The organism is Lebetimonas sp. JS032 (genome assembly GCF_000523315.1).
Taxonomy (GTDB): Bacteria; Campylobacterota; Campylobacteria; order Campylobacterales; family Nautiliaceae; genus Lebetimonas.
Map to the genome: position 1 here is coordinate 788,937 of NZ_ATHS01000001.1, position 111,491 is coordinate 900,427.

Below are 111,491 nucleotides of genomic sequence, written 5' to 3' on the forward strand. Positions count from 1 at the left end.
GGCGTTGTCAGGGTAATTTGTGAAAATCCAAGACATAAACAAAGACAAGGATAAAACATGGCAAGAATTGCAGGTGTGGACTTACCAAAAAACAAAAAAGTAGAATATGCGCTTCCGTATATTTACGGAATCGGATTAACTCTTAGCAGAAAAATCTTAAAAGACACTGGGATTGATCCAAACAAAAGAGTTTATGAACTCAGCGAAGAAGAAGTTTCAACATTAAATAAAGAAATTCAAAGCAATTACATAGTAGAAGGTGAACTTAGAAAAATAGTTCAGCTTAATATCAAAGAACTTATGGATTTAGGGTGTTACAGAGGATTAAGACACAGACGCGGCCTTCCTGTAAGAGGGCAAAGAACAAAAACAAATGCAAGAACCAGAAAAGGTAAGAAAAAAACTGTTGGTGCAAAAGCAAAATAAAGGGTGAATGATGGCAAAAAGAAAAGTAGTTAAAAAGAAAAAAATTAAAAAACAAGTAGGACGCGGAATAGTTTATATTTCAGCTACATTCAATAATACAATGATTAGCGTTACTGATGAAATGGGTAATGCTTTATGCTGGAGCTCTTCAGGGCATTTGGGATTTAAAGGAAGTAAAAAATCCACTCCGTTCGCCGCACAGCAGGCAGTTGAAGATGCTATGGCTAAAGCAAAAGAATATGGAATTAAAGAAGTGGGAATTAAAGTACAAGGACCAGGTGGCGGTAGAGAGACAGCAGTTAAAACTGTCGGTGCAATTGAAGGAATTAAAGTACTTTGGATGAAAGACATTACTCCTCTGCCACATAACGGTTGTAGACCAAGAAAAAGAAGAAGGGTGTAACGATGGCAAGATATACAGGACCGGTTGAAAGAATCGAAAGAAGACTTGGAGTAAGTTTAGAGCTTAAAGGTGAAAGAAGATTAGCGGGTAAATCCGCACTTGATAAAAGACCTTACGCACCGGGTCAACATGGACAAAGAAGAACAAAAATTTCCGAATACGGATTACAGCTTAGAGAAAAACAAAAAATTAAATATTATTACGGTGTACTTGAAAAACAATTTAGAAAATTTTTCCAAGAGGCAAACAGACAAGAAGGCTCAACAGGGGAAAACTTAATTAAATTACTTGAGAGAAGACTTGACAATGTTATTTACAGAATGGGATTTGCATCTACCAGAAGATTTGCAAGACAGCTTGTAACGCACGGACATATTTTGGTTAACGGTAAAAAAGTCAATATTCCTTCATATTTGGTAAAAGAAGGTGACAGAATAGAAATTAAAGAAAAAACCAAAAACAATCCTCAAATTCAAAGAGCTTTAGAACTGTCTAAACAAACTGGAATAGCCCCTTGGGTTGATGTAGATATTGATAAAAAAGTAGGCGTATTCCAAAGAATTCCTGATAGAAGTGAAGTAAACATTCCGGTAGAAGAAAGATTAGTAGTTGAGTTGTACTCTAAATAATAGGGGTTAAAAAATGAATAAAATTAAAACAGAAGTTATTGTCCCAAGTGAAGTTTCATATAAAGAAGAAGAAAATAAAGCAAATATTGAAATTTATCCTTTTGAAGCGGGATTTGGGGTAAGCGTAGCCCATCCCATAAGAAGGGTTCTTATTGCCTCCACTCCAGGTTTTGCCCCCGTTGCTATGAAAATAGAAGGGGTAAAACACGAGTTTGATTCACTAAAAGGTATGCTTGAAGATGTTGCAAGCTTTATTATTAATATTAAAAACATCAGATTTAAATTAAAAGAAGGTGACGAGGCAGTCGTGGATTATCATTTTGTAGGTCCTAAAGAAATTAAAGGGGCCGACTTGGAAAATGATAAAATAGAAATTGTTACACCTGAATCATATATAGCCACGCTTAATGAAGAAGGCGAGCTTAAACTTACATTAATTATAAAAAGAGGAATGGGATTTGTAGCCGTTGAAAATTTCAGAGATTCCCTTCCTGAAGGATTTATAGGACTTGATGCATATTTCAGCCCGATTAAAAAAGTTGTTTATAATATAGAAAACATATTGGTTGAAGACGACCCTAATTTTGAAAAAGTTATTTTCGAAATTGAAACAGACGGGCAAATTTCTCCTATAGAGGCGTTTAAAAATGCAATAGATGTGTATTTGAAACAATTCAGTATATTTACAAAAGAATTTAACATTGAAACAAAAACAGCCCAAAATGTAATTTTGGATGATACTTACGATATATTATTTGAACCGATAGAGGGCTTAAATCTTAGAAGCAGAAGTTTTAATGCCCTTGATCGGGCCGGAATCAAATATGTCGGTGAGCTTGTTTTAATGGGTAAAGAAAAAATAGCCAATATTAAAAATTTAGGGGCAAAATCACTTGAAGAAATTTTTGATAAATTAGAAGAAATAGGATTTTCTATCAATAAAACACTGCCGCTTGAAATTAAAAAAGTTATTGAAGAAAAACTATCAAAACTTAAGGAGATTTAATGAGACACAGACACGGATACAGAAAACTGGGAAGAGACAGCGAGCACAGAGCCGCGCTTCTTAAAAACTTGGCATGCGATTTGATTGAGCATGAAAAAATTGAAACAACTGTTCCTAAGGCGAAAGAACTTAGAAGATATATTGAAAGATTAATAACTCGTGCAAAAAATGCGGATTTTAATACGCACAGATTCATATATTCAAAACTTGGAAGCAACAAAAGAGCAAAAGCGGCGACTCAGAAATTAATTGATATTATTGCTCCTAAATTCAAAGAAAGAAACGGCGGATATACAAGAATTATCAAAACAAGATTCAGAATCGGCGATGCGGCTGAATTGTGTACAATTGAACTTATTCAGGATTAACCCTCTTTTTCTTTTCCCCTATTGATTTAATTAATTTAATTTGTTATATTTAGCAAAAAAAGGATAAATATGGCTGAAATTCCGTTTTCCAATGAAGAGCTTAAAGAGGCTGTAGGCAGCGTAATTGAAGAGCTTCGTCCGATGCTTCAGATGGACGGGGGCGATGTTACATTGATAGATGTTCAAAAACCTGTTGTATTTGTTCAGCTTCAGGGAGGGTGTGTCGGATGTGCTAGTGCCGGGGCCACGCTTAAATACGGTATTGAAAAAGCCCTGAAAGAAAAGATTCATCCGGATTTGGCAGTAATGAATGTACCGCACGGATATGAGGATAAATTAGATGAGTTACTCAAATATTCATTCTGAAATAAAAGCTATTTTAAAAGAGGCGATTGAGAAAAAAGATTATAAAAAAGTTATGAAAATAATAAATTCCCTGTTTTTGGAAAATGATATAAATCCTGAAGCAATGAACGGTATTTTGTTTAAAGATGTAAAAGAAATCATTAAAACAAAAGAGGATTTGGAAAATATAATTCTTTCAACCAAAGTAATTTTTGAAAAAAAAGAAGAAGTGCTTGAATTTTTTGAACTTTTATTAAAATACGGATTCAGGGAAAACGCTATTAATTATTTTGAAGAATTGATATTTAATATAGATGATTTGGATTTAATAGAAGGATTTAATACACTTTTAAAACAATGAATTATGAAGAATTAATAAATAAAAATTTAATTACCGATAATACAGAAGAATTAAATAAAAATAAAATTTTTTTAAAAACTATTCAAAACGCAAAATATTCAAAACATATAACCTCTTTTTTAACCCCGGAAGATTTGTTAAAAGATGTAAAAACAAAATTTATAGGAATAACCGGTACCAACGGAAAAACAACCACCGCTTTTGTACTCGGGTATCTGCTGAAAAATTTAGGATACATTGTGGCTGTTCAGGGAACGGAGGGACTTTTTGTAAACGGAAAAAAAGTTGAGGAAAAAACGCTTACAACCCCTTCAATATTTACTACAATAAAAAGGCTTTACAGATATAAGCCCGATTTTTTTATTATGGAAGTAAGCTCACACGCAATTGCGCAAAACAGAATTGAAGGAATAAAATACTCGGCAAAAATTCTGACTTCTTTTTCGCAGGACCATTTAGATTATCATAAATCAATGCAGGAATATAAAAAAGTAAAAGAGAGTTTTTTTCAGGACGAAGCGGTAAAAGTAATAAATGGTAAGTTAAAAGTTAAAAATGAAAAGTGTAAAGTGGAAATATGTGGTTATGATTTTAATGTAAATTGTGAAAATTTATATGTTTTAGAAAAGCCAATTGTTGATAATATCCCTATGGCAGGTGAATTTAACAAAATGAATTTTTCTCTTGCAATTAAAACAGTTGAATTATTAACTAACTATTCACTGCTCACTACTCACTATTCACGTTTTAGAGGAGTGCCCGGCAGAATGGAAACAGTATCCATTAATCCTCTGATAATTGTAGATTTTGCGCATACTCCTGACGGAATGCAAAAAGTAATAAGCTCCGTTAAAGGTAAAAAACTGGTTGTTTTCGGTGCAGGAGGAAACAGGGACAGGGAAAAAAGGGAAAAAATGGGGGCAGTTGCAGACGAACTGGCTGAATATATTATTCTTACAAACGATAATCCAAGGTGTGAAAATCCTGTTAATATAATAGAAGATATAAAAAAAGGAATTAAAAAAACGCCTTTTGAAATAATTATTGACAGAAGAGAGGCTATAAAAAGGGCTGTTGAACTTTCAAAAAATTTTGACGCAGTTCTGATTTTAGGAAAAGGTGATGAAAAATATATGAAATTCTGTGATAAAAAAATCCCTTTTAGTGACAAGCAAGAAATATTGAAATACTTGCACTAAATTAATATTAGATTAATGTTTTAATATATAATGCGAATGTGATATAATAATATAAAGATATATAAATGCAAATACCAAAAAAAGAATATTTAATTGAGGGGGAATTCTGTGCTTAAGGAGATCAAATGAATATAAAAATGCTTTATAGCAAAATTCACAGGGCAACCGTAACAGATGCCAATTTAAATTATGTGGGCTCCATTACCATAGATGAAGAACTGATTGAAAAAGCAAAAATGCTTGTAGGTCAAAAAGTGGATATTGTAAATATCAATAACGGTGAGAGATTTTCAACATATGTAATAAAAGGGAAAAAAGGCAGCGGCGAAGTGTGTTTAAACGGTGCGGCGGCGAGAAAAGTACATGTAGGGGATAAAATTATTATTATTGCTTATGCGTCTATGGAGCTTGAAGAAGCAAAAAAATTTAAACCATCTGTTATAATTGTAAATGACAATAATGAAATAATTGAAATTACAGATAATTTAAAGGCTGAGTGATGAAAACTATTGAAATAAAAATAAAAGATAACGATTTAGAAACAATTTTATCAATTTTAAATAATTTGAAAGACGGTCTTATCAATAAAATAACCGTTAAAGAACTTGAACAAGAATTTAAAGAAGTAAAAAGGGAATTAAATTACTTAAAAAATAATAAAATTAAACCTCAAAAATTAGAAGATTTTTTAAATGAAATATGAAGTTAGGATTTTAGAAACTGCTAAAAAAGATATTAAAAAATTAACAAAAAAATATAAAAATATAAAAGAAGATTTAAAGGAATTATTAAATATTTTAGAAAAAAATCCTAAAAACGGGATAGAATTAGGAGATTCTTTTTATAAATTAAGAATAAAAAATTCTTCTTCTAAAAGAGGAAAACGGGGAGGATTTAGAGTTATATATTATTTGATAGAAAAAGAGAATGAAATTTGGATATTAAAAATTTATTCAAAAAGTGAAATAGATAATTTACCTAAACAGTATCTGTTATCTTTATTAAAGGAGTAAAATGTTTGGAAATATGGATTTAAACGAAATGATGAAAAAACTTCAGGAAAGTATGGCTGAGGCTGACACTAAAACATATACCGCTACTGCGGGAGGGGGAATGGTTGAGGCAACCGTAAACGGAAAATTTGAAATAATAGATTTGAAAATAGATGATTCCCTGCTTGATGACAAAGAATCAATGCAGATTTTAATTATGAGTGCTGTGAATGATGCTGTTAAAATGGCTTTGGAAGATAAAAAATCGCAGGCTCTCAATATGTTCGGCGGGCTTAATTTGGGACAATGAAAAAAATAATATTTATAATCCCCCTTTTTCTGTTTGCTTTTATAGATTTAACTCCCTGTCTTAAAAAATATTCTTTTATTGAAAATTCAATTCCTGTTTCTAAAAATTCAAGTATTATTTTTGGTAATAAAAACTGTATAAAATACGACCCTTTTACAGGAATGTGCCTAATTAAAGAAAAGAATAAAAAAACGGTTAAATTTTATGATAATCCAAAGCTTGCATGGTGGATGGCATCAATTAAAAAAAATAAAATTTATGTGGGGAATTTTGCTGAGGATATGAACTTCTTAACCCCCGCAAAAATCAGTGTAAAAACACTTAAAAATTCTGTTATCTCAGATATGTTCTGTAGGGCTTACGGGATAGGCAGGGGAGATGGCTTTATAAAAAGTGAATATATAAAACATTTTATAAAGTACGGCTGTTGGGGGGATGTAGGAATTGATACTGATGAAAATATGAAAATTATCTCTTTTGACCCTTTTTATGTAAAAGGGCTCAGGCTGGGAGAAAAAATAATTTCAATAAATGCCCGTCCGGCAACCCCGCAGATTTTTTCAAAATATATTTTGCTTGGAAAACCAGGAAATATTGTAGAGATTAAAACTGCCAAACATATATATAAAATCAAGATTAGAAAAAAAGAATACGGTTTTACACCTCTAATGCATTTCGGAATTGTTGTAGATAAAAATTTAACAGTTATAAAACTTCCAGATAATCTGAAAGAAAAATATTATATTAAAGAAGGCGCAAAACTGATAAAAATAAACAACAAAAAAATTTCTTCTTTCAATGAGCTTAAAAAGGTACTTTCCACTTATAAAAATGTTACAATTACATTGAATTTTCAAGGTATAATATTAAATATTCCCTTAAGGTAAGTAATGGAAGATTTTATAAAAAAAAATTTAATTAGTGCCAAAAGCTTTCATCCTTTTTTTGAAAAAGCATTAAACGAAATGCTAATAGCTGGAGGAAAGAGATTCAGACCCAGACTTCTTTTGGCGGTGGTAAACGCATATAACCCGCTTTTAGCGGATAATGCAAAATATGCGGCTTTTGCTATTGAGCTTATTCACACATATTCTTTAATTCACGATGATTTGCCCGCAATGGACAATGCGGCTCTCAGACGCAATCATCCAACCCTTCATACAACTTATGATGAAACAACCGCTATTTTGGTCGGGGATGCCTTAAATACATATGCTTTTGAGGTTTTAAGCAAAGCCCCTATGCATAATGATATAAAAACAGAACTTATTAAAACTCTCTCAAATGCGGCAGGTCCGAACGGAATGGTTTTAGGGCAGGTAATTGACTGTTATTTTGAAAATAAAAAGCTTAATTTGGATGAGCTTAAATTTTTGCATATAAATAAAACGGCAAAATTAATTGCGGCAAGTCTTAAAATGGGTGCGATTATTGTAAATAAAACCGATTTGGCGGAAAAATTATATGATTTTGGTATTAAACTCGGACTTCTTTTCCAAATTCAAGATGATTTACTTGATTTGCTTGATTCATCAAAAACAGGTAAAACAACGGGTGTGGATGAAAATAAAAATACATTCGTTACTGTTTTGGGAGAAAAAGAAGCAAGAAAAAAGGCGGATAATTTAGCAGGTGAAATAGAAAAAGAAATGGGAAATTTTGATGAAAATTTAAAAAATGAATTGAAAAAACTGTTAAATAAATATTTAAATAGGCATAATACAAAATGAAAAGTATAAAAAATAAGGTTTTAGAGTATTTAAAAGAAAATAAAGAGTATTTTAGGAAAAAATATGGAATAAAAAAAATTTATCTTTTTGGAAGTGTGGCGAGGGGAGAAGATAATGAAAACAGTGATATTGATATTATGGTAGAGTTTATATCAGATAAATTTCATACTTTTGATAACTATTTCGATTTAAAGTATAAATTAGAAGATAAATTTAAAAGAAAAATTGATTTAGCTACAAAAGAGATGATAAGAGAAAAGTTAAAAAAAAATATTTACAAGGATATTATTAATGCATAGAGATAAATCTCTTTTTTTAGATGACATATTAGAATCTGTTAATGCTATTGAAAGTTATGTTGTTTATATAGATTTTGATGAATTTAAAAATGACAGAAAAACTTATCAGGCGGTAATTAGGGAATTTGAAATAATAGGAGAAGCTACTAAAAATATTTATCAAGATTTAAAAAAAGTTTATCCGAATTATGATTGGAGAAAAATTATAGATTTTAGAAATATTGTTTCTCATAACTATTTTGGAATAGATTTTTTAACAATATGGAATACAATTTTTGATAAATTACCAGAATTAAAACAAATAATAGAAAAAATTTTAAAGGAAGGATTAGAATGAATATGAAGAAAAAAATGGCTGATACAATAAGGTTTTTGGCGGCTGATATGGTGCAAAAGGCGAATTCGGGGCATCCCGGAGCCGCTTTGGGCTTGGCGGATATAATGGTGGAGCTCAGTGAAGTTATTAATCTGACCCCGCATAACCCTCATTTTATAAACAGGGACAGACTGGTTTTTTCAGGCGGGCATGCAACGCCGCTTATTTATTCTATGCTCTATTTATGGGGGTATGATATTACAATGGATGATTTGAAAAATTTCAGGCAGCTTGGCAGCATTACTCCCGGACATCCAGAATTCGGGCATACTCCTGGGATTGAAGTGACAACAGGTCCTTTAGGTCAAGGCGTGGCAAATGCCGTAGGCTTTGCAATGGCCAAAAAATTTTTACATAAAAAATTTCCGGAAATTGACCATAAAATATGGTGTCTGTGCGGTGACGGGGATTTGGAAGAGGGCATAAGTTATGAAGCCTGTTCAATTGCCGGAAGCGAAGGGCTTGAAGATTTGATTTTAATATACGACAGTAATAATATTTCTATCGAAGGAGAGGTTGGCAAAGTATTTAAAGACGATATTAAAAAAAGGTTTGCTTCCCAAAATTTCAGAGTGCTTGAAATGAACGGGCATGATTATGAAGATATTGCCAAAACGCTTAAAAAAGCGCTTCAAACGGACGGAAGACCTACAATTATAATAGCAAAGACAATTATAGCAAGGGGTGCTGTCGGGCTTGAGGGAAGCGAAAAAACCCACGGAGCGCCTCTTGGTGAAGATGTTATAAAGAAAAGTAAAAAAGCGGCAGGATTTCCTAATGATAAAACTTTTTTTGTGCCTGATGATGTACTGGTCAGGTTCAGGTGTGTAAAAGAAAAAGGTGAATTATTAGAAGCCGAATGGAGAAAAAAAGCAAATACCAAGGAAATTGAAGAATTTTTTAACAGGGATTTTAATAAAATTAAATGGCCTGAATTTGAAAAAAATGTCAGCCTTGCCACAAGAAAAAGCAACGGAGAAATTTTAAATGCAATTGCAAAGGCAGTTCCGTCTTTTCTTGGCGGAAGTGCGGATTTGGCCCCTTCAAACAACACCCATTTAAAAAATGAAGATGATTTTCCTCACGGGAGAAATTTGCATTTCGGTATCAGGGAACACGCAATGGGGGCTATAAACAATGCCTTTAGCGCATACGGGTTTTTGCCTTACGCTGCCACATTTCTGGTATTCAGCGATTATTTAAGGGGAGCACTGAGAATATCGGCGCTAAGTTCACATAAAAATTACTGGATATTCACACACGATTCCATTGCTTTAGGGGAAGACGGGCCGACCCATCAGCCGATTGAGCATTTAACGGCGCTTAGGGCTATTCCTAATCTTTATGTTTTCAGACCTGCGGATGCGAATGAAAATGTAAACTGCTGGAAGGCGGCACTTAATATCGATGCACCGGTTGCTTTTGCCCTCAGCCGTCAGGGGCTTAAAAATATAACCCCTAAAAATATTGATTTAAGCAGGGGGGCTTATGTTTTAAGGGAAGGCGACGGAATTACAATCCTTGCTAGCGGAAGTGAAGTGAATTTGGCTGTGGAAATTGCCGAAAAAATTAATGCAAGGGTTGTAAGTGTGCCTTGTTTTGATCTGTTTGATAAGCAGACACAGGAATTTAAAAAAGGACTCTTAAAAGGAAAAGTTATTGCCATTGAAGCCGCACGGGGGCTTGAGTGGTATAAATATGCCGATATGGTGATTGGAATGGAGAGTTTTGGCTCAAGCGGAAAGGGAAGCGAAGTTTATAAATATTTTGGATTTGACGCTGAAAAAATTATAAATAAAATAAAGGATAACAAATGATTTTAGCAACACCGGGACCGGTAGAAATTCCTTATTTTGTAAGGGAAACTTTTTTGGGTGAAACAATACACCACAGAACCCCTGAATTTAAACAAATTCTGCTTGATACTCTTGAAAGATTTAGAAAAGTGACCCATCTGCCCGAAGCAGTATTTTTGACAAGTTCCGGAAGCGGGGCTATGGAGGCGGCTGTAACGAACATTGTAAAACAAAAAGCCCTAACAATAAATGCCGGGAAATTCGGTGAAAGATGGGGGAAAATCTGCAGTGCGTTTAATATCCCTTTCAGGGAAATAAAATATGACTGGGATACCCCCGCTGCGGCAGATGATATTGTTGCGGCTGTCGAGGAAGATGAAGAAATAGATTCAATATTTATTCAGATTTGTGAGAGTGCGGGAGGGCTCAGGCATCCTGTTGAGGACATTGCGGCCGAAGTTAAACTGATAAACCCCGATATTATAATAGTGGCAGATGCTATTACCGCTATGGGGGTTGAAGATATAGATACCGCAAATATCGATGTTTTGGTAGGCGGAAGCCAAAAGGCGTTTATGCTTCCTCCGGGACTTGCAATGTTAGGTCTCAGTGAAAAAGCCGTTCAACGAATAGGAAAAGGAAAAGGTTTTTATTTTAACCTTGCAAATGAAATAAAAAAACAGCGTGATGGCTCAACATCTTTTACGCCTGCAACAAGTCTTGTTATTGCATTAGATGAAGTGCTTAAAAAATTAGAAGAAATCGGATTTGATAAACATTATGAAAATACTGCTAAAAGACACAGTGCGCTTCTTGCGGCTATTGAAGAAATAGGACTTACTGTTTTTCCTCAGGTGCCGGCACCTTCAATGGCTGCGGTTTACAGTGAAAAAGCGGAGGAAATTATAAAAATTTTAAAAGAAAAATATGAAATCAATGTTGCGGGAGGCCAGGATTTTATGAAAGGCAAACTCTTTAGAATCAACAATATGGGAATAATTGACGAAAACAAAATGCTTTATATCGTAAATTCGCTTGAACTTGCCTTAGATGAGCTTGGAATTAGAAAATATGACGGCAGTGCACTCAGAATATATACCGAGGAGAGAAAATAGATGATTTTTAAACATGAAATTCCGTCCGGGAGCAGATTTTATTTCGGCAGGAGTGCCAAAATAAAAAGGGAAATAGAAAATGTGGCAAGTGAAGTTTTTGATGCCAATGAGTTCGAAGAAATAATCACCCCCTATTTTTCCTACCATCAGCAAATTGCGTTAAGCGAAAAAGAAATAATAAAATTAACCGATACCCAAAATAGAAATCTGGCCCTCAGGGCCGATTCTTCCATCGATGTAATAAGGCTTGTTATTAAAAGGCTTAAAACCGAAGCTAAAAAATGGTTTTATATTCAGCCTGTTTTCAGATATCCGAGTCATGAAATATATCAAATAGGCGCTGAATGGCTTGAAGGGGATTTAAAAGAAATTGTAAATATAAACAAACAGATTTTTAAAAGGCTTAACAAAAATTACACCCTTCAGATTTCACATATTAAAATTCCAAGGGTTGTATGTGAATTAACGGGGCTTCATTTGGAAGATATAAAAAAAATGAGAATATACAAATTTAACGAAACCTGGCTGCAAAAACTTCTTTTTGTAAATTCAAAAAAGGATTTGGAGGATTTAAGCGTTTATCCGGGCGAAATTCAAAAATACTTAAAAGAAATTAAAGATATTGCAAACGAAGAAGACATAATCGCCCCTCTTTATGTAACGAATTTAAGATATTATACGGGAATTTTTTACAGATTTATAAAAGATAATGTTGTTTTTGCAAAAGGCGGAAGATACAAGGTGGACGGAATCGAAAGTGTAGGCTTTTCTGTTTATACGGATAATCTTTTAAAGGATATGAATGGTTGATTTGATTGTAGGACTTCAATGGGGAGATGAGGGAAAAGGGAAAATAGTAGATTTGGTTGCAAAAAACTATGATGTTGTAATCCGCTCTCAGGGCGGGCACAATGCGGGACACACCGTTGTATTGGACGGTAAAAAATACGCCCTTCATTTACTGCCAAGCGGTGTATTAAATCCAAACGCCGTGAATGTGATAGGCAACGGGGTTGTTGTTTATCCTCCCCAGCTTATAAAAGAGATAAAAGATTTTGATAAGAATATAAAAAACAGACTGCTTATTTCCGATAAAGCGCATATGATACTCGATCATCACATAGCCATCGATAAGGCCCGCGAAAGACTCAGGGGTAAAAATGCAATAGGTACGACAGGCAGGGGAATAGGCCCTGCATATGCGGATAAGATTGTAAGAGCCGGTGTAAGGATGGGTGAACTTAAAGATATTGACAAACTGATTGGAAAACTGAGTGATTATTATGAAATGAACAAAGGCTATTTGGAATATCTCGGGGTAAAAATTCCTGATATTAACGATGTTAAAAAACGGTTAATCTTTTATAAAGAGGAACTTTTTGAAAACATTACAGACACTACAAAATATCTTTGGGATAACATAAGTAAAAATATGCTGCTTGAAGGTGCCCAGGCAACGCTTCTTGATATAGACCACGGGACTTATCCGTATGTTACAAGCTCAAACACGATAGCTTCCGGGGCGTTAACCGGCAGCGGAATTCCCCCTAAAAAATTAAACAAAGTCACAGGCATTGCAAAAGCGTATACAACAAGAGTCGGCAACGGCCCTTTTCCTACAGAGGAATCAGGTGAAGAGGGAGAGAGAATAAGAAAACAGGGAGCAGAATTCGGTACCACCACCGGAAGGCCTAGAAGATGCGGATGGTTTGATGTTGTGGCGGCAAAATACGCCATTACCATTAACAGCTGTGATGAAGTGGCGTTGATGAAGCTTGACGTGCTTGACGGATTTAAAGAGGTAAAAGTGGGTGTGGGATATGAAAGAAACGGAAAAAGACTTGATTATTTCCCGAGTGATTTGGATGACGTAAAACCGGTTTATGAAACACTTCCCGGATGGGACGGAAGCAGCGGGGCAAGAAAATGGGGCGATTTACCTGATAATGCCAAAAAATATATAGAATTTTTGGAAGAAAAAACAGGTTGTAAAATAAAATATATCTCAACCGGGGCCGAGAGGGAAGATACGATAGTGAGGTGATGAGTTGTGAGTTGTGAGTAGCCAAGAGGCCAAGCAATTAAGTGAAAAGTGTAAAGTTAAAAATGGAAAATGGAAAATGAGCGAAAATGAGCAAAGCGAATTACGCTCATCTGGCTATCAAAAGCGGCCATGATGAAAAATGAAAAGTGAAAATTGAAAACAAAATTCAGTTCTGTTGTAAAAATAAAAAAACAGGTTGTCCAGAAACTTGAAAAAGATGTACAAAAAATAAATTTTTCTATAACTAAGCTGAATAAAAAAATAGAAAACCTGCAAAATATTCTTTTTTCCCTGACTCTTCCTGAAAACGGGAATTTCTCTCTTTTTTCACAGATTAAATCCCAGCAGCATCTGTTAAGGGGGGAGATGGAAAAATTAAAAAATCAAATTATTGTTTTAGAAAACAGAAAAAATGAACTTATGAATGAGCTTAAAAAAGCCAATATTGAATATGAAAAAATGAAATATTTGGAAAATGAAGAAATAAAAAAAATACTTAAAAAAGCAAAACTGAAAGAAGCCAAAGAAATGGATGAAATTGCAATACTTCTTAGGAAAAAAAATGAATCCAAATAAAATTTATTTAACTCAAACCGATACAACCGCCGGATTTTTATCACAGGATAAAGAAAAATTAAATAAAATAAAAAACCGTCCTTTAAATCAGCCCATATTAATGGAAGTCGACAGTTTAAAAACTTTAAAACAATTTACAAGGGTGCCGGACAAGTTTAAAAACAGGGTTAGAAGAAGCAAAAAAACCACTTTTATATATCCCAATAAAAAAAGTTTCAGGGTGGTAAGAGATGAGTCGCATTTAGAATTTTTGAAAAAATTTTCCTGGATGTATTCCACTTCCGCCAATAAAAGCGGCAGAGAATTTGATGAAATGTGGGCTAAAAACACAGCCGATGTTACAGTGGAAAATAAAAGAGGCCTTTTTGAGGGAAAACCTTCTAAGATTTATAAACTTTCAAGAAATAAAATAAAAAAAATAAGATAATGGAAAATTGACAATGGATAATGGAAAATTTAATTTAAAAAAGTCATTTTACATTTTACATTTTACATTTTACATTTTTATTTTTGGTTGTGCCACTAAAACAACGCCTGTGTATGCGGTAATTGACACTCCTTTTGTAAAAGCGGCCGATCAGGGATTTTTGGAAAAAGGATTTAATTATAAAAAACTTATAATTTATAAAGACGCCAGTGTTCCGGTTGAATTTACTATTTACAAAAACAGTGTTTGCTTAAATAAAAAATGTGTTTCAAAAAATAGATTTATCAAAAAACTCTCCCCCGGTTATCCAAAAAATCTTATAGATAAAATCATAGAAAAAAAACCTATTCAAAATTTGGGTAAAATTATAAAGTTAAAAAAAGGTTTTTTGCAAAAAAATGAAAGATTTTATTATTTGGTAACTAAAAAAAAGGTTTTATTTAAAGATAAAAAGAAAAAAATTTTAATTATGATAAAGGAAATAAAATGAAGATAGCAATAGCTGGAACAGGATACGTGGGGCTAAGCAATGCGGTGCTTCTTTCACAAAACAACGAAGTTGTGGCTCTTGACATAATCCCTGAGAAAGTGGAAATGGTAAATAAAAGAATGTCTCCTATCGAAGATAAGGAAATAACCGAGTTTTTTCAGACAAAAAAACTGAATCTAAAAGCCACCACTGATAAAAAAGAGGCTTACGACGGGGCTGAATATGTGGTAATAGCAACTCCTACGGATTACGACCCTGTTACCAATTATTTTAACACAAAATCCATTGAGAGTGTAATAAAAGATGTAATAGAAATAAATCCATCAGCCACAATAGTAATCCGCTCAACCATCCCGATAGGATATACAGAAAGAATAAAAAAAGAATTTAATTTTAAAAATATATTTTTTGTGCCTGAGTTTTTAAGGGAGGGGAAAGCTTTGTATGACAGTCTGTATCCGAGCAGGATTATTGTGGGTGAAAAAAGCGCTAAAGCCGAAATATTTGCCAATTTACTCAGAGACGGGGCATATAAAGAGACAATTCCGCTTGTTTTTACAAACAATACAGAAGCCGAAGCGGTTAAACTGTTTGCAAATACCTATCTTGCCATGAGGGTTTCATTTTTTAATGAACTGGACAATTTTGCCATATCAAAAGGTCTTAATACAAAAGAGATAATTGAAGGTGTGTGTCTGGACCCGAGAATCGGAATGCATTATAACAACCCTTCATTCGGATACGGCGGATACTGTCTTCCAAAAGACACAAAACAGCTTTTGGCAAATTACAGGCTTGATAACGTTCCGCAGAGACTTATTGATGCGATAGTGGAATCAAATGTAATAAGAAAAGAATTTATTGCAAAAAGAATACTTGATAAAAAACCGGAAACAGTCGGTGTTTACAGGCTCATTATGAAAGCGGGAAGCGATAATTTCAGAAGCAGCGCCATATTTGATGTGGTTGAAATGTTAAAACCTTTTGTAAAAATAGTAGTTTATGAGCCAAAGGCAAAAGGGAATGAAATAGAGGGTGTTGAATTTAGCGACAGTTTGGGCGAACTTAAAAAATGCGATGTGATTTTGGCAAACAGAATTGATGAAAATTTAGAGGATATTAAAGAAAAAGTTTATACAAGGGATATTTATTCTAAAGACTAAATATTAATTAATAATGGAAAATGGAAAATGTAAAATGGAGAATAAATATAAATAATAAATAAGTAAAAAAGGAATAATATGAAAATATTAGTAACAGGAACGGCAGGATTTATAGGATTTCATTTGGCCAACAGACTTGCAAAAAGAGGGGATGAGGTAGTAGGGCTTGATAGTATAAATGATTATTATGATGTGAATTTAAAATATGCAAGATTAAATGAGGCCGGAATTGACAAGGAAAAAATAGAATATAACGAAATTGTAGAGTCTAGTAAATATCCGAATTACAGGTTTATAAAACTGAATCTTGAAGATAAATTTAATCTTTTTAAACTTTTTGAAAAAGAAAAATTCGATAAAGTATGCCACCTTGCGGCACAGGCGGGGGTGAGGTATTCCCTTAAAAATCCGGATGCTTATATCAGTTCAAATATAGTAGGGCATATGAACATACTGGAAGCCGTAAGGCAAACAGGTGTAAAATCTTTAGCTTATGCAAGCAGCTCGAGTGTATACGGGCTAAATAAAAAACAGCCTTTTTCAACAGATGACAATGTAGACCATCCGGTCAGCCTGTATGCCGCCACAAAAAAAGCAGAGGAGCTTATGAGCCACACATATTCATATCTTTACAACATTCCTACAACGGGGCTGAGATTTTTTACCGTTTACGGGCCCTGGGGAAGACCCGATATGGCTTTATTTAAATTTGTAAAAAATATACTCAAAAATAAACCGATTGATGTATATAACTATGGCGATATGCAAAGGGATTTTACATATATAGACGATATTGTTGAAGGTGTCGTGAGGGTAATTGACAATCCTCCAAAACCAAATCCTCAGTGGAACGGAAGGCCGAGCGAGAGTGTGGCTCCTTATAAAGTTTACAATATAGGAAACGGCGCTCCGGTTAAACTTATGGATTTTATAGAGGCAATTGAAGAAGTACTTGGTAGGGAAGCTAAAAAAAACCTGCTTCCAATGCAGCCCGGGGATGTTGCAAGCACGTGGGCCGATACAACTGATTTACAGAAAGATTTAGGCTATAAACCTTATACAGATGTTAAAGAAGGGATTAGAAATTTTGTTGAGTGGTACAGGGAGTTTTATAAATGTTGAATGATGAATGATAAATGTTGAATGATGAATGAGAAATTTTGGATGTTAAATTATGAATAAGAAAGGAAAAATTAAAGAAAATAATTTAATAGTTAAAAAGAGTTATGAATTTGCTCTTGAAATTGCAAAAATTTATAAATATATAATTGAAGTGAAAAAAGAATATATAATGTCAAAACAATTATTAAGATGTGGGACTTCAATTGGAGCAAATGTTCAAGAAGCTCAAGCTGGTATAACTAAAAAAGATTTTATTGCTAAAATGAGTATAGCGGCTAAAGAAGCAAGAGAAACAAGGTACTGGATAAAATTATTAATAGATAGTGGATATTTTGAAGAAAATAAAAATTTGTTAAAAGAAATTGATTCAATAATCAATATTTTGACTAAAATTATTAAAACATCACAACAAAATCAAAAAGGGCTAAAATGAAAACAAATTCAACATTTAACATTAAACATCTAACATCTATCTTAGTTACCGGCGGGGCCGGATATATAGGAAGCCATGTGGTAAAGCTTTTATTAGAAAACAGTGATTATGATGTAACTGTAATAGATAATCTGGTGAGTGGATTTAAAGATACAATTGATACTCTAAAAACAATTAGAGATTTTCAGTTTATTGAAGCAAATCTTAGCAACTGGAATGAAATTGAAGGTATTTTTAAAACAAAGCAATTTGATGCGATTATCCATTTTGCGGCAAGTCTGATAGTGCCTGAGAGTGTGGAAAAGCCTTTAAAATATTATTTAAACAATACAGCAAACACTGCTAATTTAGTAAATTTGGCCGTTAAATACGGAGTGGAAAAATTTATATTCTCTTCTACGGCGGCGGTATACGGCGAACCGGATATAAAAGTGAAAAGTGAAAAGTTAAAAGTGAAAAATGTCGGTATTAGTGAAGATTTTCCTACAAATCCGATAAATCCGTACGGACAGAGTAAACTGTTCAGCGAAAATATTATTCAGGATGCTGCTAAAGCTCACGGATTAAAATATGTAATTTTCAGATATTTTAATGTGGCGGGGGCGAGCCCCGATTTGATGATAGGGCAGAAAACAAAAAATGCAACCCATTTAATAAAAGTGGCTAGTGAATGTGCAGTGGGTAAAAGAGATAAAATGTATATATTTGGAGATGATTATCCTACACCTGACGGAACCTGCATAAGGGATTATATTCATGTAGTTGATTTGGCAGATGTGCATATAAATGCAATTGAATATCTAGATAATAATAAAAGTGATATTTTTAACGTAGGATACGGCAGGGGTGCCAGCGTAAAAGAGGTAATTGATACAATGAAAAAAGTCAGCGGAGTTGATTTTAAAGCGGAAAATGCTAAGAGAAGGGCGGGAGATCCAGCAATGCTGATTTCAGACAATTCAAAAATAAAAGAAAAAATGAAATGGCAACCAAAATATGATGATTTGGGATTTATTTGTAAGAGTGCATATGAGTGGGAGAAAAAGCTAAATAAATTATGAATGTTGAATTATGAATGTTGAATTATAAATGTTGAATTATGAATGTTGAATTTGATTTTTAATGTATATTTGTATATACTTTTAATAAAAAAGGTTCTTATATGGAGGCAATAGCAAAAGTTTTTATAAGTGGGAATTCACAGGCAATTAGAATACCTAAAGAATTTCAAATAAATTCAGAAAAAGTAAAAATAATAAAAGAAAATGATAAATTAATAATTATTCCAATAAATAGCAGAAAAGGTTGGGATGAAGCATTTAAAAAAATGCACAAAAATAATGATGATAAACTTTTAATTGATGATAGTTTAGATTGGGATATGGATGTATAATCAATATTCAATAGTGCTTGTAAATTTAGACCCTACAATTGGTTCTGAAATTAAAAAAACAAGGCCTTGTGTTATAATTTCTCCAAATGAAATGAATTTTAATATAAATACTCTAATAATTGCACCGATGACTTCTAAAACAAGAAATTATCCAACTAGGATTAAAGCAGGAGAAAATTCTTATATTGTATTAGATCAAATAAGAACTATTGATAAAAAAAGAATAATAAAAAAATTAGGAAAAATAGATAGAAAAGTTATTTATGAAGTAAAGAAAATTATAAATCAAATGTTAGTAGAATAAGGAGAAAAAATGATAAAAAAAGTACTGTTTCCTGCGGCGGGGTATGGCACAAGATTTTTACCGGCCACAAAGTCGGTTCCAAAAGAGATGCTGCCGGTTGTTAATAAACCCCTTATTCATTACGGAATAAAAGAAGCTATGAATGCGGGAATTTTTGAAGTAGGGTTTGTAACAGGAAGAAACAAAAGGGCTATTGAGGATTATCTGGATTTTTCCCCAGAACTTGAAAATAAAATAAAAGATTCAAGTAAAGCCTCTTTGCTTAAAGAAACAAATGAAATGATAGAAAAATGCACTTTTACATATGTAAGACAAAAAGAGATGCTTGGACTCGGACATGCGGTTTTGAGTGGCGAACCACTCATTGGCAACAATCCTTTTGCGGTTGTTTTGGCGGATGATTTGTGTGTGGGGGAAGTTTTAACACAGATGGTTAAACTTTACAAAAAATATAAATGTACAATAATAGCTGTTGAAGAAGTGGATAAAAACGAAGTAAATAAATATGGAATTGTATCCGGTAAAAAAATAGAAGACGGTGTAATAATGGTAGATGATATGGTGGAAAAACCGGATGTTGACAAAGCCCCAAGCAATTTAGCAATTATAGGAAGATATATTTTAACCCCCGATATTTTTGATTTGTTAAGAAATGTAAAGCCTGGAAAAGGCGGGGAAATTCAGCTGACCGACGCTATAAAAATGCAGGCAAATGAAGGAATGGTGATAGCATATAAGTTTAAAGGCAGAAGGTTTGACTGCGGAAGTATTCCCGGATTTATAGAAGCCACCAATTATATGTATGAAAATATGAAAGGTTAATATGTGCGGAATAGTAGGGGTTAAAGGAATAAAAAGCCCACAGGAGTTTTTAATAGAAGGGCTTAAAGAACTTGAATACAGAGGATATGACAGCGCCGGAATTGCCGTTATGGACGAAGGGGAACTTAAAGTAATAAAAGCTGTCGGAAGACTGAAAAATCTGGAAGTTAAGTTAAAAAATGTAAAATTTATTAATCCGAAACTTGGTATCGGGCATACCAGATGGGCAACCCACGGAAAACCCACAGAAATAAACGCTCACCCGCAGACAGGAAAATTCAGCGCGGTTGTGCATAACGGGATTATTGAAAATTATGCTGAAATTAAAAAAGAACTTGAAGCTCAGAATTTAAATTTTATCTCTCAAACAGATACTGAAGTAATAGTAAAACTGTTTGAGCATTTTTACAACGGCAATGCATTTGAAGCGTTCAAAAAAACACTTGAAAAGCTAAAAGGCGCTTATGCGATTTTGCTTATTACCCAAAAAGACCCTGAAAAAATATTTTTTGCAAAAAAAGGAAGCCCTTTAATAGTCGCACAAAACGAAGGTAAATTTTTCTTCGCTTCATCTGACGCGCCTCTTGTGGGATATGCAAACAGCGCACATTATCTGGAAGACGGTGAATACGGATATGTTGACAGTGAAATTTGTCTGTCAGTATTTCAAACCTCTCCCGGCAAACAGAGAATCAGCCAAAAAGGGCGGATACAGGTTTTATATGGAAAAAGAGATTTATGAACAATATGGTGTATTAAAAGAAAATACATTAGGTCGTAATACTGAAAAAGGCATAAAATTTGACGAGCTTAATAAAGAGTTTTTTGAAGGAGTAAATAATATAATCATCTCAGCATGCGGGACAAGCTATCATGCGGGGCTTGTGGGTAAATATCTGCTTGAAAGAGATGCAAAAATAAGAACAAATGTAGAAGTTGCAAGCGAGCTTAGATACAGAGAGCCTCTATTAACAAAAGATACACTTTTTATAGTAATATCCCAAAGCGGGGAGACGGCTGATACGCTTGAGACTCTTAAAATGGCAAAAAAAGCAGGACTTAAAACATTAGCTTTATGTAATGTAGATAATTCTTCTATAGTAAGAGAGGCCGATAAAACAATACTGCTTAGAGCGGGAATAGAAAAAGGCGTAGCTTCTACAAAAGCATTTGCCACTCAGGTAATGACGCTATGGATGTTAAGCAATTATCTTGCAGATAAAAACGAATATGAAGCAATAAACGAGTCCATAGAAGCCACAAAAGTAAATACAAAAATACATGAAAAAATAAAAAGACTCTCAAAAAGATACCTTCACGGGCATGGGTTTTTCTATATAGGAAGGGATATATTTTACCCTCTTGCCCTTGAAGGGGCGCTTAAACTAAAAGAAATAAGCTATATTCACGCAGAAGGCTACCCGGCAGGTGAAATGAAACACGGGCCTATTGCCTTGGCAGACCCGGAGCTTTTTGTAGTAGCGCTTCTTAGTAAAAACATACTGTTTGAAAAAACAAAATCAAATATTGAAGAGCTTGTGGCAAGAGACGCCACAGTGCTTACAATATCTCAGGAAGAAATTGAACTGACAGATGATTTTATAAAAATAAACAAAAGCAGGCATCCTATGGCGGAGTTTTTTGAAATGATGGTAATAACCCAGCTTTTAGCACTTGAAGTTGCAATTAGAATGGGAAACGATGTAGATATGCCAAGAAATTTAGCTAAATCGGTTACGGTTGAGTAATGAAATTTTTGGTAAAATTATGAAAAATTTTTAGGAGAGAGTTTTTGAAAAATATAATTCTTTGCGGGGGGAATGGGACGAGGCTTTGGCCGATAAGCAGAAAGCTGATGCCAAAGCAGTTTATAAAACTTTTTGATGATAAATCACTTTTTCAACTTACCACTGAGAGAAATTCAACACTCTGCAATTCTCAACTTATAGTTTCAAATGAAGAGCAGTTTTTTCTGGCATTAGACCAGCTTGAAGAAATAAATAAATTAAATAATACTCAATTTATACTTGAACCTGTAGGAAGAAATACAGCTCCAGCAATTGCCCTCGCAGCGTTTCAAAGCAATGAAGATGAAATACTTTTTGTAACACCAAGCGATCATTTAATAAAAGATGATGAAAATTATGAAAAAGCAATAAAAAGAGCAAAAGAATTAGCACAACAAGGATATCTTGTAACATTTGGAGATGTTATTAAATTTCATGAAAAGCCAGATTTGTAAAAAAAGGCAATTTTGGAATAGCGGAATGTTTATGTTTAAAGCGGGAGTGTTTTTAGAAGAACTTAAAAAATATGCTCCTGAAATTTATGAAAAAAGTTTAGAAGCTTATAAAAATGCAAAAAAAGATAAAAATATTTTAAGAATCAGATTAGAAGATATGGAAAATATTCCAGAAGAGAGTATAGATTATGCAGTAATGGAAAAGAGTGATAAAATAAAAGTAATTAAATCAGATTTTGAATGGAATGATGTAGGAAGTTTTGACAGTTTAGTTAAAGAAATAGATTCGAATGTAAAACCTATTGAGATAGAAAGTAAAAATAACTTTTATTACAGCGATAATTCAAAAAAAACAGTTGCTACAATAGGGCTTGAAGATTTTATTGTAATAGATACCAATGATGCTTTACTCATAACAAAAAAAGGCAAAACACAAAAAGTAAAAGATGTGGTAAAAAGGTTAAAAAAAGAAAATAAAGACTTAACAGAATTTCATACCACAGTACATAGACCGTGGGGAATATTTGAGAATTTAATTGATGAAAACGGATATAAAATAAAAAGAATAATAGTAAAACCGGGAAAAAGACTTTCCCTTCAAAAACATTTTCACAGAAGCGAACATTGGGTAGTAGTAAGCGGGACAGCAGAAGTTCAGGTAGGAAATGAAACATATCTTGTAAGACCGAATGAATCAACATACATAAAAATGGGAGAGATTCACAGATTGTCAAATCCCGGTAAAATACCTGTGGTATTAATTGAAGCACAGGTTGGAGAATATACAGGCGAAGATGATATTGTAAGAATTGAAGATGATTTTAATAGAAGTATGTGCTAAGTGATAGGTGCTAAGATATGAAATGTGAAAAGTTAGATTTTTGGAAAAAATCTTCAAGAATGTGTGCTAATGTATATAAAGAATTAAAAGAGTTAAAAGATTTTGGTTTTAAAGATCAAATAATTAGAAGTGCATTATCTATAGCAAGTAATATTGCAGAAGGACTGGAAAAAGAATCTCTAAAAGAACAGATTAGATTTATAGAAATTTCAAAAGGTTCGGTAGCAGAATTTATTACTCAAGCATATATTGGAATAGAAATAGAATATATCAATAAACCAACAGGTTTAAAATGGATAAATGATTTAGATGAAATTTCTAAAATGCTAACAGGATTATCAAAATATCATAAAAAGGAAAAGTATGAAAAAAAATAATCTTAAATTTCAAAACTCAAATCTAAAACCTAAAAAAGCTTTGATTACAGGAATAACAGGTCAAGATGGGAGTTATTTAGCAGAATTTTTACTTGAAAAAGGTTATGAAGTTCATGGTATAAAAAGAAGAACAAGCCTTTTTAATACGAAAAGAATAGACCATTTATATAAAGACCCGCATGAAGAAAATGTAAATTTCTTTTTACATTACGGAGATATGACAGACAGTATGAATATAACTCGTATTATTCAAGAAGTTCAGCCTGATGAAATATACAACCTTGCAGCACAATCACATGTAGCAGTTAGTTTTGAAGAACCGGAATATACTGCAAACGCGGATGGTATAGGGATTTTAAGAATTTTAGAAGCTGTAAGGCTTTTAGGACTTACAAATAAAACAAAAATTTATCAGGCAAGTACAAGTGAATTATATGGATTAGTTCAGGAAGTACCGCAAAGTGAAAAAACACCATTTTATCCAAGAAGTCCTTATGCAGTAGCTAAACTCTATGCGTATTGGATTACGGTAAATTATAGAGAAGCGTATAATATGTTTGCTTGCAATGGAATACTTTTTAATCACGAAAGTCCAAGACGTGGAGAAACATTTGTAACAAGAAAAATAACAAGAGGAATGGCAAGAATCCTTTTAGGACTTGATAAAAAACTTTATTTAGGGAATCTAAGTGCAAAAAGAGACTGGGGACATGCAAAAGATTATGTAAGAATGATGTGGATGATACTTCAATATGAAAAATCGGAAGATTGGGTAATAGCGACAGGTAGAACCACAGAAATTAGAGAATTTGTAAGACTTACAGGAAAATATCTTGGGTTAGAAATTTCATTTGAAGGTAAAGGAGTTAATGAAAAAGGAATTGTTACTGCAATAGATGAAGAAAAACTTCAAAACCTTTTAAAAACAATCAATGTGGCCCATCCACAATATATTATCGATCATGTAAAAAATTTGATAGGAAAAGATATTGTAAATGTAGACCCTAAATATTTTAGACCGACAGAAGTTGATTTACTTTTAGGAGATGCAACAAAAGCAAAAGAAAAACTTGGATGGGAGTCAAAAATAACTCTTGAAGAGATGACAAAAGAGATGGTAGAGAGTGATTTAAAAGAAAACTATCAAGAGCTTGTTCTTAAAGAATGCGGATTTGAAGTTCCAAAAAGCTGTGGATTATAAGTAATGTTTAATTGTAAATTGATAATTTTAAATAGGGAAATATATGATTATTGATAATTTACAAGATTATAAAAAAATTTTAGAAGATTTAAAATTTAAATTTAAATCTGCCCAAATAAAAGCTTCTTTAAAAGTAAACAGTGAATTATTGCAATTTTATTGGTATCTTGGTAAAAAAATTATTGAAGTTCAAAATAATTATAAATGGGGAAGTAAATTTTTAGAAAATCTAAGTAAAGATTTATCAAAAGCATTTCCTGATGTAAAAGGATTTTCTTATAGAAATTTAAAATTTATTAGACAATGGGTAAATTTTTGGGATAATGAAAAAGGGAAACAACTTGTTTCCTTATTGTTTCAAATCCCATGGGGACATAATATAGTCATAATTCAAAAGTGTAAAGATATTAATGAAGCTATATTTTATGTGGAAAACACTTTAAAAAACGGAATTAGCAGGAATGTTTTAATACATCAAATAGAAAGTGACTTGTATCATAGACAGAAAAAAGCTGTAAATAATTTTGATAATACTTTGCCTCCACTGCAATCAGATTTGGTAAAAGAAATCACTAAAGATCCATATATATTTGATTTTTTAACTATTAGTGAGGATTATAAAGAAAAAGAGTTAGAAAATGCCTTAATTGAAAATATAAAAGATTTTTTAATTGAACTTGGCAGTGGGTTTGCATTTGTGGGTAAGCAGTATAAATTAGAAATAGAAAATCAAGAATTTAGAATAGATTTATTGTTTTATCATCTAAAACTTCATTCATTTGTAGTAATTGAATTAAAAAATGGTGAATTTAAACCTGAATATGCAGGAAAATTAAATTTTTATGTATCTGCTGTAGATGATATTTTAAAATCAGAAATAGATAATTCAACTATAGGTATTTTAATATGCAAATTAAAAAATGATTTAATTGTAGAATATGCTTTAAGAGATATAAATAAGCCAATAGGAGTTAGTGAATATAGATTAACTACAAAACTTCCAGATAAATTAAAAGATACAATTCCAAGTATTGAAGATATAAAACAACAAATACAAAGGAATATAAATGAATAAAAATAGTAAAATATATGTAGCAGGAGGGACAGGACTTGTAGGAAGTGCTATTATTAAAAAGCTACTTGAAAAGGGATATAAAAATGTCATCAGTACTTATAGAAACAGACAGCCTTTAAATGATAAAGTTAAATGGATAAAATTAGATTTATTAAATCAAAATGATGTGGAGGAGTTTTTAAAAAATGAAAAACCTGAATATGTATTTTTAGCAGCAGCAAAAGTTGGGGGAATTATTGCTAATAATACATATAGAGCAGATTTTATTTATGAAAATCTTCAAATTCAAAATAATGTAATTTATAATGCATATAAATACGAAGTAAAAAAACTGATGTTTTTAGGAAGTACCTGTATCTATCCTAAAAACTGTCCTCAACCTATAAAAGAAGAATATTTATTAACAGGAGAGCTTGAATATACAAATGAACCATACGCTATAGCAAAAATAGCAGGTATTAAAATGTGTGAGAGTTTTAATTTACAATACGGCACAAACTTTATCTCAGTAATGCCAACTAATCTATATGGAGAAAATGATAACTTTGATTTAGAAAAATCCCATGTTCTACCAGCTCTTATCAGAAAAATTCATTTAGGAAAATGTCTTGAAAATGGAGACTGGGAAGGAATTAGAAAAGATTTAAATGGGACTAAAGTTGTTATTGGTAATTCGTTATTAGTTATTGGGGAAAAAAGTTCAAAAGAAGATTTACTAAAAGTTTTAAATCACTTTGGTATTCAATACACCAATACACCAATAACAAATAACCAATCAACAAAACCAAAGGTGTTGATTGAAATCTGGGGCTCAGGCAAACCAATGCGAGAATTTTTATATTCAGACGATATGGCGGATGCTTGTGTATTTTTAATGGAAAATGTAGATTTTAAAGACATTGTTGATGGGTATATTAGTAATTCGTATATTGGTGAAAACAAACAAATAACTAATAACCAATACACAAATATACCAATAACCAATACACATATAAATATAGGAACGGGTAAAGACATCTCAATAAAAGACCTTGCATATTTGATTAAAGATATTATTGGTTTTCAAGGAGACTTTTATTTCAATACAGAAAAACCGGATGGAACGATGAGAAAAGTTACAGATGTTAGTAAGTTGCATAGTTTAGGTTGGCAGTATAAAACAACATTAAAAGAAGGAATTGAAAAGGTATATAGATGGTATGTAGAAATGAGCGAGCAGCGAGTAGAAAATAATCTACCGACGACTGACTACTTGCTACATGCTAAAATTAGAAAATTTATGAATGGTATAAGGATTTATCATGATAGATAATGAAAGATTAACACATTTAAAGCAACTTGAAGCTGAGAGTATATATATATTAAGAGAAGTTGCTGCAAATTTTAGCAATCCTGTAATGATGTATAGTATCGGAAAAGATAGTTCGGTAATGCTACATTTAGCTATGAAAGCTTTTTATCCGGCAAAACCACCATTTCCTTTACTTCATGTGGATACATTATGGAAGTTTCGCGAAATGATAGAGTTTAGAGATAAAAGAGCAAAAGAGCTTGGAATGGAACTTTTAGTATATACTAACCCGGAAGGGATTGAAATGAACATCAATCCTTTTATTCATGGAAGTAAAGTTCATACTGATATAATGAAAACAGAGGCTCTTAAAAAAGCACTTAATAAATATGGTTTTGATGCAATAATTGGTGGAGCAAGAAGAGATGAAGAAAAGTCTCGTGCAAAAGAGAGAATTTTTAGTTTTCGTGATAAAAATCACAGGTGGAATTCAAAAAATCAAAGGCCAGAACTTTGGAATTTATATAATACACATATTCATAAGGGTGAAAGTGTTAGGGTTTTTCCTTTAAGTAACTGGACAGAACTTGATATTTGGCAATATATATATCTTGAAAATATTCCTATAGTTCCACTTTATTTTGCAAAGGAAAGACCGGTAGTAGAGTGGGAAGGTGCTAAAATAATGGTAGATGATGATAGAATGCCAGAAGAACTTAGAAAAAAAGCAAAAATGGAAAAAGTAAGATTTAGAACTCTTGGATGTTATCCTTTAACGGGGGCTATAAATTCAAATGCTGATACTCTTCCTAAAATAATAGAAGAAATGCTTTTAAGCAGAACAAGTGAGAGAGAAGGAAGACTTATAGATAAAGATCAGGAAGGCAGTATGGAAAAGAAAAAAATTGAAGGATATTTTTAGTTTGAGAACAACATGAAAATAAAGAGATGCTCAGGTTTATTACATGTGGAAGTGTGGATGATGGAAAAAATACGGAACTACAAATGAAGAGATTGATTTTGCCCTTTTAATAGACGGACTTCAAAGCGAAAGAGAACAGGGAATAACAATAGATGTAGCTTATAGGTTTTTCAGTACAGATAAAAGAAAATATATCATTGCAGATACCCCAGGACACGAACAATACACTAGAAATATGGTAACAGGCGCAAGTACAGCAGATTTGGCTGTAATTTTAATAGATGCAAGAAAAGGTGTTCTAACTCAGACAAGAAGACATACATTTTTAGTTACACTGCTTGGAATCAGAAATATTGTGGTAGCTATTAATAAAATGGATTTAGTTGATTATTCAAAGGAAGTATTTGATAAAATAGTAAAAGATTATAAAAAAATGTTTGAAAAATTAAGATTTTCTCTTCCTTATAAAGAATATGGAAGCTAAAATAAACTCTATATCTGTGAGTGCTTTAAAAGGTGACAATGTAGTGGAAAATTCAGAAAATACACCTTGGTATACAGGGCTTCCTCTGTCTTAAAATATTTAGATTCCCGTTCAATATGTAAACAGGCCTAATCTTGATTTTAGAGGATTTGCGGGACAATTGCAAGCGGTGAAATAAATGATAGTAAAGAGCGAGGAAAAAGAGCCTAAGTTTAATGACAGTTTTGAAGCATTTGTAGTTTGGATGGATGAAGAACCTTTAAAAAACAGGGAATATATATTAAAACTTTATACTAAAGAGACGAATGCCATTATTTCAAAAATTTTATTTAAAAAAGATGTAAATACATGGGAAAAAATAGAAGCTAAAACGAATGATATAGCAAGGGTTCAGATAGATTTTAGCGAAAAGATGGCATTTGATTTGTATGAAGAGAATAAAGGAACAGGAGCTTTTATATTAATAGATAAAATTACAAACAATACTGTTGCAGCAGGTATGATAGTGGGAGAATCAACCAAAAACAGAAGCTGAAATTGCTTTAAATAAATTTATAAGAGAACATTTTCCAGAATGGGGATGTAGAAAAATAGGTGATTGAGGTATTGGGTATTTGGTGTTAGGTTCTAGGTGAAAAGGTGATAAATGGGTAATTTTAGAGAATTAAATGTTTGGCAAAAATCAAAAAGTTTAGTAGTAGATATATACTATTTAACAAATAAAGAAACTTTTAAAAGAGACTTTTCATTAAAAGATCAAATGAGACGAAGTGCAGTTTCTATTCCAAGTAATATTGCTGAAGGAGATGAAAGAAATTCAAATAAGGAATCAATTAGGTTTTTATATATAGCTAATGGTTCAGTTGCTGAATTAATTACTCAAATAACAATTGCATATGAAATAAATTATATAACTAAAAAAGAGTATATAGCTTTGTTAAAAGAATTAGAAGATATCTCAAAAATGATAAAATCATTAATAAATTATAGGAGTAAAAATATATGATAATTACACAAAATTATTTCTATTACCTAAAACCTTATACCCAAAACCTTATCTCATCCAAAGGATGAGATTTGTATAAAGAGACAAATATTCGTTCAATTGTAAAAGGGATTAGCTGGCGTTTTATAGCTACCGGTACTACAATGAGTATTGTTTATGTTTTTTTTGGAAATGTAGAACTTGCGGTTGCAACGGGATTATTGGAAACAATAGCAAAAGTTGGGTTATATTGGGGGCATGAAAAAGCATGGCAAAGAATAAGATGGGGTAGAAAAAGAATTGAGCCTTTTAATTTATGGTTTACAGGACTTCCTCTAAGTGGTAAAACAACTATTGCTGATAAAGTATATGAAAAATTAAAAAAGCTTGATATACCACTTGAGAGAATAGATTCTAAAGATGTAAGAGAAATGTTCCCTAATGCGGGATTTAGCAGAGAAGAGAGAAACAGGCATATTAAAAGAATAGGACACTTAATCCAAACTCTTCAAAAAAATTCAGTTTCTACAGTTTGCAGTTTTGTATCTCCTTATCGTGAAAGCAGAAAAATGATAAGAGAAATGGTAAAAAATAATATCGTAGTTTATGTAAAAGCAAGTATTGAGACTTGTAAAAAAAGAGATTATAAAGGAGTATATGAAAAAGCATTAAAAGGTGAAATAAAAAACTTTACAGGAATTAGTGATGTATATGAAGAACCAAAACATGCTGAAATTGTAATTGATACAGAGAAAATGAATCCTGATGAAGCAGCGGATTTGATAGTAAAGTATGTAAAGAAACATTATGTTAAATGAGACGATAGACAATAGTCAATAGACGATAGTCGATAGTATTTTTAACTATGTTAAAAATTTAAAAAACAGCACGGCAAAGCATTGCTTTTATTGACTATTGTCTGGAGTCTATAGTCTGGATACTGGAAAGGATTTTTATGAAAAACATTGTATGGCATCCTAATAAAGTTACAAGAAATGACAGGGAAAAAATTAAAAATCAAAAAGGCTGTGTCCTTTGGTTTACAGGGTTAAGTGGAAGTGGTAAGAGCACTATTGCAAATGAATTAGAATATGAGCTGAATAAAATGAGATATCATACATATTTACTTGATGGAGATAATATAAGGCATGGATTAAATAAGAATTTAGGATTTAGTGATTTAGATAGAAAAGAGAATATTAGAAGAATAAGTGAAGTTGCAAAACTTTTTGTAGATGCAGGGATTATTACAATTACAGCATTTATTTCTCCTTTTATTGAAGATAGAGAGAAAGCCAGAGAAATTATAGGAACAAAAAACTTTATAGAAGTTTTTGTGGATACTCCACTTGAAGTTTGTATACAAAGAGACCCAAAAGGACTTTATAAAAAAGCTTTAAATGGAGAGATTAAAAATTTCACAGGAATTGATTCTCCTTATGAAAGACCATTAAGTCCAGAAATTATAATTGATACTAAAAAGTATGATATTATTTCATCAGTAAGTTTAATAATAGATTATTTAAAAAATAAAAAATATTTAGACTTTAGATAATAGACGATAGACAATAGTTTAGAGAGAAGGGTTTTTAAGTGTATAATAAAATATTTAAAACAGATAAATTTGAGTTTAATATAGATGATGTTTTAGAAATAGCAAGAAAAGCAGGAAAAGAAGTTTTAAATATTTATAATAAAGATTTTGAAGTAGAATATAAAGATGATAAATCTCCTTTGACTATGGCAGATAAAATATCTCATAATATAATTATAAAAGGACTTAAAAAATATAATTTACCTGTTTTAAGTGAAGAAGGAAAAGATATTCCATACGAAGAGAGAAAAAACTGGGAATATTTTTGGATGATAGACCCACTTGATGGGACAAAAGAGTTTATCAAAAAAAATGGAGAATTTACTATAAATATAGCTTTGATTCATAAAAATGAACCTGTTTTTGGAGTCGTTTATGCACCAGTTTTAGATTGGATTTATTTTAATGATAATGAAAATGCATATAAAATAGAAAAAGATAAACTAATAAAACTTCCAATAAAAAGAAATGATGATAAGTTTATTATAGTAGCAAGCAGAAGTCATTTAAATGATGAAACAAAAAAATTTATTAAATCCTTGACTATCGACTATCGACTATCAACTATCGACTATGATTTTATCTCTATTGGCAGTAGCTTAAAACTATGTCTTGTAGCAGAAGGAAAAGCAGATATTTATCCTCGCCTTGCTCCTACTATGGAGTGGGACACAGCAGCAGCTGATGCTGTGGTTAGGAAAACTGGAGCAAAAGTTTATCAATTACCAATTAACGACTATCGACTATTAGTTTATAACAAAGAAAATCTTTTAAATCCATGGTTTGTAATTCAATGATTAAAAAACTAAAACAAAAATTTCAAAAAGAAGAGCACAAAAGATTATTGTCAAATTTTATTTCATTAGCTATATTACAAGGAGCAAATTATATATTGCCTCTTATTACATTTCCTTATTTAGTAAGGGTTTTAGGCGTGGAAAAATTTGGACTTTTAGCATTTGCTGGGGCAACTATAGCTTATTTTAATATATTAACCGATTATGGATTTAATCTTACAGCTACAAGGGAAGTTTCTATTTATAGAGATAATAAAGAAAAACTTAATGAAATATTTAGCAGTGTTATGATTATAAAATTTATTTTAATGATTGTTTCTTTTTTATTATTGCTAATTTTAGTTTATAGTTTTAATAAGTTTAGAGTACATTTAGAAGTTTTTTTATTGACATTTGGGATGGTGATAGGTCAGGTTCTATTTCCTCAATGGTTTTTTCAGGGAATTGAGAGAATGAAATATATAACATTTTTAAACATATTATCTAAGGTTATATTTACAATAGCAATATTTGTTTTTATTCATCAAGAGAGTGATTATTGGAAGGTGCCACTGATTAATTCTTTAGGATTTATAAGTGCAGGGTTAATAGCTTTATATATTATTCAAAAAGATTTTAATATAAAATTTAGATTGCAAACTTTAAAAACACTTAAAACTTATTTTACAGATGGTTGGCATATATTTATATCAAATATAGCAATAAGTTTATATACGGTATCTACTACATTTATTTTAGGATTGTTTACAAATAATATGATTGTAGGATATTATTCAATAGCAGATAAAATTAAAAGTGCAGTCCAAGGTTTATTAAGACCTATTTCACAGACTGTTTATCCATATATTTCTAAAAAAGTAAAAGAAAATAAATTAGAAGGATTAAATTTCATTAGAAAAATTACTATTTATATTGGACTATTTAGTTTTATTTTATCTTTTTTGCTTTTTATATTTGCTCCTGAGATTATTCATTTAGTTGCAGGAGAAAAATATGAAAGAAGTATTTTAGTTTTAAAGATTATTGCGTTTTTACCTTTTATTATTGCATTAAGTAATATTTTTGGAATTCAGACAATGCTTAATTTTAATAGAAAAAAAGCTTTTAGTAAAATTTTAATAAGTGGAAGTATTTTAAATATTATTTTATCCTTAATAATAGTGCCCTTATTTCAAGAAATAGGTTCAGCAATTTCAGTATTAGTTGTAGAATTATTCATAACAATTACTATGTATGTTTATTTACAAAAAACAGGAATAAATATTATGAAAGGAAAATTATATGTTTGATTATATAATAATAGGAGCAGGTTTTGCAGGGAGTGTATTAGCTGAAAGAATAGTAAATAAATTAAATAAAAAAGTTTTAATAATAGAAAAAAGAAATCATATTGGTGGGAATTGCTATGATGAGAGAATTGAAAATATATTAGTACATAAATATGGACCTCATTTGTTTCATACTGATGAAAAGCAAGTTTGGGATTATTTAAGTAATTTTACAGAATGGGATATATATCATCATAAGGTATTGGCTTTTATAGATGGCAAAAAAGTTCCAATTCCGTTTAATTTTAATGCTTTGTATGAAGTTTTTCCAATTGAACTCTCTTGTAGAATAGAAAAAAAACTTCTTGAAAATTATGAATATAATTCAAAAGTTCCAATACTAAAATTAAAACAATCAAATGATAAAGATTTAAAATTTTTAGCTGATTTTGTTTATGAAAAAATATTTGTCCATTATACAGCAAAACAATGGGATAAAAAACCAGAAGAGATTGATAGTGAGGTTACAGCAAGAGTGCCGGTTTTTATTGGAAAAGATGATAGATATTTTAATGATAAGTATCAAGGAATACCAAAAGAAGGATATACAAGTTTATTTCAAAAAATGTTAAATCATCCAAATATAAAAATAATGTTAAATACGGATTTTAAAGAAGTTATTAAAATAGATCAAGATACTAAAAAAATATACTTTTTAAATCAGGAATTTAAAGGAAGACTTATTTTTACCGGCAAAATAGATGAGCTGTTTGATTATAAGTTTGGAGAGCTTCCATATAGAAGTGTGAGAATGAAATTTGAAACTCTAGAAAAAGAATATTATCAAGAAGTAGCAACTGTTAATTATCCAAACAATTATGACTTTACAAGAATAACCGAATTTAAATATATTCATCCGGTTGAAACTAATAAAACAGTTATCTTAAAAGAATATCCACAAAAATATATAAAAAATCAAAATACACCATACTATCCAATCTTTACAAAAGAAAACCAAGAAAAATATAATAAATACTTAGAATTTTCAAATAATTTCAAAAATATAATATTAGTAGGAAGACTTGCTGAGTATAAATATTATGATATGGATGATATAATTAAAAGAGCTTTAGAAGTTTTTGAGGAGAAAGTTAAATGAGTAGTAATAAAGAAACAGTTTGTGCAGTAGTAGTTACATATAACAGAAAAGAGCTTTTAATAGAATGTTTAGAAGCATTGCAAAAACAAACAAGGCCATTACAAGCAATTTATTTGATAGATAATGCTTCAACAGATAAAACTCCAGAATTACTTTTGGAAAAAGGGTATATACAAGAATTACCTCCAAAAGAGTTAAATGAACCTTGGGAAAAAGAATTTGAAATTAAAAATTTAACTAATGGAGACATTATAAAAGTTCATTATGTTAGAATGAATGAAAACACAGGAGGAGATGGAGGATTTCATGAGGGTGTAAAAAGAGCTTATGAAAAAGAATATGATTGGTTATGGCTTATGGATGATGATGGAAAACCATTTAATAATGAAACTTTAATAAAATTAAGAAATTTTCATAAAATAAGTGGATTGTTAGTATTACAACCTTTGGTTGTTTCAAAAGAAAATACAAAAGATTTGGCATTTAAAATATTGTTTGATAAAAAAGAATTTTATTCTATAGAAGATTTAAATAATGATATTTATTATAATTATATTACTTTATTCAATGGAACACTAATTAATAGAAAGGTTATTGCAACCATAGGTTTTCCTAATAAAAGATTATTTATTTGGGGAGACGAAGTAGAGTATTTTTATAGAATAAAAAATAAATTTAAAACTTGTATTTATACAAAAAGCTTATTTATTCATCCTAAATCAAGAATGAAATCTAAAAGATTTTTGAATCAAAATTTTATTTATCAAAATAATAATTTAAAAGATTATTGTTTTTATCGTAATAGAACTTTTTTATATTTAAAATTTAATAAATTCAAGTTATTTATGTTTTTTATAAAATACAATTTATATTTTTTATTTACATTTAAATTTGACGCATTTTTTTTATTTAATAAAGCTTTTTATCATGGTGTTTTTAATATATGGGGAAAAGAAAAAAACTACTTATTATAGGAAAATTATGAAATTTAAATACTTTTTAACAAATAAATTATTTTGGAAAAATTTTTTACCATTAATATTTATTTCTTTTTTTTATAAACCAGAGATGTTATTTTTTTTAATTTTTTATGAATTGTTTTTATTTATAAAAATATCAAATAAAAAATTACCTATAAATTATATTACATTTATTTATTTAGCTCTTTTAATTATATTTAATTTAATAATATCAATATATATAAATAACAGTATTTATTTTATGTTTAATACTTTATTATTTTTTTTGTTTATTTCTCCAATTATTTTTTTATTAATAACTAATTTTAAAAAATTGAATAATATAATACCTATAAATAATTATTATGTTATGAAAAAAGTTATAGAAGCTTATTTATTTGTTCAAATTATTTTTTCTTTTATTAATAGTTTAAAATGGGTTATTAAATTTCATTTTAATTTTGATGTTAATTTTGGAGACATAATAGCAGGTACTTTTAGAATACCTTTTATTTTTACACCTGATTCTGCTAATGTAGTATTTGTTTTTACTATGATATTAGTTTTGTATATGTATATTACTTACTATGGTAAAAATATAAATAAAACGCTAGTTTTTTTTTCTATATTTATTATATTTTTAGCATCTGTAAATCATTTAATTTTAGCTGTAATGATAGCATTATTATTAAGTATAAGTTATAAATCTTTATTTAAATTTGTACTATTTTTTATTTTTGTATTAATATTATATAAACTTTTGCAACCTGATAATTTTTTTATGATAATTAAAAGAGTAATATTAATATTACATTCATTTTCATCTTTTGAAAATTTATCTAAATTAAGTTATAAAGGAGTATATATAGTTAATTTTATAAATGATTTTAAAAATCATGCAATTAATTTTTTGTTTATTGGAATGGGAGGAGGTACCTATTCCAGTAGAGCGGCTTTATTTTTTACAGGAGAATATGTTCATGCTTTTCCTTTTAAAAATATATCAGAATATATGTATCATAACACTTATTATTTATGGCAAGAGTTATTACATTCTCCTCATTGGTTACAAGGTGCTTTTAATTATCCTTATGGTTCAATATTTTCTTTTATTGCTGAATTAGGTCTAGTTAATGTTTTTATAATATTTGTTCTGTTTTTTTATCAATTAAAAAGAAAAAATATTTTTTCTTTTTATGATAGAAAATTTATTATAATATTTTTATTACTTATAGGTATGGTAGATAATTATTACGAATATTTTCAAGCTTTTTTTGTTTTTTATTATTGTTTATTAAAATTACCATCAAAGAAGGAGATTTACAAATATGAATAAAGAAAACCTAAAATGGAAATTAAAAATATTATTTAATACGAATTATATAATATATGAAAATTTTTTAAATTTTGTTAAAAGAAAAGATATTTTAATTAATAAAAATAGTGATATATTAATAGAAGGTTTTCCTAGAAGCGGAAATACATTTGCAGTAGCTTTATTAAAATCCTTAAATAAGGATATTAAAATTGCACGTCATAGACATGAAGTAGGTCATGTTTTAAAAGCATTAAAATTAGATAAACCCATAGTTATATTAATTAGAAATCCACAAGATGCTGTTATTTCGTTTTTTCTAAGAGAGAATGTGTCTATAAAAATAGGATTTGAATATTATATACATTTTTATACAAATATACTAAAAATATGTAAATCTTCCAATTTAGTTTTATTTAATTTTGATATATTGATTAAAGAGCCTAAAAAATTTATATCAATAATAAATGAAAAATATAATTTTAATTTATGTCTACCCGATGAAAATATTATAAAAAAGGCAAAAGATTTAGTTTTTTTAATGGATAAAGAAGAATTAAAAAGAAAAAAAAATATCTACGATATTTCTACATTTATTTCAATGCCTTCTAAAAAAAAGAAAGATTCAAAAGAAAAAATAATCAATGAAATAACAAATAATATATATTTATTTAAATTACAATACAGAGCTTTTAAAATATATGAAAAAATTATGGAAGAATGTACTATAAAATGAAAATATTAATGGTTCATAATAAATATAAACAAAATGGTGGAGAAGATACAGTTTTTTATAACGAAATGTCTTTATTAAAAGCTAAAGGACATATGGTAGATAAATTAATTTTTGAGAATAGTAGAATAAATAATATTTTTAGTAAATTAAAAATAGGTATATCTGGTATTTATAATATTGAATCTGCTAATATGTTAAAAGATAAGATTAAAAAATTTAAACCAGACGTTATTCATGTACATAATTTTTTCCCTATTGCTTCTCCTTCTATATTTTGGGTAGCAAAAAAATTTAAAATACCTGTGGTTTTAACTTTACATAATTATAGATTAATATGTCCAAATGCTATTTTATTTAGAAATGGAAATATATGTGAAAAATGTATGGATAAGATATTTCCATATTCAGGTATTATACATAAATGTTATAGAAATTCATTTATGCAAACTTTGTCTCTTTCTTTGGTAACAAATATTCATAAATATATAAAAACATGGCATAGCAAAGTTGATAAATTTATAACATTAACGAATTTTCAAAAAAATAAATTTTTATCTTCTAATATGAATATTTCTGAAGAGAAATTTTTAGTTAAATCTAATTTTGTAGATGATTTTGGAAATGGATATAAAAATAGAGAAAATTATTTTGTATATGTTGGAAGATTGTCTATAGAAAAGGGAATAATAACTATGTTAAAAGCTTTTGAAAATACTAAATATAATCTATATGTAGTGGGTGAAGGGCCTTTAAAAAATGAGGTTTTAAAATATACTAAAAAAAATAAAAATATAAAATATTTAGGATTTAAATCCAAGAAAGAGATTATAAATTTACTCAAAAAAAGTATTTCTTTAATATTTCCATCAGAATGGTATGAGGGATTTCCAATGGTATTAGTTGAGACTTTGTCAACAGGCACACCTATAATTACATCAGATATTGGTAGTCAAGCAGAGATAGTGAAAGATAATTATTTAGGTTTGCATTTTATTGCAGGAGATTTTATAGACTTAAGAAGTAAAATTACAGAGTTTTTTGAAAAAAAAGATAAGACTTTTTATCAAAATGCAAGAGATGAGTATTTGGAAAAATATACTCCTGAAAAAAATTATAAACAATTAATAGATATATATGAAAAGGTTATCAATGATTTTTAGAAAAAAAATAATAAATATTAATATATGTATAGGATCTTATGAAAATTTTTTAAAAAATATAATTTTATTATCTGAAAAAAAAATTTCTAGTTATGTATGTGTAACAAATGTTCATATGTTAATAGAAGCATATTTGGATAAAAAATTTAAAGAAGTAGTAGATAATGCTGACATTGTTATTCCTGATGGTATGCCTATTGCAAAAGCTATAAAATATATTTATGGAATAGATCAAGACAGAATTGCAGGTATGGATTTAATGCCGGATTTAATAAGAGAATGTGCAAAATTAAAAAAAAAGATATTTTTATATGGCTCAACAAGGGAAATTTTAGAAAAAATAGAAAAAAAAGCAAAGAATAAATATCCTAACATTCAAATAAAAAGTTATTCACCTCCATTTAGGAAATTGAATGATAATGAAAAAAATAATATTATAAAGATGATAAATGATTATAATCCAGATTTTGTATTTGTGGCACTTGGTTGTCCAAAGCAAGAAAAATGGATGGCAGAACATAAAAATAAAATTAAATCTTGTATGATAGGATTTGGTGGAGCATTTGAAGTGTATGCAGGAGTAAAAAAAAGAGCTCCCAACTGGATGCAAAAATATTCTTTAGAATGGTTATATAGATTGATTCAAGATCCAAAGAGACTTTGGAAAAGATATTTATATACTAATTTAATTTTTTTAATATTAATAAGCAAACAATTTTTTAAATATAAAATTCTAAAAAAAATTTAACTTAATAAGGATCTAATAAATGATAAAAAGAATTTTTGACATTGCGTTTTCTATTTTTACTATTGTAGTTACTTTGCCTGTCACTATTCCAATAGCTATAATCATCAAATTAACAGATGGTGGGAAAGTTTTTTTTATTCAAAAAAGACCTGGATTAAATGGAAAAGAATTTAATTTGTATAAATTTAAAACTATGTATGAAAATAATGATAAAATTTTGAAAGAATTTTTAGAAAAAAATTCTCAGGCAAAAGAAGAGTGGCAAAAATACAGAAAACTAAAAACATATGATCCAAGAGTTACTCCCATAGGCAGATTTTTAAGGAAAACTTCTCTTGATGAGCTACCTCAATTTATAAATGTTTTAAAAGGTGATATGAGTGTAGTGGGACCTAGGCCTTATATAATGTCAGAATTTGAAGAGTATAATATTCCTAAAGAAATAGTGAATAAACTTTTATCTGTCAAACCCGGAGTTACAGGTTTATGGCAAGTTTCATCAAGAAATGAAGCTACATTTGAAGAAAGAATAAATCAAGATTTAGAATATATTGAAAATAAGTCTTTCTTATATGACTTAAAAATTATTTTAAAAACAATTAAAGTTATGATTACAGGAAAAGGGGCTTATTGATTAGTTATGAGTTATGAGTGTTGAATTATGAGTTATGAATGATGAGTTATGAGTTTTGAATTATGAATGTTAAATGTTGAATTAAAAAGGGTCAGGATTTTACTTTTTAATTGAAATTAGTGATGAGTATGGGGAGGGAATGAAAGATTAAATAGATGTATAAAATACTTTACATTTTATTAATAATATGATACTATTGTAAAGTAATTTAAACAAAAAGTAAAATCATGATAGATATATTTCATCATAAACAACATATTGCAACTTTTGATAAAGAAGATAAAAAGTATATTTTAGAATATAAAAACTTTGATATTGAAAATTCAATTTCTCTTTCTCTTCCAAACACCCAAAAATACTATATAAAAGAAAATGAAATAATCCCTTATTTTGATATTTTTTTGCCAGAGGGGTATTTGTTTGAAGTTTTTAAAAATTATTTAACAAAAAATTATGGATATATAGACGATTATTTACTCTTTTCAATTTTGGCCCCGAATATAGAGGGGAGGATTAAATATGGTCAAACAAATGATTTTGGTGTAAATTTTGAATTAGATTATATTTTAGAAAATGATACTAATGATACTTTTAATTATTTGTTAAAAACTTTTTTGAAAAAAAATGCAATATCCGGGGTTCAGCCAAAAACTATGGCTGTTTTAAAAGATAAAGAAAATTTTGTATTTAAAAATTATATAATTAAAACCTGGGGAGATGAATTTAAGTATTTAGCCGAAAATGAATATATTTGTTTAAAAACATTAGAATTTACCGGAATTAAAATTCCAAAGATATATCTTTCTAAAAATAAAAAATTTTTAGTAATTGAAAGATTTGACAGTGAAAATATAGGATTTGAAGAAGTAATTTCTCTTATGGATAAAACAAAAATTTTTAAATATACAGGAAGCTACGAACAGGTTGCAAAAACAATTTATCAATATGTTAGTGATGTAAACGATATGGAGATTTTTTTTAAAATGGTTGTAATGAATTATTTTTTAAAAAACGGAGATGCTCATCTTAAAAATTTTGGGCTTTTTTTTAGCGATGATTTTAGTAGAATATGGCTTGCTCCTGCTTATGATGTTGTAACTACAACTGCTTATATTTTTAAAGACAAACCTGCCCTTACAATGTTTGGAAGAAAAAAATGGTATGATGAGGAATTGATTGAATTTGGAGAAAAATATTGTTTTTTAAATAATGCAAAAGAGCTTTATTTAGAATGTAAAGAAGCTTTAAAAAAAGGAATTTCTTTTTTAAAAGAATATATTTCTAATAATCCTCATTTTAAAATAATTGGTAAAAGAATGCTTGATAGCTGGCAAAATAAGGAAATAATAGATGATATTATCAGATCTTGGAAAAATAATTAAAAAATTAAGAAAAGAAAAAAATTTATCACAAGAAGAATTGGCAAAAAAGGCTAATATTTCCCGTGCAACGTTATCTAAACTTGAAAACGGAAATTTAACTAAAATAAGTGTTGCAACATTTGATAAAATTTTAGGAATTTTGGGTTATACTATTGATATTAAGCCAAAAAATCCTTTTGTAAAAAGATAAAAACTATAGGGTCAGGAGTTTACTTTTTAACTGAAATGAGTGATTAGTTATGAATGTTAAATGTTAAATGTTGAATGTTAAATTAATTTCAATATTTTTATTTTTATAAATTTTAATATAAAAATCCAAATAACCAAAGTGGAATTTTGTTTTGATGACCTATTTCAACACCGTCCACAACTATGAAAGAATTTTTTACATCTTTAATTTGGGAGAATGATTTATTTTTCCCTCCAATTTCAAAAGTATACCTCTCATCTACCAAAAAATCACCATTTTTAGGATAGGTTAACTTGTGTTCATATAATTGATTAGCAAAGAATGTTTCTCTAAGTGTTCCTGTTTTTGAATTTTCACAGTAACAATAATTTAAATTTGTATTTTTAAGGTAAATTTTTTGAGGTTTTACAAAAATTGCATCTCCTCTTGTTTTGGAGTTTAAAATATTAAAAATATCCCCTTTTTCTAAATAATATATATACTGGTATAAATAATTTCTGCTTATTTCTATTTTTTGAGATAATTTTGTGATATTAAGTTCAAACGGTTCAGAAACACAAATCAGATAAATCAGTTTTTTTAGTTTGATTAAGTTTATAGGTTTAATATCGAAAATTAAAGACAAATCAGAATCAATAGAAGCATTTACAGCTTCTTCAAGTTTTAGACAATAAGTTTCGCTGTTATCAAAATAAAAAGGATAAGCCCCTTTTTGTAAATATTCATCAAAATATTCAAACGGTTTAATTTTTGAAATAATTTCAAATGCAATATTTTCATGATTTTGCAAAATCTCTTCTAACGGATAACTCTCAAAAGTATGATTTGTTTTTAATTCTAAAAATTCTCTGAAAGATAAATTGTTCATTTTGTAAACTACCGCTCTTCTGCTAAGGTCCGCTTTAGAATGTTCGAGTTTTATAGCGGACGAACCGGAAAAAATTACCTGTAAATCAAGGGTGTCATAAATTAATTTTAAGTCTTTTTCAAAATTAGGATATTTATGAATTTCATCAATCACTAAAACTTTTCCGCCTTTTTTTTCAAATTCTTCTGCTAAATCATAGAGTTTTAAAAAGCTGTATTCTAAAAATTCTGCGTTTATATAAAGTTTTTTATTTAAGGGAAGGGGGTTTTCTTTTAAATATTGCAGTAAAAATGTTGTTTTTCCCACACCTCTTGCGCCTGTAATTCCAATTAATTTTTCACTAAAATCGACTTTTTTAAAAAGATATCTTTTATAAGGTTTTGAGAAATTTGAAAGAAGTTTGGCAAATCTGTTTTTAAAATTTATCATATGAAACCTTTAGTTAACAAATTAATTTTTAACTTGTTTATTATACTTAACAAAGTCTGACCTGTCAAGTATATAGGGTCGGGACTTTACTTTTTGATTAAAATGTTATTTTATCCTTTTATAAAATGACAAAATATGATATAATTATCCTTGTTAACAAGGATAAAAGGTTTTAAATGAAAGAAATTTTTATAGAAAAGAAAAAAAATAAGGGTCAGGATTTTACTTTTTAAATAATTTGAAAAAGTTAAAAGCGAAAAAATTGAAAAAGTTAAGTTTAATTAAAAATTGTCTTTAAAAAAATTATAACCCCTTCTTCCCAATCATCACTTTTATAGTCTTAAAAATAGTTTTAATTTCAAGCCACAAAGACCAGTTTTTGATATAATATAAATCATACATAAGTTTTTGGTAAGTGTCTTCAAGATTCTTGCCATATGGATAATTTACTTGAGCCCAGCCGGTTATTCCCGGGGCGTTTATATGGCGTATATGGTAATAAGACCACTCTTTTCATATTTTTTAACAAGTTCATCCCATTCGGCTCTTGGTCCTAAAAGATGCATATCACCTTTTAGGACATTCCAGAGCTGAGGAAGCTCGTCTATCCTGCTTTTTCTCATAAAGGCACCCCACGGGAAAATTCTCGGATCGTTTTTTTGTGTATAATGGTTAAAAAAATCAATATCTGTTCTCATTGAGCGAAATTTATAGCAGGTAAAAGGTTTTTTGTTTTTTTCAATTCTGGTCTGTTTAAATAAAATAGGTCCATCAGGTGATTCTTTTTTTATTCTATAAGCTGAATATATCATAATAGGAAGTGAAATTATTCCAAGAGGGATAGCTATTGAAAAATCCATTATTCTTTTTAGGATGTATTGTCTTTTAGAAAAAGGTTTTATTTTTTCAAGAAAAGAAGCTTCGTTTATCTCTTTTGGAATGTATAATTTATGAAGGTATTTTTCAAGGAAATTTTCAATTGTTATATATTTTATGCCTTTAAGCTCAAGTGAAGTTAGATATTGTATTAGTTCATTTGGAATAGTCGCTTTTGTATTTAGAACAATTAATTTATATTTTTCTTTTTTTAGTTCATTTTCTATTTTTTTTATAATTTCATCTGAATTTTTTTCTTTATAAGAAATAAAATTTAGTTTGAATCCTTTTTTTTCAAGCAACTCTTTTTCTAAATCAATAAATTTATATTTTTCCCCTAAAACAATCATTCTTCTTTAAATCCTTTTATGAATTCTATAAAAAATACTAAAAAGATTGAAAGTATTAATCCTGTTATAAAAGCTACGGTAATTATTAATTTTTTCTTTGGTTTCACAGGATGGTCAAACATTAGAGGTTTACCTATTTCTTTTGCTGCAAAAGTGTTTTTTAGGGCAAGGTTAATTTGAGCTATTTGATTTTTTAGATTTTGAATTTGTTGAGGTATATCAAATTTTAAAGATTTATTTAAATTATCAATTTTATTTTGCAAGTTTTCTATATTGTCGTAAATATCGGGTATTGTTTGTGAAATTATTTTATTTTTTTGAAGAGATAAATCTTTGATTTGATTGGTGTAATCAGTAATCATGTTTTGATAGGAAATTATTTTATTTGAAATAATTAAATTAGAACTTATATTATTATTATTATTATCTTTTATTAACTGATCTATAAGTTTTTTGTACTGATCGATGTTTTTATTCAGAAATTTTATTTTTTGATCTATTGCTTTTATTTGATTTTTATAATATTTGATTAAGTTTTTTTGTAATTTAATTTTATTTTGTAAAAATTTTATCTGAGTTTTAATATTAGGAACAGTGACATTTTTAATTTTTTGAATTTGAAATTTTATGTTTTGAATTTCATTTTGTTTTTGTAATCTATATTTTTCTATTTTATCTTTAAAACCGTTGTGTATATTATTTAATACTTCTTTTAGTTTTTGTGAATCATAATTATTTGAAAGTCCGTCAATTGTAAGAGTGATAAATAAATCTGATTTTTTTAGGTATTGTAATGTCTGATAAATAAGCGTTAGGCATTTTTTTGAATTTTTTTTCCAATTCAACTTTATAAATAGAATTTAAATATTCTTTTAAGTTTTCAGGTGTTATTATAGGTTTTGAATTAATCTGTCCTATAAGAATAGAACTTTGTGTTTCCCAAATAGGAGTTTTTAAAAATGCGTATAAAGCTGCAAAAAAAGTAACTATTAGTGTAAATATAATTATAAATTTTTTGTATTTTAGAATTGTTTTAATAAGCTCTTTTAAGTCTATTTCATCTTCTTCGCATTGATTAACAGGGATATATTGAACTGGTATTATCTGAGGTTCTTTTTTTTCCATTCTTTGCCTTTTTTTATGGTATTATACTAAATAAAAAGGCTAATTATGAAAATAATTTCAGTAATAGGCTTGGGCTATGTAGGATTGCCGCTAGCAGTAGCATTTAGTAAGAAATATAAGGTAATAGGGTTTGATATAAATCATAAAAGAATAGAAGAGCTTAAAAAAGGAATAGATAAAACCCTTGAAGTCAGTGAAGAAGAGCTAAAAGAAGCAATAAAAAGAGGTATAGAATTTACAAGCAATTTAGAAGATATTAAAAAGGCAAATATTTATATTGTAACAGTTCCAACTCCAATAGATAGACATAAAAATCCGGATTTGACTCCTCTTATAATGGCCAGCAGAAGTGTTGGAAAAGTATTAAAAAAAGGGGATATTGTAATATATGAAAGCACAGTTTATCCAGGATGTACAGAAGAAATATGTGTGCCAGAGCTTGAGAGAGAAAGTGGATTAAAATGTATTTTTTCTTCAAACTCACAACTCACAACTCACAACTCACAAAAACCGGAAGGTTTTTTCGTAGGTTACTCTCCAGAGAGAATAAATCCGGGAGATAAAGAGCATACTGTCACAAAAATAAAAAAAGTAACATCAGGTTCAACTCCAGAAATTGCAAAAGAGATAGATGAACTTTATGCAAGCATAATCGAAGCAGGGACACATTTAGCACCAAGCATAAAAGAGGCAGAAGCGGCAAAAGTAATAGAAAACTCTCAAAGAGATATAAATATAGCTTTTGTAAATGAATTAGCTTTAATTTTTGATAAACTCGGAATTGATACATTAGATGTATTAGAAGCAGCAGGAACAAAATGGAACTTTTTAAAATTTAAACCGGGGTTGGTAGGAGGGCATTGCATCGGCGTTGACCCATACTATTTAGCATATAAGGCAAAAGAGATAGGGTATCATCCAGAAATTATTTTAGCTGGTAGAAGAACGAATGACAATATGGGAATATTTGTAGCAAATAAAGTAATAAAACTAATGATACATAAAGGCCATACAATAAGAGGCAGCAATGTATTGGTTTTGGGAATAACATTTAAAGAGAATTGTCCAGATATAAGAAATAGTAGAGTTATAGATGTAATAAGAGAGCTTCAGGATTTTGGAGTGAATGTAGATGTATATGACCCTTGGGCAGACAGGGAAGAAGTAAAAAGAGAATACAATATTGATTTGTTACCTACATCCTTCATCCTTAATCCTTCATCCTTAAATTGTTATGACGCAATTATTTTAGCAGTAGCGCATAATGAGTTTAAAGAATTAGAAAAAGAAATAAAACAACTCAAAACCCAAAACCCAAAACTCACAATTTATGATATTAAAGGCTTTTTTGATAAAAGTTTAGTGGATAAAAGGCTTTAATTGCTAAAAAAACTCAATTTTCTTCTTACAAAAAGAGATAAACTTTTTCTTTTATTTTTGCTTCTTTTTTCTATTTTTGTTTCTTTAATTGAAACAATAGGAATCGGTATTATTATGCCTTTTATTAGTGTTGCAAGTGATTTTAAAGAGATTCATTCAAATAAATATTTTGAATATTTTTATACTTTATTTCATTTTAAGAGTGAAATTAATTTTGTAGTAGCTTTTGGAATAGGCTTAATTATATTTTATATTTTAAGAAGTGTGATTAATCTATTTTATTTTTATTTGCTTAACAGATTTTCTTTTGGAAGATACCATTTGGTAGCATACAGGCTTTTTGAAAATTATATGGGGCTTAGTTATGAAAAATTTATAAATAAAAATTCTTCTCTTATGATAAAAAGCATAATAAACGATGCTAATAATGTAATAAACATTATTTCAAATTTTTTGTTTATGCTAAGTGAAATATTCGTAATGATTTTTATTTATGCAATGCTTGTATATGTAAACTGGAAAATGACTTTGCTTTTAACTCTATATCTTTTAATCAATGTGGCTATTCTTAAAATATTTGTTACTAAAAAAATAAAAAAAGCCGGAATTGAAAGGGATACTTTTCAGGCAAAATTTTATGAAATATTAAATAGCTCTTTTGGAAATTTTAAAATAATAAAACTTAAAACAAAAGATAAAGAAATTTTAGATAAATTTTCTTTTGCTTCTTTTGGATTTGCTAATGCTAATATTAAAAATCAAACCCTTGCTCAATTTCCAAGACTTTTTTTAGAAATGGTTGGATTCTCACTTGTAGCTTTTATAATTATTTATTTAGTTTTGAAATATCATACGGATATAAGAGGGGCACTTCCAATTCTTAGTATTTTTGTTTTAGGTCTTTATAGACTGCTTCCGAGTGTTAACAGGGTGTTTTATTCTTATAATCAGATTGTTTTTTATTCAAAATCATTAGATGTAGTGCATAATGAATTGATTTATGAGCCTGAAGAGTTAGGGGATGAAAAGATAGAGTTTAAAAAAGAGATAAAATTAGATAATGTCGGTTTTTCTTATGGAGAAAAAGAGGTTTTAAAAGATATAAATTTAGTAATAAAAAAAGGTGAAAAGATAGGAATTGTAGGTGAGAGCGGCAGTGGAAAATCTACTTTAATAGATTTAATTATAGGACTTTATCGTCCAAAATACGGTAAAATATTTATAGATGAAAATCTGCTTAATGAAAAAAATATAAAATCTTGGAGGCAAAAAATAGGATATATTCCTCAGATGATTTATTTAAAAGATGGAAGTGTGGCTGAGAATGTTGCTTTTTTAGAAAAGATTGATGAACAAAAAGTAAAAGAAGCTTTAAGAAAAGCCAATATTTTAGATTTTTTAGAAAAACATCACGAGGGAATTTATACTCATATAGGCGAAAATGGAATAAAGCTCAGTGGAGGTCAAAGACAAAGAATAGCAATAGCAAGGGCTTTATACAACGACCCTGAAATTTTAGTATTAGATGAAGCAACATCCGCCCTTGATAATGAAACAGAAGCAAAAATTATGGATGAAATATATAAAGTAGGAGAAAATAAAACTATGATAATAGTAGCCCATAGACTTTCAACCCTTGATGGATGTGATAGGATAATTAAAATAGTAAATGGTGAAATAAAATGATTTTTTCAGTAGTTACTCCTACTTTTAATAGAGCTAATAAACTTCATAGAGTGTTTAATAGTATAAATAATCAAACATTAAAAAAAATTGATGATAAATATATTTTTGAATGGATAATAATTGATGATGGAAGTACAGATTCTACAAAAGAACTAGTTAAAAAATGGCAAAAAGAAGTTGATTGGCCAATAATTTATATTTATCAAGAAAATAAAGGTAAAGCACAGGCTTTAGTAAAAGGTATTGAGATAACAAAAGGAGAGTTAACATTAATTGCTGACAGTGATGATGAGTTTTTACCTGAAACTTTTGAAACATTTTATAATATTTGGAATTCTTTTAGTAACAAAGAAAAAGATAAATGTAGCGGTATAGCAGTTTTATGTAAAGACCAGTTTGGAAATAGAGTTGGATGTAATTTTCCTAAAGAAGGGGTTGTCCTTCTTAAAGAGAGTGTATTTAAATGGAAAAATTTACCATTAGGTGAAACTTGGGCTGCTATAAATTCTAAAAATTTAAAAAAATATTTTGTTATTCCAGAAGAGGCTAAAAAATTAAAATTTATTCCTGAGAGTTTTTTTTGGGATAAAATTGCTTTTAATGAAATTAATAGCTTTTCATATGTTATTAATAAAGTTCTACGGATTTATTATAAAAAAGAAGATGATAATATTAGCAATAATATTAGACAAAAATATCCAGAAGGATTTTTATTTGAATCAAAATGGTTTGTAACAAAGTATTTGAAAATTGCTTGGCGATATCCAAAAGTCTATTTAAAGCATATTATTAAGTTAATCTATTTTTCGTGGAAGGTTAGGAATGGAGCAAGATAAAGCAGGAGAAAATTATTGGAATTCAGTTTGGAAGGAAAAAATGGTTATAGATGAGATAGATATTAATTATTATACAAATAGACTTCTTCATAACCTATATCAAAAATATTTTAAATTTGATAAAACAAAAAAAGTATTAGAGATTGGTTGTGCATTATCTGCAAATCTTTTATATTTTAATAAATATTTTGGTTATCAAATTAATGGATTTGATTATGAAGTAGACGCTGTTAAAAAGACAATAAATATATATAATACAATGAATTATAAAGCTAATATTTTTCATCGTGATTTTTTTTCAAAAGATGAAACAGACAAATATGATATATTAACTTCTTTTGGTGTATTTGAACATTTTGAAAATATTGAAGATAGTATTGCTCATACAAGGCATTATTTGAAAGATAATGGAATTATACTTACTGTTATACCTAATATGAATGGTATTATTGGATTACTCCAAAAGTTACTAAATAAACCTGTTTATGATGTTCATATTCCTTATACAAGAGAAGATATTAAAAATGCACATGAAAAAGCAGGTTATAATACACTTTTTTGTAACTATTATGGTCTTTATCAAGCAGGGGTTATTAATTTGACAGGTAATAAATTTGGAAATATACTTCGTAAGTTGTTAGCGATACCAGGAAAACCTATATATTACCTTTACAAACTAACTAAAATACCTTTTGATTCTAAATATATTTCTCCTTATATTATTTATATTGGAATATTAAAACCATGAAACTACTCTTTATCATTTCTTCACTCTCTTCCGGTGGCGCAGAAAGAGTAATGTCAATTCTTGCTAATAAATTTGTTGAAACGAGAGAAGTTGTAATTGTTACAATGGCAAAAACTGACTCTTTCTATCCTTTGCATAAAAATATTAAACATATTAAACTTGATCTATTAAAAAATTCAAATAATATTTTCCAAAGTGCTATGAATAATTTATACAGAATAAAAGCTTTTGTAAAAATTTTTAAAAAAGAGAATCCTGATGTAATTATTAGTTTTATGACTCATACTAATATTTTAGCAATTATTGCATCTAAAATTGCAAGAAAGAAAATCATAATATCTGAGAGAATTGCCTATGACTACTATGGGTCTAAAATTCTAAATATTATTCGTCGATTTGTTTATCCATTTAGTGATGCTTTTATAACGCAAACTTATGCAGATCTTAAAAATTATAGTTTTTTAAAGCATTCTTATGTAATCTATAATCCAATAGAAACTGAAAGTTTTGACACAAATATAAAAAAACAAAATATAGTTTTAGGAGTAGGGCGACTTGATAAACAAAAAGGTTTTGACAACTTAATCAAGGCGTATAGTAAACTAAATACTAATTGGAAACTATACATTGCTGGAGAAGGTAATGAAAGAAAAAATTTAGAAAAATTAATAAAAAATTTTAATTTAGAAGAAAAAGTAATACTTCTAGGAAAAAGAAAAGATATTTTTGAATGGTATAAAAAAGCTTCTATTTTTGTCCTCTCTTCAAAAAAGGAGGGATTTCCAAATGTATTGATAGAAGCAATGGCTTTTGGTTGTGCAGTTGTTAGCTTTGATTGCCCTTATGGACCTAATGAGATTATAGAAAATGGAGTAAATGGAATTTTAGTAGAAAATCAAAATATCGAAAAATTAGCTTTTTCTATACAAAAGTTAATAGATGACGAAAATTTAAGAAAAAAACTTTCAAAAGAGGCAATGAAAGTTAGGGAAAAATACAGTATAGAAAGAATAGTAAATAAGTGGGAAAATATAATAAAAAAGGTTGTAAATGAATAAAATAACTGTTTTAATTTCTAGTCATTCTAAGGCTTTTGATCTTTGGGCAATTACAGATTATTTTTTATCAAAATATTGGAATGATATTAAAATATATTTAGGAGCAAATGGTGAAGATATGCAATGGAATTATATTAATGATGGTAAGGATATATCTTTTTCAAAAAGTTTATTAAGTTATTTAGAAAGTATTGATGATGAATATTTTATTTTAATGCTTGATGATTTTATAATATTAAAAGAAGTAGATAACTCTAAAATAGAAAAAGCTTTTGAATTTATAAAGTCAAAGAATGGAGTGTATTTAAGACTGATTCCAAATCCAAAAGGAGATATTAAAATAGATGAAAATTTTTCAAAAATTGATGTTAAAAAAGGCGTACCATATATCACTTCACTTCAAATGGCAATTTGGAAAAAGGAATTTCTTATACAACTATTAAAATATGATTTTAATCCTTGGGAATTTGAAATAAAAGCTGGAAAAACTAAGAAGGCATTGCAAAATTATGATAAGTTTTTTGTTACTAATTGTGAGTTTATAAATTATACTCATTTTGTAGAAAAAGGGAAATTTTATCCGTTTATTAAAGATCTTCTAAATGAAGAAGGTTTAAATATAGAGATAAATAGAAATTTTATTGATATGCAAAAGATAAAAGAAAATAAATTGAAAGTTATTTTGAGAAATTTGGTTCCAAATAAATATCAAAATAAGTTGAGAAAAATTTTAGGTAAGAAAGAATTATGAATATTGTTTTAGCAATCCGTTCTCTTGATATTGGTGGAGCAGAGCGTCAATTTATAGAGTTGGTTAAACATATAGATAAAATTAAATTTGATATAACTGTTTGTACTATGTATGGTGGAGTGCAAGAAAATATTATTAAGAATATACTAGGTATTAGATATATTAATTTAGAGAAAAAAGGAAGATATGATTTTAGTTTTTATTTTAAGTATAAAAAATTATTAAATGAAATTAATCCTGATGTTATTTATTCTTTTTTAGGTGAAATGAATCTTTTTTCTTTATGGTGTAAACCTAAACAAACAAAACTTATTTGGGGATTTAGAGCTTCAAATATGGATATGAAAAAATATGGAAAAGTTGCCGAGCTTCTATTTTGGTTACAAAAAAAGTTTTCAGGAAAAGTAGATAAGATTATTGCAAATTCTTATGCAAGTATTGAGTTTCATAAACAAGAGGGATTTTTTATGAATAATGCTATAGTTATTCATAATGGCATAGATACAAATAAATTTAAAAGAGATATAGAAAAAAGAAAAGAATTTAGAAAAAAATATAATTTAAATAAAAATGATATAGCTATCGGTATTGTAGCAAGAATCGATTACATGAAAGGATATCCAGTTTTTAGCAAAGCTGCAAAAAAAATATTGGAAAATTATAAAAATGTAAAAATTTTTGCTATTGGTGGTGGGAATGTAAATATAAAAAAAGAGTGTGAAGAGATACTAGGAGATTATAATAATACAAAATTCATCTGGTTGGGGAAAAAGACAAATGTGGAAGATTTTTACAGTGGATTTGATATAGCTTCTTCTTCTTCTTCTTTTGGAGAGGGATTTAGCAATTCTATTGCAGAAGCTATGAGCTGTGAGGCTCCTTGTGTAGTAACTGATGTAGGGGATAGTGCTTTAATAGTTGGAGATTGTGGAATAGTTGTTAAGCCAAATAGTGTGGAGGATTTATATCAAGGAATAGACAAAATGATAAATAGAGATTTTAAAAATTTGGGTAAAAAAAGTAGAAAAAGAATTATTGAAAACTTTTCTATAGAAAAAATGGTAAAAAAAACTGAAGAGGAAATAATAAAATGTGTGGAATAGTGGGGTTTAATTTTAGTAATAAAAATTTACTAAATGAAATGCAAAAAGAAATTGCTCATAGAGGTCCTGATGACAGAGGAGAATTTATAGATAAGAATGTTAGTTTAGGGCATGTAAGACTTTCTATTCTTGATTTAACTACGCATGGTCATCAGCCAATGGAGTTTGAAAATTTGGTTTTAGTTTATAATGGAGAGATTTATAATTTTAAAGAAATAAGAAAAGAGCTTGAAAAAGAAGGGTATAGATTTTTTTCTAATAGCGATAGTGAAGTTTTATTAAAAGCTTTTCATAAATGGGGTAAGGAAAGTATAGATAGATTTAGAGGAATGTTTGCTTTTGCTGTATATGATAAATTAAATAAAAAACTTACTCTTTGTAGAGATAGAGTTGGAGTTAAGCCTCTTTATTACTATTTTGATGGTAAAAATTTTATTTTTGCAAGTGAATTAAAAGCTATTAGAAAATATAAAAAATTTGAAATAGACAAAATTTCTTTGGCTCAGTTTTTTGAGTATGGATATATTAGTAGAGATAGAAGTATTTTTGAAGGAGTTAAAAAATTACTTCCTGCTTATTTTTTAGAATTTCATTTAGAAACTAAAAAAATTAATTTAAAACAATATTGGAAATTTGAAAATTATTTTAATGTTTCTGCAAAAAAAGAAGAAGATATTATTGATGAATTAGAAGAAATATTAATTAAAGGTATTAAATACAGAATGGTTAGTGATGTTGATGTAGGGGTTTTTTTAAGCGGAGGGGTTGATAGTAGTTTAGTGAGTGCTATTTTACAAAAGCATTATGGAAATATTCATACATTTACTATTGGATTTAAAGAACAAAAATATAATGAATCAAATTATGCAAGAAAAGTTGCTAATTATATAAAATCAAATCATACTGAATATATTTTAGGCATAAATGAAGCAAAAGAAATTTTATTAAATAAATTTAGTGATATTTATGATGAACCATTTGGAGATAGCAGTGGAATTCCTACTTATTTAGTATCAAAAATAGCAAAAGAAAATGGAGTAAAGGTTGTTCTTAGTGCGGATGGAGGAGATGAGCTTTTTTGTGGATATGAGAGGTATTGGTATAGTTATAATTTAGGCAAAAAAATAGATAACATCCCTTTAAAAAAACTTTTTTATCATTTTATTGATAAATTTGAAAATTTATTAATAAATATTCCTATTAAAAATATGGAACATAAACTTGGTTTTTTAAAAAATATTTTAAAAGAAAATGACTGGCAATTTATTTATGAAACAATGATAAAGAATTATAGGGATGATATAAAAAATTTGGGATTAAAAGAAAATAGAGTTATTAAAGATTATTTTAAATTTGGAGAAAAATTTTCCATTATGCAGGCAATGATGCTTTGGGATTTTTACAATTATTTACCTGATGATATTTTAGTTAAAGTAGATAGAGCAACTATGGCAAATTCAATTGAAGGAAGAGAACCTTTACTTGATAATAAAATTATAGAATATTCAGCAACAATTCCGTTTAATTTAAAATATAAAAATGGTGAAAGTAAATATATATTAAAAAAAGTTTTAGAAAAATATCTTCCAAAAGAACTTATCTATAGAAAAAAACAAGGTTTTGGAATTCCTGTTTTTGAGTGGTTTAGAAGTGATTTAAAAGAATTGTTTAAAAAATATTTTAATGAAGATGATATTATAAATATGAATTATATTAGAGATTTACAAAAAAGTTTTGAAAATGGGAAATATGTAAATATTAATAAATTGTGGTTTGTTTTAGTATATAAAATGTGGAAGGAGAAGTATTATTAATATCTCAATTCTTATCTATTCCTTAGCAAGTGGGGGGGCTGAGAGGCAGGTTAGTATTTTGTTAAAAGAATTGAATAAAAAATATAATGTTACATTAGTTTTGATGAATGATACAATTTTTTATGAAGTTCCTAAAAATATTAAGATAGTATATATTGAAAAATCAGCGCCATTTGAGAGTGGAGTTAAAAAACTTCTTAAACTTCCTTTTTTAGCATTGAAATATAAAAAAATCTTAAAAGAAAAAAATATACGAGTTAGCCTTAGTTTTATGAATAGGCCGAATTATATAAATTCTTTAACAAAATTATTTGGAAGTAAAGTTAAAATAATTATTAGTGAAAGGGCTATGCCATCTCTTCAGCATAAAAATGGAATTCAGGGTAAAATAAACAGGTTTTTAATTAAAACTTTATACAAAAAAGCAGATGTTGTAGTGGCTAATTCAAAAGGAAATCAAAAAGATTTAAAACAAAATTTCAATATTAATGCAAAAGTTATTTACAATATGTTAGATTTTGATTGTAAAAAAGAAGAAAAATTTAAAAGATTTACTTTTGTAACTATTGGAAGATTGGATGAAGGGAAAAATCATAAATTACTTATTGAAGCTTTTAAAAAAGCTAATTTAGATGCAGAATTATTGATTATAGGAGATGGATATTTAAGAGATGATTTAGAGTTTATGATTAAGGATTTAGGGCTTAAAGATAAGGTAAAATTATTAGGTCGTCAAAAAGATGTTTTTAGATTTTTATCACAAGCTGACTGTTTTGTTTTTTCTTCAAACTATGAAGGCTTTCCAAATGTTTTACTTGAAGCTTTAGCTTGTAATTTACCTGTAATTTCTACAGATTGTAAAAGCGGTCCAAGAGAAATTTTAGCACCGGATACTACCTTTACAAAGCAGACTAAAGAAATAGAATTAGCTGAATACGGAATTTTAGTACCTGTTGGAGATGTCGATAAAATGGTTGAAGCTATGAGAATGATATATAAAAATAGTGATTTAAGATATAATTATGAACAAAAAGCAAAAAAAAGAATTAAAGAATTTGAAGTAAAAAATATTATAAAAAAATGGGAAAAAATAATAGGAGAAAAAAATGAATTTTTTTGGATTTTTAAAGGTTGAAGATAAAAGTAACTGGAAAATTATTTTGTTTTATATATTAGTAGCTTATATTTTTAATATATGGGTTAGGTTTATATATGTGGATATAATTTCTCAAATCCCTGTCTGGCAGTTTAACGGCACTTATATTATAAATAATCCGGATGGGTTTTATTATGCAGAGGGTGCAAGGGATTTTATAAACGGATTTCACCAAAAAAACGACCTCTCTCCTATTTATAATGTTACTTCAGATTTTACTGCGCTTGTGAGTGAATTTTTTCATATTCCTCTGGATAAAGTAATTTTTTATTTACCAGGAATTATCGGAAGTTTGCTTGCTGTACCTTTAATTCTGATTGGTGAAGCAATAGGGGGCGCGTTTTTAGGATTTTTGGCAGCTCTTATGGCGCCTATGGTTTGGAGTTATTATCACAGGACGATGTTTGGATATTATGATACCGATATGTTGACGGTCGTACTCCCCACATTTGCAATATGGGGGGTGCTGTGGAGTTTAAAAAATAAAAATATAAAATATTTCTTTTTAACCCCTTTAATTGAAATTTTTATGATTTACTGGCATGACGGACTTTATAATGTAGCAAACGGTATTTTTATAATGAGTTTTGTATATTTATTATATTTGAAATTTGTAAAAAAAGAAAATATTTTTATTGAGAGTCTGTTTTTACTGTTTTTGATAGTGCCTCTTTTACCAATAGATATCAAATTTAAAATAGCTGTTTTAATATTACTACAAATATCGGTTTTTTATATAAAAGATAAAATCAATTTAAAATTCGAAAAAATTTTTTATTTAATTGTTTTAGGAATTTATATAATTGTTATAGGAATTCCTTGGATAAATGGAGTATTGCATAGTTCTTATTTCACAAGAGCTGTTGTTAATTCAGATGATGGATTTAAATATTATGATGTTGTTAATACCGTAAGAGAAGCCGGACACATCAGTTTTGACACATTGGTTCACAGAATAAGCGGAAGTTATGCAGGTTTTTTTGCGGGAGCATTGGGTTATTTATTGTTAATTCTCAGATATCCTCAAATGATAATTTCTCTTCCTATGGTCGTATTGGGACTTTTTGCAGAGAGAGGTGGTCTTAGATTTACTATTTTTGCAGTTCCGTTTTTTACATTGGGAGATGCCTATATTGCTTATTTAATAGCAAAATTAATTTCAAAAGCATTTATTAATGAAAAAAATTCTTTTTATTCTAAGTATATAGTGTCTTTTTTATTAATGGTAGGATTTATTTATCCGAATTATAAACATATTCATGAGTATATTACGCCGGCTGCAATGAATAAAAATGAAATTGAAACACTTGTTAAATTAAAACATCTTTCTAAAAGAAACGATTATGTACTAAGTTGGTGGGATTATGGGTATCTTATCAGGTATTATTCAGATGTAAAAACATTGGTTGACGGCGGGAAACACAGCGGGGATGTTGATTTTCCAGTAAGTTTTGCCTTGACAAGGTCGGAGCTTCCTTCATATAATAGTGCAATTTTAGATGTATATTTTACTGAAAAACATTTTATTGATAAGAAAAAATTTGATTTTATAAAAGATATAGAAAATTATTATAAAGTTAAAATTAATACGACCAAAGATTTGGAAAATTTTTTATCACAAAAAATTCCTCTTCCAAAAATCAAAGAGAACATCTATTATTTTTTACCGTTAAAAATGTTGGATATTTTTCCTACTGTTTCTGTGTTTGGTTCCATAGATATAAAAACGGGAAAAGTTCAAAACCACTTTTTTTATAAAGGCAGATTAAAAAAACAGGGAAGATATTTATTGCTTGGACAAATCCCGATAGATTTAAGTAAAGCTGAAATTATTTTAAATCAAAGAACTATACCGGTTAAAGAGATAGATTTAGTTGCGTATACAAAGGGCGGTAAGCTTTCAGTGAGAAAAGAGAGACTGAGAAAGAGTGGATTAAATTTAATTATCATGCAGAGTTACGGTGAAGGATTAATTTTAGATGACTTTTTTTATAACTCTACTTATATTCAGATGTTTATATTTGAAAATTATGATAAGAATTTATTTAAACCTATAATTATTACTCCTTATGTTAAAATTTACAAGGTGGTTAAACATTAATGTGCGGTATTACCGGGTTTAATTTTGAAGTAGATGAAAATTATATTTTTAACTCTTTACACCACAGAGGCCCTGATGAAAAAGGAAAAATAAAATTAAATAATTTTTCTTTTTTTCATACCCGTTTATCAGTTCAGGATATAACTCATGGTCATCAACCTTTTAGATTTAATGAATATGTTATTGTTTTTAACGGAGAAATTTATAATCATTTAAAATTAAGAAATTTACTTAAAGACTTTAATTTTAAAACCTCTTCCGATACAGAAACACTTCTTTATCTTTTTATTAAGTATAAAGAAAAAATGTTTGAAAAAATAGATGGGATGTTTGCTTTTGCTATTTTGAATATAAAAAAAAATACTTTATTTTTAGCAAGAGACAGAGCCGGTAAAAAACCTCTTTTTTATTATAAAAAAAATGAAAAATTTGGATTTGGCAGTGAGCTTAATGTATTTAAGTTTTTAGATTTAGATATTGATGAAGATGAAATAAAATTATTTTTATCTACAGGGTTTTGCTCAACTCCTTATAAAAAAATCAAAGAATTTCCTGCCGGAAGTTTTGCGTATGTTAATTTAGATAATTTAGATATGAAAATAGAAAAGTATTTTGATATTTATGATTTTTATACAAAAGAAAAAATTGATTTAAATTTAGAAGAACTTGATAATATTCTTACAAAATCGGTAAAAGACAGATTATTAGCAAGTGATGTGGAAGTCGGAGCGTTTTTAAGCGGAGGGATTGACAGTGGACTTGTGGTGGCAAAGATAAGTGAATTTAAAAAAATAAAAACTTTTACTGTCAGGTTTGAAGGAAGTTTTGATGAAAGTAATTTGGCAGGATTAGTTGCTAAAAAATACGGAACGGAACATTATTTAATAGATATTAAAATGGATGTAAAAAACAATATTGAAAAAATATTAACTTCTTATGGAAAACCTTTTTTTGACAGCAGTGCAATTCCAAGTTATTTTGTTAGCAGGGAAGCAAGAAAATATGTAAAAGTTGTTTTGAACGGAGACGGGGCTGATGAGTTGTTTGCCGGTTATAGAAGATATGTGCCATTAGCATTAGGATTAGATAATGTTGCTAAAAATTTTAAATTTTTATTACCTTTTCTTTCTCCTAATAGTAGAGGAGTTAAAATGTTTTTATATAGGTTAATCAGGGCTTCAAGTAAAAAAGGAATTCATTGGTATAATGTTTTATTGAATGATTTATTTGAAGATATTTATGAATTTAAAAGTAAAAAAATAGATGATTTAGATAAATTTATAAAAAATGTAAAATTAAATAATTTGGATAAATTAATGTATTTAGATTTTGTTTTAAATTTAATAGAAGATTTGGTTGTGAAAATGGATATTGCCACAATGATTAATTCACTTGAAGCAAGAAGCCCATTTTTGAGCAAATATTTTTTAGAATATGCTCCATTACTAAAGTCTAAATATAAAATAAATTTTTTAACTACCAAATATGCCCTAAGGTTTTTAGCTAAAAAGTATCTACCACAAGAGTTAGTTAATGCTAAAAAAAAGGGATTTGAAATTCCTTTAACTGATTGGGTAAACAATGAGCTCAAAGATATTATAATGGATTATTTAAATTACGGTTTTTATAAAAATTTTGTAGATGAAAAGTTTGTTAAAAAAATAATTAATAGAAAACTAAATATTCCGGAAGAAAAAAGGGCTAAGATTATTTATCTGCTTTTCAGTCTGGAAGTTTGGAGGGCTAATGAAAATAGCGTTTCTTAGTCATTTTGATTTAAATTTATATCTTTTTAGACTACCTATTATGAAAGAACTTATAAAAAGAGGAAATGAAGTTTATGCTGTATGTCCAAAAGGTAATGTGTTTGATGAATTTAAAGATTACGGAGTGAATGCGGTTGAATATAAAATTGATAGAGGTAGTCTAAATCCTTTTAAGGAAATTGAGACAATAAGAAACATAAAAAAAGTAATTAAAAGTATAAAACCGGATATTTTACATACTTTTATGCATAAACCGAATATTTACGGAAATTTGGTTTTTCATAAAAATACAATAAATACTATAACAGGTCTTGGCAGTTTTTTTATTTATAATGATTTAAAAAGTAAAATAATTAGAAATATCATAGAAACTGGATACAAATTTACTGCAAAATCTTCAAAAAAAGTAATTTTTCAAAACAGTGATGATTTAGAATTATTTATAAATAAAAATATAATTCCAAGAGAAAAAGCAGTTTTAATTAAAAGCAGCGGGATTGATACCACTGAATGGAAAATGGAGGATTTAGGATTTAGGATTGAGGATTTGGGGATAAAAAAGGATAAACCGACTGTTTTGATGATTGCAAGGGTAATTAAAGACAAAGGTGTAGAAGAATATATAAAAGCTGCTGAATTACTTAAAGAAAAGGCCAATTTTTTATATGTAGGTGATGTAGACAAGGGAAATAAGAATACATTTTTACCTGATTGGAAAAATGTAAAATTTTTAGGATTTAGAAGAGATATAAAAGAATTAATTTCCATTTGTGATATTTTTGTTTTGCCTAGTTACAGAGAAGGAGTACCAAGAACACTTCTTGAAGCCGCTTCTATGTCAAAACCGATTGTTACAACAAATGCTCCTGGATGCAGGGAAGTTGTAGAAGATAATAAAAACGGATTTTTAGTGTCTGTTAGAGACTATAAAACATTAGCTAAAAAGATAGAAATCTTAATTGATAATACTGAGTTAAGGGAAGAATTTGGAAGATATTCAAGAGAAAAAGCAGTAAATGATTTTGATATAAAAGTTGTAGTAGATAAATATTTAAAAGTTTATGAGGAAATTTTAAGTGTATAAAAAATTTTTTAAACCTTTGACGGATAAAGTTTTGGCTTTAATTTTAATTATTTTATTTTCACCTATTATGCTTTTAACGGCAATTGCAATATACCTGTGGGATGGAAGACCTGTTATCTTTATGCAAGAGCGTCCCGGATATAAAGGAAGAATTTTTAAAATATATAAATTTAGGACAATGACTAATGAAAAAGATGAATTTGGAAATTTGCTTCCTGATGAAAAAAGATTAAAAGGAATTGGTAAAATTATTAGAAAACTAAGCCTTGATGAACTGCCTCAGCTTTTTAATGTATTAAAAGGTGATATGAGTTTTATTGGGCCACGGCCTCTTTTAGTTGAATATTTGCCTTTATATAATGAAGAACAGAAAAAAAGACACGATGTTTTACCCGGAATTACTGGACTTGCTCAGGTTAAAGGAAGAAATGCAATAAGCTGGAGAAAAAAATTTAAATATGATGTTTTTTATGTAAAGCATTTAAGTTTTAAGCTGGATTTATATATAATTTGTCAAACAATTATAAAAGTTTTAAAACAAGAGGGAATATCCCAACAAGGACATGCCACAATGGAGAAGTTTAATGGGAAAAATTAATGTTTTAATAACCAGTGCTGGTAGAAGAGTCAGATTAGTTGAAAATTTTAAATTATATGCAAATGTATTTACTTGTGATATGAATCCAAGTTTGAGTGCGGCTTGCCAGGTTAGTGATTATTTTTTTAAGGTTCCAAGAGTTACCGATAAAAACTATATAGATTTTTTATTACAACAATGTAAAAATTTGAATATAAATATGATTGTACCTACAATTGATCCAGAATTGGAAATTTTAGCTAAAAATAAAGAAAATTTTAAAAAAGAAGGAATTTTTATTGCTGGAAGTAGTGAAAATATATGTAAAACTTTTGCCTTAAAATCTTCTACTTATAAATTTTTTAAAGAAAACGGTTTTTTGACTCCTGAAATTGTAGATGATATTGAAACTGCAAAATATCCTCTTTTTGCAAAGCTTAATAATTCTTCTTTATCAGTCGGAGCTCAAAAAGTAAATTCAATAGAAGAAGCTAAAATATTGTTAAGTAAAAATAAAAATTATGTATTTCAAGAATATATAGATGCAACAGAGTTTACAGTAGATGTTTTTATAAATAAAAAAGGAGCGGTTATTTCAATTGTGCCAAGAGAGCGAATAGAAGTCAGATGCGGGGAAATTAATAAAGGAAGAACCAAAAAAGACAGTTTAATTATCAGTGAAGTTAAAAGATTATGTAATAAATTAAACGAAGCATATGGCGTATTGACTATTCAACTTTTTAAAAAAGATAATAAAATATATTTTATAGAAATTAATCCCCGCTTTGGAGGTGGATATCCTTTGAGTTGGCAAGCAGGCGCTGATTATGCTAAATTTTTGATAGATGATTATCTAGGAAAAGAACTGAAATATTTTGAAGAATGGAAAGATAATTTAATAATGTTAAGATATGACAATGAGGTATTGATAGATGGTAATAGTATTTGATTTAGACGATACTTTGTATGATGAAATAGATTTTGTAAAAAGTGGATTTAGAGAAATTAGCAAATATTTAGGAGATGAAAAATATTTTAATTTTATGTGGGAAGAATTTTTGAAAAATGGAAGCGGTAAAATTTTTGATAAGTTAATAAAAACTTTTAATATTGATACTGATGTAAAAAAACTAATAGAAATTTATAGATTTCATAAACCAAATATAACTTTGCCAAAGGAAAGTAAAGAAATTTTAGAATTTACTAAAAATTATGATACAGCTTTAATTAGCGATGGATATTATATGATGCAGCAGAATAAATTTTTAGCTTTAAATTTAGATAAATATATAAAATATCCCATTTTTACAGATTTTTATCATACTAAAAAACCTGAATTAAAACCTTTTAAAATGGTTATGGAAAAATTTCCTAATAAACAATATGTATATATATCAGACAATCCTAAAAAAGATTTTATTGCTCCTAAAAAATTGGGTTGGATTACTGTAAGATTTAAAAACAAAAAAGGAATTTATAAAAATATTCCTAACTGTGCTGATTATGGAGTTTATTCAAGAAAAGAGATTGTAGAGAAATTAAAGGAATTAGTATGAACGAATTTGACAAATGGAATGAATTAAAAAAACAAATAAATAATAAAGAGATAAATCTAAAATTTAGAGGCGGTGATATATTTTTTATGTCGATTGGTAAAAATGTGGGAAGTGAGCAAGTTGGAAAAGGCGAAGAGTTTTTAAGACCGGTTTTAGTATATAAAAAATTGTCAAAAACTACATTTTTAGGTATTCCTCTTACAAGTACGAAAAAAGATTGGTATTTTGAATTTCATTATAAAAACAAAATAAGTTATGCGATGTTTAATCAAATGAGAACTTTCGATATTAAGAGAATTAAGTTTAAATATGGAAGAATTAAATTTAATACATTTAAAAAACTTAGCAAAAAGTTAGAAGAATTTATTACTCCCTTAAAAAGGGAGGAAGACCCCTTAGGGCGTATAAGTGATAAAAGTATATCACAAACAAATAAAAATGTCAATAAAATTTACCTCTCACCCCCTCATATGAGCGGAAAAGAAATAGAGTATGTAAAAAAAGTGTTTGAAAGCAATTATATAGCGCCTCTTGGAGAATATGTTGATAAATTTGAAAATTCAGTAAAAAATTATACCGGTGCAAAAGCCGCCCTTGCTTTATGCAATGCCACGAGTGCACTTCATTTAGCTTTAAGGGTACTTGGAATAAAAGATTCTAAAGTGGCGGTGCCAACTTTTACTTTTATAGGTTCGGTTAATCCGATTTTGTATGAAAGAAACGAGCCTGTTTTTATAGATGTTGATGAATATTGGCATATGGATGCAGAGCTTTTAGAAAAAGCAATCAAAGAAAATAATATAAAAGCGGTTGTTTTACCTCATATTTACGGACAGGTGGCCGATATTGAACCAATAAAAGAGTTATGTGAAAAAAACGGTATTTATTTAATAGAGGATGCGGCTGAGAGTCTTGGGGCGTATTACAAATGGAAAATGGGAAATGGAGAATGGAAAATTGTGCATAGTGGGACAATAGGGGTCTTTGGGGTATATAGCTTTAACGGAAACAAACTCTTAACTACAAGCAGCGGGGGAGTGTTGGTCAGTAATGATGGGGAGCTTATAAAAAACGCAAGGTTTCTTTCAACTCAGGCAAAAGAGAGTGATTTTATAGAATATGTGCATAAAGAGATTGGCTTTAATTACAGGATGAGTAATGTTTTGGCGGCTATCGGTGTGGGGCAGATGGAGGTTGTTGAAGAGAGGATTGCAAAAAAAAAGGAAATTTTTGAGTGGTATCAGGAATTTTTAGATGAAGAGTTTATGCCGGAATTACCTAACACCAGGGGAACAAGATGGCTTACAACCGTTGTTTTTAAAAACAAAGACCCCTGGAAAGTTATGCAAAATCTTAAAGATAATCAAATAGAAAGCAGACCTCTTTGGAACCCGATGCATTTACAATCTCTATTTAAAGGGGTTAAAAGTTATTTGAACGGAAGAAGTGAAAAATTATTTAAAAAAGGACTTTGTCTTCCGAGTGGTACTGCTTTGAGTAAAAATGATGTCAAATATATTTGTGAGGTAATAAATGAGGTTAAGTGAAAAAGAGATTTTATCTATAAAAAAAGCTTTTGTTAAGATTTTTAAAAATGGAGAAATCTATCTTTTTGGCAGTAGAGTAGATGATAATTTAAAAGGCGGTGATATAGATTTGTATATTGTTTCTTCAAACGCTAATTTAGAAAAAAAGATAGAATTTTTAGTTTATTTAAAAAAGTTAATAGGTGATAGAAAAATTGATGTAGTAATAAATAAAAAAGGGCTTATTGAGAAAAATGCAAAAAAAGGTATATTATTATGGAAGAATTAAAAGAGTTGTTTAAAGCGATAGATAAAATTATTAAAAATGCTTTAATTGATTATAATGCTTTACTTCAAAAAGAAATTGATTCGGATTTTTTAGAGGATGTGGAAAATAGAAGATTAGCTAACAGTTTTTTATTTTATTTTGCAAAACTACAAGATAAAATAGGAGTAAAATTATTTAAAAAAGTTTTATATGAACTTCAGGAAATAGATAGTTTTGCTATTCCTTTTAGGGATGTTTTAGATATTTTAGAAAAATTAGAAATAATTGAAGCTGATGAATGGTTGAAAATTAGAGAAATAAGAAATGAATTATCTCATGAATATCCAGATGATATAGATGAATCGATAGAAAGTTTGAAATTAGCAATTAATTTTTTTCCAAATATGTTAAATATTTATCAAAACTTAAAGGAAAAAATTGAAAAATCTTCTTAAGCCCACAAAATTAAAAAGGGCTCTGTTTTTTTTAGCGGGTGATATTTTAATTTCTATTTTTACTCTTTTTTTAGCGTATCTTTTGAGGTTTAATTTTTCCATTCCAAAAGAATATTTAAATAATTTTTATGAAATAGCTTTTGTTTTTATTTTTTTTAAAGTAGCTTTTTATTATATTTTTAAGCTTTATTTTGTAAGCTGGAGGTTTTTTTCGCTTAAGGAGCTTAAATCTCTGCTATTTGCCACCACTTTGGCTTATTTGGCAGGAGGGAGTGTTTTACTTGTTTTTAGGCATTATTTTATTCCTTTTCCGAGAAGTGTAATTATAATAGATTATTTCTTATCAATCCTTTTTATAGGCTTTTTCAGAATTTCCAAAAGGCTTTTAATAGAAAAACTCTCAACCGATAAAAAACCGGCTGTTATAATCGGGGCCAATGAAAAGGCTGTTTCACTTCTAAAACAAAATATACCTTATTCGGTTTTGGAAATTTATGACAGTGAAAAAAATATAGTGGGGGCATATCTTTACGGATATAAGGTTGAAGATATTTCAGAAATTGCCGGCAATATTAAAACGGCAATTATTACAAAGGAGATGAGTCAAAAAGAACTTGACGGACTGGTCGGATTTTTGCAATCAAGAGGTATTGAAGAAATTAAAATATATAATCCTTTTGAAAATAGAATTAAAGATGTCTCTATTGAAGATTTATTAGCCAGAAAACCGAAAGATTTGGACAAAAACGCTATTGAACAATTTGTAAAGAATAAAAAAATCCTAATCACAGGTGCGGGCGGCAGCATAGGAAGCGAAATAGCGAGACAGTGTGAAAAATACGGCTCAAGTGAGCTTGTTTTGGTGGATAACAGCGAATTTAACTTATATTCGATTAATGAAGAGCTGAATATAAAAAGAAAACTTTATTTAACAGATGTAACCAAAAAAAATGATTTGGAAGAAATATTTAAAAACGAGAAGCCTCAAATTGTAATCCATGCGGCGGCATACAAGCATGTGCCTATGTGTGAATATAATCCGAAAAGTGCGGTTATCAATAATATCATGGGCACAAAAAATGTAATTGATTTATCTATAAAATATGAAATAAAAGATTTTATTTTAATTTCAACCGATAAAGCGGTAAGGCCTACAAACATAATGGGTGCAACTAAAAGGGTGTGCGAGCTGTATGCACAAAATATTGATTCTAAATTTACAAAAATATGTGCCGTAAGGTTTGGAAATGTGTTGGGCAGCAGCGGAAGCGTAGTGCCAAAGTTTAAAAAACAGATTGAAGAAAACAGACCTCTCACCGTCACCCACCCGGAAATTACCCGTTATTTTATGTTAATTCCGGAAGCCTGTCAATTGGTTCTTCAGGCAGGTTCTATGGCAAAAAACAAAGAGATTTTTATACTGGATATGGGGGAACCTGTAAAAATTGCGGATTTAGCTAAAAAAATGCTTAGACTTTACGGAAAAGATGAAAACAGTATTGAGTTTGTGGGTCTCAGGCCCGGGGAAAAACTTTATGAAGAGCTTTTAATTGATGAAGCAGATAAAAAAACAAAATATAAAGATATTTTTGTTGCAAAACCCACTTTTATGGATATTGATGAGTTAATTAAAAAAATTGAAGAATTAATAAGATTAGATGATGAAAAATACATTATTAAAAAATTAAAAGAAATAGTCCCCGAATTTGAACATAAAGATTGACATATCAATTCTCCTGTGATAAAATTTCTTAAAAAAACAGGGGAATAAATGAAAAAAAAGATAGCTTTAATTGTTTTTGGAATACTATTGGCAGTTTCAGTTTTTTTACTGATTAAATATATTATATTTTCACATAATTATGCCACTTCAAATGCAGTGTTTGTAAAAACCGATTCTCTTACAAATCTTTCTTTTAAAATTCCAGGGAAGATAGAAAAGATTTATGTAAACGAAGGCGATAATATTAAAAAGAATGAACTTCTTGCGAAACTTGATACAAAAGATTTGGAAATTCAAAAAAACGGGCTTATCAATCAGATAAACGCTTTAAAGCAAAAAATTCAGGCAAGTATTATCCAAAAAGATAAATTAAGCAAAGATATAGATGAAAACATAAATTTAATAAATACTCAGATTAAGAAGCTTGATAAACTGATTGAAGCAAAAAAGTATGAAATTAAGGCAAAAGAAAACAAACTTCAAAAACTTGCAAATGATTATAAAAGATTCAGCAGACTATATAAAAACAGAAAAATTTCATATGAAAAATATGAAAATGTAAAAACAGCTTTTTTTGCTTTGCAAAATGAAATAAATGCGGATAAAAAAATTTTGGAAAGTATGAATGAAGATAAAAATGCATTGTTTATAAAATTAAATATTGCAGAAAATAACAAAAAAGAAGTAATTAGATTAGCTAAGTTAACTGATTCAATGAAATCTCAGTTAAAAGTTTTGAATGATAAACTGGCTTTTATAAACCAGCATATAAAAGAGAGTTTTATATATGCTCCTTTTAACGGGAAAATAGCCAAAAAATTTGAAAACCCCGATGAAGTGGTAAATGCGGGCAGTAAAATTTTAAGTATTGTGAATCCAAAAGATTTGTATGTATTGGTTTTGCTTGAAGAGACTAAATTAAAAGGCATAAAAAAAGGAAACTATGCAAAAATTCATATTGACGCCACAGGTAAAGATTATAACGGATATGTAAATAAAATTTTGCCGGCGAGTGCCGCTACGTTTGCGCTCGTCCCAAGAGACATAAGCAGCGGTGAATTTACAAAATTAGCCCAGAGGTTTTATGTAAGGATTAAATTTAAAAAAATTCCTGATGATGTGCTTGTTGGGATGAGCGGGGAAGTTGAAATAGCAAAAAGCTATTAACTGAGTGAAAAATGAAATAATAAAAATTTTAGTGAAAGCAGTAAAAAATGCAACCTAAACTTTTCACTTTTAATTTTACACTTTACATTATTTTAATCATTACCGGTGCTTTTATGGCGGTTTTGGATACCACGATAGTGGATATTGTGGTACCGCGCTTAAAGGGGCCGCTATCAACCGATATGTACGGGGTTCAGTGGGTGATTACCGCTTATATGACGGCCGCTGCGGCCGGGCTTTTGGTGGTTGAGTGGCTTATTAAAAGATATGGAAATAAATGGGTTTATATAGTAGGGGTTGGACTTTTTAGTCTGGCTTCTTTTCTTTGTGGAGTATCAAATTCTCTTGGATTTATAATAAGTGCAAGGGTGGTTCAGGGGTTTGCCGAGGCTTTAATAATGGTTACGGCCCATATGATGATTTTTTCTTTGTTTCCTGATGATAAAAAAGGTATTGCAATGGGGATTTTTGCTTTAGGCGTGGCTTTTGCTCCGGCAATTGGGCCAACTTTAGGAGGATATCTGACCGAATGGTTTAGCTGGAGGGCCGTATTTTTTGTAAATGTACCGATTGGAATAATTATTGTTATTTTTGGAAGTCTGCTTTTGCCGGATATTGGCAAAAAAGAAAATTATTCTCTAAATATAATCTCTTTTGCATTTCTTTCAATTTCAACCGTGGCTCTTTTGATAATGCTTAGTAAAGGTCAGCAGTTTGGGTGGTTTAATTCTTCTTTTATAGTTTATTTGGCATTTGTTTCCTGGATAGCTTTTTTATTTTTTTTAATCAGCGAATATTTTTCAAAAAATAAACTGTTTGATTATTCGTTATTTAAAAACCCCTTTTATACACTTGGAATTTTAATCTATTTTGTTTTGCTCGGTTTTTCGATGTATCAGTATTTTTATATGATACCTGTATTTTACGAGCATATAAAAGGGCTTAGTTCCATTCAGGCGGGGCTAGGGGTTTTAGGATTTGGAATATGGATAGGGATTGTGAGTATAATTGCGGGGAATGTAAGCGACAAAACCGGTCCCATTCCTGTGCTTACGGTTGCGGTTATAATTTATCTGATAACATCTTTTTATCTTTTTCCGCCGATTAATTACTATATGAGTTTTAGCGAAGCGGTTTTAAGGACAATGCCTTTTGGAATATCTATGGGAATGTTTTTTGCGCCTGTAACGGTGCTTATTATGAATGCTGCTAAAAACAAAGGCGAACAGGCAATTGTGGTTATGGATTATGTGAGGTTTGTGGGAGGGAGTTTCGGTACTGCAATTGCTACAAATTCTATGTTTTTTTATCAGGCCAAAGAATATGACGGGATTGTAACCCTTCAGAATTATTCCATGGTCAGTGATTTGCTTGAAAAATTAAGATATGCTTTTGGAGTGGCCGGGGATGTTTTATTGAGAGATTTACAGGAATTTATGGCTATGAATTACGGGTTTAAGTATGTTTGGCTAAATGCCGCTTTTTGGGGATTATTGGGAAGTGTTTTTGTGTTTTTGCTGCCTATTGCTAAAAGATGGGTAATAAGAAATGAAAAATAAAATTGACACATCAATATTTCTCTGATAAAATATTTCAAATAAAAAAGGATAAAAATGAAAAGGCTTGCTTTAATATTTCCTCTATTTCTCAGTGCCGAGAGTTTTAACGATATAGCAAAATCTATAACAAATTCACTGAATTATAAACTTGCAAAAAAACAGGTGGAAATTTATGAAAAAAAATTAAAACTCAGCGAAGCAAAGAATTACGGAAGTGTAGATTTAAGTTATTCTTATGTGAGGCTTCATCAAAATCCTGTTATGAAAATGAACACAGATGTGGCCGTTGGAGCGCAAAACGCGGGGAGCGCCCCGGTTTATCCACTGATTTATCAAAATGTGAATACTGAAATTCAGGCAGGAAGAAAAAATAATTTTACGGGGGTTTTGAAATATTCATATCCGCTCTTTACAGGTTTTGCTATAACTAATTTAATTAAAAAATCAAAAATAGAACTGATACAAAAAAAGCTGGAACTTAAAAACACCAAAAGGGTTTTATTATTAAACGCCGCAAAATTATATTCAAATATTTATGCCCTAAATGCAAAGATTGATGCACTAAACAAAGCTAAAGCGGCTGTAACGAGTGCAAAAGAAAAGGCTTTTTCGTTTTATAAAGAAGGTCTTTTGAATAAATCCGAGGCGGATGAAATAGATGCGAAATATTATGAAATAAATGCAAAAATAGACAGTGCCCTTTTGCAAAAAAAAGCCCTTTTAAATATTTTCTCAAATCTTGTCAATAAAAAAATTAAAAAAATTGACGGTTTAAATGTCCCTTCTTTAAAAGAGGAAAATATTTTAAAACGACCCGATGTTTTGGCAATAAAAGAAAATCTTAATTTAAGCGAAACAATGGTAAATTTAGCGAAATCAAAATTTTATCCTCAAATCGGTATTGAAATAGGATTAAAAAAGGAAGCAAACACATTCGGACTGGATAAAAACTATTATCAAAACAGAGATAAATCTTACGGGGCTGTTGAATTAAATTATAATATTTTTGACGGAGGCGCCGATAAGGCCAATATAGAAGAAGCCAAAATAGCAAAACTGCAAAGTCTTATTTATTATAAAAACTATTTGAATACTGCCGAGACTGAGTATAAAAATGATTTATTAAAAATTAAGGCTCTAAAAGAGATGTATAAATCAGCTAAGTCAGAAGTCGAAGCAAGGCTCAGTTATTATGAATATATTAATGCTAAATTTGAAGAAGGCTTGGCGGATTCAGCCGATTTGACGGACGCCATTGCCAAACTTGCTGCTGCCAGGGCTAAAAAAGAGGATGTAAAATCCCAAATTTTCTTTTATACAATAAAAGCCAATTTAGACGGGGGAAGCAATTTTTAATGTAAAATGTAAAATGGAAAATGAAATTTTTATATAAAAGGTTATGAAATGAAAAAAAATATAGTAGGAATTATATTAATAATTTTAGTGGCAATTGGAGGGGTTTTAATTTACAAAGCCTTGAATGCGAAAAAGATGCCTCCCGGGCTTGTGGCCGGTGTCGGTAATTTTGACGGGGATTTGATAAACATAAACACAAAATATCCCGGAAGGATTGTAAAAATCAATATTGATGACGGGAGTGATATTAAAAAAGGCAGTGTTATTGCCGTTCTTGACAGCGATGAATATAAAGATAAATTAAAATCTATTGAAGCTGAGATTAAGGCTAAAAAAAATGAATTAAATTTTACAGCCGCTAAAATAAAAAACGGTATAAAACAGGCCGAGCTGGCTTACGGGGTAAAAAAAGACGAATTAAATGCATTGGAAAAAAATATAGAAATCTTAAAAGCTGTAATTGCTCAGGATAAAAACTTTAATTAAAGCAGTAAAGAAAATTTAAATACGGCCATAGCAGCGAGAGTTAACATTAAAGCTCTTAAAAACGCTATTTTGGCTTTAAAAGCCAAGAGGGATGAAATACAGAGTGTAATCAATGAACTTACAATAAAATCTCCTATTAACGGATATATAATAGATAAAGTTGCAAACATCGGTGAAGTTCTTGGGGCTGGTATGAGCGTGGCTACTGCAATAAACCCCCAAAAACTTTATTTAAAAATGTATGTTGATGAAATTAATAACGGAAAAATAAAAATAGGGGAGCGGGCAGTTATATTTTTGGATGCGTATCCAAACAAACCTATTGAGGCAAGAGTAATTAAAATTGCCCAAAGAGCCGAATTTACTCCAAAAGAGGTTGAGGTGAGGGAAGACAGGATTCAAAGGGTTTATGAAGTTGATATAAAACCGGTAAATCCTAATCCTTTAATAAAATTCGGGCTTCCGGGAATCGGGGTTATAAGTATAGGGGGCAGGTTACCTAAGAATTTAGACGAATTGCCAAAACTGTAATGTAAAATGGATAATGGAAAATGAGTGTAAATGAGCAAAGCGAATTAAACTCATCTGGCTGTTTGAAAAACGGCCACGATGAAAAATTAATATTTGAAACAAAAAATGTAACTGTAAAATATAAAAACAAAACTGCCATTGAAAAAGCTTCTATTGAAGGATATGAAAAAGAGATAATCGGATTTATCGGGGCTGACGGGGCGGGGAAGAGCTCTTTTATGTATGCCATAAGCGGGGTTAAGGATTTTGAAGGGGAAATAAGCTTTTATAATTTTGCTTATAAAAATATAAAAGAGACTGAGAAATTAAAACAAAATATCGGTTTTATGCCCCAGGGTTTAGGGCTGGTTCTGTATAAAAATCTGAGTGTAAAAGAGCATCTTGATTTTTTCAGCGATATAAGAAATGTAAAAAAAGATGACGAATATTATGAATATAGAATTAGACTTCTTAAAATGGCGGGGCTGTATGAATTTCGGGACAGGCTGTCTAAAAATTTAAGCGGGGGAATGAAACAAAAACTCTCCCTTATCTGCACACTTATTCATAAACCGAAACTCCTTATACTTGACGAACCGACAACCGGGGTTGACCCTCTAAGCCGCAGGGAGCTTTGGAAAATACTGGATGAAACCAGAAGCGGCCTAACGATTGTAAGCACCGCTTATATGAATGAGGCCGCCCTGATGGACAGGGTATATCTTTTTGACGAGGGTAAAATTATCGCCGGCGGAAAACCGAAAGAACTGATTAATTCAATCAAAGAATATGTCTATGAAGAGACTGAGTGTGAAGAATGTATAACATTTAATAAAACCACTTATTCATTAAAATCTTTAAATGCTCCTCATAAAGAGCCTACATTGGAGGGCCTCTTTTTTGTAAATGCACTTAAAAGGGGTAAAATACCTCCAAAAATGATGATTAAAGAAAATAAAAAAACGTTGCCGGATGTGGTGCTTGAAGCAAGGGGAATGACTAAAAGATTCGGTGATTTTACAGCGGATGACCATATTGATTTAGAGCTTAAAAAAGGTGAAATTTTAGGGCTTCTCGGGGCAAACGGGGCGGGTAAAACAACGCTTATTAAAATGCTTCTGGGGCTTTATCCCATTGATGAGGGGGAACTTATTTTACTTGGTAAAAAGATTAAATCGTATGAAGACAGACTCGGCTTAAAAAGTAAAATCGGATATATGTCTCAGCTTTTTGCCCTTTACAAAGATATGACGATAAGGGAAAATCTTTTGTATTTTGCGAATATGCATAAAATTGATTTACTTAAAACCCATTATTTAATAAAAGAATATGCAAAGTCTCTCGGTTTTGAAGAATATTTAGATTCATTTCCAAAAGATGTGCCCATTGGAATAAATCAGAGATTTTCCTTGAGTGCCGCTATTATGCACGAACCGGTGGTTTTATTTTTAGACGAGCCTACAAGCGGGGTGGATACAATTGCAAGAGCCCAGTTTTGGGATATTTTGCATCAGCTTAAAGTTAAATGGGGAATTTCAATAATAGTTACAACCCATTATATGAGTGAGGCTGAATACTGCGACAGGGTTGTTGTGTTAAAAAGAGGCAAAAAAATAGTGGATGACACAGTAAAAAATCTGTATCAAAAATTTCCTGAAGCTGAAAGTTTTGAAGATATATTTGTTAAATTTTATAAGGAAAACTTATAAAAGTGAAAAGTGAAAAGTGTAAAATGAAAAGTGTAAAATTAGGGGGATGTAAGTGAATTTTGGAGTTATAAGGGCATATATCTTAAATGAATTTAAAGATTTAATCAGAAGTAAAATGATATTTATGGTTTATTTGGTGCCTTTAATGATACTTATTTTGTTCGGTTACGGTATTAAAATGGATGTAAAGCATGCGCGAAGTGTGGTGATTGACTATGATAAAAGTAAAATTTCACTTGAGCTTATTTCAAAAATGAAAAATTCCCAGTATTTTAAACTATTGCCGAAAATGAGTGAAAAAGAAGCTCTAAAACAAATGAAAACAGGAAAAGTTGATATGATTTTTATTATTCCACCTTCATTTGAAAAAAATATTTTAAAAAATCAAAAAACTGGGATCGGTGTTTTTATAGACGGTGCATATCCTATGAGGGCACTCACAATGCAAAGTTATGCAGAGGGGTTGATTTTAGATATTGCAAAAAGATTAAAGCCCGGATTAAAAAGTTTGATTTCAATAAATCAAAGAATGCTTTTTAACCAGTCTCTAAGAGACGCAAATGCAATAGTCCCTGGGCTTTTAGGGCTTATTTTATTGGTTGCACCTGCGATTTTGGCGGCACTTTTAATTGTAAAGGAAAAAGAAGAGGGCACTATTTTTAATTTTTATTCCTCCCCTGTAGGGAAAATAGATTTTTTAATATCCAAATTAACCCCTGTGTTTTTTTTGCATTCATTTAATATATTTAATCTTTTTTTAGTGGCTGTTTATATTTTTAAAGTTCCCTTTAAAGGCAATTTTTTAATCTATTTTTTTTCAAGTGAAATATATATTTTAATATCTCTGGGAATAGGGCTTTTGGTAAGTATAGTCTCTTCAAGGCAGATTGTGGCTCTTGTTCTTACCATTATTATTACCATAATTCCAGGATTTTTATATTCCGGAATGCTTATGCCAATCTCCTCTATGAAAGGGGAGTCGTATATTGAAGCCCATCTGTTTCCTGTAATGTATTATAACCATTTGGTTTATGACACATTTTTGATTGGTCAGGGTTTCGGCTCTTCTAAAAACATACTCTATTTTTGTATCTTGATTGTTTATGCTGTTGTTTTATTGATTCTTGGAAGATTGTTTTTGAAAAAAGGTCTGAAATGAAACAGTTTTTGAGCATTTTCAGTAAGGAAATTTTAAGCTTTTTAAGAAATGTAGGACTTGTGGCGGTGGTTTTGTATTCTTTTACCTTTGATATTTATATTGCTGGAAACGGAATTCAGGTAAAACCGAGAAATGTATCTATAGGATATGTGGATTATTCGGGAGATGTTGTTTCTAAAAAAATTCTCTCACACCTGCATAAACCGGAATTTAAAACACCGGTTATTTTTAAATCCCAAAAAGAGTTAAGTGATGCAATTTTTAACAAAAAAATAATGGTAGGAATTGTGTTTGATAATAATTTTGAAAAAAATATTTATAAAAAAAAGCCTGCCAAAATAAATGTATTGATTGATTCAACGGCGGCAAGCCAGGCTTATGTAACGCTTAGTTACCTTCAAAATATTATTTTAAATATGAGCAATATAAAATTACCCGTTGATTTGGCAATTCATAAACTTTTTAATCAAAACAGCAATTCAAAATGGTTTATGAGTTTTACCGAGCTTTTATCCGTCATTACTTTGCTTGGGGTGATATTAAGCGCAATGGTCTTTGTAAAGGAAAAAGAGGACGGTACGTGGGATATTATGCTTTTAATGCCGGTTAGTTCCAAACTTATTATTTTTGCAAAAATATTTTCGCAAGTTGTTATTTTGCTTGGAGGGGTTATTCTGGCATTTGGTTTTGTAATTTTTGGCGTTTTTAACGCACCGATGAACGGAAGTTTTTTTGATTTTTTAATATTAACTCTTCTTTATTCCATAACGGCGGCGGGACTCGGGCTTTTTATTGCTGCAATCAGCGAAAGCGCTCTGCAGGTGGGACAGTATTCAATGCTCATAATGATGCCTCTGATTTTCTTGAGCGGTGCATGGACACCTATTTATGCTATGCATCCAATGTTGCAGTTTTTATCTTTGTTTTCTCCTTTAAGGTATTATATTGAAGGAAGTGAGAGTATAATGTTTAGAGGCGCTGATATGATTCATTTATGGCAATTTTATGCGGCGCTTACATTTTTGGGTATTATTTTATTTATATACGGGTACAGAAAAATGGGAAGACTGTTTTAAAATTAAAAGTGAGAAATTAAAAATGAAAAATGATAAATATTGTGAGAAGGATAAAAAATGAGAGATATACAAAAAGAGTTTTTAGATAATAGAAATCCTACAAAAGATTTGTGGAGGATGTTCAGGGTAATAAGTGATTTTACAGATGCATTTGAAGAGCTTGAAGATTTACCTCCTGCAATATCTATTTTTGGAAGTGCGAGGGAAAAGCCGGGAGAATATTATTATGAAAAAGCAGTTGAAATCAGTAAAAAATTAAGCCAAAAAGGTTATGCAATAATTACAGGTGGCGGTCCCGGTATTATGGAAGCGGCATGTAAAGGTGCAAAAGTAAGCGTAGGACTCAATATTCTTTTGCCCCATGAACAAATTACCAACCCTTATGTAAAAATATCTTTAAAATTCAAATATTTCTTTACAAGAAAAGTGACATTTTTAAAATATTCGGTAGGAACCGTTATGATGCCGGGGGGATTCGGTACATTGGATGAGCTTAGCGAAGTTTTAACACTTGCGCAAACAGGCAGAATGAGCCAGATTCCAATTGTTTTTTTCGGCAGGGAATATTATAAACCGCTGCTGGATTTTTTTGAAAAAATGCTTGAATATAAACATATTGATAAAAAAGATTTAAATTTGTTTATCGTTACAGATGATGTAGACGAAGCGGTTAGTTATATATATAATAATGCTATAAAGCCTAATGTTAAGTAGCCACGTTCCAAGTGGCCAAGCTTTAAGTTTAAAGTGAGTAGTGAGTAGTGAGTTGTCAAGAGCCCAACTGACCAAGTGAAGAGTTAAAAATGAGCTCTGCTCATCTGGCTGCTTGAAAAGCGGCCATGATGAAAGTAAAAATTCAAAATAAAAATTATTGTTTTATATTATTGAACTAGAACCTATACCGACTTTTCCTTTAAAAAAGGAAAAATTAACCCCTTTTTATCTTGTAAAATCCCGTAAAATCGTTTATAATTTCATTCCAAAATGCGTGGAAAAACCACGAGATCTTTAAAAAGGAAGAAAATGGAAAAAATCAGAATTAAACTTCAAGCATATGATCACAGAGTGCTTGATAAAGCCGTTGGAATAATTACTGACGCTATTAAAAGAACTGGAGCTGAAGTAAAGGGACCAATACCGTTACCTACAAAAATCAGAAGATATACAGTATTAAGATCACCTCATGTCAATAAAGATTCTAGAGAGCAATTCGAAATTAGAATTCACAGAAGACTTGTTGATGTTGTGAACGCATCGCCTGAAACTGTAGACCAATTAATGAAATTAGAATTGGCACCAGAGGTTGATGTAGAAGTTAGGGCATTAAGTTAAGGAGAATTGAATGGAATTTATAGTTGAAAAAATAGGAATGAGTAGGACAGTATCAATCCCGAGTATTCCGGTTACTTTATTAAAAATTGTTCCAGCTAAGGTTTGTGAAATAAAAGAGGATAAAGCATTGGTTGCTTATGCTAATGGCAAAAAAACAAATAAAGCACTTGAAGGTATGCAAAAAAAATATGGACTTTCAAAAGAATTTAACAGATTTGCAGAACTTAAAGTTGCAAATACAGAGCCCGGGGATTTAACAATAGATCCTTTAAAAGAAGCTAAAAAAGTAAAACTTACTTTTAAAAGTAAAGGTAGGGGATTTGCAGGTGTAATTAAAAGACACGGATTTGCAGGAGGTCCGGGAGGACACGGAAGTAGATTCCATAGAGCTCCGGGTTCAATCGGTAACTGTGAATGGCCTGGTAGAGTTCAGCCTGGACAAAAAATGCCGGGACATTACGGAAACAAAAACGTAACAGTTAACGCTGAAGTAGTTGAATTTGATGAAAATATGGGCGTGCTTGTTATTAAAGGAAGTGTTCCAGGGGCCAATGGAAGTTTAGGAAAAGTAAGGATTGTGAAATGAGTGAAATTACAAAAATAACAAATTTACCGGAAGATTTTAAAGGTATCAATCCGCATAACCTTTATTTATATGTAAAAGCATACCTTGCCAATCAAAGGGCAGGTACGGCTCATACAAAAACAAGAGGAGAAGTTAGCGGCGGCGGTAAAAAACCGTTTAGACAAAAAGGTTTAGGCAGAGCCAGACAGGGAAGTATCAGAGCACCTCAATTTACAGGCGGCGGTGTGGCTCACGGACCAAGAAACGAAAGAGACTGGTCACAAAAATTAAATAAAAAACAAAAAAGAGTGGCTCTTAAATATGCTTTAAATGAAAAAGCAAATAAGGAAAAACTTTATGTTGTTGATTCGATTAAAATCGAGTCAGGAAAAACAAAAGATGCTGTAAAATGGCTAAGTAATCTAAATGAAAGAGACTATTTAATAGTAGTTGACGAAATGGATGAAAATACATTTTTAGCATTCAGAAACATTCCAAACGTATATATTATTACACCAGAAGAATTAAATGCATATTATGCAAGCGTTTTTAAATCAATTATTTTTGATAAAGCGGCTTACGAAAAAGTTATAAAGGGCTAAAGATGGCTGATATTACAGATATTAAATCAATAGTTTATACTGAAAAAGCACTAAACTTGCAAGAAGATGGTGTTTTAGTAGTTCAAACTACACCAAAAGTAACTAAAAACCAATTAAAAACTATTTTTAAAGAATATTTCGGTGTAACACCGTTAAAAGTGAATTCACTTAGACAAAAAGGTAAAGTTAAGAGATTTAAAGGGATAACAGGTAAAAAATCGGATTTCAAAAAATTCTATGTAAAATTACCTGAAGATGCAAAACTTGAAAGCCTAAGTGTATAAAGGAAATACTATGGGAATTAAAACATATAAACCGTATACACCGTCAAGAAGATTTATGAGTTCGCTTGATAACAGCGACATAACTTCTAAACCAACGGTAAAAAAATTACTAATTAAATTGCCGGCCAAAGCCGGGAGAAACAATCAAGGTAGAATTACATCAAGACACAGACAGGCCGGAGCTAAAAAACTATACAGAATTATCGATTTCAAAAGAAATAAATTCGGAGTTCCGGGAAAAGTTACAACAATTGAATACGATCCGTACAGAAACTGTAGAATCTGCCTGATCACTTATGCTGACGGGGATAAAAGATATATTATTCAACCTGAAGGGCTAAAAATCGGAGATACTGTAATTGCTGCGGAAGCAGGACTTGATATATTGCCAGGAAATGCAATGAAACTTAAAAACATTCCAGTGGGTACTGTGGTTCACAATATAGAACTTAAACCCGGAAAAGGTGGTCAAATTGCAAGAGCCGCAGGAAACAGCTGCCAAATTATGGGTAGGGAAGAAAAATATGTAATTGTGAGATTACCTAGCGGCGAAATGAGAAAAATTTTAGGAGAATGTATGGCAACTATCGGTGTTGTCGGGAATGCCGATTATCAAAATATCACTGTAGGTAAAGCGGGCAGAAGCAGACATAAAGGTATCAGACCTCAAACAAGAGGTATTGCCATGAACCCGGTTGACCATCCACACGGTGGTGGTGAAGGTAGAAGCAAAGGTAACCATCCTGTAACACCTTGGGGAATGCCTACTAAAGGTTTCAAAACAAGAAAGAAAAAACAAAGTGACAAATACATCATTTCAAGAAGAAAGAAATAAGGATAAACGATGGCAAGAAGCACTAAAAAAGGTCCTTTTGTTGATGAACATTTAATGAAAAAAGTTTTAAAAGCAAAAGAAGAAAAAAATCCAAAACCAATTAAAACCTGGTCAAGAAGAAGTACAATTGTTCCAGAAATGATTGGACTTACAATTAACGTACACAATGGTAGAGACTTTGTCCCTGTTTATGTTACTGAAAGACATATCGGTTTTAAACTTGGTGAGTTTGCGCCGACCAGAACTTTCAGAGGGCACAAAGGTTCTGTTCAAAAGAAAATAGGTAAGTAAGGATAGGTGATGAGTAAAGCAGTATTAAAATTTATAAGACTTTCACCAACTAAAGCAAGATTAATAGCAAAAGAAATTCAGGGATTAAATGCTGAAGAGGCACTTGCAAAATTAGAATTTATGCCAAACAAAGCTGCAAGAGTGATTGCAAAAGTTGTTGCAAGTGCTGTTGCAAACGGTGGATATGACGCAAACGAAGTTAAAATTACTTCATGCAGAGTTGACAGAGGTCCTTATCTAAAAAGATTCAGACCAAGAGCTAGAGGGATGGCAAGTAAAATTCAAAAACCAACAGCTCATATTTACGTAGAAGTTGAAAAGGAAAGCTAATGGGTCAAAAAACAAATCCTATAGGACTAAGACTTGGAATAAACAGAAACTGGAGAAGTAGATGGTTTATTAACTATAACACTATGCCAGAAAATGTATTGGGTGATTATGAACTTAGAAAATTTCTAAAGAAAAAACTTTATTATGCCGGAATTAGTGATATTATTATCGAAAGAACAGCCAAAAAAATAAGAATTACTATTTTTGCCGCAAAACCTGGAATAATTATCGGCAAAGGCGGAAGCGAAATTGAAGCCTTAAAAAAAGAACTTCAAAATAAAATAGGTGATAAAGAACTTATTTTAAACATTAAAGAAGAAAGAAAACCTCAAATCAGTGCACAGTTGGCTGCTGAAAATATTGCTACTCAGATAGAAAGAAGGGTGGCATTCAGAAGAGCTATGAAAAAAGCTATTCAAAATGCTTTAAAATCTGGCGCAAAAGGAATTAAAGTTCAGGTTGCCGGAAGATTAAACGGAGCCGAAATGGCAAGAACCGAATGGTATCTTGAAGGCAGGGTTCCTCTTCATACATTAAGAGCGAAAATTGATTACGGCTTTGCCGAGGCTTTAACTACATACGGAATTATCGGCGTTAAAGTCTGGATATTCAAAGGTGAAGTTTTACAAAGAAGAAACCAAGAAGCAGTTTCTATAGAGGAAAGAAAACCTCAAAGAAGAAGAAAAGGACGAAGACATGTTAATGCCAAAAAGAACTAAATACAGAAAACAACAAAAAGGTAGAAACAAAGGAAAAGCCTATAGAGGAAGTTCTCTTGCATTTGGTACATACGGGTTAAAAGCAACTGAGCTTGGAAGAATTAATTCAAGACAAATTGAAGCTGGAAGGGTTGCTCTTACGAGAACAATGAAAAGAACAGGTAAAGTTTGGATTAGAGTATTTCCTGACAAACCTTTAACTTCTAAACCGGTAGGAGTTAGGATGGGTAAAGGTAAAGGTAGCGTGGAAGAGTGGGTTATGAATATTAAACCCGGAAGAATTATTTTCGAACTTACCGGTGTTGATAATGAAACTGCCGTTAGGGCGTTAACTCTTGCAGCTGCAAAATTACCTTTTAAAACAAAAATTATTTCAATGGAGAATGAAAATGAGCTATACTAAATTGAATGTAGCGGATTTGCTTGCAAAGAGTGAAGCGGAATTACAGGAGCTTCTAAAAAATAAAAAAATGGAACTGTTTGAGACAAGAATGAAATTAAAAACTATGCAATTGCAGGACACATCACTTGTTTCTAAAATCAGAAAAGATATCGCAAGAATTAAAACTGCGATGAGACAAAAAAGGGGTAACTAATGCCTAAAAGAATTATTACTGGAAAAGTTATTAAAAAAACTGGTGATAAAACTATAAATGTTTTAGTGGAAAGAAAAGTTTTACATCCAAAATATCATAAAATTGTTAAAAAATTTAAAAAATATCTTGTTCATGATGAAAATAACCAAGCAAATGTTGGTGATGTTGTTAGTGCAATTGAACACAGACCAATTTCCAAAAGAAAATCTTTTGTATTAAAAGAGATTCTTGAAAGAGGAGAATAAGAATGATTCAACCATTTACAAGACTAAAAGTTGCCGATAACAGCGGTGCTAAAGAAATTATGTGTATCAAGGTTTTGGGCGGCTCAAAAAGAAGATATGCCTCAGTAGGCGATATTATCATAGCTTCTGTAAAAAAAGCCATTCCGAACGGAAAAGTTAAAAAAGGTCAGGTTGTAAAAGCAGTAATTGTAAGAACTAATAAAGAAGTTCAAAGAGAAAACGGCTCATTAATCAGATTTGACGATAACGCTGCTGTTGTTATAGATGATAAAAAAGAGCCGGTTGGTACAAGAATTTTCGGTCCTATTGCCAGGGAAGTCAGATATGAAGGTTTCCAAAAAATTACATCACTTGCTCCGGAGGTGCTATAATGGCTGCTAGAAAAAACTTACCTCCTAAATTTAAAATTAAAAAAGGCGACAGCGTAAAAGTAATCGCCGGAGATGACAGAGGTAAAACGGGTGAAGTTTTAAAAGTTATTCCAAAAGAGGCTAAAGTAATAGTTAAAGGTGTGAATATTGTTAAAAAGGCTGTTAAGCCGACTGAGCAAAACCCAAAAGGCGGGTTTGAATATATTGAAAAACCTATTCACATTTCAAACGTAAAAAAAGTAGAAGGCTAAGAGATGTTTGAAGTACAAGAAAAATATTTAAAAGAAGTTAGACCAAAATTGGTTGAAGAGTTTGATATCAAGAATCCAATGCTTATACCTAATATTGAAAAAATAGTGGTTAGTGCCGGTGTAGGCGAAGGTGCCAAAGATAAAAAATTTCTTGAAAGCGTAGCGGATACGCTTACAATAATTACCGGACAAAAAGCTGTAATTACCCCTGCTAAAAAATCAGTAGCGGGATTTAAGGTAAGAGAAGGTATGCCTGTTGGTGTTAAGGTTACACTTAGAGGTGAAATGATGTGGAGTTTTCTTCAAAAACTAATCTCTGTTGCACTTCCAAGAGTTAGAGACTTTAAAGGTGTAAAAAGAGACGGGTTTGACGGAAGAGGAAACTTTAACTTTGGACTTAACGAACAATTAGTATTCACAGAGGTAAATTATGATAGTATTATAAAAGTACACGGTATGAATATTAATATTTCAACAACAACAGAAGATGATAAACTTGCACTTAGAATGCTTGAACTTATCGGATTCCCATTTACAAAAGGAAAAGCAAATGGCTAAAAAAAGTATGATAGCTAAAGCTAAAAGAAAACCAAAATTCAAAGTCAGGGCATATACAAGATGCTCAATTTGCGGTAGAGTACATTCAGTTTACAAAGATTTCGGAATTTGCAGAATTTGTCTTAGAAAAATGGCAAATGAGGGGTTACTCCCTGGTGTTAAAAAAGCTAGTTGGTAAAAGGATGCCAAGATGATGAGTGATATTATTGCAGACGGATTAACAAGAATCAGAAATGCCGCCATGAGGGGCATGGAAGTTACAAAGCTTAACTATTCGCGCCTTATGGAAGATGTTTTAAAAGTTTTTCAGGAAAAAGGCTATATAGAAAGTTTTAAAGTAGTGGAAGACGGTAATAAAAAATTTATAAATGTTACACTTAAATATGATGAAAATGGTAATTCCGTTATTAATGAACTTAAAAAAATATCCAAACCCGGAAGAAGGGTGTATAAAGGTTATGAAGACATTAAAAGATTTAAAAACGGATTCGGAACACTTGTTGTTTCTACCAATAAAGGTGTTTTAGCAAATGATGAAGCCTACAAATTAAAAGTGGGCGGCGAAGTAATCTGTAGTATCTGGTAAGGAGAAAATTTATGAGTAGAATAGGTAAATTGCCCGTAAAGTTAGCTTCTGGCCTTGAAGCTAAGCTTGAAGGGAATAAATTAATTATTAAAAAAGGCCAAGATGAAAAAGTTATAGACACAAAAGGTGTTGTAAAAGTTAATATTGACGGTGATACTATAACAGTTGAACCTGCTAGCGAAAATGACAAATTTGCTAAAGCAATGTGGGGAACAGTAAGAGCATTAGCTAATAATGCCGTTGTAGGATTAACCAAAGGGTTTGAAAAAAAACTTGAAATTAACGGAGTTGGATACAGAGCTGCAGTTAAAGGTAATATTTTAGAATTACAACTTGGATATTCACACCCTATTAATTATGAAATTCCTGCCGGAATCACAATTACGGTTGAAAAAAATTTAATTACTGTAAAAGGCACAGATAAACAAGAAGTCGGTCAAGTAGCAGCTGAAATTAGAAGCTTCAGAAAACCTGAACCGTATAAAGGTAAAGGTGTTAAATATGTTGATGAAGTTATTATCAGAAAAGCTGGTAAGACAGCTAAAAAATAAGGGTGAGAGATGAGAAGAAGTAAAGAATTAGCAAGAAGAGATTTAAGAAGACTTAAAAGAAAAAGAAGAGTCAGAGGTAGAATAAGCGGAACTGCTGAATTGCCAAGAGTCACTTTTTTCAGATCAAACAAATATATAATAGTTCAGGCTATTAATGATGCTGAAGGCAAAACTCTTGTATTTTTAAATACAGCACATTTGGAAAACAAACTTCCGGCTAATATTAACGGAGCTAAAGAAGCGGCAAAAATTTTTGCCCAAAATTTAAAAGATGCCGGAATCGACAAAGTTGCTTTTGATAGAAACGGATATAAATATCATGGTGTAGTTGCAGCATTTGCAGATACTCTAAGAGAAAATGGAATAAAAGTATAAAGGCGGCAAATGGCTAAATTAAAAGAAGTAATTAAAGATTATAATAAAGAAGAATTTGAAGAAGTAGTTGTTAACGTTGGAAGAATTACTAAAGTTGTTAAAGGCGGTAGAAGATTCAGATTTAACGCTTTGGTAGTCGTTGGAAATAAAAAAGGAATTGTAGGGGTCGGAAACGGTAAAGCCAAGGAAGTTCCTGATGCTATTAAAAAAGCAATTGAAGATGCTTTCAAAAACTTGGTAAAAATTGAAGGTATTCACGGCAATACCATTAATCATGAAGTGGAAGTAAAATTCAATTCATCAAAAATTTTATTAAAACCTGCAAGTGAAGGTACAGGACTGATTGCCGGTGGTGCTGTAAGACCTGTGCTTGAATTAGTGGGAATTAAAGATATTCTTTCTAAATCACTTGGATCAAACAATGCTCACAATCTTGTAAGGGCTACTCTTGAAGCTCTTAAAGAGATTAAAAGTAAAAAGGCGTAAAGATGGCATTAGAAAACTTAAAACCTGCATGCGGGTCAACACATAAAACAAAAAGAGTTGGACGCGGACCTGCCAGCGGATACGGAAAAACATCGACAAGAGGACAAAAAGGTCAAAAATCTAGAACAGGTTATAATCAAAAAAGAGGTTTTGAAGGCGGTCAACAGCCGATTCAAAGAAGATTGCCAAAAATAGGCTTTAAAAGTAGAGTTGTAAAGCCTCAGGCTATTAATGTAGATAAATTCAGCGCTGTTTTGGAATTAGACGAAATTACAATGGAGAGCTTGGCCAAAGTTGTAAAAATAAGAGCTGAAAAAGTAAAATTGATAGGCACAAAAGCAAAAGAACTTAAAGATAAAATAAAAGATAGTAATATTACTACTTCTGGAAAGTAAGGGTATGAATCCTATAGCTAAAAAAATACTTATAACCCTTGGCTTCCTTCTTGTTTACAGAATTTTGGCATATGTGCCGGTTCCAGGGGTAAATTTGGATGTAGTAAAAGATTTTTTTGCAGGCCACCAGCATGACGCATTGGGGCTGCTTAATATGTTCAGCGGTAACGCTGTCAGCAGAATGAGTATTATTGCCCTTGGTGTAATGCCGTATATTACCGCTTCAATTATTATGGAACTTCTTGCAGCAACTTTTCCTAGTTTGGGAGAACTTAAAAAAGACAGTACAGGTTTTCAAAAATATATGAAAATTATAAAATATTCAACCGTTGCAATTGCATTTATTCAGGCAATCGGTATTGCAATAGGACTTTCTCATTTAACCGGTAGAGGCGGAGAAAGCGCTGTTATGATAGATATGAGCTCTTTTGTATTGTTAACTGCATTTTCCATGCTCGGCGGTACTATGTTTTTAGTGTGGATTGGTGAGCAGATTACCGATAAAGGTATCGGAAACGGTATAAGTTTAATAATTTTTGCCGGAATTGTAAGCAGAATTCCTTCAGCGATAATGGGAACACTTAATTTGGTAGATGTCGGAGAACTTAGCGTAATAGGACTTATTTTTGTTCTAATAATAGTAGTGGCCACTGTGGCTTTTATTATATATGTTGAACTTGGGGAAAGAAGGGTTCCTATTTCTTATCAGAAAAAAGTGTTGATGCAAAACAGATTTAAAAGGGTTATGAATTATATACCTATTAAAGTAAATTTAAGTGGTGTTATTCCTCCTATCTTTGCGAGTGCGATTTTAATGTTTCCTTTAACCGTTTTGAGCGGGGTTAATAATCCTATTTTGGTATCAATCAGGGATTCATTAAATCCAAACGGATATCTGTTTCATGTTATTGAATTTTTATTGGTTATATTTTTTGCATATTTTTATGCGTCAATTGTGTTTAATGCAAAAGATATAGCAGAAAACCTTAAAAAACAGGGCGGCTTTATTCCTGGTATCAGACCGGGTGAGAGTACGGCTAAATTTTTAAACAGTGTTGCTAATAAACTAACGTTCTGGGGTTCAATGTATTTAGGTGCTATTACCATACTGCCTTGGCTTCTTGTAAAATTAATGGGTGTCAATTTCTATTTTGGAGGGACAGCCGTATTGATTGTTGTTCAGGTGGCAATAGACACTATGAGAAAAATACAGGCCCAGCTTACTATGCAAAAATATGACACTCTTTCAGTTACAGGACTTTAATTATATGGAAATTATGAATTTTAGATGTTGGATGTTGGATTATAAATTAGTTCAACATTCAACATTATTTATTTAACATTCAACATTCAACATTTAACATTTAAAAGAGGAGATATGGCAGTTATTATTAAAAAACCAAAAGAAATAGAAGAGATTAAAAAACCTGCTAAAATTGTAGGGCAGACTTTAAAACTTTTAAGGGAAAATGCAAAACCAGGAGTTACCCCTCTCGAACTTGATAAAATGGCGGAAGATTTTATCAGAAGCAAAAACGCAAGACCTGCTTTTAAAGGTTTATATGATTTTCCAAATGCCGTATGTATTTCCAAAAACGGTGTTGTAATTCACGGAATACCGGATAATGAACCTTTAAAAGAAGGTGATGTGGTTGGTTTTGATGTTGGGGCCGAACTTAACGGATGGTACGGAGATGCCGCAATAACAGTGGGAATAGGAAAAATAAAAGAAGAATACCAAAGAATGATAGATGCGGCAAAAGGTGCACTTTATCATGCAATTGAAAATATAAAACCGGGTATGAGATATAAACAGATAAGTAAACTTATAGAAGATTATATAACATCTCACGGATATGTTCCCTTAAAAGGTTACAGCGGTCACGGAATAGGCAGAAAACCTCATGAAGAGCCGCAGATACTAAATTATGTGGAAGGTAAACCGAATCAGGGTGAAAAAGTAAAAAACGGACATGTGTTCTGTCTTGAACCGATGCTTTGTCATAAAGCCGGAGAGCCGGTTTTAGGAGAAAACGGATGGGATGTATACTGTGAAGATATGGAAGTAGGGGTTCATTATGAACATCAGGTTGCAATAGTTGATAACAAAGCAATAATATTAACGGAGGAGAATTGATGGGAAAAGATGTTTTAGAAGTCGACGGTATAGTTAAAGAAGCACTTCCTAACGCAATGTTTAAAGTTGAACTTGAAGGATTAAAAAAAGAAGTTTTATGCCATATAAGCGGAAAAATAAGAATGAATTATATAAAAATTGTCCCGGGGGATAAAGTAAAAGTCGAAATTAACCCGTACAGTCTTGATAAGGGAAGAATTACTTACAGATACAAATAAGTTAAAAGTTAAAAATGTAAAGTGTAAAGTTTAAGAAATAGATTAATTTTTCATTTTTAACTTTACACTTTTCACTTATTCTGTAAGTTTCATAGCCAATTCTGTAAGCTTGTTTCTGTATATATTTTTAAGTTCCACCCAGGCCAATGCTTCGTGTGGAAGTAATTGTTGAAGCCTGTATAAGCCGCTGTCCTGTTTTGAGATAGTGGAATATGTCTGATAAATGTCCCCGAGTAAAAAAAGTTTGCTTCCTTCGCTCATTCTGCTTAAAATCATACTCATATATTCTCTTGTAATAAGCTGAACCTCATCCACTATTAAAATTTCGTTCTCCAAAATAGATATTCCCTGTATCATGTTAAGAGGGATTATTTCAAATTTTTCAAAAAAAAGCTGGGTTTTAATGGAATCATAATTTAAGCCTTTTGCATCTTTATAGATATAATTCAAGGCACTTAAAAATCCCCCTGCCCATTCAAGCATTTTTTCATCTTTGCTTCCTGGTAGAAAACCTATGTCATAAGCAGAACTGATTCCTATAGGAGGGCGGGTTATGAATATTTTTCGTTTACTTTGGTTTAAAGCCATTGCAGTTGCAATCAGAGTTTTTCCGCTTCCGAACCTGCCTGTGATTAAAGAAGCATCACTTTCTTTCATGGCATATGCCGCACATTTTTGATAAATATCTTTCGGCTCGATTATACCGGCGTTTTTAATTCTTATTTTACTAGTCTCAGGAATGTTATCTATTCTTTCGATTCCTTTATTGGGATTATAACAGTATGCCAAATCCCTTATTTTATCGTTTGTAATTACAAAATCCCAGGGTTTTAATTCATAATTGAATTTTTCTTTTATATATTTTTTAAATTCATCGGGTTCTTTAACTCCCAAAAAATGTCCAAATTCAAAATTTTTATCTTCTATTAAAATATTCTCTCCTTATCTTATTTTCATAGAAAAATCTTTAAATACCGCATGATGAATAACAGCTCCGCTGCTTATGGCGTCGACTCCCGTTTCAATAAATTTATCAATGTTTTCAAGCGTTACATTCCCGCTTGCTTCTATTAAAACAAGTGGGAAATTTTTATTTCTGAATAATACAACCTCTTTTATTTCCTCATATTTCATATTGTCGCACATTACAATATCGGCTTTAGCCTCCATCGCTTCTTTTGCCATTTTAACAGATGCGCATTCGACTTCTATTTTTGTTGTAAAAGGTATTATGTTTTTTGCCTTGTCAATTGCTTCTTTAATGGATGAAAAAAGGGCTAAATGTGTGTCTTTTAGCATCAGGCACTCATCTAGTCCAAGTCTATGGTTTGTAACCCCCCCACAGCTGGCTGCATATTTTTCAAAAATTCTTAAGTTAGGTCTTGTTTTTCTTGTGTCGAGTATTTTTACTTTGTTATCTGCTTTTTTTGCAAATTCATAGGCATTGCTTGCTATTCCGCTGGCGTGTTGGAGAATATTCAGCATTGTCCTTTCAATTGAGAGCACATCTTTTGCATTTCCGTAAACTTCAAAAATAATATCCTTGTTTTTATAAAAATCTCCGTCTTCATAGAAAAAATTAAATTTAATTTCAGCAATTTCACTAAAATATTTTATATATTCAAGTCCGGCAATAACACCTTCGCTTTTTGATTTAACAAAAGCATTTGCAACTCCACTAATTAAACTTCTTGCCAAATCCCCCCTTCCTATATCTTCATTGAGAGAGCTTTTTAAAAAATCGATTATCTGATGTTTCATTAAATTCATGACAGCTCCATCATTCTTTGTAGTGCTTTTTTTGCATCTTTTGCTATATTTTCTTCGACTTCAATTTTATTATATCCTCTGTCTTCATCAATTGCTTTTAACAAATTATATAAACTCTCAATTGTGGTTTCGTTCATGCTCGGACATTCCGGTTTTGTAGAACTTAATATATATATATTCGGATTTATGTTTTTTTTAAGCCAGTTTACAAAATTTGCTTCTGTACCTATTGCTATTTTTTCGGTGGAATGGGCTTTGACATATTCTAAAATCTGGGAGGTGCTTCCGGCGAAATCGGCCATTTTTACCACTTCCGGCTGGCATTCAGGATGAAGTGCTATTTTAATATCGGGATATTTTTCTTTAAAAAATTCAATATGTTCGGGCATAAAAAGTTGATGAACGGAGCAGTGTCCGTTAAAACATATTATATCTGCTTCCTGCCAGTTTTTTTCACCTATTATTTTTGCTGTTTTGTTTAATTTTTTGGCTGTGTTTGTTCCAAGATTTTTATCCGGCAGAAAGAAAATTTTTTTGTTTTTACTTAATGCCCATTTTATAATTTTTTGACTGTTTGAGCTTGTACAGGTTAGTCCGCCTTCTCTTGCAACAATGGCTTTTGTTTTTGCCGTGGAATTTATATAAGTGATGGGAATAAAATCAATTTCGTTTTCTTTTAACATTTTCATATTGTTTTCCACAAGGCCTTCCTCGGCCATTCTTGCCATGGAGCAGTCAGCAAGTTTTGGCATATATACATCAATATCGGGGTTTAATATTTTTGCACTTTCCCCCATAAATTTTACCCCGCAAAAAACAAGTGGGTTTTTAATATCGGCTGTTTTTTTAGCAAGGGCTAAACTGTCACCCGTTAAATCGGCCAGTTCAAAAATTTCTTTTTTTTCATAAAAATGGGCGGCAATAGTAATATTGTGTTTTTCTTTTAATTTTTTAATTTTTTCAACCATTAAATCCCTTTTTGTATTATTTTATCAAAAAAAGTTTATTTTAGTATAATTGCATAAAAATAGTGAGTGGTGAGAGTGAGTAATGAGTTGCCAAGTTTTAAGTAAAAAGGAAAAAAATGCATAATTTATTGTGGTATTTAGCGGCATATTTAATAGGGGGAATCCCTTTTGGGTATTTAATAGCAAAATATTTTGCGGGTATTAATATAAAAGAGCATGGTAGTGGAAATATAGGGGCTACCAATGTTTTGAGGGTTTTGAAAGAGGTTGATCCCAATAAAGCCAAAAAACTTGCGGGTTTGACGCTGTTTTTAGATGCTTTTAAGGGTGTGTTTGTAATACTTCTGGCTAAATTTTCAGGGGTTTGTGATGCCACACTTTGGGCAATAGCCGTAATTGTCGTAATAGGACACTGTTTTTCCCCTTATTTAAAATTTGAAGGGGGTAAAGGGGTTGCGACTACCGCCGGCGCTTTGCTTGTTTTGGTTCCAAAAGCTGTATTGGTGGGGTTAATTGTCTGGTTTATTATGGCGAAAACAGTGAAAATATCTTCTCTTAGTTCTTTAACCGGTATATTGGCGGGAATTTTCAGTTGTTATATTTTGTATCCGGATTTATCTATCCGTTCCTATTCCCCTTTATGGATAATCGCTTTTATAATAATTTATAAACATAAAACAAATATATACAGGCTTATTACCGGTCAGGAAAAGAGAGTGGTTTAGAAAGTGAGTAGTGAGTTGTGAATTGTGAGTGGTGAGTGGTGAATGTACGGTAACATGAAAAGTGAGTGCAAATGAGTGAAGCGAATTAAACTCACCTGGCCGTTTGAAAAACGGCTATGGTGAAAAGTTAAAAATTGAGGAATGGGAAAATGAGCGAAAATGAGCAAAGCGAATTAAATTTATCTAGCTGCCTGAAAAGCAGCCGCGATGGACAATTTACAATAATAATAGAAGAGCTGACTTTTAAGGCTATTATCGGTATTTTGGAAGAGGAAAGAACCGAAGAACAGCTGGTTGTTGTTAACTGCAAAATAGATTATGAAAATAGAGAAAATTTTATTAATTATGCGGATGTATGCGATTTAATTCAAAATTCAATTGTTAAACATCAGTTTGAACTGCTTGAGGATGCTTTGGTTCATATAGAAAAAAAATTATTAGAGAAATATCCGCAAATAAAAAAACTTTTTTTACAAGTTAAAAAACCGGAAATTTTAAAGAATGCTTTAGTCGGAGTGGAAATTTTAAGAAAATATTAATTTTTGATATAATTTTTTTATTTATTGAATATGTTTTTTTAATGAAGGAGAAGAAGTGAGGATACTTGTAACTCTTAAAGATGAAACGCTTAATCATCTGATTGTAAAAGCTCTTAATGAATCCGGATATAAAACAGACTCGGCATATACCATTAAGGATGCCAAATATTTTTTGGATGTCAGACATTATAATATGGTGATATTAGATACCGATTTTACATTCAGCGAGGTGTTTAAATTTATAAATTTTGCAAAAAATTTATATCCCCTGATTAAAATAATAATTTTATCCAATGATATGTCTATGGACACTGAAATTAAGTGCTTAAAAATGGGGGCGGATGATTATATAAGAAAACCAATCAATTTTGATTTGCTTATAACAAGAATAAATGTGGCCTTAAGGGCCGGCAGGGAATCTCAGATTAAAATAAAAGATTTGATTATTTTAAAAGATGAAGAAAAAATAATATATAAAGGCAAAGAAACATATTTGAAAGGAAAATCTTTTGAAGTGTTTATGCATTTAGCAAGATATCCCAACCAGGTTATTTCAAAAGAGCAGCTTTTGGATGCAATCTGGGAAGAGCCTGAGCTGGTAACTCCGAATGTTATAGAAGTTGCAATAAATCAGATTCGTCAAAAGGTTGACAAAGTTTTTAAAATTGATACAATAAAGACCATTCGCCGCAGAGGCTATAAATTTTGTTATCCAAAGGAGTAATATGTCATTGAAAATAACAGATGAGTGCATTGCGTGCGACGCATGTGTTGATGAATGTCCAAACGGTGCAATTGAGGCGGGTGAGCCTATTTATGAAATAGATCCGGACCTTTGTACGGAATGTATAGAATATGGAGGAGAGCCTCAGTGTGTGCAGGTATGTCCAGTGGATGCAATTGTGCCTGATCCGGATAATGTGGAAAGTGCAAAAGAACTTAAATTAAAATCAGAATTAATACATAAAGTTGAAGAGGAATAATGGCCAAAATTACAGCCGTTATTGATATAGGTTCCAATTCGGCCAGAATGGCTGTTTTTAAAAAAACAAGCCGTTTTGGTTTTTATCTCTTAAGGGAAGAAAAAAGCAGAGTCAGAATAAGTGAAGGCGCTTATGAAAACGGTGGAAATTTACAGGATTTTGCTATTAAAAGAGCAATTAACGCCTTAAAGGAATTTCTTTTAATAGCAAAATCTTTAAAAACACGCAAGATATTGGCCGTTGCAACTTCAGCACTCAGGGATGCCCCCAATAAAGCAGAATTTTTGAGCGAAGTAAAAAAAATAGGGATAAATTTAAAAGTTATTGACGGGGAAAAAGAGGCATTTTTCGGCGGTATTGCGGTTGCCAATCTTCTTTATAAAAAAAACGGGGTGAGTGTGGATATCGGAGGGGGAAGCTGTGAACTTTCTTTAATAAAAAATGCAAGAGTGGAAAAAACGGCAACTTTACAGCTTGGCACTGTCAGGCTCAAAGAGCTTTTTTTTGATAAAGGCGATATTAAGGGCGCAAAAGAATATATAAAAAACGAATTAAAAAAACTGGATAAAAATTTCAAAGATGAAACTGTTTTCAGTATCGGAGGGACAGCAAGGGCCATTGCCCAGGTTATAATGAAAAAAAATGAATATCCCCTTGATATACTGCACGGTTTTTCCTATGAAATAAAAGAGATTGAATTTTTGGAAAGTTTAATCAAAAGAAGTGATGAAGAATTGCTAAAAATAGGAATCAAACCCGAAAGACTCGATGTAATAAGACCCGGGCTTTTGGTTTTTTGTGAAGTATTAAGATACTTAAAAGCAAAAAACATAATAACAAGCGGTGTAGGCGTGAGAGAAGGGGTGTTTTTAAGCGATTTACTCAGAAATGACAATCTGATTTTCCCAAGTAATTTTAATCCATCCGTCAGGACTATAATAGATGTTTATAACATAAATACAAAAACAGCTTCTTACGAAACAAAAATAGCCCTTGATTTGTTTGATTTATTAAAAGATGAATATAAATTAGACGAAAAATATAAAACACATCTAAGCTTTGCCATAAAACTTTCCCGTGCGGGAGAGCTTATAGATTTTTACGAAGCCCACAAACATACCGATTATATTATCTTAAATTCCCTGCATTACGGTTTTTCCCATAATGACAGACTTTTAATCTCAAAAATAATAAGATTTTATAAAAGAAAAAAAATCAAAAAAAAAGAGATAGAAAAATATAAATTTTTATTGCCTCAAAAAGATCTTATAGAAAAGCTTTGTAATATTTTCTGGGTTGCAAAAATAGTTAATCAAAATCTTTCTATGCCAAAAGTGACAATTAAAAAAAGTGACAAAAAAATAGTAATAGAAGGCGAAAATTTATATCTTGCAGGGGAAAAACTTAAAACAAGAAAACTTTTTTTTAATTTGGAAATTTTAAATAAAGGAGAGAAATGAAAAAAATATTATTAGTTTTGCCTTTAGTGTTTTTGGGATGCAGTGTCACTAATGCGCCTACAAAAATAAAAGAATTTACAAAATGTTATATTCATAAGCTTCCCGCCCCTTTTTGGGTCTGTTATGAAAATTCATTTATGAGTGTGGGGAAAATCCATACAAAAGAAGTTTCAAGACTGTCCCAGCAGGAGGCTTATTCTATCGGGATTAAATCATTAAGCGAAAAAATTTTGACTAAAACAAAAGATTTTTTAAGAAGGTTAAACACTGCAAAAAATATTTTGGATAAAGTAAAAGCCTTTGTAATAACAAATGCTGTAAATGAAGGAAACTGGTATGATAAAAAAACCCAGATTTTGTATGTAAAAGTGGATATTGATAAAGAACAGTTTAAAAATTTTCTGTTTTCCCTGCTTAAGAGATACGATAAAAAAGTATTAGAAACGGCATATGAAGAAAGTTTTTGATTTTGTCGTAATAGGAGCCGGAATTGCCGGAGTGCTCAGTGCCTACAGATTAAAAGAATATAATACGCTTCTTATTGATAAAAAAGGAATATTAGAAGGCGCAAGCTCTGCAGCGGGCGCTTTTTTGTTCCCTAAAATAGGAATTGACAGCCCTTATACAAGATTTATTAACGATTCAATAATTGAAGCAATCGAATTTTATAAAAAAGAAGGAATTAATACCCATACAAAAGGTGTTTTACTTCTTCCGAGAGACAGAAAAGATATAGAAAAATTTAAAACTTATGAAAAAGAGATAAAACTTCCCTTCAGAAAAATCGATAACGGCTTTTTTTTTGACATAGGCAGTCTGGTTGAAGTTGATGATGTTAAGAAAAAAATAAATGTAAACTTTAAGCAGTTTGAAGCTAAAAAAATAGAATTTCGAAACAGTGTTTGGGTGATTAATGATGCAATAAAAACTAAAAATATTATCCTTTCTACAGGATATGAAAATTTAATTGATATTCCTTATATAAAAATCAGACCTGTTTGGGGGGAGAGGATAGAATTAAATGGAAAATGTAAAATGGATAATGGAAAATTAAATATTTATTATCATAAAAACTGCTCTTTGGCTTTTGTAAATGGAAAATTCAGAATCGGGGCAACCCATAAAAGAAACTGTCTGGAATGCAAAGAAAATTTGGAAGAAGCTAATGAATTAATAAAAAAAGCAAATGAAATAATGGAAATCGAAGGAGAAACAGTTTCGATTAAAGGCTCTCAGAGGGCCGCAAGTATTGATTATTTTCCTGTAGTTGGTAAAATTATAGATGTAAATAAAACTCTTTTAAATGATAAACATATTGTAAAAGGTTCTCTCCCAAAAGAAATTTTTTACAAAAAAGGTCTTTATATTGTAAACGGAATGGGCGGGAGAGGCTTTTCCAATGCTGTCAGTACGTCAAGAATATTGAAAGAAATTATTTTTGAAAACAAAGAAAGCTTTCTGGATACCAAAAGGCTATTTGTTAAATGGGCGAGAAAAGAGGAGGAGAGGTATTTAAATAGTGAGTGGTGAGTGGTGAGTGGTGAGTGTCAAGTGGAAAGTTATAAATGTATAATGGAAAATGGAAAATGATAAATAAGAATAGCTAAGTAGATAAGTAGCCAAGAAGCCAAGTACCAAATTGCTAAAAAGCAAAGTGAAAAATGATAATGAAATAAAGGAAAGAAATGTTAAAAGTAGATAAAGTTACAAAACAGTTTGGCGGGGTCGTTGCTATAAAAGATGTAACTTTTCATGTAAAACCGACAGAAATTTTTGCATTGGTCGGTCCTAACGGAGCGGGTAAAACAACGCTTTTTAATATAATAACTGGTGCTTTTTCCCCTACAAGCGGCAGGGTGTTTTTTAAAGACGAAGAGATAACAGGCTTAAAACCAAATGAAATTGTTAAAAGAGGAATTGCAAGAACTTTTCAAAATATAAGACTTTTTAATTCCATGAATGTTTTGGAAAATGTTTTAATAGGCTTTCATAATCATATTGAATATAATTTTTTTGAAGCAATTTTCAGATCTCCCAAATTTTTTAAACAGGAAAAAGTTCATAAAGAATTGGCTATGGAGATTCTTGAATTTTTAGGAATTGAAAAATATGCCTATGTAAATGCAAAAGCTTTAAGTTACGGTAATCAAAGAAAAGTAGAGATAGCAAGGGCACTGGCAACAGAGCCTGATTTACTACTTCTTGACGAGCCTGCGGCGGGAATGAATCCAAAAGAGACAGACGAACTTGCCGAAACCGTTTTTAAACTGAGAGAAATTAAAGAAAAAACAATTCTTTTTATTGAGCATGATATGAAATTTGTCCAAAAAATAGCCGACAGGGTAATGGTTTTGGATTATGGAAAAACAATTTTTGAAGGAAAGCCTGCCGATATGATGAAAGATGAGCAGGTTGTTAAAGCATATCTCGGAAATATTGAAGTATAAAATAGTGAGTGGTGAAAGCCTGCCCGGCCGCTTGTAAAGCGGCGGGGTGGTGAGTATATAAAATGATAAAGGATAGTGATGTTAAAAGTTAAGGGATTAAAAGTAAAATATGGAGTAATTGAAGCTGTCAGAGGAATTGATTTTAATGTAAAAGCCGGAGAAATTGTTACTATAATAGGTGCAAACGGGGCAGGAAAAACATCCACGCTTAACGCTGTTTTTAATTTGGTAAAAAAAGAGGGAAATATTCAATTTGTTGAAGGAGATATCTCAAAAATACCGACACATCAGATTGTAAAAAGGGGACTTGCTTTAGTACCCGAGGGCAGGAAAATATTTATCAATTTAACGGTTGAAGAAAATTTAAAAATCGGCGCCTTTTTAAATGATGAGAATTTTGAAAGGCTGAGGGACGATATGTATAGACTTTTCCCGAGACTTAAAGAAAAAAGAAATAATTACGGGGGAAGCCTGAGCGGAGGTGAGCAGCAGATGCTTGCAATCGCCAGGGCATTGATGAGTGAACCTAAAATGCTCGTGTTGGATGAACCGAGCCTTGGGCTTGCTCCTATTATTGTAAAAGATGTGTTTGAAATATTACATAGATTAAATAAAGAAGAAGATGTGACAATTCTTCTGGTTGAGCAAAACGCCGGTGCCGCACTTAGAATTGCAAACCGCGGATATGTAATGGAAAACGGCCTTTTGGTTATGGAAGATGAGGCAGACAATTTACTTCAAAGTGATGAAATTAAGAAAAAATATTTAGGAGGATAGTATTTCCCCTATTTTTTTCCTCATTCCCTTGCTCATTTTCATATTATGATATGCCCATGAAAGATATTGAATATCAATTTCGGCCACATCTTGAATTAACATACCTTTATATTTACCGACCCCGAATCTGTATTCCGGCTCAATATCCAGATTTTCCAAATGGTGTTCTATGGAATATTTTACATCCGGATCAAGGTCTGTAAGACTCAGCATATATTCTATATAATCAGGGTCTTTTATCAATATGTCCCTTATATTTTCATATTTATATTTTCCCTGGTAAAATTTGTCATATAAAACCGGTTTTTTTGTAAGCTCTATTAATTCATCAACTGTTTTATCAAATTCTTTTACTAAATACTGCAGCAGTAAGCCTAAAACAACGACATCCCCCAGTGCATCGTGAGCATTGATTTTGATATTGTATTTTTCGCATATTTCTTTTTCTTTTTTGTAAAGTCCGAGAGCATATCTGTTGTATTGAAGTGAATATTTACTCTCTTTTATCAGATGTTTTAAAATTCTGAATGTGTCTATTACCTGAAAAAACGGGTTAAACCCTTCTTTTTTAAGCATTTCCAAATCAAATTCGGCATTGTGAATAACAACTACATTTTCAGGAGAATTTAGCTCTTTTAATCTTTTATATACATCTGTAAATTTTAGTTTGGATTTATCTTCTATCATTTCATTTGTAATATGATGAACAGCCATTGCCTCAAAAGAAATAGGTATCCCGGGATTTGCAAGGGTGTCGTGAATTTCTTCTATTTCAAGATTTCTGTTCATTACAAGAAAACTCAGCTGAATTATTTTATCTTCTTCCCTGTTTCCTGTTGTTTCTGTGTCAAGTATTATTATTTTCATCCAGTTCCTTAATTAACGGTATTTTTATGGAATATCCCTCCTCATGATTTTCAATTTCAAAAAAATTTGATTTTATTCTTTTGAAAGGGGGCGTAACTATGTCAATTTGGGCCAGAGGATATTTTTTAGCATCTATTTTTATATATTCCCCCACAAGTATTTTTGAGGTTATTTTAGCTTTATTAGAGTTTTCCAGCATTTCAAAAATGATATTTATCAGCTCTTTTTTGTTTAAATAAATTTCAGGAATTGAAGGGTCGTAAAAAGTGGTAATTTGAATATTCTTTAATTCCATATAATCTTTTACAAATTCAAGAAGCATTGAAAATTTTACTTTTTCAAGATTATTCAGTGTTATGTTTTTTTTATCTGTATTTATAAAAAACCTAATACCGAGTTTTTCTTCATAAAAGCCGATGGAATAGCCGTTAAATTCAAACTTGTCGAATTTTACCAATTTAAACTCTGTTTTTATACCGTCTTTCGGGGCATTTTTCAGCGCAAATTCAAATACTTCTTTTTTATTTATATAAGAAAGAAATATTTCAGCTTCCTGATTACAGTAAACAATATTTGATTTGTAATCAAATATTATCAAAGGGTTTATATCATATTCACACCAGAATTTAAACATTTAAAGCCTTCATTTTTTTTGTAAGTGTGACTCTGTTGATTTTTAATCTTTCAGAAATTTGAAGTTTGGATTTATATTTTTCTTTCATAGCGCTAAAAAGTATTTTTTCAAATCTGTTTATTTCTTCTTCATATGTCGAATGTTTTTCTTTTAAATATTCTTTTAAAATTTTGTAAATTTCTTCCCTGTTCGGTTTAAGGAGCTCTTTATAAACCTGTTTTTTAAGTGAATTTAAATTTTCACTGATATCAGGATTTTGAATTTTAATTTTTTTATCAATTTTAAGTTCTTCTTTTGCTTTTTGTAAAAAATATTCCATAAAAAATGCTATATCTTCCGGACGGTCAATTAGCGGTTTTAATTCTATTTCAAAAGCAAAATATTTTTTTAATATTGCTTTGTCCATAGGCTTTTCTCCTGTGGCAATTAATATGGGGATATTTTCATAAAGCATGGGGTTTTTATCAAAATTTTCAATAATGCAGGGATATTTTGTGTTTATTTTATTGATAATTGCATTTGGTGAAATATATTTGGCAAGAGTTGTCTTTCCGACACCTTTTTCTCCCCAGATATAAACGCTTAAATTAAGTTCCCTTGACATATCCGCCAGATTTTTTATTTTTGTTAAATATTCAGAGTTGGTTAAAAACATTTACACCTTTTTGATCAGTATTATATCAAATTCTTTCTTTTTACAAAAAAAGCCACACTTCCCATCATTAAAGAAATTCCTACAAACAGATACAGGGCGTTAATCATTTTTTCAGGATAATTAAGCGAAATTTTAAATACAAGCATCAATACTTCAATAGAGAGGGCTATCATAATAGAAAGAATAAATTTTATAAATGTTTTAAATTCCGTCACTTCCCTTTTATAACTTTTGAAAAGTACCCCCTCAAGAAGCGTTTTTGCCAAATCGAAAATAGCCACAGCGATTGTAATATAAATAATAGGTTTAAAAAAATCCATAATTTCAAGATTATGTATATGGGTAAGTACTTTAAATAAAGAAAAACCAAGCATCAAAAATGCAAACAGTGCCATCAAAATACCGCTTAAAAAATAAAAAGACGATGTAAGCCTGTCAAAAAAAGGGTGAATTTCAAGCAGTTTGAATCTCTCAAGCAGTTTTTTGATATTAAAATCCAAAAAAATGAATTTATCGTTTTCTTTTTTTATTAATGTAATACATAAATTTCCGCTTGCAGAACTTTTATAGGCTTCAGAAATGGCAAAATCGGTATTTTCAAATTTTTCCAAAAGGTAATCTCTTTTTATGTTTTTTTGAGAATTGTCAGTTCTGTTTCTGTAATAATTTGGTGAAATTTGAATTTTATTGCTTGTATCGACAACATAAACCAATTCCAAAGATTTAAATAAATCAAACAGTTCTTCGAAATTATCTTTTTCGAATTTTATCAAGGAATTGAAATTTTCGACAGTGTTTTTCAAAAATGATTTTATGTTTTCTTTATTATTGTTGTAAATTTCAATTAACTCATTCATAAGTTGCCTTTTTACAAAATAAAAGATAGATAAATACAGGGGTCCCCGAAAAACCGATAGGTTTTTTGGGGTTAATTATAAGTTAAAACCTTTTTCTCCGTGGATTGTAGCGTCAAGACCTTCAACTTCTGCTTCTTCACTGACTCTGGCTCCCCCTGTAAGAAGACTTGATACTTTTAAAACAATTGCTGTCATTATGGCTGTGAAAATAATAGTTACAGCAACTGATTCCAATTGTACTATCATCTGTCCCAATCTGTCTCCGTGATCATGCAAAGGACTTCCTGCCCATGCCAAATCTTTAAGAGCAAACAGTCCTGTTGCAAGTGCACCCCAAAGACCTGCGATAAAGTGAACACCGAATGCATCAAGTGAATCATCGTATTTAAATATTTTTTTAAGTACTGTTACACCGAAAAATCCAAATACGCTTCCGCCTATACCTATTATCAAAGCACCTATTACACCGACAAATCCGGCAGCCGGTGTAATTGCAACAAGTCCTGCGACCGCACCGGAAGCTGCACCAAGTAATGTTGGTTTATCAAATTTGATGTAATCTAAAATAATCCATGTAACTGCTGCTGCTGCTGCTGCAAAGTTTGTCATCAAAAATGCGCTTCCAGCAACTCCGTCGGCTGCAAATTCACTTCCGGCATTGAATCCGAACCATCCGAACCAAAGTAAAGATGCGCCGAGTGCTGTTAAAATAATACTGCTTGGCATCATTTGAGTTTTAGGATAACCTTTTCTTTTACCTATCATAATAGCTGCAACAAGCCCTGCAAGACCTCCGTTCATATGAACGACTGTTCCACCGGCAAAATCAAGTGCACCTGCGTTATATAAAAATCCTCCTCCCCATACCATATGAGCAATAGGAGCATAAACAAATGTTCCCCAAAGAATTACAAACACTAGCCATGTTGAAAATTTAGTTCTTTCAATTATACTACCGCTTGCAATTGCCACTGTAATTGCGGCAAAAGTTCCCTGGAACGCAACAAACACATAACTCGGATAACCGCTGCTTTCCAAATCGTTATATCCTATTCCGTTAAGGAATATATGTTTTAAACTACCGATAATTCCTGCGACATCGTCCCCAAAAGCCAGAGAATATGCCCAAAACACCCAGACTACCGTTGCCAGGGCATAAGCTGTAAAGACCATCATTGTTGTGTTTAATGCATTTTTAGCTCTTGTCATACCTGCGTAAAACAGTGCAAGCCCTGCGGGTGTCATTATCATAACAAGCGCAGTTGCCGTCATCATCCATGATGTATTTCCAGAATCAAGTGTAGGCTCACCTGCAAAAGCCAGGCTTGCCAGTCCCAAAATAGATAATATTCTAAACAGCATCGCTTCCCCTTTCTCCTGTTCTTATTCTTATAGCATCTTCCACAGGCAGGATAAATATTTTTCCATCTCCGATTTTTCCTGTTCTTGCATGGGTTTGAATAATTTCAACCGTTTTTTCCAGAAAATCGTCATTTACAAAAATTTCAAGTTTTATTTTCGGCAAAAAATCGACAACATATTCCGCACCTCTGTATAATTCAGTGTGGCCGTGCTGTCTACCGTGACCCTTTACTTCACTTACAGTTATACCTGTAATTTCAGCCTCAACCAAAGCCTCTTTAATTTCATCTAATTTAAAAGGCTTTACAATTGCTTCAATTTTTTTCATAGCTCCTCCTTTATTTTTTACATTGAAAGTGTAACAATTTTTTTATAATAGTTTATTCTTTAAACTGATTAAATTTTAATCAATTGGTGTAAAGAAAATATTAAATTAAGATGAATTATATTTTTTGACATTTTTTTTTAATTTGATAAAATCAAGCAAAAAAGGAGGGTTTATGCTTAAACCAAAAAGAGATAATGTTGATATGAACAGCGAAGAATTTAAAACTGAAGAAGAAAAAACAAAAAAATTTGTTGAAAAAGTTGTAAAACAGTTCGGATGGTGTATAACTCCAGATAAAGAAGTTTATGATGCCATTGTTATGGGTCTTACAAGAAATAAACTGATGTTTGGAAAGAGATACTGTCCTTGTTTTATCCCGATGGGTGATAAAGAAGACAGAATCTGTCCTTGTAAACCGGCAATTGACCACGAGGTAGTGGAAGGGTGCTGTCACTGCGGAATTTATTGCAATCCGGAAAAATGTGAAGAAATTAAAAAGGGGATGGATGAAAAATAAAAATATTTTAAAAAAAACTCAGATTTTGGGAGATGAACTGGTCGAACTGTTAAACGCCAGAAAAAAGAAATTAATAGATTTTGAACTTATTGATATAAGAGAGCCGTTTGAATACAAAGAGGCAAAAATAAAAGGTGTTGACAGACTGCTTCCTATTACAAATTTTCAAAATGATATGAAAATATGGAATGATTTAATAAAAAATAAAAAAGATTTTATAATTTATTGCAGAAGCGGGAACAGAACTTCTTATCTTCAAAATTATTTAAAACAAAAATTTAATATAGGTGTTCCCCATTTAGCACAGGGTATTATCAATTACCCTGGAATTATTGAAAAGGACAAATAATTAAAAGGAATGAAATGTTTTTGGAAGAAGTATATGAAATTGTAAGAAAAAGAGATGAAAGAATAAATAAATATTTTAAAAAATGCCCGGATGATATAAGGGCATTGTTTGAAGAGATATTAAAAACACTGAACCTGGAAATAAATGAAGACAATTTAACCGCCCTTAAAAAAAGATTTTTTCATTTAAGGGAAGATTCTCTTATAAATCTTTTAAAAAAAGCAAAATTGAATGAATCGGAAATAAAGGAAATTCAGCTTGATTTATACGAACTTACCAAAAATTTCTGGATAAAAGAGCATGAAAAACTTATAAACGAACTTTCACCTTTTATAGGGCCTTTTTATACCGAACTTTTAAGAGGGGTGCATAAAATAGGCATTGCTTTTTCTGCATGTCAGCCAAAATGGACAAAACATATTATTCATACAGTTAATGAAGAGCTGTCTTTGGAATTTGCGGGCGACGAGGCAAAAGTAATGGCTTATTTATTGGAAAATGATTTAATGGATAAAAAAGCGGCGGACAGAAGTTACAGTGTTTTGGTAAAAACCCAAAACGGATATGTGGTAAAAACATACGCAGAGGTTTTTGAAGAGGAAGTAAATGAAGCTGTCAGGGCGATAGACGGACTTATTTTAGCTCTTGAAAAGCTGGAAAATGAAAAAAAAGCCGAATGGATTTTGTATTTTAATGCCTTAAAAACGGCGCTTCTCGAAAAAAATAAAAAAGAACTTATTAAAAGATGGGCAAATGTGGACAGAATCTGGATGGATATAGATTCCCCGATTCAGGTAGGCCATCCGCTTGAATATTATGAGGATAAATTCCGTAAAGCCGTGGCACTTGAGCTTGATGTAAGGATTCAAAACCCGAATGTTAAAAGCAGTGTAAAAGATAATATTGTTAAAATGTATAAAAAACAGTGCACTGATGAAAATCTTTTAGAAAATGCTTTAAAAAATATTGAAAGAACTAAGCTTTTCATTTCAACCCCCGCTCTTTTTTACGGAGCTGAGTTTAACGGGCTTTTTTCAGCCCAGGTTGTACCAAATGATGAGGGTGTAAGTCGTGAAAAAGGTAAAAAAATATTTGCTTTTGTGGATAAGGTTTATGAAGATATAAAAGCAAGACCAAAAATGCTTCTCAGTTATGAAATTTTAGGTAAAGAATTTATGGATAAGTTTTATAAAAACTTAGAAGATAAAGAAAAATTTGTAAAAGTTTATGACATTACAACAATAGGCCATGAGTTCGGGCATATTTTATGGGTGGATGAAGAGAGCGAAGCTAAAATGAATAAAAGCGGCATGTTTAAAAATGTAGAGGAATTTAAAGCAACAACAGGCGGACTGATGGCGTTTTTTGAAAATGAAGAAAAGGAATTGATTGAATCCGTATTGGAAGATACAATAAAAAGGGCTGTTGGATTAATTTCCTGGATGGAAGTTGACGACGTACTGCCTTATTATATTGAAGGGCTTATTCATTTAACCGGGCTTTTTGAAAATGAAGTAATTAAATTTAACGGTAAGAATCTGGAATATAATTATGAAAATTATGAAAAACTTAAAGTTTGGTATAAAGATACCTATCTGGATTTGGCAAATCATTATATTGAAAAAAAAGATGCAAAAGAATTTTTGGATAAAATTGTTTATAAAGATAAAAATTATTATCCGATAAATAAAAAAGCGGATGAATTTGTAAAATATTATTATCAAAGATACAGGGAAATCGGAGAAAGAATCTATAAAGATTAAATTTTGGGCAAAGACGAATTATTTTTCGTCATAAGCCCCTTTTTTAGCCAGCCATCCGAGATATATGAGAACAATCCCATCCATTAAAAAACTGACCCCAACGATTATCCCCACTGTAAAAAATGAACTAAAAGGCCATCCTATCACTAAAATAATTCCTAAAATGAAACTGAGTGCCCCGTTTAGCAAAGAGAGCCACCAACCGCTTAAAGGTTTTAAATCAAGGGCTATACCGAAACTCGCAAATGCGTCAAAGAAAAAATATGCCGCAAAAAGTATTGCAACTGCTGCTACACCGCTTCCAGGCCAGATTACAAGTAAAATACCCGTAATTAAAAGCATCAAAGCTTTAAACCAAGCACTTAAACTTTTTGTATGAGCCTTAAATGTGGTATATAACTGAACCAGTCCCGCGGCTAAAAACAAAGCCCCTAAGAATATTACAAAAGCCAGACTTCCGGCAACCGGTTTTGCTATTGCAAGAATGCCCGCAATTACCATTAAAATACCTGAGATAATTGAAAGAGTACTAAACTCTTTAAGATTTTCTTTGTCAATTCTGTTTAAAAACATTTCTCCCTCCTTAAAATTTTTATAATTATATAACTTATTTTAAGATAAGTCAATAACTTTTAGTATAAATAGCTCAATATCCTTTAAAATTCTTCATAAAAAATACTTTATATGTCCTGTTAAAGTCTTTATATAAAGGCGCGTTTATTATAGCAATTAATTTTGAGTTTTTAAAATATTTTTTAGCATGATTTTCTTTTGTAACATAAATATAGTTTTTCCCTGTTTTTAGTTTTGTATCCATATCATATTGATTTTCGATTTTATGTGAAGGATTAAACATTACAGAGTTAAACGCATTTGGCTTTAAATAATAAATCATTTCAGCCATAATCACCCTGTCATCAAACATAAGGGGATAATGATATTTTTGGATTATCGGTTTTAATCTATCAGCAACCTCCCTCCATCCCAAAACTCTTTTAAAAGGGTCGGTTTTTGAAGTAAGTGTAATATGTAAAGCTTTTGTAATATCATGATAATGATAAAATAAAATAGCAGCTAATAAATTTATGGCAATTCCTGTTTTTATAAGATTTATTTTATTTTTTTCAATTAAATAAGCTATTACTAAAACAGTGCCGGCAATATATGTAGCGCTTGCCCAGTTTGCAAAAGCCCTTGTTAAGAATGCCTGCAGGGAAATCACTCCTAAAAATACAAATGCAAAAGAGTATAAAAGTTTATATTTGCAGTTTTTAAAATATGGTTTTATTAAGAGATAAAGTAAAACTCCAAAAAATACTGGACCAAAAACACCAAACTGAGTTAAAATAAAATTTAACAGATGTTTTGGATGAAAAAGTTTTCTGTCTATTTCGCTTATATCTTCTATATGATCAAATGTTATAAAATTATGATGATAATTCCATATTAAATTTGGAAGATAAATGGCTGCCGCAATAATCATTGCTATATATAAATTTTTCTTTTTAAATTCTTTCTTTTTGCACAAAAAGATATATATTACAACACTTAGTATAAATAAAATCATATTATATTTGCTGAGAAGCCCTAAACCTCCGGCAATTCCCGCAATTATCCAATAAAACAGTTTATCTTCTTTTATAGCTTTTATAAAAAAATATAAAGTTAATGAATAAAAAAATAAAAGTACGCTGTCTGTTGTAATTGCCATGGAATAAAAAGAAACCAAAGGTGTTGTAATAAAAGTAAGTGCGGAAAAAAAGGCCGTTTTTTCATTAAAAAGATTTTTTGCAATAAAAAAAATATTAATTGAAGTTAGTAAATACAAAATTAAAGAAGGTAGTTTTATGCATATTTCATTATCTCCGCAAATCATGGAAGCTAAATGAATAACCCATGCAATCATAGGGGGTTTTGAATAGTATCCAAAAGAAAGATGCTTTGACCATCCCCAGTAATACGCCTCATCCACATGCAAATCAATATTTACATGATATAAAACAAAAAGTCTGTAAAGTGTAATTAAAAGGGCAAAAAGGAGAAAATTTTTAAAATTATATTTCGTCAATCGGAAGTCCTTCACTCGGCAGTTCCTCAACAAACCAAGGAAGTCCGTTTTTATTCAGTTCATACATAAAAGCTCTTGCCGGAAATTCCTCCATATTTTTTACTCCCTCACTAAACCATTTTTTAGTGGCAATCATTTTAGCCCCAATCATTGCAGGAACCCCAGTTGTATAGCTTACACACTGAGCTCCGACTTCCCTGAATGCACACTGATGGTCGCAGATGTTGTAGATATAGTATCTTTTCTTTTTACCGTCTTTATATCCTGTTACGACAACTCCTATATGAGTCTGACCTTTTGTTCTTGGGCCCAGGCTTGCTGGGTCTGGAAGTACTTTTTTTAAAAATTCCATTGGTGAAATTTTGCACCCTTTGCATACTTCAATAGGTTCTATGTTTGTCATTCCGACATTTTGAAGCGCTTTTAAATGCCAAAGATATTTATCAGAAAAAGTCATAAAAAATCTTGCTCTTTTAATTGAAGGGAAATTTTTAGTAAGGCTTTCAAGCTCTTCGTGATATAAAAGATAACTTGGAAATTCCCCGACTCCCCTATAATTCCATTTAAAATTAACGCTCATCGGCTCAATCTCTCTCCATTCTCCGTTTTCGTAATATTTTCCTTTTTGTGTAATTTCGCGGATATTAATTTCAGGATTGAAATTTGTGGCAAATGGATATCCGTGGTCTCCCGCGTTGCAGTCAAGTATATCAAGATATTCAATTTCGTCCAAAAGTTCCTGCGTCGCAAATGCTGTAAATACATTTGTAACTCCAGGGTCAAAACCGCTGCCAAGAAGCGCCATTAAATTTTTTCCCTTAAAATCATTATCTTTTGCCCATTGAAGTTTATATTCAAATTTAGCCTTTTCCGGGTGTTCATAATTTGCAGTATCCACATAATGCGCTCCGGCTTTTAAACATGCATCCATTATCGCCAAATCCTGATAAGGAAGCGCAACGTTTAAGACAATATCACTGTTTGTTTCTTTAATTAGTTTTGCAGTTGCATCTACATCCATTGCATCAATTTCAGCCGTTTTTACTTCAACTCCAAGTCTTTTTTGAATATCTTTTGCTATAGCGTCACATTTGTTTTTTGTACGGCTTGCCAACACAATGTTTTTAAAAATATGGTCATTCATTGAGGCTTTAAAAGTGGCAACCCTGCCGACTCCACCGGCTCCGATAATTAATAAATTGCTCATTTTCTGTCCTTTAAATATTTTTAAATCATCTTTAGCATATTCAGATATTTTTACTTGAAAACTCATTTTTTATTTCTTGTATTGTATAACTTTTTTTATTTTTAAAATCTTTTCTACTGTTTAATATATCTTTATGCCATAAAGGGGAATCAACTTTTTCTAAAGAATTTAAAATTTCTTCCATTAAAAAAAGTTTTTCTTCTAATTTTAGATTTTTTACATCAATCATTTCATCTCCTTAATTTTAATTGGAAGTCCCTCCCGTTCCATTTCTTCAAAGAAGGCTAAAGCATCAAATTCTTCCACGTTTTTAACGCCTTCTTCCCACCAGATTTTTTTAGCCATCAATTTACAGCCTATAATTGCCGGTACACCTGTTGTATAGCTTACGCAGTGAGCTCCCGTTTCTTCAATTGCCTTTTCATGGTCACAGATGTTGTAGATATAGTATTCTTTATTAGTTCCATCTTTTTTACCTCTTACAATTACGCCTATATTTGTTTTACCTTTGTAGTTTGTAACAAGCTCCTGTGGGTCAGGCAGTACTTTTGCCAGGAATTGAAGAGGTGAAATGCTGCAGCCTTCACAAATTTCAATAGGTTCAATACTGAACATCCCTATATTTTTTAAAGCATTAAAATGATATAAATACCGGTTGCTGAAACACATATAAAATTTTGCACTCTTTAAATTTGGGAAATGTTTTACAATACTCTCAAGCTCTTCGTGCCATATTAAAATGCTTGTAGCCTCCCCGCATTCCGGATAATTGTGTTTAGTCTGTATTTCAAACGGTTTTGTTGTATGCCATTTTCCATTTTCCCAGTATTTACCAGGCAGGTTGAGCTCTCTAAGATTTATTTCAGGGTCAAAATTTGTGGCAAATGCCCTTCCGTGGCTTCCGAAATTACAGTCATATATTTCAATTTCTTTCAATTCATCCAGCAGGTAATCAGCCGCATATTTAACCATTATAGAAGTAACTCCCGGGTCAAACCCACATCCAAGAAGTGCCATAGTGCGGGCTTTTTTAAAATCTTCATCTAATGCCCATTGCAAATCATAATAAGTGTCGGGATTATCTTCTGTTTCCGCGAGAGCTGTATCAAGATAAGCCGCACCTGTTTCAATGCATGCATGCATAATAGGCAGGTTTTGATAAGGAAGCGCCACATGGCAGACAATATCTATATTTTCTTTTTTTATTAAATCAACTACATTCTCTTTTTTATTTGCATCAAGTGCATAGGTTTTAATTTCAATTCCAAGTTTTTCTTTTATATCTTTAGAAATGGCATCACATTTAGATTTAGTTCTACTTGCTAAAACTATATTTTTAAATGTGTTTTTGTTTTTCGCCGCTTTAAATGCCGAGACCCTTCCGACTCCGCCGGCTCCGATTATTAAAAGGTTTGCCATCATCCTCCTTTTTTCAAATTATAACATTTTTAAAAAATAATTTGATATAATTTTCTATATGTAATAATTTTGTCAAAGGTTTATAATGAAAATCTCTCTTATCCAGCAGTCTTTCAAGGGGACTATAGAAGCTACAATTAATCATACTGTTGAAATGATAAAAAAATCAAACGGAGAGCTTGTTATTTTGCCGGAGCTGCATCAGAGCGAATATTTCTGTAAAAGCGAGGATACAAAATATTTTGATTTGGCAGAGAGTTTTGAAGAGGATGTTAAATTCTGGGCTGATGTGAGTAAAAAAGAAGACAGGGTTTTGGTAACAAGTTTGTTTGAAAAAGTGATGGACGGAATTTATTATAACACTTCCGTTGTTTTTGACAGGGGAAAACTTGCCGGGAAATACAGAAAAACACATATTCCGGACGACCCTGGATTTTATGAAAAATTTTATTTTACTCCAGGTGATTCAATAGAGCCAATTGATACCAGTGTTGGAAGACTTGGGGTATTAGTTTGTTGGGATCAGTGGTATCCAGAAGCTGCAAGGATTATGGCACTTAAAGGAGCTGAAATATTGATTTATCCAACGGCAATAGGCTGGCTTTTGTGTCCAGAAGATAGAGTTGATGAGCTTTGTGAAAAAGAAAATACAATTGAAGAAAAAGAAAAAATGAAAAATGCATGGAAAAGCGTGCAGAGAGGTCACGCTGTTGCAAACGGGGTTTATGTGGCTGCGGTAAACAGGGTGGGAGAGGAAAAAGATGAAAGCGGTGTGCTCGGGGGAATAGAGTTTTGGGGAAACAGTTTTGTTTTCGGGCCTCAGGGAGAAGAAATTGTAAGAGGCGGTATGAATGAAGAGATAATTGAAGCCAAAATAGATTTAAAAGCTGCAAAAGAAGTTAGAAAAATATGGCCGTTTTTCAGGGACAGAAGAATAGATATTTATAATTGTATAAACAGGAGGTATTGTAAATGAAAGTTGCACCAAGTATTTTAAGTGCAGATTTTGGCAGATTAGCTGATGAGGTAAAGGCGGTATGCGAAGCGGGCGCAGATTATATTCACTGCGATATAATGGACGGGCATTTTGTACCGAATATGACGATGGGACCTATGATAATTGAAGCGGTAAAAAAGACTGCGAGCGTGCCGCTTGATATACATTTTATGGTTGAAAATATTCCTTTTTTTGTAGATATGTATAAACATTTGGAGCCGGAATTTATAAGTTTTCATGTAGAAGAGGAAAAACATATAAACAGGGTTATTCAAAAAATAAGAAAAGAAAATATCCGTCCGGCAGTTGTACTTAATCCGGCAACTCCTGTGTGTTTGCTTGATTATATAATTGAAGATGTTGACATGGTGCTTTTAATGAGTGTGAATCCGGGATTCGGAGGGCAGAAGTTTATTACGTCCACTTTAAGAAAAACAGAGGAATTAAGAGAACTCTCTGTTAAAAGAAATCCGTCTCTTTTGATAGAAATAGACGGAGGGGTGAATGGTAAAAACGCAAAAGCGCTTCTTGAAGCGGGTGCCGACATTTTGGTGGCGGGAAGTTATGTTTTTAAAAGCGGTGATTACAAAAAAGCGATCGAAAGTTTAAGGGTGTAAATGAGGGTAAAAATCTGCGGTATTACAAACTGGGAAGATGCTAAAATTTCCTGCGATGCCGGAGCTGATGCCCTTGGATTTGTAACATATGAAAAATCCCCGAGGTTTATAAGCCCGGTTGAGATTAAAAAAATAATTGAAAAACTTCCTCCTTTTGTGGTAAAAGCAGTTTTGTTTGTAAAAGTGGCGCCGGAATTTGTAAATGAGGTAATGGCTTATACAAAAGCGGATATTGCACAGATTCATTTTGAAGCTGACAAAAGTTTTTTTAAAAAACTGAACTGTAAATATTTAAAGGTTGTGAGGGCAAAAGAAAAAAAAGATATTGATAAATATGCCGGCGAATACAGAATTGTGGATGCATATGTCCCTGAATTTGGGGGAAGCGGGAAAAGATTGGCGCTTGAATGGTTTGAAACAAAAGAGAATTCAAAAATTATTTTAGCCGGTGGTCTTACTCCTGAGAATGTTTTTGAAATAGGAAGTTACGGATTTTACGGTGTGGATGTAAGCAGTGGGGTTGAAAGCGCTCCCGGCAAGAAAGATAAACGAAAAGTTAGGAAATTTATAGAAACAGCCAAAAAGTGAAAAGTTAAAAATGAGCTTTGCTCATCTGGCTGCTTGAAAAGCGGCCATGATATAAAGTGTAAAGTGAAGGAAAATAATTGAAAGCGTTTGTTTTAAAAAAAATTGCCGAGAAACTTAAAA

General features: G+C 30.6%; 136 protein-coding genes and 3 pseudogenes (2 of these 139 cut by a window edge). 120 read left to right on the forward strand and 19 right to left on the reverse strand.

Features of this window, described 5'->3' with window-relative positions:
* From rpmJ to DZ65_RS0104620, 53 genes and pseudogenes are all read left to right on the forward strand, one after another.
* Positions 1-54, forward strand: the end of a protein-coding gene (gene rpmJ, locus DZ65_RS0104355) for a 50S ribosomal protein L36 (protein ID WP_024787455.1). The gene continues 60 nt to the left of window position 1, outside the view; only the last 54 of its 114 coding nucleotides appear in the window; its start codon lies off the left edge, out of view; the stop codon is at positions 52-54.
* Between the two features lie 3 nt (positions 55-57).
* Positions 58-426 carry a 30S ribosomal protein S13 gene (gene rpsM / locus DZ65_RS0104360; RefSeq protein WP_024787456.1) on the forward strand — a complete coding sequence of 123 codons (369 nt, stop codon included), beginning with the start codon at positions 58-60 and terminating at the stop codon, positions 424-426.
* A gap of 10 nt (positions 427-436) precedes the next feature.
* Complete coding sequence (rpsK, locus tag DZ65_RS0104365; protein WP_024787457.1) at positions 437-829, forward strand: 30S ribosomal protein S11; 393 nt, start codon at positions 437-439, stop codon at positions 827-829.
* 2 nt (positions 830-831) lie between these two features.
* On the forward strand, positions 832-1,458 hold the full coding sequence (rpsD, locus tag DZ65_RS0104370) for a 30S ribosomal protein S4 (protein WP_024787458.1): 627 nt from the start codon (positions 832-834) through the stop codon (positions 1,456-1,458).
* A gap of 13 nt (positions 1,459-1,471) precedes the next feature.
* On the forward strand, positions 1,472-2,464 hold the full coding sequence (locus DZ65_RS0104375) for a DNA-directed RNA polymerase subunit alpha (protein ID WP_024790790.1): 993 nt from the start codon (positions 1,472-1,474) through the stop codon (positions 2,462-2,464).
* Entirely contained in the window at positions 2,464-2,832 is a 369-nt protein-coding gene (gene rplQ, locus DZ65_RS0104380) for a 50S ribosomal protein L17 (RefSeq protein WP_024790791.1), read from the forward strand. Before DZ65_RS0104375 ends, rplQ begins: the two co-directional genes overlap by 1 nt.
* 69 nt (positions 2,833-2,901) lie before the next feature.
* A complete protein-coding gene (locus tag DZ65_RS0104385; protein WP_035907112.1) occupies positions 2,902-3,198 on the forward strand; it encodes a NifU family protein in 297 nt (98 codons plus the stop codon).
* A complete protein-coding gene (locus tag DZ65_RS09865; RefSeq protein WP_024787462.1) occupies positions 3,173-3,538 on the forward strand; it encodes a hypothetical protein in 366 nt (121 codons plus the stop codon). Before DZ65_RS0104385 ends, DZ65_RS09865 begins: the two co-directional genes overlap by 26 nt.
* On the forward strand, positions 3,535-4,737 hold the full coding sequence (locus DZ65_RS0104395; RefSeq protein WP_024790792.1) for a UDP-N-acetylmuramoyl-L-alanyl-D-glutamate--2,6-diaminopimelate ligase: 1,203 nt from the start codon (positions 3,535-3,537) through the stop codon (positions 4,735-4,737). The genes DZ65_RS09865 and DZ65_RS0104395 overlap by 4 nt, the downstream gene beginning before the upstream one ends.
* Positions 4,738-4,862: 125 nt before the next feature.
* The gene (gene panD / locus DZ65_RS0104400) at positions 4,863-5,237 is read left to right on the forward strand and encodes an aspartate 1-decarboxylase (RefSeq protein WP_024789634.1); all 375 of its coding nucleotides are present in this window, start codon (positions 4,863-4,865) and stop codon (positions 5,235-5,237) included.
* Positions 5,237-5,440, forward strand: coding sequence for a hypothetical protein (locus tag DZ65_RS0104405; protein ID WP_024790793.1), 204 nt, complete (start codon positions 5,237-5,239; stop codon positions 5,438-5,440). Before panD ends, DZ65_RS0104405 begins: the two co-directional genes overlap by 1 nt.
* Positions 5,430-5,750: a type II toxin-antitoxin system RelE/ParE family toxin gene (locus DZ65_RS0104410; protein ID WP_024790794.1), complete on the forward strand. Its 321-nt coding sequence runs from the start codon at positions 5,430-5,432 to the stop codon at positions 5,748-5,750. Before DZ65_RS0104405 ends, DZ65_RS0104410 begins: the two co-directional genes overlap by 11 nt.
* Before the next feature lies 1 nt (position 5,751).
* A complete protein-coding gene (locus tag DZ65_RS0104415) occupies positions 5,752-6,039 on the forward strand; it encodes a YbaB/EbfC family nucleoid-associated protein (protein ID WP_024790795.1) in 288 nt (95 codons plus the stop codon).
* Complete coding sequence (locus tag DZ65_RS0104420; RefSeq protein WP_024787467.1) at positions 6,036-6,926, forward strand: hypothetical protein; 891 nt, start codon at positions 6,036-6,038, stop codon at positions 6,924-6,926. Before DZ65_RS0104415 ends, DZ65_RS0104420 begins: the two co-directional genes overlap by 4 nt.
* Before the next feature lie 3 nt (positions 6,927-6,929).
* Positions 6,930-7,769 carry a polyprenyl synthetase family protein gene (locus DZ65_RS0104425; protein WP_024787468.1) on the forward strand — a complete coding sequence of 280 codons (840 nt, stop codon included), beginning with the start codon at positions 6,930-6,932 and terminating at the stop codon, positions 7,767-7,769.
* Complete coding sequence (locus DZ65_RS0104430) at positions 7,766-8,068, forward strand: nucleotidyltransferase family protein (protein WP_024787469.1); 303 nt, start codon at positions 7,766-7,768, stop codon at positions 8,066-8,068. Before DZ65_RS0104425 ends, DZ65_RS0104430 begins: the two co-directional genes overlap by 4 nt.
* On the forward strand, positions 8,061-8,405 hold the full coding sequence (locus DZ65_RS0104435) for a DUF86 domain-containing protein (protein WP_024787470.1): 345 nt from the start codon (positions 8,061-8,063) through the stop codon (positions 8,403-8,405). Before DZ65_RS0104430 ends, DZ65_RS0104435 begins: the two co-directional genes overlap by 8 nt.
* 2 nt (positions 8,406-8,407) lie before the next feature.
* Positions 8,408-10,261 carry a transketolase gene (gene tkt / locus DZ65_RS0104440; RefSeq protein WP_035907381.1) on the forward strand — a complete coding sequence of 618 codons (1,854 nt, stop codon included), beginning with the start codon at positions 8,408-8,410 and terminating at the stop codon, positions 10,259-10,261.
* Positions 10,258-11,355 (forward strand): alanine--glyoxylate aminotransferase family protein, encoded by a 1,098-nt coding sequence (locus DZ65_RS0104445; RefSeq protein ID WP_024790797.1) that lies wholly within the window; start codon positions 10,258-10,260, stop codon positions 11,353-11,355. The genes tkt and DZ65_RS0104445 overlap by 4 nt, the downstream gene beginning before the upstream one ends.
* Positions 11,356-12,165 (forward strand): ATP phosphoribosyltransferase regulatory subunit, encoded by an 810-nt coding sequence (locus DZ65_RS0104450; protein ID WP_024787473.1) that lies wholly within the window; start codon positions 11,356-11,358, stop codon positions 12,163-12,165.
* Positions 12,158-13,399, forward strand: coding sequence for an adenylosuccinate synthase (locus DZ65_RS0104455; protein WP_024790798.1), 1,242 nt, complete (start codon positions 12,158-12,160; stop codon positions 13,397-13,399). Before DZ65_RS0104450 ends, DZ65_RS0104455 begins: the two co-directional genes overlap by 8 nt.
* A 153-nt stretch (positions 13,400-13,552) precedes the next feature.
* Positions 13,553-13,975, forward strand: a complete 423-nt coding sequence (locus tag DZ65_RS0104460; RefSeq protein WP_024787475.1) for a flagellar FliJ family protein — start codon at positions 13,553-13,555, stop codon at positions 13,973-13,975.
* Positions 13,962-14,402, forward strand: coding sequence for a Sua5/YciO/YrdC/YwlC family protein (locus DZ65_RS0104465; RefSeq protein ID WP_024787476.1), 441 nt, complete (start codon positions 13,962-13,964; stop codon positions 14,400-14,402). The genes DZ65_RS0104460 and DZ65_RS0104465 overlap by 14 nt, the downstream gene beginning before the upstream one ends.
* Before the next feature lie 13 nt (positions 14,403-14,415).
* Positions 14,416-14,892, forward strand: a complete 477-nt coding sequence (locus DZ65_RS0104470; protein ID WP_024787477.1) for a hypothetical protein — start codon at positions 14,416-14,418, stop codon at positions 14,890-14,892.
* Positions 14,889-16,055: a nucleotide sugar dehydrogenase gene (locus DZ65_RS0104475; RefSeq protein WP_024787478.1), complete on the forward strand. Its 1,167-nt coding sequence runs from the start codon at positions 14,889-14,891 to the stop codon at positions 16,053-16,055. Before DZ65_RS0104470 ends, DZ65_RS0104475 begins: the two co-directional genes overlap by 4 nt.
* Positions 16,056-16,133: 78 nt before the next feature.
* Positions 16,134-17,177, forward strand: coding sequence for an NAD-dependent epimerase (locus DZ65_RS0104480; protein WP_024787479.1), 1,044 nt, complete (start codon positions 16,134-16,136; stop codon positions 17,175-17,177).
* 52 nt (positions 17,178-17,229) lie between these two features.
* Complete coding sequence (locus tag DZ65_RS0104485) at positions 17,230-17,610, forward strand: four helix bundle protein (RefSeq protein WP_035907118.1); 381 nt, start codon at positions 17,230-17,232, stop codon at positions 17,608-17,610.
* Entirely contained in the window at positions 17,607-18,671 is a 1,065-nt protein-coding gene (gene galE / locus DZ65_RS0104490; RefSeq protein WP_051428175.1) for a UDP-glucose 4-epimerase GalE, read from the forward strand. The genes DZ65_RS0104485 and galE overlap by 4 nt, the downstream gene beginning before the upstream one ends.
* Positions 18,672-18,772: 101 nt before the next feature.
* A complete protein-coding gene (locus DZ65_RS0104495) occupies positions 18,773-19,003 on the forward strand; it encodes an antitoxin (RefSeq protein WP_024787482.1) in 231 nt (76 codons plus the stop codon).
* Positions 18,996-19,307, forward strand: a complete 312-nt coding sequence (locus DZ65_RS0104500; protein WP_024790799.1) for a type II toxin-antitoxin system PemK/MazF family toxin — start codon at positions 18,996-18,998, stop codon at positions 19,305-19,307. Before DZ65_RS0104495 ends, DZ65_RS0104500 begins: the two co-directional genes overlap by 8 nt.
* 9 nt (positions 19,308-19,316) lie before the next feature.
* On the forward strand, positions 19,317-20,129 hold the full coding sequence (gene galU, locus DZ65_RS0104505; protein ID WP_024790800.1) for a UTP--glucose-1-phosphate uridylyltransferase GalU: 813 nt from the start codon (positions 19,317-19,319) through the stop codon (positions 20,127-20,129).
* Between the two features lies 1 nt (position 20,130).
* Positions 20,131-21,877: pseudogene (gene glmS / locus DZ65_RS11475) on the forward strand (glutamine--fructose-6-phosphate transaminase (isomerizing)).
* Between the two features lie 44 nt (positions 21,878-21,921).
* Positions 21,922-23,212, forward strand: a pseudogene (locus DZ65_RS11480) (sugar phosphate nucleotidyltransferase).
* Positions 23,213-23,229: 17 nt separating this feature from the next.
* Entirely contained in the window at positions 23,230-23,589 is a 360-nt protein-coding gene (locus DZ65_RS0104520; protein ID WP_024787486.1) for a four helix bundle protein, read from the forward strand.
* A complete protein-coding gene (gmd, locus tag DZ65_RS0104525) occupies positions 23,576-24,790 on the forward strand; it encodes a GDP-mannose 4,6-dehydratase (RefSeq protein WP_024787487.1) in 1,215 nt (404 codons plus the stop codon). Before DZ65_RS0104520 ends, gmd begins: the two co-directional genes overlap by 14 nt.
* Before the next feature lie 43 nt (positions 24,791-24,833).
* The gene (locus DZ65_RS0104530; protein WP_035908152.1) at positions 24,834-25,865 is read left to right on the forward strand and encodes a YhcG family protein; all 1,032 of its coding nucleotides are present in this window, start codon (positions 24,834-24,836) and stop codon (positions 25,863-25,865) included.
* The gene (locus DZ65_RS0104535) at positions 25,858-27,177 is read left to right on the forward strand and encodes a GDP-L-fucose synthase (RefSeq protein ID WP_024790804.1); all 1,320 of its coding nucleotides are present in this window, start codon (positions 25,858-25,860) and stop codon (positions 27,175-27,177) included. Before DZ65_RS0104530 ends, DZ65_RS0104535 begins: the two co-directional genes overlap by 8 nt.
* Entirely contained in the window at positions 27,167-28,078 is a 912-nt protein-coding gene (gene cysD / locus DZ65_RS0104540; protein ID WP_024791281.1) for a sulfate adenylyltransferase subunit CysD, read from the forward strand. The genes DZ65_RS0104535 and cysD overlap by 11 nt, the downstream gene beginning before the upstream one ends.
* Positions 28,079-28,083: 5 nt before the next feature.
* Positions 28,084-29,164, forward strand: a pseudogene (locus tag DZ65_RS11485) (sulfate adenylyltransferase subunit 1); the annotation flags it as partial.
* Positions 29,165-29,208: 44 nt separating this feature from the next.
* Entirely contained in the window at positions 29,209-29,568 is a 360-nt protein-coding gene (locus DZ65_RS0104555) for a four helix bundle protein (protein WP_024790807.1), read from the forward strand.
* 71 nt (positions 29,569-29,639) lie between these two features.
* Complete coding sequence (cysC, locus tag DZ65_RS0104560; protein ID WP_024787491.1) at positions 29,640-30,365, forward strand: adenylyl-sulfate kinase; 726 nt, start codon at positions 29,640-29,642, stop codon at positions 30,363-30,365.
* Positions 30,366-30,502: 137 nt separating this feature from the next.
* Complete coding sequence (cysC, locus tag DZ65_RS0104565) at positions 30,503-31,102, forward strand: adenylyl-sulfate kinase (protein WP_024790808.1); 600 nt, start codon at positions 30,503-30,505, stop codon at positions 31,100-31,102.
* A gap of 38 nt (positions 31,103-31,140) precedes the next feature.
* Complete coding sequence (cysQ, locus tag DZ65_RS0104570) at positions 31,141-31,938, forward strand: 3'(2'),5'-bisphosphate nucleotidase CysQ (RefSeq protein WP_024790809.1); 798 nt, start codon at positions 31,141-31,143, stop codon at positions 31,936-31,938.
* A complete protein-coding gene (locus DZ65_RS0104575; RefSeq protein WP_024790810.1) occupies positions 31,935-33,227 on the forward strand; it encodes a flippase in 1,293 nt (430 codons plus the stop codon). Before cysQ ends, DZ65_RS0104575 begins: the two co-directional genes overlap by 4 nt.
* The gene (glf, locus tag DZ65_RS0104580) at positions 33,220-34,365 is read left to right on the forward strand and encodes a UDP-galactopyranose mutase (RefSeq protein WP_024790811.1); all 1,146 of its coding nucleotides are present in this window, start codon (positions 33,220-33,222) and stop codon (positions 34,363-34,365) included. Before DZ65_RS0104575 ends, glf begins: the two co-directional genes overlap by 8 nt.
* Positions 34,362-35,339: a glycosyltransferase gene (locus tag DZ65_RS0104585; RefSeq protein ID WP_024791284.1), complete on the forward strand. Its 978-nt coding sequence runs from the start codon at positions 34,362-34,364 to the stop codon at positions 35,337-35,339. The genes glf and DZ65_RS0104585 overlap by 4 nt, the downstream gene beginning before the upstream one ends.
* 7 nt (positions 35,340-35,346) lie before the next feature.
* Positions 35,347-36,660, forward strand: coding sequence for an O-antigen polymerase (locus DZ65_RS0104590; protein WP_156920219.1), 1,314 nt, complete (start codon positions 35,347-35,349; stop codon positions 36,658-36,660).
* The gene (locus DZ65_RS0104595) at positions 36,653-37,375 is read left to right on the forward strand and encodes a hypothetical protein (RefSeq protein ID WP_024787497.1); all 723 of its coding nucleotides are present in this window, start codon (positions 36,653-36,655) and stop codon (positions 37,373-37,375) included. Before DZ65_RS0104590 ends, DZ65_RS0104595 begins: the two co-directional genes overlap by 8 nt.
* Positions 37,372-38,535 carry a glycosyltransferase family 4 protein gene (locus tag DZ65_RS0104600; protein WP_024790814.1) on the forward strand — a complete coding sequence of 388 codons (1,164 nt, stop codon included), beginning with the start codon at positions 37,372-37,374 and terminating at the stop codon, positions 38,533-38,535. Before DZ65_RS0104595 ends, DZ65_RS0104600 begins: the two co-directional genes overlap by 4 nt.
* Positions 38,525-39,283, forward strand: coding sequence for a WecB/TagA/CpsF family glycosyltransferase (locus DZ65_RS0104605; protein ID WP_024790815.1), 759 nt, complete (start codon positions 38,525-38,527; stop codon positions 39,281-39,283). Before DZ65_RS0104600 ends, DZ65_RS0104605 begins: the two co-directional genes overlap by 11 nt.
* Before the next feature lie 19 nt (positions 39,284-39,302).
* The gene (locus tag DZ65_RS0104610; protein ID WP_024790816.1) at positions 39,303-39,917 is read left to right on the forward strand and encodes a sugar transferase; all 615 of its coding nucleotides are present in this window, start codon (positions 39,303-39,305) and stop codon (positions 39,915-39,917) included.
* A gap of 227 nt (positions 39,918-40,144) precedes the next feature.
* A complete protein-coding gene (locus DZ65_RS0104615) occupies positions 40,145-41,299 on the forward strand; it encodes a type II toxin-antitoxin system HipA family toxin (protein WP_024791285.1) in 1,155 nt (384 codons plus the stop codon).
* A complete protein-coding gene (locus DZ65_RS0104620) occupies positions 41,268-41,489 on the forward strand; it encodes a helix-turn-helix domain-containing protein (RefSeq protein ID WP_024787501.1) in 222 nt (73 codons plus the stop codon). Before DZ65_RS0104615 ends, DZ65_RS0104620 begins: the two co-directional genes overlap by 32 nt.
* 112 nt (positions 41,490-41,601) lie before the next feature.
* On the opposite strand, the gene DZ65_RS0104625 is transcribed toward DZ65_RS0104620, so the two are convergent.
* The 5 genes from DZ65_RS0104625 to DZ65_RS09895 all read right to left on the reverse strand — a co-directional run bounded on the left by DZ65_RS0104625 (position 41,602) and on the right by DZ65_RS09895 (position 45,137).
* A complete protein-coding gene (locus DZ65_RS0104625; RefSeq protein WP_024790818.1) occupies positions 41,602-42,786 on the reverse strand; it encodes an ATP-binding protein in 1,185 nt (394 codons plus the stop codon).
* A 303-nt stretch (positions 42,787-43,089) separates the two neighbouring features.
* On the reverse strand, positions 43,090-43,278 hold the full coding sequence (locus tag DZ65_RS11490) for a sugar transferase (RefSeq protein WP_201767808.1): 189 nt from the start codon (positions 43,276-43,278) through the stop codon (positions 43,090-43,092).
* Positions 43,266-44,012 (reverse strand): sugar transferase, encoded by a 747-nt coding sequence (locus DZ65_RS09885; RefSeq protein ID WP_201767790.1) that lies wholly within the window; start codon positions 44,010-44,012, stop codon positions 43,266-43,268. Before DZ65_RS09885 ends, DZ65_RS11490 begins: the two co-directional genes overlap by 13 nt.
* Entirely contained in the window at positions 44,009-44,857 is an 849-nt protein-coding gene (locus DZ65_RS10340; protein ID WP_024791286.1) for a hypothetical protein, read from the reverse strand. The genes DZ65_RS09885 and DZ65_RS10340 overlap by 4 nt, the downstream gene beginning before the upstream one ends.
* Entirely contained in the window at positions 44,760-45,137 is a 378-nt protein-coding gene (locus DZ65_RS09895; protein WP_024791287.1) for a Wzz/FepE/Etk N-terminal domain-containing protein, read from the reverse strand. Before DZ65_RS09895 ends, DZ65_RS10340 begins: the two co-directional genes overlap by 98 nt.
* Before the next feature lie 45 nt (positions 45,138-45,182).
* On the opposite strand from DZ65_RS09895, the gene DZ65_RS0104645 reads away from it, so the two are divergent.
* The 51 genes from DZ65_RS0104645 to infA all read left to right on the forward strand — a co-directional run bounded on the left by DZ65_RS0104645 (position 45,183) and on the right by infA (position 87,474).
* On the forward strand, positions 45,183-46,517 hold the full coding sequence (locus DZ65_RS0104645) for a nucleotide sugar dehydrogenase (RefSeq protein WP_024791288.1): 1,335 nt from the start codon (positions 45,183-45,185) through the stop codon (positions 46,515-46,517).
* Complete coding sequence (locus tag DZ65_RS0104650) at positions 46,518-48,203, forward strand: ABC transporter ATP-binding protein (protein WP_024790821.1); 1,686 nt, start codon at positions 46,518-46,520, stop codon at positions 48,201-48,203. It begins immediately after the preceding gene.
* On the forward strand, positions 48,200-49,039 hold the full coding sequence (locus DZ65_RS10345) for a glycosyltransferase family A protein (RefSeq protein ID WP_024790822.1): 840 nt from the start codon (positions 48,200-48,202) through the stop codon (positions 49,037-49,039). Before DZ65_RS0104650 ends, DZ65_RS10345 begins: the two co-directional genes overlap by 4 nt.
* Positions 49,026-49,787 (forward strand): class I SAM-dependent methyltransferase, encoded by a 762-nt coding sequence (locus DZ65_RS0104660; RefSeq protein WP_024790823.1) that lies wholly within the window; start codon positions 49,026-49,028, stop codon positions 49,785-49,787. The genes DZ65_RS10345 and DZ65_RS0104660 overlap by 14 nt, the downstream gene beginning before the upstream one ends.
* Positions 49,784-50,845, forward strand: a complete 1,062-nt coding sequence (locus DZ65_RS0104665; protein WP_084021913.1) for a glycosyltransferase family 4 protein — start codon at positions 49,784-49,786, stop codon at positions 50,843-50,845. The genes DZ65_RS0104660 and DZ65_RS0104665 overlap by 4 nt, the downstream gene beginning before the upstream one ends.
* Positions 50,838-51,596 (forward strand): hypothetical protein, encoded by a 759-nt coding sequence (locus DZ65_RS0104670; RefSeq protein WP_024790825.1) that lies wholly within the window; start codon positions 50,838-50,840, stop codon positions 51,594-51,596. Before DZ65_RS0104665 ends, DZ65_RS0104670 begins: the two co-directional genes overlap by 8 nt.
* Positions 51,593-52,699 carry a glycosyltransferase gene (locus DZ65_RS0104675; protein WP_024790826.1) on the forward strand — a complete coding sequence of 369 codons (1,107 nt, stop codon included), beginning with the start codon at positions 51,593-51,595 and terminating at the stop codon, positions 52,697-52,699. Before DZ65_RS0104670 ends, DZ65_RS0104675 begins: the two co-directional genes overlap by 4 nt.
* The gene (gene asnB, locus DZ65_RS0104680) at positions 52,687-54,513 is read left to right on the forward strand and encodes an asparagine synthase (glutamine-hydrolyzing) (RefSeq protein ID WP_024790827.1); all 1,827 of its coding nucleotides are present in this window, start codon (positions 52,687-52,689) and stop codon (positions 54,511-54,513) included. The genes DZ65_RS0104675 and asnB (DZ65_RS0104680) overlap by 13 nt, the downstream gene beginning before the upstream one ends.
* Before the next feature lie 13 nt (positions 54,514-54,526).
* Positions 54,527-55,648 carry a glycosyltransferase gene (locus tag DZ65_RS0104685; protein WP_255327435.1) on the forward strand — a complete coding sequence of 374 codons (1,122 nt, stop codon included), beginning with the start codon at positions 54,527-54,529 and terminating at the stop codon, positions 55,646-55,648.
* A complete protein-coding gene (locus tag DZ65_RS0104690) occupies positions 55,620-57,770 on the forward strand; it encodes an STT3 domain-containing protein (protein ID WP_024791291.1) in 2,151 nt (716 codons plus the stop codon). The genes DZ65_RS0104685 and DZ65_RS0104690 overlap by 29 nt, the downstream gene beginning before the upstream one ends.
* Complete coding sequence (asnB, locus tag DZ65_RS0104695; protein ID WP_024790830.1) at positions 57,770-59,536, forward strand: asparagine synthase (glutamine-hydrolyzing); 1,767 nt, start codon at positions 57,770-57,772, stop codon at positions 59,534-59,536. The genes DZ65_RS0104690 and asnB (DZ65_RS0104695) overlap by 1 nt, the downstream gene beginning before the upstream one ends.
* Positions 59,517-60,620: a N,N'-diacetylbacillosaminyl-diphospho-undecaprenol alpha-1,3-N-acetylgalactosaminyltransferase gene (pglA, locus tag DZ65_RS0104700; protein WP_024787516.1), complete on the forward strand. Its 1,104-nt coding sequence runs from the start codon at positions 59,517-59,519 to the stop codon at positions 60,618-60,620. The genes asnB (DZ65_RS0104695) and pglA overlap by 20 nt, the downstream gene beginning before the upstream one ends.
* Positions 60,613-61,218 carry a sugar transferase gene (locus tag DZ65_RS0104705; protein ID WP_024787517.1) on the forward strand — a complete coding sequence of 202 codons (606 nt, stop codon included), beginning with the start codon at positions 60,613-60,615 and terminating at the stop codon, positions 61,216-61,218. Before pglA ends, DZ65_RS0104705 begins: the two co-directional genes overlap by 8 nt.
* Positions 61,205-62,146 carry an ATP-grasp domain-containing protein gene (locus DZ65_RS0104710; protein ID WP_024790831.1) on the forward strand — a complete coding sequence of 314 codons (942 nt, stop codon included), beginning with the start codon at positions 61,205-61,207 and terminating at the stop codon, positions 62,144-62,146. Before DZ65_RS0104705 ends, DZ65_RS0104710 begins: the two co-directional genes overlap by 14 nt.
* Entirely contained in the window at positions 62,130-62,753 is a 624-nt protein-coding gene (locus DZ65_RS0104715; RefSeq protein ID WP_024790832.1) for an HAD family hydrolase, read from the forward strand. The genes DZ65_RS0104710 and DZ65_RS0104715 overlap by 17 nt, the downstream gene beginning before the upstream one ends.
* Complete coding sequence (locus tag DZ65_RS09905; RefSeq protein WP_024790833.1) at positions 62,750-64,300, forward strand: DegT/DnrJ/EryC1/StrS family aminotransferase; 1,551 nt, start codon at positions 62,750-62,752, stop codon at positions 64,298-64,300. Before DZ65_RS0104715 ends, DZ65_RS09905 begins: the two co-directional genes overlap by 4 nt.
* Positions 64,287-64,568, forward strand: coding sequence for a nucleotidyltransferase domain-containing protein (locus DZ65_RS0104725; protein ID WP_024787521.1), 282 nt, complete (start codon positions 64,287-64,289; stop codon positions 64,566-64,568). The genes DZ65_RS09905 and DZ65_RS0104725 overlap by 14 nt, the downstream gene beginning before the upstream one ends.
* Positions 64,556-65,002: a hypothetical protein gene (locus DZ65_RS0104730; protein ID WP_024787522.1), complete on the forward strand. Its 447-nt coding sequence runs from the start codon at positions 64,556-64,558 to the stop codon at positions 65,000-65,002. The genes DZ65_RS0104725 and DZ65_RS0104730 overlap by 13 nt, the downstream gene beginning before the upstream one ends.
* A complete protein-coding gene (locus DZ65_RS0104735; protein ID WP_024790834.1) occupies positions 64,986-66,725 on the forward strand; it encodes a nucleoside-diphosphate sugar epimerase/dehydratase in 1,740 nt (579 codons plus the stop codon). The genes DZ65_RS0104730 and DZ65_RS0104735 overlap by 17 nt, the downstream gene beginning before the upstream one ends.
* 48 nt (positions 66,726-66,773) lie before the next feature.
* On the forward strand, positions 66,774-67,892 hold the full coding sequence (locus DZ65_RS0104740; RefSeq protein WP_024790835.1) for an HlyD family secretion protein: 1,119 nt from the start codon (positions 66,774-66,776) through the stop codon (positions 67,890-67,892).
* 47 nt (positions 67,893-67,939) lie between these two features.
* Positions 67,940-69,451 (forward strand): DHA2 family efflux MFS transporter permease subunit, encoded by a 1,512-nt coding sequence (locus DZ65_RS0104745; protein WP_024791292.1) that lies wholly within the window; start codon positions 67,940-67,942, stop codon positions 69,449-69,451.
* Positions 69,452-69,505: 54 nt separating this feature from the next.
* Positions 69,506-70,807 (forward strand): TolC family protein, encoded by a 1,302-nt coding sequence (locus tag DZ65_RS0104750; protein ID WP_024790837.1) that lies wholly within the window; start codon positions 69,506-69,508, stop codon positions 70,805-70,807.
* A 48-nt stretch (positions 70,808-70,855) separates the two neighbouring features.
* Positions 70,856-71,293, forward strand: coding sequence for a biotin/lipoyl-binding protein (locus tag DZ65_RS10850; protein ID WP_051428176.1), 438 nt, complete (start codon positions 70,856-70,858; stop codon positions 71,291-71,293).
* Between the two features lie 69 nt (positions 71,294-71,362).
* Positions 71,363-71,824 (forward strand): HlyD family secretion protein, encoded by a 462-nt coding sequence (locus tag DZ65_RS10855; RefSeq protein ID WP_051433538.1) that lies wholly within the window; start codon positions 71,363-71,365, stop codon positions 71,822-71,824.
* Between the two features lie 20 nt (positions 71,825-71,844).
* The gene (locus DZ65_RS0104760) at positions 71,845-73,512 is read left to right on the forward strand and encodes an ATP-binding cassette domain-containing protein (protein WP_084021915.1); all 1,668 of its coding nucleotides are present in this window, start codon (positions 71,845-71,847) and stop codon (positions 73,510-73,512) included.
* Between the two features lie 52 nt (positions 73,513-73,564).
* Positions 73,565-74,671, forward strand: coding sequence for an ABC transporter permease (locus DZ65_RS0104765; RefSeq protein WP_024790839.1), 1,107 nt, complete (start codon positions 73,565-73,567; stop codon positions 74,669-74,671).
* Positions 74,668-75,747 carry an ABC transporter permease gene (locus DZ65_RS0104770; protein WP_024790840.1) on the forward strand — a complete coding sequence of 360 codons (1,080 nt, stop codon included), beginning with the start codon at positions 74,668-74,670 and terminating at the stop codon, positions 75,745-75,747. Before DZ65_RS0104765 ends, DZ65_RS0104770 begins: the two co-directional genes overlap by 4 nt.
* A 57-nt stretch (positions 75,748-75,804) precedes the next feature.
* A complete protein-coding gene (locus tag DZ65_RS0104775; protein ID WP_024790841.1) occupies positions 75,805-76,461 on the forward strand; it encodes a TIGR00730 family Rossman fold protein in 657 nt (218 codons plus the stop codon).
* Between the two features lie 309 nt (positions 76,462-76,770).
* On the forward strand, positions 76,771-77,079 hold the full coding sequence (gene rpsJ, locus DZ65_RS0104780; RefSeq protein WP_024787530.1) for a 30S ribosomal protein S10: 309 nt from the start codon (positions 76,771-76,773) through the stop codon (positions 77,077-77,079).
* Between the two features lie 10 nt (positions 77,080-77,089).
* Positions 77,090-77,665 carry a 50S ribosomal protein L3 gene (rplC, locus tag DZ65_RS0104785; RefSeq protein WP_024787531.1) on the forward strand — a complete coding sequence of 192 codons (576 nt, stop codon included), beginning with the start codon at positions 77,090-77,092 and terminating at the stop codon, positions 77,663-77,665.
* On the forward strand, positions 77,662-78,246 hold the full coding sequence (gene rplD, locus DZ65_RS0104790) for a 50S ribosomal protein L4 (protein WP_024790842.1): 585 nt from the start codon (positions 77,662-77,664) through the stop codon (positions 78,244-78,246). Before rplC ends, rplD begins: the two co-directional genes overlap by 4 nt.
* Positions 78,247-78,248: 2 nt before the next feature.
* On the forward strand, positions 78,249-78,530 hold the full coding sequence (locus DZ65_RS0104795; protein ID WP_024789697.1) for a 50S ribosomal protein L23: 282 nt from the start codon (positions 78,249-78,251) through the stop codon (positions 78,528-78,530).
* Positions 78,531-78,540: 10 nt separating this feature from the next.
* Positions 78,541-79,365: a 50S ribosomal protein L2 gene (gene rplB, locus DZ65_RS0104800; protein ID WP_024787534.1), complete on the forward strand. Its 825-nt coding sequence runs from the start codon at positions 78,541-78,543 to the stop codon at positions 79,363-79,365.
* Between the two features lie 9 nt (positions 79,366-79,374).
* Positions 79,375-79,656 (forward strand): 30S ribosomal protein S19, encoded by a 282-nt coding sequence (gene rpsS, locus DZ65_RS0104805; protein WP_024787535.1) that lies wholly within the window; start codon positions 79,375-79,377, stop codon positions 79,654-79,656.
* Between the two features lie 9 nt (positions 79,657-79,665).
* Complete coding sequence (rplV, locus tag DZ65_RS0104810) at positions 79,666-79,986, forward strand: 50S ribosomal protein L22 (protein WP_035003134.1); 321 nt, start codon at positions 79,666-79,668, stop codon at positions 79,984-79,986.
* Positions 79,986-80,705 (forward strand): 30S ribosomal protein S3, encoded by a 720-nt coding sequence (gene rpsC / locus DZ65_RS0104815; RefSeq protein WP_024790843.1) that lies wholly within the window; start codon positions 79,986-79,988, stop codon positions 80,703-80,705. The genes rplV and rpsC overlap by 1 nt, the downstream gene beginning before the upstream one ends.
* A complete protein-coding gene (gene rplP / locus DZ65_RS0104820; RefSeq protein ID WP_024787538.1) occupies positions 80,683-81,108 on the forward strand; it encodes a 50S ribosomal protein L16 in 426 nt (141 codons plus the stop codon). Before rpsC ends, rplP begins: the two co-directional genes overlap by 23 nt.
* Positions 81,095-81,301 carry a 50S ribosomal protein L29 gene (gene rpmC / locus DZ65_RS0104825; protein WP_024787539.1) on the forward strand — a complete coding sequence of 69 codons (207 nt, stop codon included), beginning with the start codon at positions 81,095-81,097 and terminating at the stop codon, positions 81,299-81,301. The genes rplP and rpmC overlap by 14 nt, the downstream gene beginning before the upstream one ends.
* Positions 81,301-81,546: a 30S ribosomal protein S17 gene (gene rpsQ, locus DZ65_RS0104830; protein WP_024789699.1), complete on the forward strand. Its 246-nt coding sequence runs from the start codon at positions 81,301-81,303 to the stop codon at positions 81,544-81,546. The genes rpmC and rpsQ overlap by 1 nt, the downstream gene beginning before the upstream one ends.
* A gap of 2 nt (positions 81,547-81,548) precedes the next feature.
* Entirely contained in the window at positions 81,549-81,917 is a 369-nt protein-coding gene (gene rplN, locus DZ65_RS0104835; RefSeq protein WP_024789700.1) for a 50S ribosomal protein L14, read from the forward strand.
* Positions 81,917-82,168 (forward strand): 50S ribosomal protein L24, encoded by a 252-nt coding sequence (gene rplX / locus DZ65_RS0104840; RefSeq protein WP_024787542.1) that lies wholly within the window; start codon positions 81,917-81,919, stop codon positions 82,166-82,168. Before rplN ends, rplX begins: the two co-directional genes overlap by 1 nt.
* Positions 82,169-82,171: 3 nt before the next feature.
* Positions 82,172-82,726 (forward strand): 50S ribosomal protein L5, encoded by a 555-nt coding sequence (gene rplE, locus DZ65_RS0104845; protein WP_024787543.1) that lies wholly within the window; start codon positions 82,172-82,174, stop codon positions 82,724-82,726.
* Positions 82,719-82,904, forward strand: coding sequence for a type Z 30S ribosomal protein S14 (locus DZ65_RS0104850; protein ID WP_024787544.1), 186 nt, complete (start codon positions 82,719-82,721; stop codon positions 82,902-82,904). Before rplE ends, DZ65_RS0104850 begins: the two co-directional genes overlap by 8 nt.
* A 12-nt stretch (positions 82,905-82,916) precedes the next feature.
* On the forward strand, positions 82,917-83,312 hold the full coding sequence (gene rpsH / locus DZ65_RS0104855; protein WP_024787545.1) for a 30S ribosomal protein S8: 396 nt from the start codon (positions 82,917-82,919) through the stop codon (positions 83,310-83,312).
* 11 nt (positions 83,313-83,323) lie between these two features.
* Positions 83,324-83,863 carry a 50S ribosomal protein L6 gene (rplF, locus tag DZ65_RS0104860; RefSeq protein ID WP_024790844.1) on the forward strand — a complete coding sequence of 180 codons (540 nt, stop codon included), beginning with the start codon at positions 83,324-83,326 and terminating at the stop codon, positions 83,861-83,863.
* Positions 83,864-83,872: 9 nt separating this feature from the next.
* Positions 83,873-84,238 (forward strand): 50S ribosomal protein L18, encoded by a 366-nt coding sequence (rplR, locus tag DZ65_RS0104865; protein ID WP_024790845.1) that lies wholly within the window; start codon positions 83,873-83,875, stop codon positions 84,236-84,238.
* Positions 84,239-84,247: 9 nt separating this feature from the next.
* Entirely contained in the window at positions 84,248-84,724 is a 477-nt protein-coding gene (rpsE, locus tag DZ65_RS0104870; RefSeq protein WP_024787548.1) for a 30S ribosomal protein S5, read from the forward strand.
* 2 nt (positions 84,725-84,726) lie between these two features.
* A complete protein-coding gene (rplO, locus tag DZ65_RS0104875) occupies positions 84,727-85,119 on the forward strand; it encodes a 50S ribosomal protein L15 (RefSeq protein ID WP_024787549.1) in 393 nt (130 codons plus the stop codon).
* 4 nt (positions 85,120-85,123) lie between these two features.
* On the forward strand, positions 85,124-86,383 hold the full coding sequence (gene secY / locus DZ65_RS0104880) for a preprotein translocase subunit SecY (protein WP_024787550.1): 1,260 nt from the start codon (positions 85,124-85,126) through the stop codon (positions 86,381-86,383).
* A 114-nt stretch (positions 86,384-86,497) separates the two neighbouring features.
* Positions 86,498-87,256 carry a type I methionyl aminopeptidase gene (map, locus tag DZ65_RS0104885; protein ID WP_024790846.1) on the forward strand — a complete coding sequence of 253 codons (759 nt, stop codon included), beginning with the start codon at positions 86,498-86,500 and terminating at the stop codon, positions 87,254-87,256.
* Positions 87,256-87,474 carry a translation initiation factor IF-1 gene (infA, locus tag DZ65_RS0104890; protein ID WP_024787552.1) on the forward strand — a complete coding sequence of 73 codons (219 nt, stop codon included), beginning with the start codon at positions 87,256-87,258 and terminating at the stop codon, positions 87,472-87,474. Before map ends, infA begins: the two co-directional genes overlap by 1 nt.
* Before the next feature lie 75 nt (positions 87,475-87,549).
* Here the strand turns inward: infA and DZ65_RS0104895 are convergent, their stop codons facing one another.
* From DZ65_RS0104895 to nadA, 3 genes are read right to left on the reverse strand one after another with little or no spacing between them, the layout of a single operon-like run.
* Positions 87,550-88,368: a PhoH family protein gene (locus tag DZ65_RS0104895; RefSeq protein WP_024789709.1), complete on the reverse strand. Its 819-nt coding sequence runs from the start codon at positions 88,366-88,368 to the stop codon at positions 87,550-87,552.
* A 48-nt stretch (positions 88,369-88,416) separates the two neighbouring features.
* Complete coding sequence (gene nadC, locus DZ65_RS0104900) at positions 88,417-89,244, reverse strand: carboxylating nicotinate-nucleotide diphosphorylase (protein WP_024787554.1); 828 nt, start codon at positions 89,242-89,244, stop codon at positions 88,417-88,419.
* Positions 89,241-90,212, reverse strand: a complete 972-nt coding sequence (gene nadA / locus DZ65_RS0104905; protein WP_024791293.1) for a quinolinate synthase NadA — start codon at positions 90,210-90,212, stop codon at positions 89,241-89,243. Before nadA ends, nadC begins: the two co-directional genes overlap by 4 nt.
* A 116-nt stretch (positions 90,213-90,328) precedes the next feature.
* On the opposite strand from nadA, the gene plsY reads away from it, so the two are divergent.
* From plsY to DZ65_RS0104950, 9 genes are all read left to right on the forward strand, one after another.
* Positions 90,329-90,937, forward strand: coding sequence for a glycerol-3-phosphate 1-O-acyltransferase PlsY (gene plsY / locus DZ65_RS0104910; protein ID WP_024790848.1), 609 nt, complete (start codon positions 90,329-90,331; stop codon positions 90,935-90,937).
* Between the two features lie 149 nt (positions 90,938-91,086).
* Positions 91,087-91,476 (forward strand): dihydroneopterin aldolase, encoded by a 390-nt coding sequence (locus DZ65_RS0104915; RefSeq protein ID WP_024790849.1) that lies wholly within the window; start codon positions 91,087-91,089, stop codon positions 91,474-91,476.
* Between the two features lie 55 nt (positions 91,477-91,531).
* Positions 91,532-92,200, forward strand: a complete 669-nt coding sequence (hsrA, locus tag DZ65_RS0104920; protein WP_024790850.1) for a homeostatic response regulator transcription factor HsrA — start codon at positions 91,532-91,534, stop codon at positions 92,198-92,200.
* 1 nt (position 92,201) lies between these two features.
* Positions 92,202-92,459 (forward strand): YfhL family 4Fe-4S dicluster ferredoxin, encoded by a 258-nt coding sequence (locus DZ65_RS0104925; protein WP_024787559.1) that lies wholly within the window; start codon positions 92,202-92,204, stop codon positions 92,457-92,459.
* Positions 92,459-93,919, forward strand: coding sequence for a Ppx/GppA phosphatase family protein (locus tag DZ65_RS0104930; RefSeq protein WP_024790851.1), 1,461 nt, complete (start codon positions 92,459-92,461; stop codon positions 93,917-93,919). The genes DZ65_RS0104925 and DZ65_RS0104930 overlap by 1 nt, the downstream gene beginning before the upstream one ends.
* On the forward strand, positions 93,916-94,386 hold the full coding sequence (locus DZ65_RS0104935) for a hypothetical protein (RefSeq protein WP_024790852.1): 471 nt from the start codon (positions 93,916-93,918) through the stop codon (positions 94,384-94,386). The genes DZ65_RS0104930 and DZ65_RS0104935 overlap by 4 nt, the downstream gene beginning before the upstream one ends.
* Positions 94,370-95,449 carry an FAD-binding oxidoreductase gene (locus DZ65_RS0104940; protein ID WP_024791294.1) on the forward strand — a complete coding sequence of 360 codons (1,080 nt, stop codon included), beginning with the start codon at positions 94,370-94,372 and terminating at the stop codon, positions 95,447-95,449. Before DZ65_RS0104935 ends, DZ65_RS0104940 begins: the two co-directional genes overlap by 17 nt.
* 155 nt (positions 95,450-95,604) lie before the next feature.
* Positions 95,605-96,366 (forward strand): ABC transporter ATP-binding protein, encoded by a 762-nt coding sequence (locus DZ65_RS0104945; protein WP_024789716.1) that lies wholly within the window; start codon positions 95,605-95,607, stop codon positions 96,364-96,366.
* A gap of 78 nt (positions 96,367-96,444) precedes the next feature.
* Positions 96,445-97,143: an ABC transporter ATP-binding protein gene (locus DZ65_RS0104950; RefSeq protein ID WP_024787563.1), complete on the forward strand. Its 699-nt coding sequence runs from the start codon at positions 96,445-96,447 to the stop codon at positions 97,141-97,143.
* Here the strand turns inward: DZ65_RS0104950 and DZ65_RS0104955 are convergent.
* The 6 genes from DZ65_RS0104955 to DZ65_RS0104980 all read right to left on the reverse strand — a co-directional run bounded on the left by DZ65_RS0104955 (position 97,132) and on the right by DZ65_RS0104980 (position 101,846).
* Positions 97,132-98,010 carry a 3'-5' exonuclease gene (locus tag DZ65_RS0104955; RefSeq protein ID WP_024790855.1) on the reverse strand — a complete coding sequence of 293 codons (879 nt, stop codon included), beginning with the start codon at positions 98,008-98,010 and terminating at the stop codon, positions 97,132-97,134. The genes DZ65_RS0104950 and DZ65_RS0104955 overlap by 12 nt on opposite strands.
* Complete coding sequence (locus DZ65_RS0104960) at positions 97,991-98,644, reverse strand: hypothetical protein (protein WP_024790856.1); 654 nt, start codon at positions 98,642-98,644, stop codon at positions 97,991-97,993. The genes DZ65_RS0104955 and DZ65_RS0104960 overlap by 20 nt, the downstream gene beginning before the upstream one ends.
* Positions 98,637-99,299 (reverse strand): Fis family transcriptional regulator, encoded by a 663-nt coding sequence (locus DZ65_RS0104965; RefSeq protein ID WP_024790857.1) that lies wholly within the window; start codon positions 99,297-99,299, stop codon positions 98,637-98,639. The genes DZ65_RS0104960 and DZ65_RS0104965 overlap by 8 nt, the downstream gene beginning before the upstream one ends.
* Before the next feature lie 20 nt (positions 99,300-99,319).
* Entirely contained in the window at positions 99,320-100,156 is an 837-nt protein-coding gene (locus DZ65_RS0104970) for a PDC sensor domain-containing protein (RefSeq protein ID WP_024791295.1), read from the reverse strand.
* 75 nt (positions 100,157-100,231) lie between these two features.
* The gene (locus DZ65_RS0104975) at positions 100,232-101,518 is read right to left on the reverse strand and encodes an ammonium transporter (RefSeq protein ID WP_024791296.1); all 1,287 of its coding nucleotides are present in this window, start codon (positions 101,516-101,518) and stop codon (positions 100,232-100,234) included.
* The gene (locus tag DZ65_RS0104980) at positions 101,508-101,846 is read right to left on the reverse strand and encodes a P-II family nitrogen regulator (RefSeq protein WP_024787569.1); all 339 of its coding nucleotides are present in this window, start codon (positions 101,844-101,846) and stop codon (positions 101,508-101,510) included. Before DZ65_RS0104980 ends, DZ65_RS0104975 begins: the two co-directional genes overlap by 11 nt.
* 172 nt (positions 101,847-102,018) lie before the next feature.
* Here DZ65_RS0104980 and DZ65_RS09915 point away from each other — a divergent pair, with 172 nt between their 5' ends.
* From DZ65_RS09915 to ciaB, 3 genes are read left to right on the forward strand one after another with little or no spacing between them, the layout of a single operon-like run.
* Complete coding sequence (locus tag DZ65_RS09915) at positions 102,019-102,363, forward strand: ferredoxin-thioredoxin reductase catalytic domain-containing protein (protein WP_035003140.1); 345 nt, start codon at positions 102,019-102,021, stop codon at positions 102,361-102,363.
* Positions 102,353-102,712: a rhodanese-like domain-containing protein gene (locus DZ65_RS09920; RefSeq protein WP_035003142.1), complete on the forward strand. Its 360-nt coding sequence runs from the start codon at positions 102,353-102,355 to the stop codon at positions 102,710-102,712. The genes DZ65_RS09915 and DZ65_RS09920 overlap by 11 nt, the downstream gene beginning before the upstream one ends.
* A 14-nt stretch (positions 102,713-102,726) precedes the next feature.
* Entirely contained in the window at positions 102,727-104,475 is a 1,749-nt protein-coding gene (ciaB, locus tag DZ65_RS0104990; protein WP_024791297.1) for an invasion protein CiaB, read from the forward strand.
* 18 nt (positions 104,476-104,493) lie between these two features.
* Here ciaB and DZ65_RS0104995 read toward each other — a convergent pair whose 3' ends face one another.
* The 5 genes from DZ65_RS0104995 to DZ65_RS0105015 all read right to left on the reverse strand — a co-directional run bounded on the left by DZ65_RS0104995 (position 104,494) and on the right by DZ65_RS0105015 (position 109,169).
* Positions 104,494-105,048 (reverse strand): HdeD family acid-resistance protein, encoded by a 555-nt coding sequence (locus DZ65_RS0104995; RefSeq protein WP_024790860.1) that lies wholly within the window; start codon positions 105,046-105,048, stop codon positions 104,494-104,496.
* Positions 105,049-105,121: 73 nt separating this feature from the next.
* Positions 105,122-106,543: a glycosyltransferase family 39 protein gene (locus DZ65_RS0105000; protein ID WP_024790861.1), complete on the reverse strand. Its 1,422-nt coding sequence runs from the start codon at positions 106,541-106,543 to the stop codon at positions 105,122-105,124.
* Complete coding sequence (locus tag DZ65_RS0105005; protein ID WP_024790862.1) at positions 106,530-107,750, reverse strand: saccharopine dehydrogenase family protein; 1,221 nt, start codon at positions 107,748-107,750, stop codon at positions 106,530-106,532. The genes DZ65_RS0105000 and DZ65_RS0105005 overlap by 14 nt, the downstream gene beginning before the upstream one ends.
* Positions 107,751-107,790: 40 nt before the next feature.
* Positions 107,791-107,979 carry an addiction module protein gene (locus tag DZ65_RS0105010; protein WP_024787574.1) on the reverse strand — a complete coding sequence of 63 codons (189 nt, stop codon included), beginning with the start codon at positions 107,977-107,979 and terminating at the stop codon, positions 107,791-107,793.
* On the reverse strand, positions 107,976-109,169 hold the full coding sequence (locus DZ65_RS0105015) for a saccharopine dehydrogenase family protein (RefSeq protein ID WP_024790863.1): 1,194 nt from the start codon (positions 109,167-109,169) through the stop codon (positions 107,976-107,978). Before DZ65_RS0105015 ends, DZ65_RS0105010 begins: the two co-directional genes overlap by 4 nt.
* An 85-nt stretch (positions 109,170-109,254) precedes the next feature.
* On the opposite strand from DZ65_RS0105015, the gene DZ65_RS0105020 reads away from it, so the two are divergent.
* From DZ65_RS0105020 to DZ65_RS0105035, 4 genes are all read left to right on the forward strand, one after another.
* Complete coding sequence (locus DZ65_RS0105020) at positions 109,255-110,145, forward strand: carbon-nitrogen hydrolase (RefSeq protein WP_024790864.1); 891 nt, start codon at positions 109,255-109,257, stop codon at positions 110,143-110,145.
* Positions 110,142-110,783 carry a ribulose-phosphate 3-epimerase gene (gene rpe, locus DZ65_RS0105025; protein ID WP_024787576.1) on the forward strand — a complete coding sequence of 214 codons (642 nt, stop codon included), beginning with the start codon at positions 110,142-110,144 and terminating at the stop codon, positions 110,781-110,783. Before DZ65_RS0105020 ends, rpe begins: the two co-directional genes overlap by 4 nt.
* Positions 110,784-111,371, forward strand: coding sequence for a phosphoribosylanthranilate isomerase (locus DZ65_RS0105030; protein ID WP_024787577.1), 588 nt, complete (start codon positions 110,784-110,786; stop codon positions 111,369-111,371). It begins immediately after the preceding gene.
* A gap of 77 nt (positions 111,372-111,448) precedes the next feature.
* Positions 111,449-111,491, forward strand: partial view of an NFACT RNA binding domain-containing protein gene (locus DZ65_RS0105035; RefSeq protein WP_024790865.1) — the 5' end (the start) only. 1,253 nt of this gene lie beyond the right edge of the window; only the first 43 of its 1,296 coding nucleotides appear in the window; its start codon is at positions 111,449-111,451; the stop codon falls past the right edge of the window.

What these genes read in the sequence shown, in the direction of transcription:
- DZ65_RS0104740 (WP_024790835.1), top strand. Translation starts at nt 66,774, where the DNA reads ATGAAAAAAAAGATAGCTTTAATTGTTTTTGGAATACTATTGGCAGTT.
- DZ65_RS0104710 (WP_024790831.1), top strand. Translation starts at nt 61,205, where the DNA reads ATGGGAAAAATTAATGTTTTAATAACCAGTGCTGGTAGAAGAGTCAGA.
- DZ65_RS0105030 (WP_024787577.1), top strand. Translation starts at nt 110,784, where the DNA reads ATGAGGGTAAAAATCTGCGGTATTACAAACTGGGAAGATGCTAAAATT.
- DZ65_RS0105005 (WP_024790862.1), bottom strand. Translation starts at nt 107,750, where the DNA reads ATGAGCAATTTATTAATTATCGGAGCCGGTGGAGTCGGCAGGGTTGCC.
- DZ65_RS0104965 (WP_024790857.1), bottom strand. Translation starts at nt 99,299, where the DNA reads ATGTTTTTAACCAACTCTGAATATTTAACAAAAATAAAAAATCTGGCG.
- DZ65_RS0105015 (WP_024790863.1), bottom strand. Translation starts at nt 109,169, where the DNA reads ATGGCAAACCTTTTAATAATCGGAGCCGGCGGAGTCGGAAGGGTCTCG.
- map (WP_024790846.1), top strand. Translation starts at nt 86,498, where the DNA reads ATGGCAGTTATTATTAAAAAACCAAAAGAAATAGAAGAGATTAAAAAA.
- DZ65_RS0104450 (WP_024787473.1), top strand. Translation starts at nt 11,356, where the DNA reads ATGATTTTTAAACATGAAATTCCGTCCGGGAGCAGATTTTATTTCGGC.
- DZ65_RS0104660 (WP_024790823.1), top strand. Translation starts at nt 49,026, where the DNA reads ATGGAGCAAGATAAAGCAGGAGAAAATTATTGGAATTCAGTTTGGAAG.
- rplE (WP_024787543.1), top strand. Translation starts at nt 82,172, where the DNA reads ATGTTTGAAGTACAAGAAAAATATTTAAAAGAAGTTAGACCAAAATTG.
- DZ65_RS0104645 (WP_024791288.1), top strand. Translation starts at nt 45,183, where the DNA reads ATGAAAATAATTTCAGTAATAGGCTTGGGCTATGTAGGATTGCCGCTA.
- rpsH (WP_024787545.1), top strand. Translation starts at nt 82,917, where the DNA reads ATGATGAGTGATATTATTGCAGACGGATTAACAAGAATCAGAAATGCC.
- DZ65_RS0104430 (WP_024787469.1), top strand. Translation starts at nt 7,766, where the DNA reads ATGAAAAGTATAAAAAATAAGGTTTTAGAGTATTTAAAAGAAAATAAA.
- DZ65_RS0104730 (WP_024787522.1), top strand. Translation starts at nt 64,556, where the DNA reads ATGGAAGAATTAAAAGAGTTGTTTAAAGCGATAGATAAAATTATTAAA.
- DZ65_RS0104725 (WP_024787521.1), top strand. Translation starts at nt 64,287, where the DNA reads ATGAGGTTAAGTGAAAAAGAGATTTTATCTATAAAAAAAGCTTTTGTT.
- DZ65_RS0104935 (WP_024790852.1), top strand. Translation starts at nt 93,916, where the DNA reads ATGAAAAAAATATTATTAGTTTTGCCTTTAGTGTTTTTGGGATGCAGT.
- rplN (WP_024789700.1), top strand. Translation starts at nt 81,549, where the DNA reads ATGATTCAACCATTTACAAGACTAAAAGTTGCCGATAACAGCGGTGCT.
- gmd (WP_024787487.1), top strand. Translation starts at nt 23,576, where the DNA reads ATGAAAAAAAATAATCTTAAATTTCAAAACTCAAATCTAAAACCTAAA.
- nadC (WP_024787554.1), bottom strand. Translation starts at nt 89,244, where the DNA reads ATGAATTTAATGAAACATCAGATAATCGATTTTTTAAAAAGCTCTCTC.
- DZ65_RS0104435 (WP_024787470.1), top strand. Translation starts at nt 8,061, where the DNA reads ATGCATAGAGATAAATCTCTTTTTTTAGATGACATATTAGAATCTGTT.
- rpsK (WP_024787457.1), top strand. Translation starts at nt 437, where the DNA reads ATGGCAAAAAGAAAAGTAGTTAAAAAGAAAAAAATTAAAAAACAAGTA.
- DZ65_RS09905 (WP_024790833.1), top strand. Translation starts at nt 62,750, where the DNA reads ATGAACGAATTTGACAAATGGAATGAATTAAAAAAACAAATAAATAAT.
- DZ65_RS0104690 (WP_024791291.1), top strand. Translation starts at nt 55,620, where the DNA reads ATGAATTTTTTTGGATTTTTAAAGGTTGAAGATAAAAGTAACTGGAAA.
- rplR (WP_024790845.1), top strand. Translation starts at nt 83,873, where the DNA reads ATGAGAAGAAGTAAAGAATTAGCAAGAAGAGATTTAAGAAGACTTAAA.
- DZ65_RS0104475 (WP_024787478.1), top strand. Translation starts at nt 14,889, where the DNA reads ATGAAGATAGCAATAGCTGGAACAGGATACGTGGGGCTAAGCAATGCG.
- secY (WP_024787550.1), top strand. Translation starts at nt 85,124, where the DNA reads ATGAATCCTATAGCTAAAAAAATACTTATAACCCTTGGCTTCCTTCTT.
- rpsQ (WP_024789699.1), top strand. Translation starts at nt 81,301, where the DNA reads ATGCCTAAAAGAATTATTACTGGAAAAGTTATTAAAAAAACTGGTGAT.
- DZ65_RS0104940 (WP_024791294.1), top strand. Translation starts at nt 94,370, where the DNA reads ATGAAGAAAGTTTTTGATTTTGTCGTAATAGGAGCCGGAATTGCCGGA.
- DZ65_RS0104770 (WP_024790840.1), top strand. Translation starts at nt 74,668, where the DNA reads ATGAAACAGTTTTTGAGCATTTTCAGTAAGGAAATTTTAAGCTTTTTA.
- DZ65_RS0104415 (WP_024790795.1), top strand. Translation starts at nt 5,752, where the DNA reads ATGTTTGGAAATATGGATTTAAACGAAATGATGAAAAAACTTCAGGAA.
- rplP (WP_024787538.1), top strand. Translation starts at nt 80,683, where the DNA reads ATGTTAATGCCAAAAAGAACTAAATACAGAAAACAACAAAAAGGTAGA.
- rplO (WP_024787549.1), top strand. Translation starts at nt 84,727, where the DNA reads ATGGCATTAGAAAACTTAAAACCTGCATGCGGGTCAACACATAAAACA.
- DZ65_RS0104955 (WP_024790855.1), bottom strand. Translation starts at nt 98,010, where the DNA reads ATGAAAATAATAATACTTGACACAGAAACAACAGGAAACAGGGAAGAA.
- asnB (WP_024790830.1), top strand. Translation starts at nt 57,770, where the DNA reads ATGTGCGGTATTACCGGGTTTAATTTTGAAGTAGATGAAAATTATATT.
- DZ65_RS0104995 (WP_024790860.1), bottom strand. Translation starts at nt 105,048, where the DNA reads ATGTTTTTAAACAGAATTGACAAAGAAAATCTTAAAGAGTTTAGTACT.
- DZ65_RS0104530 (WP_035908152.1), top strand. Translation starts at nt 24,834, where the DNA reads ATGATTATTGATAATTTACAAGATTATAAAAAAATTTTAGAAGATTTA.
- glf (WP_024790811.1), top strand. Translation starts at nt 33,220, where the DNA reads ATGTTTGATTATATAATAATAGGAGCAGGTTTTGCAGGGAGTGTATTA.
- DZ65_RS0104945 (WP_024789716.1), top strand. Translation starts at nt 95,605, where the DNA reads ATGTTAAAAGTAGATAAAGTTACAAAACAGTTTGGCGGGGTCGTTGCT.
- DZ65_RS0104420 (WP_024787467.1), top strand. Translation starts at nt 6,036, where the DNA reads ATGAAAAAAATAATATTTATAATCCCCCTTTTTCTGTTTGCTTTTATA.
- panD (WP_024789634.1), top strand. Translation starts at nt 4,863, where the DNA reads ATGAATATAAAAATGCTTTATAGCAAAATTCACAGGGCAACCGTAACA.
- rpsJ (WP_024787530.1), top strand. Translation starts at nt 76,771, where the DNA reads ATGGAAAAAATCAGAATTAAACTTCAAGCATATGATCACAGAGTGCTT.
- DZ65_RS0104760 (WP_084021915.1), top strand. Translation starts at nt 71,845, where the DNA reads ATGAGTGTAAATGAGCAAAGCGAATTAAACTCATCTGGCTGTTTGAAA.
- DZ65_RS0104980 (WP_024787569.1), bottom strand. Translation starts at nt 101,846, where the DNA reads ATGAAAAAAATTGAAGCAATTGTAAAGCCTTTTAAATTAGATGAAATT.
- rpsD (WP_024787458.1), top strand. Translation starts at nt 832, where the DNA reads ATGGCAAGATATACAGGACCGGTTGAAAGAATCGAAAGAAGACTTGGA.
- DZ65_RS0104385 (WP_035907112.1), top strand. Translation starts at nt 2,902, where the DNA reads ATGGCTGAAATTCCGTTTTCCAATGAAGAGCTTAAAGAGGCTGTAGGC.
- DZ65_RS0104975 (WP_024791296.1), bottom strand. Translation starts at nt 101,518, where the DNA reads ATGCTGTTTAGAATATTATCTATTTTGGGACTGGCAAGCCTGGCTTTT.
- DZ65_RS0104670 (WP_024790825.1), top strand. Translation starts at nt 50,838, where the DNA reads ATGAATAAAATAACTGTTTTAATTTCTAGTCATTCTAAGGCTTTTGAT.
- DZ65_RS0104405 (WP_024790793.1), top strand. Translation starts at nt 5,237, where the DNA reads ATGAAAACTATTGAAATAAAAATAAAAGATAACGATTTAGAAACAATT.
- DZ65_RS0104620 (WP_024787501.1), top strand. Translation starts at nt 41,268, where the DNA reads ATGATATTATCAGATCTTGGAAAAATAATTAAAAAATTAAGAAAAGAA.
- pglA (WP_024787516.1), top strand. Translation starts at nt 59,517, where the DNA reads ATGAAAATAGCGTTTCTTAGTCATTTTGATTTAAATTTATATCTTTTT.
- DZ65_RS09920 (WP_035003142.1), top strand. Translation starts at nt 102,353, where the DNA reads ATGAAAAATAAAAATATTTTAAAAAAAACTCAGATTTTGGGAGATGAA.
- rpe (WP_024787576.1), top strand. Translation starts at nt 110,142, where the DNA reads ATGAAAGTTGCACCAAGTATTTTAAGTGCAGATTTTGGCAGATTAGCT.
- ciaB (WP_024791297.1), top strand. Translation starts at nt 102,727, where the DNA reads ATGTTTTTGGAAGAAGTATATGAAATTGTAAGAAAAAGAGATGAAAGA.
- DZ65_RS0104585 (WP_024791284.1), top strand. Translation starts at nt 34,362, where the DNA reads ATGAGTAGTAATAAAGAAACAGTTTGTGCAGTAGTAGTTACATATAAC.
- rplF (WP_024790844.1), top strand. Translation starts at nt 83,324, where the DNA reads ATGAGTAGAATAGGTAAATTGCCCGTAAAGTTAGCTTCTGGCCTTGAA.
- DZ65_RS0104445 (WP_024790797.1), top strand. Translation starts at nt 10,258, where the DNA reads ATGATTTTAGCAACACCGGGACCGGTAGAAATTCCTTATTTTGTAAGG.
- DZ65_RS0104395 (WP_024790792.1), top strand. Translation starts at nt 3,535, where the DNA reads ATGAATTATGAAGAATTAATAAATAAAAATTTAATTACCGATAATACA.
- DZ65_RS0104470 (WP_024787477.1), top strand. Translation starts at nt 14,416, where the DNA reads ATGGATAATGGAAAATTTAATTTAAAAAAGTCATTTTACATTTTACAT.
- DZ65_RS09865 (WP_024787462.1), top strand. Translation starts at nt 3,173, where the DNA reads ATGAGTTACTCAAATATTCATTCTGAAATAAAAGCTATTTTAAAAGAG.
- DZ65_RS0104750 (WP_024790837.1), top strand. Translation starts at nt 69,506, where the DNA reads ATGAAAAGGCTTGCTTTAATATTTCCTCTATTTCTCAGTGCCGAGAGT.
- rpsM (WP_024787456.1), top strand. Translation starts at nt 58, where the DNA reads ATGGCAAGAATTGCAGGTGTGGACTTACCAAAAAACAAAAAAGTAGAA.
- plsY (WP_024790848.1), top strand. Translation starts at nt 90,329, where the DNA reads ATGCATAATTTATTGTGGTATTTAGCGGCATATTTAATAGGGGGAATC.
- DZ65_RS0104745 (WP_024791292.1), top strand. Translation starts at nt 67,940, where the DNA reads ATGCAACCTAAACTTTTCACTTTTAATTTTACACTTTACATTATTTTA.
- DZ65_RS0104520 (WP_024787486.1), top strand. Translation starts at nt 23,230, where the DNA reads ATGAAATGTGAAAAGTTAGATTTTTGGAAAAAATCTTCAAGAATGTGT.
- rpmC (WP_024787539.1), top strand. Translation starts at nt 81,095, where the DNA reads ATGAGCTATACTAAATTGAATGTAGCGGATTTGCTTGCAAAGAGTGAA.
- DZ65_RS0104925 (WP_024787559.1), top strand. Translation starts at nt 92,202, where the DNA reads ATGTCATTGAAAATAACAGATGAGTGCATTGCGTGCGACGCATGTGTT.
- infA (WP_024787552.1), top strand. Translation starts at nt 87,256, where the DNA reads ATGGGAAAAGATGTTTTAGAAGTCGACGGTATAGTTAAAGAAGCACTT.
- DZ65_RS0104410 (WP_024790794.1), top strand. Translation starts at nt 5,430, where the DNA reads ATGAAATATGAAGTTAGGATTTTAGAAACTGCTAAAAAAGATATTAAA.
- DZ65_RS0104605 (WP_024790815.1), top strand. Translation starts at nt 38,525, where the DNA reads ATGATTTTTAGAAAAAAAATAATAAATATTAATATATGTATAGGATCT.
- DZ65_RS0104480 (WP_024787479.1), top strand. Translation starts at nt 16,134, where the DNA reads ATGAAAATATTAGTAACAGGAACGGCAGGATTTATAGGATTTCATTTG.
- DZ65_RS10345 (WP_024790822.1), top strand. Translation starts at nt 48,200, where the DNA reads ATGATTTTTTCAGTAGTTACTCCTACTTTTAATAGAGCTAATAAACTT.
- DZ65_RS0104455 (WP_024790798.1), top strand. Translation starts at nt 12,158, where the DNA reads ATGGTTGATTTGATTGTAGGACTTCAATGGGGAGATGAGGGAAAAGGG.
- DZ65_RS0104675 (WP_024790826.1), top strand. Translation starts at nt 51,593, where the DNA reads ATGAATATTGTTTTAGCAATCCGTTCTCTTGATATTGGTGGAGCAGAG.
- DZ65_RS0104595 (WP_024787497.1), top strand. Translation starts at nt 36,653, where the DNA reads ATGAATAAAGAAAACCTAAAATGGAAATTAAAAATATTATTTAATACG.
- DZ65_RS10850 (WP_051428176.1), top strand. Translation starts at nt 70,856, where the DNA reads ATGAAAAAAAATATAGTAGGAATTATATTAATAATTTTAGTGGCAATT.
- rplQ (WP_024790791.1), top strand. Translation starts at nt 2,464, where the DNA reads ATGAGACACAGACACGGATACAGAAAACTGGGAAGAGACAGCGAGCAC.
- DZ65_RS0104715 (WP_024790832.1), top strand. Translation starts at nt 62,130, where the DNA reads ATGGTAATAGTATTTGATTTAGACGATACTTTGTATGATGAAATAGAT.
- DZ65_RS0104950 (WP_024787563.1), top strand. Translation starts at nt 96,445, where the DNA reads ATGTTAAAAGTTAAGGGATTAAAAGTAAAATATGGAGTAATTGAAGCT.
- rpsC (WP_024790843.1), top strand. Translation starts at nt 79,986, where the DNA reads ATGGGTCAAAAAACAAATCCTATAGGACTAAGACTTGGAATAAACAGA.
- DZ65_RS0104575 (WP_024790810.1), top strand. Translation starts at nt 31,935, where the DNA reads ATGATTAAAAAACTAAAACAAAAATTTCAAAAAGAAGAGCACAAAAGA.
- DZ65_RS0104495 (WP_024787482.1), top strand. Translation starts at nt 18,773, where the DNA reads ATGGAGGCAATAGCAAAAGTTTTTATAAGTGGGAATTCACAGGCAATT.
- rpsS (WP_024787535.1), top strand. Translation starts at nt 79,375, where the DNA reads ATGGCAAGAAGCACTAAAAAAGGTCCTTTTGTTGATGAACATTTAATG.
- DZ65_RS0104465 (WP_024787476.1), top strand. Translation starts at nt 13,962, where the DNA reads ATGAATCCAAATAAAATTTATTTAACTCAAACCGATACAACCGCCGGA.
- rplB (WP_024787534.1), top strand. Translation starts at nt 78,541, where the DNA reads ATGGGAATTAAAACATATAAACCGTATACACCGTCAAGAAGATTTATG.
- DZ65_RS0105010 (WP_024787574.1), bottom strand. Translation starts at nt 107,979, where the DNA reads ATGATTGATGTAAAAAATCTAAAATTAGAAGAAAAACTTTTTTTAATG.
- asnB (WP_024790827.1), top strand. Translation starts at nt 52,687, where the DNA reads ATGTGTGGAATAGTGGGGTTTAATTTTAGTAATAAAAATTTACTAAAT.
- galE (WP_051428175.1), top strand. Translation starts at nt 17,607, where the DNA reads ATGAAAACAAATTCAACATTTAACATTAAACATCTAACATCTATCTTA.
- rpsE (WP_024787548.1), top strand. Translation starts at nt 84,248, where the DNA reads ATGGCTAAATTAAAAGAAGTAATTAAAGATTATAATAAAGAAGAATTT.
- DZ65_RS0104775 (WP_024790841.1), top strand. Translation starts at nt 75,805, where the DNA reads ATGAGAGATATACAAAAAGAGTTTTTAGATAATAGAAATCCTACAAAA.
- DZ65_RS0104970 (WP_024791295.1), bottom strand. Translation starts at nt 100,156, where the DNA reads ATGAATGAGTTAATTGAAATTTACAACAATAATAAAGAAAACATAAAA.
- DZ65_RS0104795 (WP_024789697.1), top strand. Translation starts at nt 78,249, where the DNA reads ATGGCTGATATTACAGATATTAAATCAATAGTTTATACTGAAAAAGCA.
- DZ65_RS0104485 (WP_035907118.1), top strand. Translation starts at nt 17,230, where the DNA reads ATGAATAAGAAAGGAAAAATTAAAGAAAATAATTTAATAGTTAAAAAG.
- nadA (WP_024791293.1), bottom strand. Translation starts at nt 90,212, where the DNA reads ATGGTTGAAAAAATTAAAAAATTAAAAGAAAAACACAATATTACTATT.
- cysD (WP_024791281.1), top strand. Translation starts at nt 27,167, where the DNA reads ATGATAGATAATGAAAGATTAACACATTTAAAGCAACTTGAAGCTGAG.
- DZ65_RS09895 (WP_024791287.1), bottom strand. Translation starts at nt 45,137, where the DNA reads ATGGAAAAAAAAGAACCTCAGATAATACCAGTTCAATATATCCCTGTT.
- DZ65_RS0104590 (WP_156920219.1), top strand. Translation starts at nt 35,347, where the DNA reads ATGAAATTTAAATACTTTTTAACAAATAAATTATTTTGGAAAAATTTT.
- DZ65_RS0104500 (WP_024790799.1), top strand. Translation starts at nt 18,996, where the DNA reads ATGTATAATCAATATTCAATAGTGCTTGTAAATTTAGACCCTACAATT.
- DZ65_RS0104375 (WP_024790790.1), top strand. Translation starts at nt 1,472, where the DNA reads ATGAATAAAATTAAAACAGAAGTTATTGTCCCAAGTGAAGTTTCATAT.
- DZ65_RS0104850 (WP_024787544.1), top strand. Translation starts at nt 82,719, where the DNA reads ATGGCTAAAAAAAGTATGATAGCTAAAGCTAAAAGAAAACCAAAATTC.
- DZ65_RS0104615 (WP_024791285.1), top strand. Translation starts at nt 40,145, where the DNA reads ATGATAGATATATTTCATCATAAACAACATATTGCAACTTTTGATAAA.
- rplX (WP_024787542.1), top strand. Translation starts at nt 81,917, where the DNA reads ATGGCTGCTAGAAAAAACTTACCTCCTAAATTTAAAATTAAAAAAGGC.
- DZ65_RS0104600 (WP_024790814.1), top strand. Translation starts at nt 37,372, where the DNA reads ATGAAAATATTAATGGTTCATAATAAATATAAACAAAATGGTGGAGAA.
- DZ65_RS0104425 (WP_024787468.1), top strand. Translation starts at nt 6,930, where the DNA reads ATGGAAGATTTTATAAAAAAAAATTTAATTAGTGCCAAAAGCTTTCAT.
- DZ65_RS0104665 (WP_084021913.1), top strand. Translation starts at nt 49,784, where the DNA reads ATGAAACTACTCTTTATCATTTCTTCACTCTCTTCCGGTGGCGCAGAA.
- rplD (WP_024790842.1), top strand. Translation starts at nt 77,662, where the DNA reads ATGAGTGAAATTACAAAAATAACAAATTTACCGGAAGATTTTAAAGGT.
- DZ65_RS0104930 (WP_024790851.1), top strand. Translation starts at nt 92,459, where the DNA reads ATGGCCAAAATTACAGCCGTTATTGATATAGGTTCCAATTCGGCCAGA.
- DZ65_RS0104960 (WP_024790856.1), bottom strand. Translation starts at nt 98,644, where the DNA reads ATGTTTAAATTCTGGTGTGAATATGATATAAACCCTTTGATAATATTT.
- DZ65_RS0104625 (WP_024790818.1), bottom strand. Translation starts at nt 42,786, where the DNA reads ATGATAAATTTTAAAAACAGATTTGCCAAACTTCTTTCAAATTTCTCA.
- DZ65_RS09915 (WP_035003140.1), top strand. Translation starts at nt 102,019, where the DNA reads ATGCTTAAACCAAAAAGAGATAATGTTGATATGAACAGCGAAGAATTT.
- rplC (WP_024787531.1), top strand. Translation starts at nt 77,090, where the DNA reads ATGGAATTTATAGTTGAAAAAATAGGAATGAGTAGGACAGTATCAATC.
- galU (WP_024790800.1), top strand. Translation starts at nt 19,317, where the DNA reads ATGATAAAAAAAGTACTGTTTCCTGCGGCGGGGTATGGCACAAGATTT.
- DZ65_RS09885 (WP_201767790.1), bottom strand. Translation starts at nt 44,012, where the DNA reads ATGATTGTTTTAGGGGAAAAATATAAATTTATTGATTTAGAAAAAGAG.
- tkt (WP_035907381.1), top strand. Translation starts at nt 8,408, where the DNA reads ATGAAGAAAAAAATGGCTGATACAATAAGGTTTTTGGCGGCTGATATG.
- DZ65_RS0104610 (WP_024790816.1), top strand. Translation starts at nt 39,303, where the DNA reads ATGATAAAAAGAATTTTTGACATTGCGTTTTCTATTTTTACTATTGTA.
- cysC (WP_024790808.1), top strand. Translation starts at nt 30,503, where the DNA reads ATGAAAAACATTGTATGGCATCCTAATAAAGTTACAAGAAATGACAGG.
- DZ65_RS0104915 (WP_024790849.1), top strand. Translation starts at nt 91,087, where the DNA reads ATGAGCGAAAATGAGCAAAGCGAATTAAATTTATCTAGCTGCCTGAAA.
- DZ65_RS0104535 (WP_024790804.1), top strand. Translation starts at nt 25,858, where the DNA reads ATGAATAAAAATAGTAAAATATATGTAGCAGGAGGGACAGGACTTGTA.
- DZ65_RS0105020 (WP_024790864.1), top strand. Translation starts at nt 109,255, where the DNA reads ATGAAAATCTCTCTTATCCAGCAGTCTTTCAAGGGGACTATAGAAGCT.
- rplV (WP_035003134.1), top strand. Translation starts at nt 79,666, where the DNA reads ATGAGTAAAGCAGTATTAAAATTTATAAGACTTTCACCAACTAAAGCA.
- DZ65_RS0104555 (WP_024790807.1), top strand. Translation starts at nt 29,209, where the DNA reads ATGGGTAATTTTAGAGAATTAAATGTTTGGCAAAAATCAAAAAGTTTA.